The sequence below is a fragment of the Pseudomonas sp. PB106 genome (assembly GCF_009764645.1).
In the GTDB taxonomy this organism is placed as follows: Bacteria; Pseudomonadota; Gammaproteobacteria; order Pseudomonadales; family Pseudomonadaceae; genus Aquipseudomonas.
On record NZ_RWIM01000119.1, the window covers coordinates 1 to 92,278 of the forward strand.

Consider the following 92,278-nt stretch of genomic DNA (forward strand, 5'->3'; position numbering starts at 1 on the left):
TGCGATCTTTTGATCTTGATCTTAAAAAACAAAGTCAAAAGATCGCAGCCTTCGGCAGCTCCTACGGGGGAATTTTGTGCAATTTGTGCGACAGGTTTTAACACCGAAAATCAAGGTTTTGCCGGCCGAAAGCCGCGCCGGGCGAGGCGTCATGGCCCTTTCATACCACGAACTCTCTGTGGAAAACGCCGTCATACCCTTCAGTTTGAGCCTGCCGTCGAACGATTCGTCGGTCTGTCCCGCCACTTTCGAGATGGAGCATTTCCGTAGATGAGCACCCCAGCCAAGATTGCCCCAAAGCTGCCCGACAGCATTTTCCGCGCCTATGACATTCGCGGCACCGTGCCGGAATTCCTCAATGCCGAAACCGCTTACTGGATCGGCCGCGCCATCGGTTCGCAGAGCCTCGCTCAAGGTGAGCCGAATGTGTCCGTTGGTCGCGACGGCCGCTTGTCCGGCCCGGAACTGGTGGCAGAGCTGATCCGCGGTATCGCCGAGAGCGGCTGCCACGTCAGCGACGTCGGCCTGGTGCCGACACCGGCGCTGTACTACGCCGCCAACGTGTTGGCGGGCAAGTCCGGGGTCATGCTCACCGGCAGCCACAACCCGTCGAACTACAACGGCTTCAAGATCGTCATCGCCGGCGACACCCTCGCCAACGAACAGATTCAGGCCCTGCACGAGCGCCTCAAGACCAACAACTTGAGCAGCGGCAATGGCAGCGTCACCCAGGTCGAAATCCTCGACCGCTACAACACCGAAATCGTCCAGGACATCAAACTGGCCCGCCGCATGAAAGTCGTGGTTGACTGCGGCAACGGCGCGGCCGGCGTGATCGCCCCGCAATTGATCGAGGCGCTGAACTGCGAAGTCATCCCGTTGTTCTGCGAAGTCGACGGTAACTTCCCGAATCACCACCCGGATCCGGGCAAGCCTGAAAACCTCGTCGACCTGATCGCCAAGGTCAAGGAAACCAACGCCGACATCGGCCTGGCCTTCGACGGCGACGGCGACCGTGTCGGCGTGGTGACCAACACCGGCAGCATCGTTTACCCCGATCGCCTGCTGATGCTGTTCGCCCGCGACGTGCTGGAGCGCAACCCGGACGCGGAAATCATCTTCGACGTCAAATGCACCCGTCGTCTGGTGCCGCTGATCAAGGAATACGGTGGTCGGCCGCTAATGTGGAAGACCGGTCATTCGTTGATCAAAAAGAAAATGAAACAATCCGGTGCGCTATTGGCCGGCGAAATGAGCGGGCACATCTTCTTCAAGGAGCGCTGGTTCGGTTTCGACGACGGCATCTACAGCGCTGCACGGCTGCTGGAGATCCTCAGCAAGGAAAAATCCACCGCGGAAGAGCTGTTTGCGACTTTCCCGAACGATATTTCTACGCCGGAAATCAATATCCATGTGACCGAAGAGAGCAAATTCAGCATCATTGATGCACTGCACGACGCTCAGTGGGGTACAGGCGCTGACCTGACCACCATCGACGGCGTGCGAGTCGATTACGCCAAAGGCTGGGGCCTGGTGCGCGCGTCCAACACCACACCGGTGCTGGTGCTGCGCTTCGAGGCCGATGACGAGGCAGAACTTGCGCGTATCAAGGACGTGTTTCACGTCCAACTGAAACGTGTTGCACCTGATCTCCAACTACCGTTCTGATCCACCCGGAGCCCTGAATGACCCTCGAACGCGATGCCGCCGCCAACACTGCCAAGGTCCTGTCCGAAGCGCTGCCTTACATCCGACGCTATGTCGGCAAGACCCTGGTGATCAAATACGGCGGCAACGCGATGGAAAGCGAGGAGCTGAAAACCGGCTTCGCCCGCGACATCGTGCTGATGAAAGCCGTGGGCATCAACCCGGTGGTCGTGCACGGTGGCGGCCCGCAGATCGGTGATCTGCTCAAGCGCCTGTCGATCGAGAGCCACTTCGTCGATGGCATGCGCGTCACCGACGCCGCGACCATGGACGTGGTGGAAATGGTCCTCGGTGGTCAGGTCAACAAGAGCATCGTCAACCTGATCAACCGCCACGGCGGCAGCGCCATCGGCCTGACCGGTAAAGACGCCGAGCTGATTCGTGCGAAGAAGCTCACCGTCACCCGTCAGACCCCGGAGATGACCCAGCCGGAAATCATCGACATCGGCCACGTGGGCGAAGTCATCGGCATCAACACCGACCTGCTCAACTTGCTGGTCAAAGGTGATTTCATCCCGGTGATCGCGCCTATCGGCGTCGGTGCCAACGGCGAGTCGTACAACATCAACGCCGACCTCGTTGCAGGCAAAGTGGCTGAAGCGCTGAAAGCCGAGAAGCTGATGCTGCTCACCAACATCGCTGGCCTGATGGACAAGTCGGGCACTGTGTTGACCGGTCTGAGCACGCAGCAGGTCGACGATCTGATCGCCGACGGCACCATCTACGGCGGTATGCTGCCGAAGATCCGTTGCGCGCTGGAAGCGGTTCAGGGCGGTGTGGGGAGTTCGCTGATCATCGACGGTCGCGTGCCGAACGCAATCCTGCTGGAAATCTTCACCGACACCGGTGTGGGCACGCTGATCAGCAATCGCAAGCGTCCCTGATCGCTGAAACGTAAAAGATCGCAGCCTGCGGCAGCGCCTACAAAAACGAATTTCATCTGTATGAAATTTCCGTAGGCGCCGACGAAGACTGCGATCTTTTTTGCGCGCGAGAGAAACGTCTGACACTCATCAGCGAAGCGTCCGACATCGCGAAAGCAACAATCCCCATAGGATCTTCCCTGAATCCACAGGAGATCTTCCCCATGCAAAAAGACCACGTACCTTACGGCAGCGACGTTTCGGCAGGCACTTACGAGTGTGCCGATTGCGGACGCGAATACTCCAACCAGTCGAAAACCTCACTGCCACCCTGCCCCGACTACCAACCCAGCACTCATGTGCTCAATGGCTGGAATATCTCGAGCGGTCAGGGCGATGCACCGGCAGATCCGTACCCGGGCCAGTCTGCCAACTAGCCGAAAATAAAAAGACCCCGTTCAGCCTGACTGAACGGGGTCTTTTTTTGCACCGCAATCCCTGTAGGAGCGAGCTCTCACAGGTTTGTCACAAAGCCATCAAACGCCAAACTGGGCGCGATACGCTTCAACGGCTGGCAAATGCTGCTTGAGCTGCGGATCATCAGCGAGGAATTCGAGCACCTGATTCAGCGAAACGATGCTGATCACCGGGATGCCGAAGTCGCGCTCGACTTCCTGGATCGCCGACAACTCGCCGTTGCCACGCTCCTGACGATTCAGGGCGATCAGCACGCCGGCGGCCTTGGCGCCGTCCTGGGAAGCAATGATCTGCATCACTTCGCGGATCGCGGTGCCAGCGGTGATCACGTCGTCGATGATCAGCACGTCGCCGGTCAGCGGCGCGCCGACCAGGCTGCCACCTTCGCCGTGAGCCTTGGCTTCCTTGCGGTTGAAGCACCATGGCAGATCACGGTCGTGATGCTCGGCCAGCGCCACAGCGGTGGTGGCCGCCAACGGGATGCCTTTGTAGGCCGGGCCGAACAGAACGTCGAAAGGAATGCCGCTTTCGGCGATGGCTGCAGCGTAGAAACGCCCCAGTTGCGCCAGGGCCGAACCCGAGTTGAACAGGCCGGCGTTGAAGAAGTAGGGACTGGTGCGCCCGGACTTCAGGGTGAACTCACCGAAGCGCAAAACGCCGCGATCGATGGCAAAACGAATGAAATCGCGCTGATACGCTTGCATGAAAAAAACCCCAAATACCACGGATTTAGCTAATTAGCTTGACGCCGTGTATCATACACGCACGCGATTTTTGGGGCCATTTATGCGGATCATCAGTGTGAACGTCAATGGTATTCAGGCTGCAGTCGAGCGTGGTTTGCTCAGTTGGCTGCAAGCACAGAATGCCGACGTCATCTGCCTGCAGGACACCCGTGCCTCCGCCTTTGAACTGGATGACCCAGCCTTCCAACTGGATGGCTACTTCCTTTATGCCTGCGATGCTGAAGTCCCTGCCCAAGGTGGCGTGGCTTTGTATTCGCGGTTGCAACCGAAGGCTGTCATCAGCGGTCTCGGTTTCGAGACGGCCGACCGCTACGGGCGCTACCTGCAAGCAGATTTCGACAAAGTCAGTATTGCCACCTTGCTGCTTCCTTCGGGGATGAACGGCGATGAGGACTTGAACCAGAAGTTCAAGCTCATGGACGACTTCGGCAAGTACCTGGACAAACAGCGACGCAAACGTCGCGAGTACATTTATTGTGGCTCGCTGTACGTGGCGCAGCAGAAGCTCGACATCAAGAACTGGCGCGACAGCCAGCAATCCCCGGGCTTCCTGGCGCCAGAACGCGCCTGGATGGACGAGATTGTCGGCAACATGGGTTATGTCGATGCCCTGCGCGAAGTCAGCCGCGAAGGCGACCAGTACAGCTGGTGGCCGGACAACGAGCAGGCCGAGATGCTCAATCTGGGCTGGCGTTTCGACTATCAGATCCTGACGCCAGGACTGCGACGCTTCGTGCGCAGCGCACGCCTGCCACGTCAGCCGCGGTTCTCGCAGCACGCACCGCTGATCGTCGACTACGACTGGACGCTGACGATCTAAGCGTCGATTCGCCGTACAAAAAAATGCCCGTATCGCAAGATACGGGCATTTTTCATGCATCAGTCAAAACCTAGATAGCCACAAAGAACGGCAGCGCCAGATACAACTTGATCACGATGACATTGATGATGTCGATGAAGAACGCCCCCACCATTGGCACCACCAGAAACGCGATCTGCGAAGGTCCAAAGCGTTGTGTCACCGCCTGCATGTTGGCGATGGCGGTCGGTGTCGCGCCGAGGCCGAAACCGCAATGCCCCGCTGCCAGCACAGCCGCGTCGTAGTTGCTGCCCATCACCCGGAACGTCACGAAAATCGCGAACAGCGCCATGACCAGTGCCTGCACCGCCAGGATGATAAAGATCGGCAACGCCAGCGCAGCCAGATCCCACAATTTGAGCGACATCAGGGCGATTGCCAGAAACAGCGACAGACTGACGTTGCCCAGCACCGAGACTTCACGCTCAAACACCTGATACACGCCCAGCGCCGAAAGGCCGTTGCGCAACACCACACCCACAAACAGCACGCAGACAAACGTCGGCAATTCGAGCGCAGTCCCTTGCAGCCAGCCATTGAGCAGGCTGCCGGCCAGAAGGCTCACGGCAATCAAGGCCAGGGTTTCGATAAACGAAAAGGGTGTGATCGAGCGTTCTTTGTTCGGTTGTTCAAAACCCTTTGGCAGCCGCGGCGCTTCCTGTTGATTGCAACCCGGCACTTCGACGCGCTTGATCAGCAAGCGCGCCACGGGGCCTCCGATCAGACCACCCAACACCAGACCAAACGTCGCGGAGGCCATCGCCAGCTCGGAAGCCGAAGCCAGACCGTACTTCTCGCTGAACACTGTGCCCCATGCGGCTCCGGTACCGTGACCACCCGCCAGGGTAATGGACCCGGTCAGCAGCCCCATCAACGGGTCAAGCCCGAGCAGGGTTGCCAATCCGATACCCATCGCGTTCTGCACCACCAGCAGCCCGGTGACTGCCAGCAGGAATATCCCGACAATGCGCCCGCCTTTCTTCAGGCTGGCGAAGTCGGCACTTAGTCCAATGGTGGCGAAAAAGGCCAGCATCAGCGGCGTTTGCAGCGAAGTATCAAAGCGCACTTCAATATTGAATGATCGCAGAATCAACAATAGCAATGCGACCACCAAGCCCCCGGCCACGGGTTCAGGGATATTGTAACTGCGCATGAAACCAACACGTGTAACAAGTCCGCGCCCAAGTAAAAGTACCAGGGAAGCGGCCACGAGCGTTCCGTAAAAATCGAGCTGAATCATAGGGATTATTCTTGGCTAGATATTCATGGGCGAATTGTTTACCTGCATCCGCCCCATGAACTGGCTGATTGTCTCAACACTGATTACTGAGGAATTCAAGAGCCTTCGTTGGCTTGAATATATCGAAATATTTCAGTAGCAATATCACGCGGGTGCCAACTCTACCAACCGCCAAACCTGATTGCCAAGGACATGGGCAGTCACTGGCGTACGCAGTTGTGACTAAAAATGTAGTTGATGGATTTATACGAATTATTAACTACCAGTCATCGCTGCCAGATAATTCCTACATACAAAAACCGAATATTTAAGTTACGAAAATAAAAATGCCCTGACATGTCAGGGCATTTTTTAAGTATTGCTAAACACTATTTATTTAATCAGCCGCCAGGTAAATGGATAACGGTAAGGAAAACCCTCGTTAGCCTTCACACCGGCAATAATCGTCAGAATCAACGCGCCGATGGCCAACAGACCAAACAGAAAGAATCCGATAATCAGCACCATCAGCAGGAAGCAGATCGCCGATGCTATGGCGACGGTGATCTGAAAGTTCAGCGCCTCTTTACCCTGCGCATCGATGAACGGATCCATCTCGCGCTTCATCTGCCACAGGATCAGCGGCCCGATCAGCGTACCGAACGGAATCCAGATCCCCAGCAAGGCGGACAAGTGACAAAACATCGCCCATTGGCGAACCTCCTGGCTCGGTTTGGGCAGCAACTCTTGCTCACTCATCGCGTACTCCTTGCGGTTATGAACCTGCTCAGTCGGCCAGTGCAGCCTTTTGCAGTTCAAAGATCTCGTTCATGCCTTTCTTGGCCAGCTCCAGCATGGCGTTCAGGTCTTCAGGCTGGAACGGCGCGCCTTCAGCAGTACCCTGCACTTCGATGAAACCACCGGTGCTGGTCATCACCACGTTGAGGTCGGTCTCGGCAGCGGAATCTTCAAGATAGTCCAGATCCAGCACCGCCTCGCCCTGATACATGCCAACCGATACCGCGCCGATCATTTGCTTGAGCGGGTCGCCGCCTTTGAGGCCGCCGCGCTTCTTGATCACTTTCAACGCATCAACCAGCGCAACCATGGCGCCAGTGATGGACGCAGTGCGAGTACCGCCATCAGCCTGGATCACGTCGCAATCGACATACAGGGTCACATCGCCCAGCTTGGACATGTCCAGCGCAGCGCGCAGGGAACGACCGATCAGACGCTGGATTTCCAAGGTACGACCGCCCTGCTTGCCACGGCTGGCTTCACGCTGGTTACGCTCGCCGGTGGCGCGCGGCAGCATGCCGTACTCGGCGGTCAGCCAACCCTGGCCTTGGCCCTTGAGGAAACGCGGCACGCCGTTTTCGACGCTGACGGTACAGATGACTTTGGTATCACCGAATTCGACCAGCACCGATCCTTCGGCGTGTTTGGTGTAGTTGCGGGTAATGCGGATCGAGCGGAGCTGATCGGCAACGCGACCACTTGGACGTTTCATAGGAAATACCTGTACTGGGGACGGAAAACTGCCGAGCATTATAGAGCGCTGCACCGCGACTGGGCACTGCTTAAAAAATCCGCGCGACGACCGAAGCCCCTGAAACACGCATTACCGACGGGCTGCAGCCCTTTGTCACACCGTGTGTTTGGGCGCATTCGCCGCACTGCGCTACAATCCTGCGCCTTTGCTGCCAGTCGGCTTACATTCATTGATATCGCGCCTGCGGAACGACTGTTCCGCGCCGATCTGCATTGCGAGGTCACCGCCATGGTGCACAGCATGACCGCCTTCGCCCGCGTCGAGAAAGCCGGCGTCCAGGGCACCCTGAGCTGGGAACTGCGCTCGGTCAACAGCCGCTATCTGGAACCGCACCTGCGCCTGCCGGAGTCGTTTCGCGACCTCGAAGGCGCGGTGCGTGAAGCGCTGCGTCAGGGCCTTTCGCGGGGCAAACTGGAATGCACCCTGCGTTTCACCGAAGAAAGCACCGGCAAGGCGCTGCAAGTCGATCGCGAGCGCGCCGCGCAACTGGTCGCCGCCGCCGAAACCATCGCTGGCCTGATCAAAAACCCTGCGGCATTGAACCCGCTGGAAGTGCTGGCCTGGCCCGGCGTGCTGGTCGGCGATGCGACGGATCCGCAGGCACTCAACGCCGAGGCGCTGGCCCTGTTCAATCAAGGCCTGAAAGAGTTGAAGGCTGGTCGCGAGCGCGAAGGCGCGGAGCTGGCCCGGTTGATCAACGAGCGCCTGACCTCGATCGAAGAAGACGTCGTGACCCTGCGTGAACTGGTGCCGCAGATGCTCGCGACTCAGCGCCAAAAGGTCCTCGACCGCTTCGCCGACATGAAGGCCGAGCTCGACCCGCAGCGCCTCGAACAGGAAATGGTCATGCTCGCGCAAAAGAGCGATGTGGCCGAAGAACTGGATCGCCTGAGCACCCATATCATCGAAGTTCGCCGGGTACTGAAGTCCGGCGGTGCGGCCGGTCGTCGCCTCGACTTCCTGATGCAGGAGCTCAACCGCGAAGCCAACACACTGGGCTCCAAGGCCTTCGATCCGCGCAGCACCCAAGCCGCCGTCAACCTCAAGGTGTTGATCGAGCAGATGCGCGAACAAGTGCAGAATATTGAGTAAGGCAACCCTGACATGACCCACAGCACCGGCACCCTGTACATCATTTCCGCCCCTTCGGGCGCAGGCAAGAGCAGTCTGGTCAAGGCTTTGACCGACGCCAAACCGGAGATCCGCGTTTCGGTTTCGCACACCACCCGCGCCATGCGTCCGGGCGAAGTGGACGGCGTGAACTACAACTTCGTCTCCCGCGAAGCCTTCGTGAAAATGGGCGAGCATGGTGATTTCCTCGAGCGTGCCGAAGTGTTCGGCAATCTCTACGGCACCTCGCAAAGCCACCTGCAGCAAACCCTGGACGCCGGCCACGATCTGATTCTGGAAATCGACTGGCAAGGCGCCGAGCAAGTGCGCAAGCTTATGCCGCAGGCGCGGTCGATCTTCATCCTGCCGCCGTCGCTGCAAGCCCTGCATCAGCGCCTGACCAACCGTGGCCAGGACAGCGACGAAATCATCGACGGCCGCATGCGTGAAGCCGTCAGCGAAATGAGCCACTACGTCGACTACGACTACTTGATCATCAACGACGATTTCGCTCACGCACTGGACGATTTGAAGGCGATTTTCCGCGCCAATCAGCTGATTCAGAAGCGCCAGCAGCAGCTTCATGGCAAATTACTGGCCGAACTGCTCGGTTAATCAGCACTTCCCAAAATGCCTGCAAGCGCTTTACATTGGTGCTTGCAGCGCGTTGAAGGGCTTGGTTAAAAAATCAGCGCTTCCCTAATCGCTGGTGATTTTTTAAACTGTTGAGTCCGCTCGCCCAACCGGGCAGCGCGCATCTTGCATTCGCTCCGAGGAATACCATGGCCCGCGTAACCGTTGAAGACTGCCTAGAACACGTGGATAACCGCTTTGAGCTGGTCATGCTCTCTACCAAGCGTGCCCGTCAACTGGCCACCGGCGGCAAAGAGCCACTGGTCCAGTGGGAAAACGACAAGCCGACCGTCGTCGCCCTGCGTGAAATCGCTGAAGGCCTGATGAGCTACGAGTTCATCGCCGAGCAGGAAATCGTTCACGAAGACCCGGTCTTCGCTGCGTTCGAGGACGAGTCCAACGAGGCCGTCTAAGCCTATGCCTGGTCGACGTAGCACGGCGCGGGAACACAGCCTACGGCAGGAGTCATCATGCCGAGCATAGACGCCCTCGCCGATCGCTTATCGACCTACCTCGGCAATGACCAGGTCAACCTGGTCCGCCGAGCGTATTTCTACGCCGAACAAGCCCATGACGGTCAGCGCCGTCGCAGCGGCGAGGCGTACGTCACGCATCCTCTTGCCGTGGCCAATATTCTTGCCGACATGCACATGGACCATCAGAGCCTGATGGCCGCGATGCTGCATGACGTAATCGAAGACACCGGTATCGCCAAAGAAGCGCTGCAAGCGCAGTTCGGTGAAACCGTGGCCGAACTGGTCGACGGGGTCAGCAAACTGACCCAGATGAATTTCGAGACCAAGGCCGAAGCCCAAGCCGAAAACTTCCAGAAAATGGCCATGGCCATGGCGCGCGATATTCGCGTGATCCTGGTCAAACTCGCCGACCGCCTGCACAACATGCGCACGCTGGAAGTGCTGTCCGGCGAAAAACGCCGGCGGATCGCCAAGGAAACCCTCGAAATCTACGCGCCCATCGCCAACCGGCTGGGCATGCATGCGATCCGCATCGAATTCGAAGACCTCGGCTTCAAGGCCATGCACCCGATGCGTTCCGCACGGATCTACCAGGCGGTCAAACGCGCCCGGGGCAACCGCAAGGAAATCGTCAACAAGATCGAAGAATCCCTCGGCCATTGCCTCGCGATCGACGGCATCCAGGGTGAAGTCAGCGGTCGCCAGAAACACCTCTACGGCATCTACAAGAAAATGCGCGGCAAGCGTCGGGCCTTCAACGAGATCATGGACGTCTATGCGTTCCGGATCATCGTCGACAAGGTCGATACCTGCTACCGCGTGCTAGGTGCTGTACATAATTTGTACAAACCGTTGCCGGGCCGCTTCAAGGATTACATCGCGATCCCCAAGGCCAACGGCTATCAGTCGCTGCACACCACGCTGTTCGGCATGCACGGCGTACCGATCGAGATCCAGATCCGCACCCGCGAAATGGAAGAGATGGCCAACAACGGCATCGCTGCCCATTGGCTGTACAAATCCAGCGGTGACGAGCAGCCAAAAGGCACTCACGCCCGCGCCCGTCAGTGGGTCAAAGGCGTGCTGGAAATGCAGCAACGTGCCGGCAACTCGCTGGAGTTCATCGAGAGCGTGAAGATCGACCTGTTCCCGGACGAGGTCTACGTGTTCACGCCAAAAGGCCGGATCATGGAGCTGCCGAAAGGCTCCACGGCGGTCGACTTTGCCTACGCGGTGCACACCGACGTCGGTAACAGCTGCATCGCCTGCCGGATCAACCGACGCCTCGCACCGCTGTCCGAACCGCTGCAAAGCGGTTCCACGGTCGAGATCGTCAGCGCCCCCGGCGCACGACCAAACCCGGCGTGGCTCAACTTCGTCGTCACCGGCAAGGCGCGCACGCACATTCGTCATGCGCTGAAACTGCAACGCCGCTCCGAGTCCATCAGCCTCGGCGAACGCCTGCTGAACAAAGTCCTCAACGGTTTCGACAGCGCGCTGGAGAAGATCCCGGCCGAACGCGTCAAGGCGATGCTCACCGAGTACCGCCTCGAACTGATCGAAGACTTGCTCGAAGACATTGGCCTGGGCAACCGCATGGCCTACGTGGTCGCACGTCGCCTGCTGGGCGAAGGCGAACAACTGCCAAGTCCGGAAGGCCCGCTGGCGATTCGCGGCACCGAAGGTCTGGTGCTCAGCTACGCCAAGTGCTGCACGCCGATCCCGGGCGACCCGATTGTCGGGCACTTGTCGGCGGGCAAAGGCATGGTCGTGCACCTGGATAACTGCCGCAATATCAGCGAAATCAGGCACAACCCGGAAAAATGCATCCAGCTCTCGTGGGCCAAGGATGTCACCGGCGAATTCAACGTCGAACTGCGCGTCGAGCTGGAACACCAGCGTGGCCTGATCGCCCTGCTGGCCAGCAGCGTCAACGCAGCCGACGGCAATATCGAGAAAATCAGCATGGACGAACGCGATGGTCGCATCAGCGTTGTCCAGTTGGTGGTCAGCGTCCACGACCGTGTGCACCTGGCCCGCGTGATCAAGAAGCTGCGCGCCTTGACCGGGGTGATCCGCATCACCCGCATGCGTGCATAACTCAACCATTACAAGGAGTCATACATGACCAAGACTGTTATCACCAGCGACAAGGCCCCGGCCGCCATCGGCACTTATTCCCAGGCGATCAAGGCGGGCAACACCGTTTACATGTCGGGTCAGATTCCTCTGGACCCAAAAACCATGGAACTGGTTGAAGGCTTCGAAGCCCAGACCGTCCAGGTGTTCGAGAACCTCAAAGCCGTGGCCGAAGCTGCCGGCGGTTCGTTCAAGGACATCGTCAAACTGAACATCTTCCTCACCGACCTGAGCCACTTCGCCAAGGTCAACGAGATCATGGGCAAGTACTTCGACCAGCCGTACCCGGCCCGCGCCGCCATTGGCGTGGCTGCCCTGCCAAAGGGTTCGCAGGTTGAAATGGATGCCATTCTGGTCATCGAGTGATGCGCACGGCGCGGCCTTCAACGCCGCGCCGACTGCTCAGCAAGAAAAGGTTTTGAAAGGATTCCACCATGCGCAAAGCGCTAGCTCTCCCGCTGCTCGCCATTTTCCTCGGCGGCTGCGCCAGCAACCCTGCCGATCGTGATATCAGCGGCACCTGGATCAATCAGGTGGCGATTGATGCTGCAGCCAAGGGCGGCCCCCTGCGCGAAGCGCTTCAGGCGTATGGCCCGAACCTGGAGTGGGACGTCAACACCAAGGCCAGCCAGGCCCGCTACACCAACGGTTTTGAGAACGTCGAAGGACGGCTGCTGGGTGAACAATCCGGCGCCTGGAAAGTCGACTTCTATGGCAGCTCCGCCAGCGAGCTGAAACGTGATGGCGGGCAACTGCAACAGGCCGCCAGCGATAATGAGCCGGAGCAACTGTTCGATCGCGCACAGATTCCGGTGCCGGAAGGCGCGCCGATTGGCGCCAGCTTCGAACGCGCGCTGTATTCGGCATATCTAGGCGGTGACTGGAAAATCACCAGCGGCCAGGGTGAAGGCAGCACCGTGCAATTCCAGGCGGACGGTCAAGTCTCCGGTTTGCCGGGGGCTGATCGTTACGCATTGTGTCTGGCGGGCGATTGCGCGTCGATGAGCAACGGCAACGACAGCATGTGGCTGCAACAGAACGGTCAGGGCAACAACTGGATCTTTGTGCGCAAGGGCAAAGAGCTGGAAATTCTCCAGGCGGTGAATGCTGCTTTGGCAGATGAGCAACCGCAGTTCACCGCGGGTGAGCGCAAGTGGTTGCTCGAGAAGCAGTGACCCGCTTCTGAATTCGCAGACATCCCCTGTAGGAGTGAGCCTGCTCGCGATAGCGGTGTAACAGTCAGCACAAGTGTTGAATGTTATGGCCTCATCGCGAGCAGGCTCACTCCTACAGTTGTTTTTGGGGTGTCTCGAATTCAGGATTGACCTTCAAGAATCGCGGTATAGCCTTCGCGGTAGCTCGGGTACGTCGGCGTCCAGCCCAATGCCTTCACACGCGCATTGCTGCAACGCTTGCTGCCCGTGCGCCGAACGCTGGCGTCTTCCGCCCATTCGGTTACGCCCAGGTATTCACGCAACCATCCGACCACTTCCGCCAACGGTGCCGGCGCATCGTCGACACCGATGTAGAAATCCTCCAGCTTCACGCCCTGACGACCTTTCTCCAGCAGAAACGCCAGCAACCCGGCGGCGTCGTCAGCATGAATCCGGTTGCCATACAGCGGCGGATCAATTGCAACACGATAACCGCGACGCACTTGAGTCAGCAGCCATTCGCGGCCCGGGCCGTAGATGCCGGTCAGGCGCAGGATGCTCGCCGGGATGCCGCTGTTGAGCGCGACCTGTTCCGCTTCCAGCATCAGGCGCCCGGAATAGCCCGCCGCCACTGTCTCGGACGCTTCATCAACCCACTCGCCGTCCTGCTGCCCATACACGCTGCTGCTGGACACGAAGATCAGTCGCTCGGGCACTTGCCCGTAGTCATCCAGCCAGCTCAGCACGTTCTGCAAACCTTGAACGTAAGCGGCGCGGTAACCGGCCTCATCGTGATCGGTGGCCGCGGCGCAATACACCAGGTAATCCACCGCTCCCACCGGCCAGGTCGCCGGGCAGTCTTCATTGAACAGGTCGCCGGCAACGCCGATCACACCGGCAGGCAGCTTCGAAACATCCCGGCGCAAGCCGTGAACTTCCCAGCCAGCCGCCAGCAATTGCGTGGCCAGACGACTGCCGACATCACCACAACCGGCAATCAAAACAGAAGGCGCGGACATCAAAAAACTCCCATCGGAAAGGCACAGACTAGCGCCGGCAAGGGACGAGCGGCTAGCAATGTAGGAAAAAAAGATACTCTATTACTTTTGTTAACAAGAATTACTTGCAATAATGCACGCCACTTTTGTTCTCGGCCTTACGAGGCCTGGTAGAGCATCACCGTTTTTCTATCTCAGGTCCGGCCAGCATGACACGTAATCAAATCCCCGCTTCGCCAACCAAACGACCTCGCGTTTTTAGCGCGGTGGCGGCACTGTTGCTCAGCTTGATGCTGGCACCGACCGCTGCGTTCGCCGACGCTCAAGCGCCCGCCGCACCAGCCGCTACCGAACAGCACGCCCCAACCGCCGAGGCGCCAGCTGCTGCTCCGGCTGCCACCGATCCGGTGCAGGCTGTCGATGCTGCCGACGTGCCTGAAGTGCTCGAGGCCGACAACAGCTTGGGCATGGCACACGACCTGTCGCCGTGGGGCATGTACCAGAACGCCGACATCATCGTGAAAATCGTGATGATCGGTCTGGCCATCGCTTCCATCATCACCTGGACCATCTGGATCGCCAAAGGCTTCGAGCTGATGGGCGCCAAGCGTCGTCTGCGTGGTGAAATCGCCGCCCTGAAGAAAGCCACCACCCTGAAAGAAGCCAGCGCCACCGCCGGTAAGGAAGGCACTCTCGCCAACCTGCTGGTGCACGACGCGCTCGAAGAGATGCGCCTGTCGGTCAACAGCCGCGAGAAAGAAGGCATCAAGGAACGCGTCAGCTTCCGCCTCGAGCGTCTGGTAGCAGCCTGCGGTCGCAACATGAGCAGCGGCACCGGCGTGCTCGCCACCATCGGTTCCACCGCGCCGTTCGTCGGTCTGTTCGGTACCGTGTGGGGCATCATGAACTCCTTCATCGGCATCGCCAAAACCCAGACCACCAACCTCGCCGTTGTGGCACCGGGCATTGCAGAAGCACTGCTGGCCACCGCACTGGGCCTGGTTGCCGCGATCCCTGCCGTGGTGATCTATAACGTGTTCGCCCGCTCCATCGCCGGTTACAAGGCGCAGGTTTCCGATGCTTCGGCAGAAGTCCTGCTGCTGGTCAGCCGCGACCTCGACCACCAGCCTGAGCGCAGCTCTCAGCCGCACATGGTCAAAGTGGGGTAATCGGCCATGGCCCTGCATTTGAAAGAAGGCGCAGACGACGATCTGGCCGAGAACCACGAAATCAACGTCACGCCGTTCATCGACGTGATGCTGGTGCTGTTGATCATCTTCATGGTGGCTGCTCCGTTGGCCACCGTGGACATCAAAGTCGACCTGCCTGCCTCGACCGCCAAACCGGCGCCGCGGCCAGAGAAACCGGTGTTCCTCAGCGTCAAGGCTGACCAGCGCCTGTTCCTCGGCGAAGACGAAGTGAAACCCGAAGCACTGGGCGCCACTCTCGACGCCAGAACCAAAGGCAAGAAAGACACCACCATATTCTTCCAGGCTGACAAAGGCGTGGATTACGGTGACCTGATGAGCGTGATGGATAACCTGCGTTCCGCCGGTTACCTGAAGGTCGGTCTGGTCGGACTTGAGACGGCAGCCAAGAAATGATCACGACGCGCCATAAGCTGACGCGTTACAGCGGTAGCCTGGCCGTGGTGCTGGGCGTTCATGCGCTGGCCATCGCGCTGGCGCTGAACTGGACCGCCCGCCCGCCCATCGAATTGCCGCCACAGGCAATGATGGTCGAGCTGGCCCCGGTTCCAGCCCCGCCACCGCCTGCTCCGCCGAAAGTCGTCACACCGCCGCAGCCACCGGCTCCGGTCGAAGAGTTTCCGATTCCGAAACTGGCCGAAGCACCGAAAGCTGAAATCGCGGTGCAGAAGCCCAAGCCGAAGCCAAAGTCTAAACCGCCGAAGCCGGTCGAGAAGAAGCTGCCCGATCCGCCTAAGGAAAAACCTTCCGAGGAAAAACCGGCTGATACGCAACCAACTCAGGCACCGACGGAAAAATCCGCCCAGCCTGCACCGGGCCCGTCGCCTGCGCAGATGGCGGCCAAAGCCAGTTGGCAAGGCACCCTGCTCGCGCATTTGGCCAAGTACAAAAAGTATCCGCAAAGCGCACAGGCGCGGAATAAGGAAGGCGTGAACCGTCTGCGTTTTGTGATGGATGGTGAAGGTAATGTGTTGTCGTTCGAACTGGTGACCCGCTCCGGCAACGCTGATCTGGACCGGGCTACCCTGGAAATGATCCGCCGCGCGCAACCGCTGCCCAAGCCACCGGCCGACATGCTGAACAACGGCTCGATCGAAATTGTTGCGCCGTTTGTTTATTCCCTCGACCGCCGCCGCTAAGCAACACCGCAATACCTGTGGGAGCTGGCTTGCCAGCGATAGCGGTGTGTCAGAGAAGGATTTATTAGCTGATCCACCGCAATCGCTGGCAAGCCAGCTCCCACAAGGTTCTCCGCTAGCGGAGAGAACCAAGGCAAAAAGGCACCGAAAGGTGCCTTTTGCATATCCACTCGCGGCAAACCCACATTACCCGGTGTCGCATTCCTCACCCAGTCTGATAACGTGCGTCTATCGATTGCAGCCGGTATGCTTGGCCCGCATCTTCATGGACGCTTGCTATGACCCTCACAGAATTGCGCTACATCGTTACCCTCGCCCAAGAGCAGCATTTCGGCCACGCGGCCGAGAAATGCCACGTCAGCCAGCCGACCCTGTCGGTGGGCGTGAAGAAACTTGAAGACGAACTCGGTGTGCTGATTTTCGAGCGCAGCAAAAGCGCCGTGCGCGTGACCCCGGTCGGCGAAGGCATCGTCGCCCAGGCGCAGAAAGTCCTTGAGCAAGCCCAAGGCATCCGCGAACTGGCCCAGGCCGGCAAGAACCAGCTGACCGCACCGCTGAAAGTCGGCGCGATCTACACCGTCGGCCCGTACCTGTTCCCGCACCTGATTCCACAACTGCACCGGGTCGCCCCGCAGATGCCGTTGTACATCGAAGAAAACTTCACCCACGTGCTGCGCGACAAACTGCGCAACGGCGAGCTCGACGCGATCATCATCGCCCTGCCGTTCAACGAAGCCGACGTGCTGACCCTGCCGCTCTACGACGAACCGTTCTACGTCCTGATGCCGGCCCAGCACCCGTGGACGCAAAAAGAAACCATCGACGCTGGCCTGCTCAACGACAAGAGCCTGCTGCTGCTCGGTGAAGGGCACTGTTTCCGCGATCAGGTTCTCGAAGCCTGCCCGACCCTGACCAAGGGCAACGACGGCGCCAAACACACCACGGTCGAATCCAGCTCGCTGGAAACCATTCGCCACATGGTTGCGTCCGGTCTGGGGATTTCGATCCTGCCGCTGTCGGCAGTCGACAGCCATCACTACGCCCCTGGCGTGATCGAAGTGCGTCCACTGTCGCCGCCGGTGCCGTTCCGCACCGTGGCCATTGCCTGGCGCGCGAGCTTCCCACGGCCGAAAGCCATCGAGATCCTCGCCGACTCCATTCGCCTGTGCTCGGTGGCCAAGCCAGCGGCGCCGGTTACGGCCGGTTAAGCGAGCGTCATGACTGAGCTGTCGCAAGTGTCGGTGACGGCACTCAAGGGTGTCGGCGAAGCCATGGCCGAGAAACTGGCCAAGGTCGGTCTTGAGAACCTTCAGGACGTGCTGTTCCACCTGCCGCTGCGCTATCAGGATCGTACCCGCGTGGTGCCGATAGGCCATTTGCGACCGGGACAGGACGCCGTGGTCGAAGGCACCGTCAGCGGCGCCGACGTGGTCATGGGCCGCCGTCGCAGCCTCGTCGTGCGTTTGCAGGACGGCACCGGCGGACTCAGTCTGCGCTTCTACCATTTCAGCAACGCGCAGAAAGAAGGCCTCAAGCGCGGCACGCGGGTGCGCTGCTACGGCGAAGCCCGGCCCGGCGCCTCCGGACTGGAAATCTACCACCCGGAATACCGCGCCATTACCGGTGACGAACCGCCGCCAGTGGATGAAACCCTGACCCCGGTCTATCCGCTCACCGAAGGCCTGACGCAACAGCGCCTGCGCCAGTTGTGTATGCAGACGCTGACCCTGCTCAAGCCCGATACCCTGCCCGACTGGCTGCCGACTGAACTGGCGCGCGACTATCAACTGGCGCCACTGGCCGATGCGATTCGCTACCTGCATAACCCGCCCGCCGATGCCGATGTCGACGAACTCGCCCTCGGCCATCACTGGGCGCAGCATCGCCTCGCCTTCGAAGAACTGCTGACCCATCAGTTGTCGCAACAACGTCTGCGCGAAAGCATGCGTTCGTTGCGCGCGCCAGCGATGCCGAAAGCCAAGAAGCTGCCGCCGAAATACCTGGCCAACCTCGGCTTCAACCCGACCGGCGCCCAGCAACGCGTTGGCAACGAAATCGCCTACGACCTCAGCCAGCACGAGCCGATGCTGCGGCTGATTCAGGGCGACGTGGGCGCGGGTAAAACTGTGGTTGCTGCCCTCGCCGCGTTGCAAGCGCTGGAGGCCGGTTATCAAGTCGCGCTGATGGCGCCGACCGAGATCCTCGCCGAACAACATTTCATCACTTTCAAGCGCTGGCTCGAACCGCTGGGCATTGAAGTGGCGTGGCTGGCCGGCAAGCTCAAAGGCAAGAACCGCGTCGCCGCGCTGGAGCAGATCGCCAGCGGTACGCCGATGGTGGTCGGCACCCACGCGCTGTTCCAGGACGAAGTACAGTTCAAGAATCTGGCGCTGGTGATCATCGACGAACAGCACCGCTTCGGCGTGCAGCAGCGTCTGGCGCTGCGGCAGAAAGGCGTCGGCGGGCGCATGTGCCCGCATCAACTGATCATGACCGCCACGCCGATTCCACGCACACTGGCGATGAGCGCCTACGCCGACCTCGACACTTCGATCCTCGACGAACTGCCGCCGGGGCGAACCCCGGTCAATACCGTGCTGGTCACCGACACCCGCCGCGTCGAAGTCATCGAACGGGTGCGTGGTGCCTGCGCCGAAGGCCGTCAGGCCTATTGGGTGTGCACGCTGATTGAAGAGTCCGAAGAGCTGACCTGTCAGGCCGCCGAAACCACGTTTGAAGACCTCACCCTCGCCCTCGGCGAGCTGAAAGTCGGGCTGATCCACGGGCGCATGAAACCCGTCGAGAAGGCGGCCGTCATGGCCGAATTCAAGGCCGGCAACCTGCAACTGCTGGTCGCGACCACGGTGATCGAAGTCGGCGTCGACGTGCCCAACGCCAGCCTGATGATCATCGAAAACCCCGAGCGCCTCGGCCTCGCGCAACTGCACCAGTTGCGTGGTCGTGTCGGTCGGGGCAGCGCCGCCAGCCATTGCGTGCTGCTCTACCATCCGCCGCTGTCGCAGATCGGTCGCCAGCGCCTGGGCATCATGCGCGAGACCAACGACGGTTTCGTCATCGCCGAAAAAGACCTCGAACTGCGCGGCCCCGGGGAAATGCTCGGCACACGCCAGACCGGCCTGCTGCAATTCAAAGTCGCCGACCTGATGCGCGACGCCGACTTGTTACCCGCCGTGCGCGATGCTGCGCAAGCCCTGCTGGAACGCTGGCCAACCCACGTCAGCCCGCTGCTTGATCGCTGGTTGCGTCACGGGCAGCAATACGGCCAAGTGTGAGCACCGTCGCAGTTTCTGACAGATCGTTCTGACCAAGCTGGTTATACTCCTGCCATTGTTTCAAAAACGGATACAGATCATGACCGAAGCCGCCCTCGCCCCCGAATCTCCGCACGCGCCGTCTGTCATCCGGCTGCTGCTGGACAAGCTCGGGATCGCCTACGAAGAAGTGCTCGACCACCACGGCCTCAACGCATCGCGCAAGGTGCAAGCCGTGTTGCTCGATGACGCTGTCGGTGCGCTGATGGCGCTGTTTCCTCAGAGCCAGTTGCTCGATCTCAATCGCCTCGCCGAACTGACGGGCCGTCGCCTGACTGCCGTGTCGACCGAGCGCCTGCAAAAGATGCTCGGCAAACACAATCTGAGCCTGCTGCCAGGCCTTCCGGCGCTGACCAGTTCGCCGTGCCTGTATGAAGAAGGCCTGCTGCGCGAACCGAAGTTGCTGATCAACTCCGGTGAGCCAGGCCTGCTGCTGGAAATCGCCAGCGAAGACTTCAAGACCATGCTGACCAAAGCCAGCGCCGCCAACTTCGGCGAGGCCCTGAGCAGCATCCGCCCGAACCTCGACCGCCCGGACGATGACCGCGAGGAAATCACCCAGGCCGTGCAAGCGTTCACCGCGCGGCGTATCCAGCAGCGTCTGGAAGCGACCATCGAGATTCCACCGCTGGCCGAAACCGCGCAAAAAATCATCAAACTGCGCGTCGACCCCAACGCCACCATCGACGACATCACCGGCGTCGTTGAAACCGATCCAGCGCTGGCCGCGCAAGTGGTGAGCTGGGCGGCATCGCCGTACTACGCTTCGCCGGGCAAGATTCGTTCGGTGGAAGACGCAATCGTCCGCGTACTCGGCTTCGATCTGGTGATCAATCTGGCGCTCGGCCTGGCCCTCGGCAAGACCCTGAGCCTGCCGAAAGACCACCCGCAACACACCACGCCGTACTGGCAGCAGTCGATCTATACCGCCGCCGTCATCGAGGGCCTGACCCGCGCCATGCCACGCGCCCAGCGTCCGGAAGCCGGCCTGACCTACTTGGCCGGTCTGCTGCACAACTTTGGTTATCTGCTGCTGGCCCACGTGTTCCCGCCGCACTTCTCGCTGATCTGCCGCCACCTGGAGGTCAACCCGCACCTGTGCCACAGCTACATCGAGCAACACCTGCTCGGTATCAGCCGCGAACAGATCGGCTCGTGGCTGATGCGCTACTGGGACATGCCCGACGAACTGGCCACCGCCCTGCGCTTCCAGCACGACCCAAGCTACGACGGCGCCTACGCCGAATACCCGAACCTCGTCTGCCTGGCCGTACGCCTGCTGCGCAGCCGCGGCATCGGCTCCGGCCCCGACGAAGACATCCCCGACGCCCTGCTCGACCGCGTCGGCCTGAGCCGCGACAAAGCCAACGACGTCGTCAGCAAAGTCCTCGAAGCCGAAGTCCTGCTGCGTGAACTGGCCTCGCAGTTCAGCCAGGCTTAAAAACTTCGCGAGCAAGCTCGCTCCCACAAGGTTTCGGTGACCCCTGTGGGAGCGAGCTTGCTCGCGAAGAATCCAACTCGGTCTACCAGACCGCCGCTGATCGTTCCCACGCTCCGCGTGGGAATGCATCCCTGACGCTCCGCGTCACCAAAGGCTCAAGCCTTAGGTTTAGCCTTCCTCGGCACCAAATACTTCATCAACCCCTGAAACCACATCACCAGCGCCGGGTTGCCCTTGAGCTGGATCGACTTGTCCTGAATCCCCTGCATAAACGCCAACTGCTTGTTCTTCGCCTGTATCGTCGCAAAGCCATAACCGGCATCTTTAAACGCAATCGCAAACGCCGGCTCCGCCACCACGCCAGACTTGCTGGTGATGCGCTGATCCTTGACCACGAAATGCCGCGCCACTTTCCCATCCAGCGTCTGCAGCTGAAACACCAGATCCTTGTCACCCAACTGCTGCTGAAACGCAGGATTTGTCCGACTGGCCTTACCCATCAACAAACCCATCATCCACAGAAGAAAACGAAATTTCATGCGCACAGCCTCAAAAGGAAAATGAACGGCCGGGGCAGTGTAAGGGATTCGGACGATAACGCCAGTATCTGACGCTGTTGGAAGAGGATGCGGCCCAATCCCCGCACGATGACCGCCAAGTCACGATTCAGCGCTCGCCCATTGATCGCTCCCCGCTCCGCGTGGGAATGCATCCCGAGACGCTCCGCGTCTCACCACTCACCTTTCCTACACCTGTTGAAACACATCCCTGTAGGAGCTGGCGAAGCCTGCGATCTTTTGATCTTAAACCCTGCAACCCAATGGGAAATTTCCTGCGAAGCGCCGGGATACCCATGAACTAGGCAGATTGGCAGTTCGTCGATAACCTCTGTGTGTCGCCGCAAAATCGGTGACCGGATGTGCAAGTCCGAACTCGGGGAAATCAATTACTGCTCAGGATTTACACCGATGACCGATGAAACATTCAGCACCGAAGCAACCTCGCCCTACGAATCCCCCAACTCCAAGAAATTCCACGAAGCCGCCGAACGCGCCCTCGACCACCATTTCAAACCGCCCATCGAACCGCACCCCAAACGGGAAACCGGCCTCTTCAGCCTCTCCCCCGGCACCGACGCCGAAGCCCTCATGGCCAACGCTTCCGAAGACCTTCTGTCCATCAGCGTCATCGCCTGCGACCTCGCCGACGACCTCCACGGCTCACGCCGCTCGGTGGCACTGGCCCTGAGCAGAATGGCGGACGGGGTGAGATTGATGGTGGAAGGGATGCTCGACCAGATTGAAGTGCGGAGAACGGCGGCCAAGCCGTAGCGAGATTTTTGGATGAAAAAAAAGGGGACGTTAAGTCCCTTTTCCATCGACTCTCGGAAAGCCAATGATCATTTCAAAAGTCGTGAAACCAGCGGCATTCGAAATGCTTTTTTGCTCACCAAAGAGGGCGGCTCATATCAAGCCGCCCTCTATGCTTTCGCAATTACACCTTCTTCTCAGACGACTTCAAATTGCTGGCCTGTTCGGCGACCAAGTCCATCCAGCCACCGGGCTTGTCTTCATCATTAGCGGCTTTCGCCACCATACCGGCCAATGAACCGAAGTCCTTCTTACGAGCAGCTTCGGCTGCTTCAACCGCTTGATGGGCAACGAGGATTTTCTGTAGCGCAGGCGTATTTGCAGTGGCTTCGCTCAACGGTTTGAGCGGAGGCAAGGCTGCGACTTTTGCAACCATGTCACCTGGTTCTTTCGTGAATGCGCGTATCGAGTCGACGCTATTGAGCATTGGCAGTGCAATCCCTGTAAGCGGATCGAATGCGCTGATTTCTGGCAGCTCCGACATAGCTACACCCACTTTGCCGCTCAGCACTGGAAGCGCGAGCGACGGCAGGAACAGCCCCAACAGCATGCGAGGGTCTTTTTTCTTGATACTCAAACCCACACTCGCGACAGCAATACCGAGCCCAATCACCCTGCCCGCTGTAGCCAGCAGAGACAGTTGTTTGTTCGACTCGTTATCAAAATGCACCAGCCGGATGCGGAAGTAGTCAGTAAAGGGCTCGCGGGGTACGATTCCGGATGTGTTCATAAACCAAGCACGAGAGTCGTGAACTTGATCGTCAAAGAGCGCTACAAGATCTTCCTGACCCGCTCTAGGCTTGTTCGGTGAGCTGAACATTTTTTCATAGCGAGCCGTACCCTCTTTATAGAGGTATGCATACTCCTCTGCTTCATCCTCTTCGTTAATCAGGTACACCGTGCCGCCAAGCAACATATCAATTACGGCGACGTCAGTATGACCATCACCGACCAAGCCCCATTCTCTTCGATAATCATGACGGAATTCCGCTGCGGCACCTAGCAACTGTCGATGATCTAGCGGTGGTTCAAACACCTTTTCCCAGCGAGCGTTTTTATACTTTTCCTCGCCGACAATTTGAATATTCTGCTGATGCTCTGTTTCCTGTTCTGCTGTGTAGATTGGTGTCGGCTTGCCCAATATAGGCGCAGAAATTTCTGCGACGTGGCGTTTTTCCAGAGCTTCCCAGGCATCAATCTGAGCCTGTGGCATATCTGGAGCAGCATTTTTGAAGAATGACTGCTTCTCCACACCACCAGCATATCGATCAATTCGCCAACCGGTGATCAGCGCGTGCTCACGCTTCATCATCTCTTCCAACGGACCGCTTTGGCCTTGAGCCTGCCATGCGTTGAAGCGCTTGATTAGCGTATCGGAGATTAAAAAATCGCCTTCAAGTTCTTTGGGTAACTTTCTCCAATTATCATGAACGCCCTCCTGCAGTACTGTTTCTGGAACCGTCAATGGTGCGCCAGCCATGAACGCTTCAGCGTACATGTGCTGCAAAGAGATTTGCGATAAGACATGATCTGATCCAGCAGTTGCCTTGCCCTGATCATTTGGCGCATACCCACCCCCTACATCGGAATGGACCCCTGGGTAAATATACTCAACTGTGCCTGGTCGATAACTTGAAGCTTTGCTTTTATCACGACTACCATCTGCTGATTTCGGGCGGCGACGTATTGAATCTAGCGGAAAGCTAGCCCGCTGCTCGTGACCAGAAACCAAATGAACACAACGTTTTAGATAAGAACAGTCATCAGGCAGGGCTGTGCTTGCACATGAGGATGTTGCCTCATCGGGAAGACGCATCGTGCCGTCAGCCCAGTCCATATGTCCCGCTGCAAATGGAACGCTATCGGCAAGCCCAACCGCAGCTACAGTGTCGAAAACACCAAGGAAGTTTATCGATATTGGAAGTCCCGCAAAACGGTACTCAGCTCCACCACTTTCACTTTCGCAACGAACGAGTGTCTGTAACCAATTAACAAAAGTACGGGCCTCAGCAGCGCCTCGAGAAAATCCATAAACATACAGGCGCATAGCCAAAATATGCGGCTTTTCTCCAGAGTCCTCACGTTTTTTCAGCTTCTCCTCAAGTCCCTGAATTTCTTTCCGCAATATTGCTTCGCGTTTTTGTTCTCCGCTTTCGAACAGGCCCAAACCGAATGTGTTTTTATAACCATTCGTCGCCATGTCCTTCAGCATGCCTTTTGTTTTTTCAATAGGTAATCTTTCTTTATCCAGAGTAAACTGCAACGCATCAATCAGTCGGGTAAGTGCCCAGTTAATACGATTCTCACCGCCGCTCGCACCCACTAACCCGCTATTATCTGGCACGAATTCTTCTACATCTGGAAATACAGTACCAACACCTGGACAGTAATACTTGAAAAATCCATTCTCTACCAGATCATCGTCTGCCCCCAAGCTCGCATGAAAAAGGCGCGCGACATTACTTCGAGAATTGGGAGTGGATGAGCCGTCCGCTTGATCGTTATTATTGGTACCGTCGAAAGCGAATGTTATATGTAGCGTCTTACAGCAGGGCGCACCACTATTGGCCTCCCCCTTTTCCTGAGCAAGTTTACGTTGCTGATTACCGAAAGCGCGCTCGTCTTTTTTTTGCAGTTGTATATTCTTCGTCACTTGGCCTGGTTCATTTGGCATTCGACGGGAAAGAGGAAATGCCGGAGCGACTAAAGCACTATCCGGCGAAGGGGCATCCGGCCCCATTAGTGATTCAAACATGTTGCTGGCTCCTTAACTTTAAAGTACGCCTTGTCTGGATAATTTGGATGTGACGGCGCAAAACAAGTCGTGGACACTTTCACCTGATCACACGGTAAAAAATGAACCTGCAACGCACAAAGCTTCTCTGCATACTTCGGAATTTCAACCGTTTCAGTATGATGAGAGTAGCCAGCTCTATGCCGAGCTAGTGCCTCTTTTTTTATTTGTCCATACTGGTCCCGCTCGATCGGACCGTCGGGGTTCGGATCTTTTTCCCACTCAATGACTGCTCTTACTTTCGGATTCCACTGAACAGGCAGCACGCCACAGCAGACTTCAGCTCCTCCGCCAGAATTTGGCGGAATGCTGGGACCACCCGCTCCATTAATACTAAAGCGAGTTATTTGTGCGGAGGTATGGTTATAGCCAGTAACCGGTGCAGACACCACCTCAGGACCAGCATTGCAGGCGACAACCGCTAGCATGCTGCACGCGACAACTAATGATCGCCATATCATTTTGGCGCTAAACTTTTTAGTCTTAGAACATATCCCTTGAACAACATTCTTTCGCTTCGAACCAGCACTTAAACGCATTCTTTTAAATACAACATCTAAAATTAACATACCTTAATCGCCTCCATGTTCTTCGGGTATCTTGCAGAAAAAAACAAAATATATTGCCTTAAAGGTGAGGACATTTCATCGTCTCCTTGATGCCGAAATACCCTTGATCGGGATAGTTTGGGTGCTTAGGTGTAAAACAGGTTGTAGAAACACTCACCTGGTCACAAGGCAAAAAATGAACCTGTATCGCACAGAAATCGATACCATATTTCGGTATTTCAACTGTCGCCTCATGATGAGAGTAATGGGCAGCATGCCGCTGATAGTCCTCCCTATCAAACTGTCCATATTTATCGCGTTTTATAATTTCTCGCGGATTAGGATCTTTCTCCCACTCGATGGTGGCTCGAAGGCCTGGATACCATTGAGCAGGAAGCACGCCGCAACAGACTTGAGTTGCACCACCTTGAAAGGCTGAAATAGGGTGCCCCCCGGCTCCGTTCACACTGAATCGATTGATAGCAGCTGAAGTATGGTTGAAACCTGTTACAGGCGTTGACACCCTCTCCGGAGCTGTATGGCAACCGCACAAACTTAGCAAACTCACGCACAGTAAGAATCTAATACTTCGCAAAGCTCCAAGACAGCTCTCTAAGATATTCAAGAAGCCGGGCATTTGTCCGTCTCCTTGACTTCGAAATAGGCTTTATCAGGGTAACTCGGGTGCTCTGGAAGAAAACAAGTGGTAGAAACCCTCACTTGATCGCAAGTTAGAAAATGCACTTGCAATGCGCACAACTCTTCAGCGTACTTAGGAATGCTAACTTTCACAGTATGATGCGTATAACCAAGAGCGTGACGAATCCTGGACTCCTTTGTTATTTGACCGAACAGATCACGCTCCACGTTTCCGTAAGGTTCTGGATCTTTATCCCACTCGATTTCCGCACTTAGCATGGGGTTCCACTGGACAGGCAGTAAACCGCAGCAAACTTCAGCGCCCCCGCCGCTATTTGGTGGAATCCTGGGGCCGCCAGCGCCATTGATACTGAATCGTATAATTTCTGCAGATGTGTGGTTATAGCCAGTAACAGACGCACTCACCATTTCAGGCCCTGAGTGGCAACCACACAGACCTAAAAAAATTACGCACAGTGAAAATCTGAGACCACGTAGCAGCCCTGGAAAAGCATCAGAAATACTCAAGAAGTCGGACATGTACCCGTCTCCTTAATTTGAAAATACGCTTTGTCAGGATAGTTTGGCTGACTCGAGGAAAGGCAAGAGGTAGACACCCTTACTTCATCACAAGGAAGAAAGTGAACCTGCAGCGCGCAAACATTCTCGGAATATTCAGGAATCTCAATAATCGCCGAATGATGTGAAAAATTAACGGAGTGGTTCGCGTAGGCCACTTTATCAATTTGACCAAACTCATCCCGCTGAACGTCTCCATGCGGATCTGGGTCTTTGTCCCACTCGATTCTGGCTTGGAGTCCGGGCGTCCACTTCAAGGGAAGTATGCTGCAGCACACCTCATTTCCTCCGCCCTGATTCGGCGGGATTCGTGGCCCACCAGCACCATTGATGGTGAACCTCATAATCTCTGCGGATGTATGGTTGAAGCCTTTGACGGGAGCACTCACCATCTCCGGCCCACCACGACACCCACTCAACGCCAACACCCCCAGCAAAACCCACACACAGACCAGCCCGGAAGACATCGCCCCCCGCACCGACCCACGCGCAATCGCATTCATCAAATCAACGCCTTCGGCGGCTCATCGATCACAAACGATGAGTTCTCCACCAACCACTGTTCAATAAACGGCTCGCGCTCCTCCGGCTCCTTCAAGCCCTTCTGATTCGCCGCCAATTGGCTGCGATACAAGTGCCGAATCAAACTTTCGTTACGACTCAAGCCATAGTTCTGTGGCACTGCGCAGCGATCGACCCGGTAGGCATCTGCTTCTGTCCACGCGAGCAGGTTGGCCACTTGTGGGTGATCGAACATCACCGGGCCGGCGGCGGGTACTTGGGCGTGGCGGACGTAGTTGCCGGGCAGGCTTTGCGGTTGTTGATCGCGGTCGAGCCAGTGCCAGGAGATGACGGCAGCGTGGAAGGCGTTGCTTTGTACCGGGGTCAGGGTTTCGGTGACCGGCAGCAACATGCGCGGGTCGTAGTAGCGCAACACGCCTTCGGAACGGCCCTGGTTCCATTGGGCTTGAAGGAAGCCGCGCAGGTGATCGGCGAGCGCTTCGAATTGCCATGGGCTGAATACAACAACGACATGTTTATTGCAGTCGACGGCGTTGATGAAGGTTTTCAGCCAGTCGCGTTGGCCGATGTCGACGCGCAGCAGCAACGGGCCGAAGTCGGCGATGGCGACCTCGGGAGTGTTTTCAAACAGCTTGGCCAGTTTTGCCGCGTCAGGCTGTTCAGCGAGCTGTTGCAGGACCGGGTAGTCGAGGCTGGTGGCGTCGACCAGCACGTCGAGGTGCTGCTGTTTGAGTTGTTGGGCGTTGACCCACAACTCGTCGAGCCAACGCACATTGCTTGTGTTCATGAAGTCGTCCTTTATCGTGCGGCCAGGGCTTGAGCGTTACGTTTGGCCCGGGCCAGACATTCCTTGCACACCGGTGGGGGCGGCAGCGGTGCGTTCGGCAGCGCCTGCGGCGGTACTGCGCCGGCGATATCCTTGTCGGCAGCGCCCGGCAATATCGGCGGCTTGATGCCAATGCCAGTACCCGACCCAGCCGAGCCACCCGCATTGATCTTGATCACCGGCCCAACCACCGTCACACCACCGCCATCGAGCTTGATAAAGCTCCCACCCCCAAGAATGGTCAGCTCCGTCCCCGCCTCAATAACGATCTTGTCCCCAGCCTTGAGGTGTATCTCTTTGCCCACACTGGTCAGCTGCGCCGTGCCCAGCTTCACATGCTGGTTCTGCCCAATCGTCAGGTGATCATCCAGCTTCGCTTCAATCTTGCGGTCGGAAATCGTGGTGCGGTGTTCTTCGGCCTTGAGCTCGGTGTAAGTGTTCTTCACCACCGTGTCGTGACGTTCATTCCCGACCCGAATCTTCTGATCATGCTCAACGTTTTCATCCCAATCGCGCTGGGCGTGGATGTAGATCTGCTCGGCACCTTTCTTGTCTTCGATGCGCAGTTCGTTGTAGCCGCCACCGCCCGGCGAGCTGAGGGTTTTGAAGACGCTGCGGGTTTTGTTCGCTGGCAAGGCGTACGGCACCGGGTTTTCTTTGTGGTACAGGCAACCGGTCACCAGCGGTTGATCGGGGTCGCCTTCGAGGAAGGTGACGAGGACTTCCATGCCGATGCGCGGGATGCTAATGGCGCCGTAGCGGTCGCCGGCCCAGGAACTGGAGACGCGCAGCCAGCAGCTGGTTTTGTCGTCGGCGAGGCCTTCGCGGTCCCAGTGGAACTGGACTTTGATGCGGCCGTATGGGTCGCAGTGGATTTCTTCGCCTTTGGGGCCGGTGACCATGGCGGTCTGGCTGCCGAGCACGCGCGGTTTGGGGTGTTCGAGGGCCGGGCGGTAAAACACGTCCCACGGGGTGGCGAGGAAGGTGTTGCGGTAGCCCTGATGGAAATCGTCCTTGTTGTCGGTGGTGTCGCTGGTCACGCCTTCTTCGAGGACTTGTGGCTGCTTGCCTTCGTGGAAGATTTCGGTGAGCAGCCACAAGTCGTTCCACTCGCTGCGCGGGTGGTCGGACATGGCCATGAAGTGGCCGCTGACCAGTTTGGTCTGGTCGCCGCGACCTTCGGCCTGACGGTAGTCGGCGCGGTGGCGCTCGAGGGCGCGCTGGCTGAGGAATTTGCCGCGTGCGCGGTCGATGAAGCGGCCGGGGTAGTCGTAGTCTTCCAGATCGGGTTCGCTGCTTTCGCTGTCAGCAGCGCCGTCCGGTTTGTACGCCGCTTCCATTTGCAGACGCGGCTTTTCGAAGTCGTAGTCGCGGCGTGTGGTACGGCTGGTGCGGGTTTCCAGGCGCAGTCTGAAACCTTTGATCACCGGCTCTTCGGCGACCATGCCGCTGCCCTGCACGTAGGCCGTCGGTTGGCCGAGATCGGGGAACACGGTCTGATCATCGCCGAACACCAGCAAGTGTCCCTTTGGGTTGTGCTGGAAGTGGTAGTGAATGCCTTCCTCTTCGCACAGGCGCTGGACGAAGTGCAGATCGGTTTCGTCATACTGCACGCAGTAGTCGCGATCTGGACACGGTTGGCTGAGCTGGAAGCTATACGCGTTGCCTTTGATCCCGTGTTCGTCGAGGATCAGCGCGATGATTTTCGGCGCCGACATCTGCTGGTAGATGCGCTGGTTGGTGCGGTGATGCAGGTATTGCAGTTGCGGCACCATCGACACTTTATAGCGGGTCAGGCGCTTGCCGGCATCGCCCTGAGCGACGCGGTAGATCTGGCCGTGAATGCCACTGCCCTGCGGATCGAACGCCAGAAACGCCTGCTTGTGCAGGAGTTTTTCCAGGTCCAGATCAGGGTTTTCGCTGACCAATTCCAGGTCAAAACGAAACGGCTGGCTGATGCCTTCGGTGCCGGTGAACGACAGCACTTGCAGGTCGCCGACGTAGTCTTCCACCGTCAGGCTGAAGTGGGTTTCGTTAGCTGGGTTGAACATAAAGTGCTCCCTGTTCGAATGTCATCCGTTACGCCCCAAGTCGCAGACGTTGCAGCCAGGACGAAGTGGCGCCCAAGGCGTCACGCAATTGTTGGGCAGTGATGGTGCGTGCTGCCGGGTCGAAGCTCAGCGCGGTTTGCAGCGCTGGCCAACAGTGTTTCGGTAAGTTCGCCGGGGCGTGCAGCTCGCGCTCCAGGTGCTCGTCGCGGGCCTGGTTCGAGGGCAAGCGGCGGAACGGGTGTTTACCGCCCGCCAATTCGTAGATCACGCAGGCCACGCCGTACACGTCCGCGCTGGCCGACAACGGTTGGCCCTCAAGCAGTTCGGGGGCGGCGTAGCCCGGGGTCCAGGCGTTGAAGCGTTCGCGGCTCAGGTGCGGCAGGCCGGGCATCACGCCCTCCTCTGCCTGACCGAGGCCGAAGTCAAAGAGGCGCAAGCCGTCTTCGCTGAGCATGACGTTGCTCGGTTTCATGTCACCGTGCAGCACGCCGCGACCGTGGGCGTAGGCCAGCGTGTCGAGCAGCGGCAGGACGATGTCGCGCAATTCTAGCCACGGCAGGCCGAAGGGCCGCTCGCAGAGCAATTTGTCCAGGGTCAGGCCACGCATGTATTCCATGGTGATGAAGGCCCGCTGGCAGTCGGTGTCGACTTCAAAGGTATGCGCACGCACGACGTTGTCGTGGCGCAGGCGTCGGGTCAGGGCGAACTCGCTGTAGAGCAAGGCACTGGCGTCCGGCGATTCGGCAAATTCTTCGCTGAGGATTTTCAGCGCAATGTAAGGATCGGGATCACCGAACTGTTCGTGCAGCAGATCCCGCGCCCGGTAAACGGCGCCCATGCCCCCGGCCCCGAGCAGACGCTCGAGGTGGTAGCGACCGGCGAGTACATCCGGCAGAACACCGATGCTGGCCTTGGTCGGCGCCAGCAAAGGCTCTGCTTTGTTTTCCTTGGCGAAGGCGAAGTAAGTCAGGTTGTTGGCCTGCTCTTCGCTCATCAGCAAGTCATCGATGGGTGATTCGATCTTGGTCATTGGCGGATCACCACGGCAGTCAGGTTGTCGCGCGCGGCGCCACGCAGGGCGCCGTCGAACAAACGTTCCAGCGCCACGTGCGGCGCGCTGAGGCTGAGGGCGGTGCCGAGGGCATCGCTGCTCAGGCCCTGGTACAAACCATCGCTGCACAGCAAAAACGCATCGCCCGGATACACCTCCAGTTCCAGCACATCCAGGGTCAGTGTGTCGGCAGCACCGACGGCTCGGGTCAAGGCTTGAGCCGCCGGGTGCGCCGCCGCTTGTTCGACGCTCATTTGCTGCTCGTCGATCAGTTGCTGTTGCAGCGAATGGTCCTTGGACAGCTGATACAAGCGCTGCCCACGCCACATGTAACAACGGCTATCGCCGGCCCAGATGCAGGCCGCGCGATTGCCTTCCACCAGCAGCGCCACGACGGTGCTGCCCATGATGCTGTCATGACGCCCGGCGGTGACCGTCAACTCCTGCCCCAAACGCCGGTTCAACCAGTGCAGGCACTGGCGGATGGCTTTGAGGCGTTCGTCGAAGCCCTCGTGTTGCGGCAGTTCAGCCAGGCTGGCGACGATCAACTGGCTGGCGATGTCGCCACCCTGATGACCGCCCATGCCGTCCGCGACCACCCACAGCCCCTGCTGTGGCGAGTCGAGGAAGGCATCTTCGTTGCGCGCCCGCACCTTGCCCGGGTCGGTACGCGCCGCGCTGCGCCAGGCACTGGCCACCAGCATCAGAGCTGCACCGGCATACGGAAGGTGCGCAGCACGCCCATGTCGAACGGGTTCGGTGTGCGCTGGCTGCTCAGCAGGTAGTTGGCGCGCAGGCCACCCACGTCCGCTTTCAGCACCAGCACGTCGCGACCGGTCAGGTACTCGGTCTGCATCAGGTCGAACAGACGGAACAGCGACCATGGGCCAGAGTTCTTCTCGATACCGATCGGGCGCCCGGCCATCTTGTCCATGACCAGACTGGTGCGACCGTCTTCAGCATCGGTCGGCCATTTGAAGGTCATTGGCAGGATCGGGCCGTGACGGTATTCCATGGTCTTGTCGCCGAACTTGAACTCGGAACGGCTGACCGCCGGATCGAGGGTGTACGGCTCCAGTTTGAACTGCACGGTCGGCTCGGCCGGGTTGATCGAGAAGAAGCTCTGACGAATCGTCAGTGCTGCCGCCATCTGATCGAGGTAGACCTTGGACACCGGCAGGCTGTGACCGTCGACGCTGCGCATGCGGTAGTTGCCCGGATCGCCGCTGACGAACGGACGCATGTAGCTGTCGAAGAAGCGGTCGACGATGCCTTGAGCCTTGAAGAACTCGCGGAAGTCGCTGATCGCCACGTCGCTGGTGCTGCTGGCGCTGAACGGATACCGCTTGCTGATGGTTTTGCCATACACGCTGTACAGTTCGTTCTGATAACGACCGTTCAGGTATTGGTAGGCATCGTTGAGCACCAGACGCCACGAGTCTTCGGCCAGCACGTTGAACCACACGCTCAGTGGACGCGGCAGGCGACCCGAGGCGGCGCGCAGGTTGGTCAGCGCATCACGCTGGCCGCTCATGCGGGTTTTCGCCATTTCGAACGCGGCTTGTTCCGGCGTGCTGGAACGGGCCAGGCCGGACAGTTGCAGTTGCAGGTCGTTGAGTGCGTTGAACGCTGGCGTCAGGTCAGCGCCCGGGCCGTTGTTGTCATCGAGCAGACGATGCAGCGGTTCGAAGCGGCGTTGCAGCGACTTCTTCGCGGTGTCCGGCAGACTCTTCGCCACGCTCAGGGCCGAAGCCTTGTCCGCCACGGCCGACGCCAGTTTGCCGACTTTACCCAGTTTGCCTTTCTGCCCAGCCAACGCATCAGCCGCATCGCCGGCTTCATCCACTGGATCAGCGGCTGCCTCGAAGCGGGTGTTCTCGCGCACTTCGGTCAACAGCGCCAACACCGGCGAGTTGGCCGAGGTCAGGCCCGCCAGTTGCTCGGCACCTTCACCAGCGTCGCTGATCGGCGGCAGTGCAACCTGGCCAACGGCTTCGCTCCAGTAGTTGGCGTAGTCGCGGAAGTACAGCTGCTCCAGCTCGACCATCAGGCGACGCAAGTCCATGTCGCTGATGCCCGCGCCTTCGCCCAGCACCCAGTTGTCACGCAGGATATCGGTGACCAGCGTTGCGCCCTGTACCGAGAAATACTGCTGATAACCGGACTGCGTGTAGAAGCCCGGGATCACGTATTCGGTGCCGATAAACAGCGAACCTTGCGGGCCGAGGTGTTGGCTGAAGCGATATTCCGGCAGGTTGCGCGCCTGCTCGCGGAGCATGCGGTAAACCACGGTAGCCAGCGATTCGCTGCGCAATACCTGACGCGCCTGCGTGACCAGTTGATCGTTCAGCGGGTAGATAAATGGCTGCTTCAGCAAACGCTCGAGATGCGTGTTCAGACCGTTCTGCACCGCGGTGTTGCCGGTGTAGCGCTGTGACCAGTCAGCGGCAACCCAGTCCTTGAGCCACACGGCATCGCGGCGATCTTTCATGTTCAACATCAGGTACGCGCGCAGGCTGTTGAGCAGCTTTTCGCGGTCCTTCATGTTGGCGCGGATCTGCCCTTCGAGCATGGTCGCAACCCGTGGCAGCAATTGCTTTTCAAGCTCGCGCTCGTAGGCCTCTTTGACCACTGGATTGACGTCTTCGCCCTGATACAGGCCGCCACGTTCGTGATAGGAAACGTCGCCCTTTTTCGGAAACGCCTGCGTCGCGGCGTAGCTGGTGTCGAGGGTTTTCAGCACGCCCATCGCATCATCACGCGGCGTCAATGCACTGCGCTGCTGTGTCCAGTTCTGCGCCAGAGTGCGCAGGTTTTCCAGACGCTCGTAGTTCGCCGAGAAACCGCCCGCCCACAGCATGCCGAACAGCGCCAATGCCGCCAGTGCACCGACGTACAGCGCACGCTGGCCCCAATGAATGCGGCTGCGTTCACGCTTGTCCAGACCGGCCAGATCGGCCTCGGGGAAGATCACGCGGCTGAGCAGGTGATGGATGAAACGCGAACGACCGCTGCGCAGGGTCGGCAGCACACCGGCGTTCATGCCGAGGCTGGCGCCGATGCCGGCGGTGGTCGAATCCATTTCCTGGGTCAGGTGCGGTGCGCTGGTCAGGTAGAAACCGCGCAGTTGCGTGGCACGCTGATAACGGTTGCCGGTGAACGCCATGTCGACGAACAGGCACAGGCGCTCGCCGATCTGCCCGAGTTGATGCGGGAAGTCGAGGATGCGGCCACGGCGCTGCGTGTCGCGCTCGGAGTGCATGCGCATGATCACCTGGCTGTTGAGGCGACGCAGCAGTTCTTCGAACTCGTTGCGCAGCACAGCAACGTCGGTGCCGACCTGGTCCTTGCGGAAACTGGTGCCGAGCACTTGATCGCTTTCTTCGCGGGTCAGTTGATCGAAGAACTCGTCGAAGCCGAGCAGCTTGTCAGCCTTGCTCAGGACCAGATACACCGGCACATCAACGTGCAGTTTCTGATGCACATCCTGCAGACGACCACGCACTTGGCGCGCCAGGGTATCGATGTCCTGTTCGCTGCCGCCGAGCAGGGTTTCCACCGGAATGGTCACCAGCACGCCGTTCAGCGGACGGCCGCGACGGCGTTTGCGCAGCAGCTCCAGCAAGGTCGTCCAGGCACTGCCGTCGACTTCCACATCCGGTTGCGTGGTGTAACGCCCGGCGGTGTCGATCAGCACACCGTGGTCGGCGAAGTACCAATCGCAATGACGGGTGCCGAGGGTGTCGCGGGTCAGCTTGCGGTCGATCTTGTTGATCGGGAATTCCAGACCGGAAAAGTCCAGCAGGCTGGTCTTGCCCGAGGCCTGCGGACCGATCAGCAGATACCACGGCAAGTCGCTGCGCCAGCGTTCGCTGCGGCCGCGATACAGGCTCGAGGTTTTCAGGGTTTTCAGCGCGTCCTTGAAGCGCGCCTTCAACTCCTTTTGCTCGTCGTCGATCAACTCTTCACGGCGGATGCGATCCTGGCCGTCTTCGCTTTCTTCGTCGGCTTTCTTGCGGATACCGGCGCGCCAGCTGACGAAGACCATGGTCAGGCCCCAGATCAGGAACAGCACGGCGATGGTCAGCAGACGGGAAGTCGAACCTTCCCAGAACTTGTAATCATCGACTGCCAACAACGGGCCGACGAACCACACCAGCAGCGCCAGAAACAGCACCAGCAGCAGGGTCCAGACCCAGGTCTGGCGCAGGAAGGCGCCGACTTTCTTGAAAAACTTTTTCATCACACGTCCCTGTTTACGGCTGCGACTGCGGTTGGACCGCGGCTGGATCAAGCGGCTGATAAGGTTGCAGAACGGTGTCGCGCTGCTCGCCCAAGACCCAGGCAAAGCCCGAATACATCACCACCAGACAGACGACAGTGAACAACACCACCATCCACGCCGGCACGATGCGCACCAGGTTGCGGCGCTGATCGTCGAGGCCTTCCCAATGCGGCGACAACTCGCGCGGCACGTCGCCACGCAACTGACGAATCTGCCGGTACAACGCGTCGCGGATGCCTTCGAGCTCGAGCATGCCGCGCGCCTGCACGCGGTACTTGCCCTCGAAACCGAGGGACAGGCACAGGTACATCAATTCGAGCATCGGCAGGTGCTTGACTGGGTTCTTCGACAGTCGATCGAGCAACTGGAAGAACTTCTCGCCGCCGAAGGTTTCGTTGTGGAAGCTGCTGAGCAAACTCATCTGCGACCACTCGCTTTCGTTGCCCCACGGCGTGGTCACGACGGCTTCGTCGACCACGGTGCAGAGCACGTAACGCGCGGCCATCACCTGGCTGCTTTCGGCGCCGTTGTGCAGGGCGCGTACTTCAAACAACTTGAGCCCGGCGGTCAGGCGTTCGTTGAGCGCGTACAGATCTTCGCGGGTTTCGCTGTGCTTGAGGCGCACCACTTCCGAGAGCAACTCGGACGAGGCTGCCACCAGCGAATTGAGGCTGATGTTGAACGCCTCTGCCGGCCGCAGGCGCGCGGCGTAGATCATGCGTTCTTCCAATTGCTCGAAGCGCGGTGGCGCGGCGAAGTCGGTCAGCGGACTCGACGCCGGTCCGTGGCCTTGACGATCGAGCAGGACGGTTTTGTCGTCCTGGTTGTAATCCGTTTCCTTGATCATGTCGGTCAGTTCCTGATGGCCCAGAATTTCAGTTCAAGCTCGGCAAATTCGCCGGACACGTGGAACGCGAAACCGCCGGAGCGCTCGAGTTGTGCCAGGTCTTCGGAACTGAGTTCGAGGATGAAATAGGTTTTGTTCGAATGGAACGCGATCTGCCGCGGGGCCACCGGCAACGGTTTGACCTTGATCCCCGGCAAGTGCAGGTTGACCAGTTGGCGGATGCGCTCCACCGGGCCGACCTTGAGGTGCGCCGGCAAGCGCTGGCGCAGTTCTTCGGAGTCGCAGTTGGCACTGGCCGCCAGCACGAACGACGCCGAGCCAAGCAGTTTGTGGTCGTGCAACGGCGAAACGATGATGCCGTACTGACGCGCTTGCAGGATCAGTTCGATGGCGTGCTGTTCGAGCACCATCGACAACACCTGACGAATCGCTTCCATCAGTTTGCGGAAGCTGCCGCCCTGATCGGCGTGGGAGTAGCGGCTGTCCAGGCGCGGACGTTTGCTCTCGCCGGAGAAGGTCGCCAGATCGCCGAGCATGGTCAGCAGCGTGCGGTACAACTCTTCCGGGTGCACCTGCTCCAGACCGAGGTAGTGACGCAGCAGCAGTTCGGTACGGTTGATCAGTTGCAGCATCATGAAGTCGCCGACTTCAGCGCCGCCGACCTTGCCGTTGGAGCGAATTCGCTCGGCAATGGTGTCGCCACGGTGGCTGAGCATGCTGATGACTTCTTTCAGGCACGACAGCAGGTAGCTGGAGGCGTGAGCCTGAATGTAGGTCGGGACGAAATCCGGATCGAGGCTGATCACGCCGTCGGGCGTGGTGTCGAGCACGTCGCAGATCTTCAGCTTCACGTAGGCCTGATCGCTCTGCTGTTCGCCGAGCAACAGTTTGAAGTCCGGGCGCCCGCAGCTGACCTGGCTGGCGGAATCGTCGCCAGCGTTGGAGTCGGCGACTTCGGCGTCGTACGCGGTGTAACGCGCGAGCACGTCGGATTGTTCTGGACGGCGTGACTCGATGTGGTTACCGGTGACCAGCGGCAGCGCCAGATAAATCGGTGTGTTGCCGGTGTTCGGCGGCACGTCCAGCGCCAGTGGCTCGGTGTTGCCACCGAGTTCGAACAGGCTGCCATCCGGAAGAATCCCCGAGGCTTCACTGATTACCAGTTTTCCCATGTTGAGGAACTGCAGGTCGATCTCCAGATTGAGGAAGCCCCAGGTGTAGCCACCCAGCAATTGCGTGCGGGTTTTCATCTGGTGATCGTAATAGCGATCGTTGTGCTGGAAGTGCTGCGGACGCAGCAGCATGCCTTCCTGCCAAATGACTTTATGAGTATTCATGGTCAGTCATCCGCCTTGGCGAGCACTTGATTGGTGTTACGGATGCCGGCCTGGTCCAGGGTCAGATCGACTTCGGTGATTTCCAGTGGCGTGATCTGTACCGTGTGGCGCCATTGGGTTTCCGGCAAGTCGCGGTAGGCGGCGAGAACGCCGACATAGCTACTGCCCTCTTCCACCTTGAGCTTCAGCTCCACGGTTTCGCCCGGGCGCAATTCGAGTTCTTCACTGGCCACCAGATCCGGGTTGAGGGATTCCTTGGCGCGCTCGTAGAGGCTGAAGAAATCAGCGTTCTCGAAAGTCACCGGATGCTTGAGTTCGAACAGACGCACCACCACTGGCGATGGGCGGCCGTTGAGGTCCAGGTTCAACTGATCGCTGCCGGTGAGTTTCAGGTTGATCTTGGTCACTTTCGAGTACGGCGACAGCGACGAGCAACCGGCGAGCAACACCAGCACGGTGAGCGCAGTCAGCGTCTTGAAAAAAGCGGTCGAGCGGCGAGACATGCGCATCATCCTTGGTGGTCGGTGTGGAGGGTGGAGATCAGGCGAATCTGTTCTTCGTAGGCCTGGGCGAAGTCGCGGGCCAGCAGACGCTCGCTCCAGTCATCGTCCTGACGCAGTGCCTGGTGATAACGGCCGAACGCTCTCCAGCGCCCGCCCGACGTGGCGATCAACGGCTTGCTGTCGCGCTCGAAACGCAGCGTCAGTTGCTCCGGCGAAAAGTGTTCTAACGTGCCGCGCACGGCCGCGCGGCTGGCAGTCAGCAGTGCCACCTGATGCGCCTGCAGATCGCGGAACGCACGGGAGATGGCTTGCTCGGCGGGCAGGTGGCCGGGCTTGCTTGGCTGCAACAGAATCTGCAGCGCTTCGCTCGGATCGACGGCGAATTTCAGCGGATTCTTGTTGGTGCCTTGCACGGTGGTCTGGGCCAGACGCAGTTCGTTTTTCAGCTCGGAACGGGTGCGCAGGCTCTGTTGCAAACCGCCGATGCTCTGACGCAGCAAGCGCGCGGCGTTCAGCGCCAAGGCTTCGCGCTCGTCGTGGCTGAGGCCTTTGACATCCACGCCCAGCGCAGCGCCGAAGTGCTCCCAGAAACCTTCGCTCTGACGCTCGACGGCTTTCGGTGCCGGAGCGGGCTCAGGTTCGGCGGGGGCGGCGATCAGCTCCGGCACCATCAGGCTTTCCATGTCGATGCGCGCGTAGTCGGCACGCTGACGGGAGTCCTCAGGCTTGGTGTTAGGCGCGAGCAGTTCGTCGATTTCCGAGTACACACGCTCTTGCTGTTCGAGGGCATTGAGCGGGTCGAGGTCGAGGAACGCGTCGTCCGGGATGATGCTGCCGGCGGGGCGCGGACGCCCGGCTTCACCGTCGAAAGTCGCGGGATCGCGCACTAGCCGCGCGCGTATCTCGAAGTCACCGAGCACGTAGGTGCTGCCGTGCTCGATACGCACCGGTTCGCCTTTGTGCAGGCGTGCGCCGCTGTCACCGTCCTGCACACCGTTGCTGCTGGTGTCGGTCAGGAAGAAAGTGCCCTCGCGGTAGCTGACAATCGCGTGGTGATTGGACAAGTGACGCTTGCGGTCAGGGATGATCCAGTCGCAGTCCTCGCCCCGCCCGATCACGCCGCCGGCCTGTTTAAAGGTCTTCTGGCACAACTCGGAGGGCACGAACTGCTTGGTGTTCAGCATTTCGAAAACCAATTCCATGTTTGATGCTCCTTGCGGTCACTTGCCGCGATTGACCGCTTGCGGATCACCCAACGGGCGATAGTCGTTGTCGTTGAATTTGTAATTGCCGCTACAGCCGCCAAGGCCGCATAGAACGACGAGGGTCAGCAGGACAGCGTGCCAGTGACGAACAGACATCAGAGGGTCTCCAGGTGTAGACAAAGCACAAAGCGCCGACCCTTGCGGGCGGCGCTGAAATAGTTTTTTGAGGTGAAATCGATGAGCGTTTGCCTAGCCATCGAAATCCCCCAGATTGATGTTCAGACGGCCGAGGCGGTACAGCAGCGTGCGCCGAGGCAGGCCCAGTTCGCGGGCCGCGAGGGTCTGGTTGCCGTCATTTTTGCGCAGGCAATCGAGCAACAAAGTGCGCTCGACCTGCTCCAGACGTTCGCGCAGATTCAAATGGCTGTTGTCTTCCAGCACCGGTTCCATGCGCAGGGAGAAATGCTCGGCGAGCAACTCGCCGCCCTCGCACAACAGCACCGCGCGCTCGACCAACGCCTTGAGTTCGCGGACGTTGCCGGGGAAGGTGTAACCGCCCAGATGCTCCAGCGCTGCGTCCGACCAGCGCACCGGATCACGCTGCAAATACGTGCAGGTCTTCTCGGCGAAATGCTGGGCCAGTTCGAGGATGTCGCCTTCGCGCTGACGCAGCGCCGGCAGCTCGATCGGGAATTGCGCGAGGCGGTAGTACAAGTCCTCGCGGAATTTGCCTTCGCTGACCAGCGTCGACAGATCGCGGTGGGTGGCGGCGATGATGCGCACGTCGATCTTGTGCGTGTCGTTGGAACCCAGCGGACGGATCTCGCCTTCCTGCAACACGCGCAGAATCTTCGCTTGCAGCGACAGCGGCATGTCGCCGATCTCGTCGAGCAACAGCGTGCCGCCATTGGCCGCGTCGAACAGCCCGGCGCGGTCGCGGTCGGCGCCGGTGAAGGCACCTTTGCGATAGCCAAACAGCTCGCTTTCCAGCAGGTTTTCCGGGACCGCCGCGCAGTTCTGCACGATGAACGCCTGGGAACGGCGCGGGCCACAATCGTGAATGGCCCGGGCGACGACTTCCTTGCCAGTACCGGTTTCGCCACGCAGCAACACGGTGTACGGGCTGTGCAGCACTTTGCTGATCAGCGAATGGGTCTGGCGCATCGCCGCACTTTTGCCGATCAGGCCATAACCACTGATGCTCGGCACACTGCGCGCGACCGTGGCCGATTGCGCCAGCGGCTGACGCAAGCGTTGCAGCAGGTGCAATTGACCGAGCACGAACGAGCCGAGCTGGCCGAGGGAATCAGCAAAACCTTGCAGATCGGTACGACGACGGCTGGCGCACAGCAGCAGACCTTCGACAGCCTTGTTTCGATTGACCAGCGGCACGCACAGCAACGACTGCCACGGCGACGCCGCTGCCGGCAGGAAACTGGTTTCGTGCAGGCTGCCACTCAAGTCGTCGAGGCACACCACGCGGTTCTGGCACAGGGCGAATTGCAGCAGTTGTTCACCGTTGTAATCCGCCGGCAGGCTCGCCGCCTCGCGCGGCTGCAGCGCGCCGTCGAGGCACTCGGCGTTCATCCCCAGGCAGGTGTGGGTGGCGTCGAGCAGATACAGCTGCGTGAGTTCGCATCCGCTCAGCTCGGCCAAGCCGCGCACGAAGTCACCCAGCAACGCAGCACCGTCCGCCGCCCGCGACAGGCTGGCGAATTGCGCCAGCAACGCTTCGGCATAAACCAGTGGCTGCGGCACCTGAGTGAACATCACGCCCACCTCAGGCGAACTCGCACGTCACGCTGGCTTCACCGTCGAGCGTGGCATGCACACGCTTGAGGCTTTCACCGGTGGCCATGGCGTCGAGCAGACGATCCGCCACCAGCGGCAGCACGTGCTGGTCGAGCAGATGGTCGATCAGGCGCGCACCGCTTTCGCTTTGCGTGCAACGCTCGGACAGATGATCGACGAGGTTCTGGCACCAGCTGAAATCCAGCTGACGACGGTTGAGACGCTCGCCGAGACGACCGAGTTTGATCTCGATCAGCTCGCGCAGCACCGGGCCGCCGACCGGGTAGTACGGCACCACTTTCATCCGCGCCAGCAGCGCTGGTTTGAAGTGTTTGCTGAGTACCGGGCGAATGGTTTCTTCGAGGACTTCAGCGGTCGGGCGTGCGCCGTTTTCGCAGAGGTCGCTGATCTTGTCGCTACCGAGGTTCGAGGTCATCAGGATCAACGTGTTGCGGAAGTCGATCTCGCGACCTTCGCCGTCGTTGGCCACACCTTTGTCGAAGATTTGGTAGAACAGGTTGAGCACGTCCGGGTCAGCCTTCTCGACTTCATCGAGCAGCACCACCGAATACGGTTTCTGCCGCACGGCTTCGGTAAGCATGCCGCCCTCGCCGTAACCGACGTAGCCCGGTGGCGCGCCGATCAGACGGGAGACGGTGTGCTTCTCCTGAAATTCGGACATGTTGATAGTGGTGATGAAACGGTCGCCGCCGTACAGCAAGTCAGCCAAGGCCAATGCGGTTTCGGTTTTACCCACACCACTCGGGCCGACCAGCAGGAACACGCCGACCGGGGCATCAGGTTTGTTCAGGCCGGCAGCGGTGGCGCGCATCGAGCGATCCAGTGCATGCACGGCTTGTTCCTGACCACGAATGCGCGTGCGCAGGTCGGTGGCGAAACTGGCGACTTTGGCGTTGTGTTCGCGGGCCAGTTGCGCCAACGGCACACCGGTCCAGGCGCTGATCACTTCGGCGACCAGACGCGGGCACACCTCGAAACTGACCAGACGTTCTTTGACCTGGGCCGCAGTCAGGGCGCTGTGGGTTTCGTTGAGTTGGGCTTCCAGCGCTTCGACGCTCTGGCCTTCTTCCACTTCGGCAGCGATGGTTTCGATCACCGTACCTTCGGCGTCTTCTTCAACGCTGACGGTCCCCTCGACGGCGGCGGCTTCGCGAGCCTTGGCCAGTTGCTGACGCAGTTCCAGCAGGCGTTCGGCCAGTTGCTTCTGCTCAGTCCACAGGGTTTCCAGCGCGACCATTTCGTCTTCGGCTTCGTCAAGACGAGCTTCCAGAGCATCCAGCGCTTCGTGATCGATCAGCAGACCGGCCTCGGCATCGCGGCGCAGCGCCTGACGCTGACGGCCACCTTCAGCCAGTTCGCCACGCAGGCGCTCAAGGCTTTCCGGGGCGGCGGCGAGGCTGATGCGTACGCGGGCGCACGCGGTGTCGAGAACGTCGACGGCTTTGTCCGGCAGTTGCCGACCGGCCAGGTAACGTGCGGACAATTCCGCCGCCGAGACCACCGCGTCATCACGCAGGTAGATGCCGTGGCTCTTCTCGTAAACCTGCGCCAGACCACGAAGGATGGTCACCGCTTCGCTGACGGTCGGTTCGTGCAGTTGCACTGGTTGGAAACGACGGGCCAGCGCCGGGTCCTTCTCGAAGTATTTCTTGTACTCAGCCCAGGTGGTGGCGGCGATGGTGCGCAGCTCGCCACGGGCCAGTGCCGGTTTCAGCAAGTTGGCCGCATCGGAACCGCCAGCGTTGCCGCCCGCGCCGATCAGGGTGTGGGCTTCGTCGATGAACAGAATGATCGGTTTCGGCGAGGCTTTGACTTCGTCGATCACGCCTTTGAGGCGACGTTCAAATTCACCTTTTACACTGGCGCCGGCCTGCAACAGGCCCATGTCCAGCGAGAGCAGTTCAACGCCCTTGAGCACTTGCGGCACTTCACCGGCAGCGATGCGCGAAGCCAGGCCTTCGACGATGGCGGTCTTGCCGACACCGGCCTCACCGACGACGATCGGGTTGTTCTTGCGGCGACGGGCGAGGATGTCGACCATCTGCCGGATCGCGCCGTCACGGCACAGCACCGGATCGAGTTTGCCGTCGCGGGCCTGTTCGGTCAGGTTGTGGGTGAAGCGTTGCAACAGCGATTCGCCTTGGGCCGCTGGTTTGCCATTGGCAGCCGGTTGCTCCTGTTGCGACAGGGCAAATTCCTTCAGGCGATCGATGTTCAGTTTGGCGAGCAGCGGCTGATAACGGCTGCCGGCGTAGCGCATCGGATTGCGCAGCAGCGCAAGGATCAGTGCGGCGTCTTCGACCTGGGTCTGGCCCAGTTCGAGGTTGGCCACCAGCAGCGCGTCTTGCAGCCATTGCACCAGTTCCGGGGCGAATACCGGGTTGCGCGAGGCGCTGTGTTCAACCCGCGATTGCAGCGCGGCACTCAGTTCGCCGGCGTCCACATCTGCATCTTGCAGCGCACGCGACAGTAAGCCGTTCGGACGCTCCAGCAAGCCGAGCAGCAAGTCTTCGACAAGGATCTTGCTGCCGCCACGGGCCACGCAACGCTCGGCCGAACGTTCCAGATCACGACGGGTTTCGGCGTCCAGCGCCTGGATGAGTTGTTGCAGGTCTACGTTGATCATGGCTCACGTCCTTAATGAATTTTGCTGCCCAGGGTCACCACGCCGTCCGCTTTCTCGCGGCCCAGCCAACTGGTCCAACCGAGGCGACAGGCGTTCTGCTCACCGATGCGCAGTTCGCGGATTTCTTCCTGGCGCAAGACCAGGCGAATGTCGTAATCGAGCGGGTCACGCAAGGTGAACCGCACCAGCGCGCAGAGCGGCTGGTAACCGAAACCGATCGGCAGGAATTCATGGAATCGCTGCCAGTCGAGTTCGGTGATGTGAATGCGGAATTTGCCGCTGCGGTCGCGCACGTGCTCGCCGAGCACGAGGTCTTCACCGAGCAGGCTGTTGGCGCGGCCCAAACGATTGCGCTGTTCTTCGAGAATTTCCACGCGGCGTTCGATGCACTGCTCGATGACCAGGTCTTCGTGCTTGAAGTAGTAACGCAGCACGGCTTCGATCAACGCCGCCGAGTGCGCCCGCAAACTGAGCAAACCGAGGTACGGCAGCAGGCGTTTCCAGTTGAGTTCCTTGGCCTTGCGGATCTCGTCGCCGCCCAGACCGATCAGGGCAAACAGTTGCGAGGAAAACGGGTCAATCGCGCCGCTCTGGAAGCTCGCGCGGTAACGATATTTGCGCCAGATCGGCAGCATCAGCCGTTGCAGGCGATGGTGGAACAGGTCAAGGAAGTTGCGCGTCGGGTTGCCGTCTTCGCTGTCGCCCAAGGCTTGTTCGCCATAGAACGCCGGCAACGGCGAGCCGGAACCGACCAGGCCGATCAGGTTGAAACGCATGCGCGCGCGCATCTGGCCGTGCTCTTCGAAGAACTCGACGCGATCGACGTCGCTGCGCGGAAAACCGAGGCTCGGGTTGGCCTGGAACTCGACCTGATCGTACAGATCGTCTTCGCTCAGATGCGGGTGTGCCTCGCGCAGCCGGTCGATCACCAGCAGCACGGCCTGAAACAGCGAGTACTCGCGTATTACCTTGGTCAGCCCGCTTAAAGCAGGGGCTGCAGGCCCATACGTGGTGTCCATTGGTACACCTCTCCCTGTGTGCTTTTTACCCGCAGCTCATGGAATGAATTGAGACTGGCGTAAAGCGCGAAAAACTCGTTAAGAACCGAGGCGAAAACGAACAGGTCGCCTTCGCCGATATACCCTTCCGGGTCGATGGTCAGTTCGGTGCGCAAACCGCGCACCGGCAAACCACGGTGCAAGCGGTCGACGTGGTGATGCTTGATGTGCTTGAGGCCGCCGAGCAGGCGTTTGCTGACCTTCTCCGCGTGCTGGTCGTAGTAGCGCGGCAAGTCGTAGGTTTCGAGAATCACCTTCAACGCATTGACGTCGGCCAGCGACAGATAGTTAAGCGACATGTTGCTGATCAGCTTCCACAGGAAGTCCCGGTTCAGCGGCGGCGCGAAACTGGACGTCGCTGGGGTGATGTTGCGGAAACTGAGGAACTCCGGCGTCTCTTCGCAGGCCATGCAGATATCGCCGAGCTTGATCTTGCGCGGCAGGTTCTGGTTGGTGCACATCAGCTCGATCGACAGGGTTTCGTGGGCTTCGGTGTGGCGGATGCCGAAGCTCAGATACGTGTCGAGGCCGTCGTGCAGCAAGGACGAACGCTGGCGAATGCTGTAGTGCGGACGGCTGTTGGGCACGTCGAAACTCGGGTCGTGCTCGAAGGATTCGAACGGCACGTATTCCTGATAACCGAGGCCACCGGGCTTCCAGCCGGTCACGGTTTCCACCGAGAACACGCCGCAGTTTTCCAGATCGTATTCCGCCGGCAGCAACAGGTATTCATCCTGCTTGCCGTCAAGGCGGATCGGCAGCGCGTCGTGGGCGAACAGGTTGGCAATCGGCGTGCAGAACAGCTTCACGTTATCCAGGGTCGGGCGCATGCGCATGATGCCGCTCTTGCGAATATCGAAGCGCAATTCCAGGCCGCGCATCTGCTTGAGCGTGTCTTCCGGCAGCGCGTTGATGATGTCCAGACCGTTGACGTCGACGAACAGGAACTTGTCCTGGAAGGCGAAGTATTCCTGCAGGTAGCGATAGCCGCGGAAGGTGTTCAGCGGATACGGGATCAACGCTTCTTCTTCGGCAAAGCCCACCGGTTTGACCCGATCACCGGGAATCTTGAACGCCATCGGCTTGCCGCTGACGCCATCGATGGGTTTGCCGGCGCCGTCGAGCGGGATCAGCTCGATACCTTCAAGGTTGCGCAGCAGGCTCAGGTAAAGCATCTGGCTGATGTAGCGCTCGCCGGCAAAGTGCAGGCGCAGCTTGCTCAGTTCCAGCTCACCGAGGTGGCCGTCGGCGCTCATTTCCAGACGCAGGCTGAGCAGCGAGCCGTCGCCCTTCACCGAGTAGTTCAGCGCAGCCAGATCCAGCGGCAACACTTCAGTTGGGTAGCAGGTGCGGAAGCGGCAACGCACGTCTTCGATCGGTTTGCTTTCAATCGGCGTATCACGCTCGACGCGCAACGCCGGCCCGGATCGCTTGAGCGGATCGAACTGCAAAATGCTGAACGCCGGCAGCGGGCGCATGTAATTCGGCCACAGCAATTGCATCAACGAATGGCTGAGTTCCGGCAGCTCATCATCGAGCTTCTGGCGCAGCCGCCCGGTCAGAAACGCAAAGCCTTCGAGCAACCGCTCCACATCCGGATCCCGCCCGGCCTGGCCCAGATACGGTGCCAGCGCCGGACTACGCTCGGCGAAACGGCGACCGAGTTGGCGCAGTGCGGTGAGTTCGCTTTGGTAGTAGTGGTTAAAGGACACGGGTTACCTGCCTGGTAGTGGAGCTCATTTAAAACAAAATCCTGTCGATGGGAGGGATCTGTTCAGCCATCTCATTGCCGATCTTCCGCCGCGCCTCAATCGTCCCCGACAATGTCGTACGGGGTATTACTGATAAAGCTGTTAAGCCAATGCGGCTTCCATTCCGGAACCCTGATGCCGAAGTGCTGATCGCGTTTGTAAAAATCGATCCAGACGATGCCTACAATGGCGTCGGTCTCATCGGTAGTCATGTCCACTGCGTTTCGCGGGTACAAGGGCGATCGAAAAACAGCGTTGGAATCTCGCTTGTCGGTAATCCGCAAGTACGCCAAATCATCAAACGGGACCAGCCCCCCTCTGACAGGCACATTTTCGATCAGATAATTACCCGACTTGCTGACAACCGAGCTGCTGGCCGGACGCGTGAACAGATTGTTCAGAGCGACGCTAAAAAAACCGATTGCCAAGACCAGCAAACCGACGACCAAGGCTGTTCTTTTAACCCTCATCAGTTCTTCACCAACTCAATGGAAACCGGCGCGATCGCTTCATAGAAAATGTCGGAAAAGAGCTTGAAATCCCCTCCCTTGGAAAACTGCTTTCTGTACGCCACGAAATGTTTGTTCTGAATCAGGAAATATCGCCTGTCCGCCGCCTCGAAGAACTGCTTCTGCGCTGCGTCACTCATGCCGAAGACCGATGACCGCCCGATAGCCGCCATTTCCTGATCAGCTGCCATATTCTGCGCACTGGCCTCGAGCACTCCGGCGACACCGTCAAAATTCCAGTAGCCAAGCGGTTGGCTGACAAAGTCATCGCCATCGCTGAAGTCGTAGTTATCTTCGACGTAGTAACCCAGGCGATCGGCGACGAATACAACCTTCTTGTCAAAGACGTTTACCACTCCTTCGGCAATTACGCGCATGTTGAAATTGGCCAACGCACCCCGCAGCTCGTCCAGTTCGCCACCGCCTAACTGACTGAAATTGACTGAACGCGAATTGAAATAACCGAACCTCTCGGCGGCTCGGCCTTTACCGTTGAACGTCAATGGATAACAGCCAGGCGCGGAATTGCCGAACGCACGCAGTATTTTCGTGTGTATTTCGGGCATTGCCTTTGCGTTATTCCAGGCAGCCTTAAGCACTTGACGTGTCTCTTCAGGCTTTTTGAATGTCAGCACCCAGTCCATCTTGACGATATTTTCTTCGATGTACTGCTCAGGTACTGGTCGTGTGCGCTCTTTCTCTTCTGTCTCCATTCCACCGCTGGCATTGCTCCAGGGAGCACCGTTGAACCAGTGACGCATCAACGCCGCAGCAACGGGCCATTTCATTTTGTCCATCGCACCGGGAATATCGCTGACCTTGAAAAGCCGCACAGCAGTAGACTGCCCCGGTTTATTGCTCGCGGGGGTCAGGCTGGAAGCTACTACGGTGTCTGCCATGTCGACGTCCTATCCTTAAAAGTGCGCTGAATCAGAAAACGATGTTCAGCCGATCAACACTTCGGTTTGTTGCTCAATGAGCAACTCCACAGGCTCAGCCTGAGCGGAATGGATTTTCTGGGTCTTTCCATCAGGGCCGGTAATCCCGCTGATGATCTTTCCCGATGCAGTTTTCAATGTGTACGCCACGCCAGTCATCGGCTTGCCGGTGTCCTGGCAATTGATCACGAAATGCTCATTAAACGGCCACTGAATCTCCACCGGCAACGGCGGTACAAATGGCGCCGGCGAATGCGAATTGCCGATAATCACCGTCCCGGATCCAGCCGTAACCTTGTTGCCATGCGTACCCACCGAATCAACCGTCGCGGCAGGTTTGCCGTTGATCAACACAGTGGTCGCCAAACCTCCCGACATCGCACCACCACACGCCGAGGCATCGCCTTGGCGGGCGGCCGCGAGGCCGTCGAAGAACACGTCGCCAGAACCGGCGGCGATCGGGTTGGTACCGTGGCCAGGAAGTGGGCAAGCGGTGGGGTCGGATACTCGTGCTGCGGGTTTGCCAGACATCGGGGATCTCCTTAGGTGACCTTGACTTGACCGCTGCCATCCAGGCGCGCGGAAAAACTGACCTGACGCTTGAACCCTTCAACTTCCAGCAGGCCTTCGATACTGAAGGCGAGGCGAAGCTGATCGTGGTCACGCGGCAGGGAAATGACACGCACGTTGCTCAGGCGCGGTTCGTAGGCTTCGATGAAGCTTTCGATGGCCAGGCGGGCCTGACTCAGGGAGTCGTGCAGGCTTAGGCGCATGTCATTGAGATCGGGCAACCCGTAGTCGGCCAGCGTTTGCACGCTGCCGGCCCGGGTGCTGAGCATTTTGGCCAGATGGGCAGCCACAGACGCCATGGCTGAAGCCTCGAGGCTCCTGCCTTTGCGCTGTTCCGCGTCGCCGTTGAGGCGTTCGAAAAGACTGCCGTATCCGTCCATGAGTCGCTCTTACTCTTTGTCCAGCTTGCCAACCAGCGACAGGGTGAAATCGGCACCCATGTACTTGAAGTGCGGACGCACGTTCAAGCTCACGCGGTACCAGCCCGGCTCGCCTTCAACGTCGCTGACGATCACTTGCGCAGCGCGCAGCGGACGACGGCCACGGACTTCGGCGCTCGGGTTTTCCTGGTCGGCAACGTACTGACGGATCCACTTGTTCAGTTCCAGCTCGAGATCGGTACGTTCTTTCCACGAACCGAGTTGCTCGCGCTGCAGCACTTTCAAGTAGTGAGCCAGGCGGTTGACGATCATCATGTACGGCAGTTGAGTGCCGAGCTTGTAGTTCAGCTCTGCAGCCTTGCCTTCTGCGCTGATGCCGAAGAACTTCGGCTTCTGCACCGAGCTTGCGGAGAAGAACGCCGCGTTGTCGGAGCCTTTACGCATGGTCAGGGAGATGAAGCCTTCCTCGGCCAGTTCGTATTCACGACGGTCGGAAACCAATACTTCGGTAGGAATCTTGGTTTCGATTTCGCCCATGCTTTCGAAATGGTGCAGAGGCAGATCTTCAACCGCGCCACCGCTCTGTGGGCCGATGATGTTCGGGCACCAGCGGAATTTGGCGAAGCTGTCGGTCAGCTTGGTGCCGAACGCGTAAGCGGTGTTGCCCCACAGGTAGTGCTCGTGGCTGTTGGCAACGGTTTCCTTGTACACGAACGATTTGACCGGGTTTTCTTCCGGATCGTACGGGTTACGCAGCAGGAAACGCGGCACGGTCAGGCCAACGTAGCGGGAGTCTTCCGAGGTACGGAAGCTCTGCCATTTGGCGAATTGCGGGCCTTCGAAGTGGTCTTTCAGGTCTTTCAGATCCGGCAGGCCGGTGAAGCTTTCCAGACCGAAGAATTTCGGACCGGCAGCAGCGATGAACGGCGCGTGGGACATGCACGAAACGCTGGCCACGTACTGCATCAGCTTGACGTCTGGCGAGCTTGGCGACATGTAGTAGTTGGCGATGATCGCGCCCACAGGCTGACCACCGAACTGGCCGTATTCAGCGGTGTAGATGTGCTTGTACAGGCCCGACTGCATGACTTCCGGCGAATCTTCGAAATCGTCCAGCAGGTCTTCTTTCGAGACGTTGAGGATTTCGATCTTGATGTTTTCGCGGAAGTTGGTGCGGTCGACCAGCAACTGCAGACCACGCCACGACGATTCCAGGGCCTGGAAATCCGGGTGGTGCAGGATCTCGTCCATCTGACGGCTGAGCTTGGCATCGATCTCGGCGATCATGCGGTCAACCATGGCTTTCTTGACCGGCTCACCGTTGTTCTGCGGCTTGAGCAGTTCTTCGATGAACGCCGACACACCGCGCTTGGCGATGTCGTAGGCTTCGTCGTCCGGAGTCAGACGGGTTTCGGCGATGATGCTGTCGAGAATGCTGTACTCGCCGCTTGCGGCGCCCTTCTCTTGTGCTGCGCTAGTGCTCATTGTGTTGGCTTCCTTGGCTGCTGGGTTCAGGCGTCCGGGGCTGCGGCGTTGAGGCCCAGCTCACCGAGTACGCGACCGCGGGATTCGTCGTCGGCGAGCACGCCTTCGATGGCTTTACGGAACGCAGGTGCGTTACCCAGCGGGCCTTTGAGGGCCACCAGCGCATCGCGCAGTTCCATCAGTTTTTTCAGCTCAGGCACTTGCTCGACCAGGCTGGCCGGGTTGAAGTCCTTCATCGAATTGACGCGCAGTTGCACAGCCAGCTCGTCGGCCTCGCCATCTTCCTGCAGACGGTTCGGCACGCTCAGCGTCAGACCCAGTTCTTGCTTGGCCAACACTTCGTCGAAGGTCATCTTGTCGATGCTGATCGGCTTGCGATCTTCGATTTTGCGATCGTCCTTGCGGTGGGTGTAGTCACCGATTGCCAGCAGCTTCAGCGGCAGTTCAATCTCTTCCTGAGCACCGCCGGTGGCGGGTTTGAAGGTGACGTTGATGCGTTCCTTGGGGGCTACCGAGCCTTCTTTGGCCATGGCTTTTCTCCTTGCGGTTGTGGCCCTGGGGCCTATTCGAGTACCACTTCGAGATCGAGGTGGCACAGCCTGCGATAAATCTCTTCCTTGCGTTCACGTACGGCATGGTTCTGCGGCAACAACTCGCAGCAGCTATGCAGTAAATGCAGCACTTCCAATGCAAGATCGGGCTCCCAGGCGTGCAGGCCTGAGTCCTGTAATGTCTGATCGAGGGTTTCCAGCTGGTTCTTGGCCAGTTCGTATTTCTTGGCCATGAAGCACAGGCGTGCGAGGGCGAACTGCCAGAAGAAGCGTTCGCGACCGCCGTGGGCCGACTGCAAGCCTTGCTTGAGCGTCTGCACGGCAGGCTTTAGGCCATCCTTGCGCAGCAGCGGCAGGACTTCTTCGAGGGCCTTTTCCCACGCCGGCTGGGTTTCGACGTTTTCGCTTTCGACCTTGCGCGGCGCGCTGGCGCTTTGCAGATGCGGCATGACGTTGGCGGCGATCCACGCCCGGGTGGACGGATCGGCAAACGGCGCGCCGTCATGGAAGCGCAACTCGACGATGCCGGGCAGCCGTTGAACCAAAAGCGCGAAGTGGATTTCCACTTCGCGCATTGCCAACTCGGCGTTGAGGTTCTGGAGACATTCCCAGACCATCCTCTGGCCATCGAACCAGAACGGCGCCTTCGCCAGGCTCGCCTCCAGTTCCACCAGCAGGTCGGCGTATTTGCCCTGATCGAAACGGTCCTGATAAAGCTTGAGTTTTTCCAGCGGCAAGCCGCGCAGCACGGTGATCTGCTCGGCGTTGCGCTCGGGTACGGCGTCGATGGTCATCCACAGCAGCGTGCGGTTGAGGCGCAGGGCACGCAGGTCGGTGGCTTTCTGTTTGAGCCACCAGGCACACAGTGGACGAGCGCTTTCCTGTTGGGCGCGCAGGGCTTTGTGTGCTTCTCGTTCGTTGTCGATCGGCGCGCCAGGAGTGAGCAACTGGCTCGCGGCCTGTTTGACTTGCGCCACCGCCGCACCGACCACGCCGGGAGCCGGCTGATTGTCAGCCGCGCGCTGGATCATGGTTTTCAGGCGACGGGAGATCGGCAGCAACAGCGGCGAGTCATCGCCCAAATGTTCAGCACACGCCGCTTCGAGACCGGACAGGTGCTCGGACAGCTGCCGGAACATCGGCAACTGCTCTTTGATCGCAATATTTTCGGTAATGACCTGCTCGAGGCGCGGCACCAGCCAGCCAATGGCAGCGGCACGGGTGCGGGGTTTGAGCGGGTGAACGTCGGCCCAATTGTGTTCCGACAGGTGGTGCAGCAAACCCAGGCCGGCAAGGAGGCCGGGGAAGGATTCACGCTGGTACAGCGACCACGTCAGCCAGGCGCCGACACGCAGATCCTTGGATTGGGTACGCAGAAGATTTTCGCTGTTTTCGCGAATTTTCAGCCAGTCGATCTGCCCGCTTTCGTGCATCGACGAGGCTTTGGCCAGCTCGCTTTCCAGCGCCTCGAATTCGCTCGAGAAACGAACGTCTTCGCCCGCGAAATTCTCTTTGGAAACAGAGACTTTAGCGAGTTCGAGGTAATGGGCGGAAAGTTTGCTTGAGTAGGACATCCATGGCCTTTATTAAGGATTACAGTCAGGCGCCTATTGGAGTTGCGGCGGCGCGGGACAGTATCAAAGAGCGGTGCAACGGACTCATCCAATTGAGTTGTGCTCTTTCAAGTGGGCGCATCGTAATCACTATGATGGCCACTAGCAAGCATCTGATTAAACAACAAGACGAAGTGTTCATTGGGGTCTGTAGGAGATTGCCCTATATGTCGCAAGGGATTCCCTGAGTGTCATTTATAATCGCCGCATTTTCCTCTTCCCCGCCAAAACCCTGAGCTAGAGCGCTCGGACCCACTGAGTGGGCATCCTGCCTTACGCTCGTCTCAATACACGGCGGCAAGCATGACAACTCTTGAAAAAAATAGAAGTAGGACTCTTCCTAAAATGCATTGGTCTCTATGAATAATTTAGCGAGGACAATGACCAGCCTAAAAAGTGCCATCAATTTGATGGCAAATTACTTTGTGAAACTTCCAGCAGGCCGGAAACACTGCACATTCGTGCTAATTCAATAGTTATCGAACTCTCCCTCCTACAGTCATTTCCTTCAATTCATACAACACCTTACAACCCGGAAGTCTCTGACAAATGTCAGAGACGGTTCTTACATCAATTTATTTCCCCCGCAGCTAGCGTGCCTTGGCAAATTTTTTACGCGTGGCGATCAGGGACGATCGAACACCGCGCATCGACTCACTTTGCTTAAGGACAAGCGTATGTTCAGCACGGGCAGTTGCGCGCCTTTTACCCTGCAGATTCCCGGAGTTCGCCACGACTTCAAGGTGCTCGCATTTGATGGTGATGAAGCCATCAGCTGCCTGTACGCCATCCGGGTCGAGCTGGTCAGTGAACAAGCGAATATCGATCTGGAAGGCCTGCTCAGTCAGCCGGCATTTCTGCAATTCGGGTTCAACAACGAAGGTATTCATGGGCGCATTGAAGATGTGCGGGTGGGTGAAACCGGAAAACGCCTGACCCGCTATGAGCTGAAGCTAGTGCCTGCCTTGCATTATTTGCAGTTCAGTCATGACCAGAGGATTTTCCAGCAGCGTACCGTGCCGCAGATCATCGCGCAGGTGCTCCAAAAACACGGCATTCAAGGAGATGCGTTCACCTTTCATGTCACCCCGAATCCGCCACGCGACTATTGCACTCAGTACGCGGAAAGCGACTTTGAATTTATCCAGAGGCTGTGCGCAGAAGACGGGATCGCCTGGCATCACCAGCATTCGACGGGCGGCCATTTGCTGGTGTTCACCGATGACCAGGTGTTTCTCCCCAAGTTGGCAGCGCTGGCATATCTGCAGAAATCCGGCATGGTGGCCGAACATCAGGTTATCAGCCGATTCTGGGTGCGCAACAGTACGCGCACTAGCACCGTCACCCGTCGTGACTACGACCTGAAACGCCCGAGCCTGTTGCTTGAAAGCAGCTTCACCGCCGGATTCACTCCAACGCTGGAGGACTACCGTTATCCGCTGCTGATCGAGAATGAAAGGCGCGGCAAGCAAATTGCCCGGCAGGCATTGGAGCGCCACCGTAGCGATTACGAACTGGGCGACGGCGAAAGCGACCAGACGAATCTGCGTTGTGGCCACCTGTTTGAGCTGACCGGACACCCGCGTAAAAAGTGCAACGACCTGTGGCTTCTGCTCAGCGTTGCCCATGAAGGCCGACAGCCACAAGTGCTTGAGGAGTTTGGCCCCAGCGACGTCAAAACCGCCGATGGTTTTATCCAAGGCTACCGAAATCGCTTTAGCGTGATTCCCGCTGAGGTGGTTTTCCGGCCTCCGCTGCCTGCACCACGCCGCCCGCTGGTGATCCAGACCGCACGGGTTACCGGCCCCGAAGACGAAGAGATTTACTGCGATGAGTTAGGTCGCGTGAAGATCGAACTTCCTTGGGATCGCACAGAACTCAACAGTGAGCGCAGCAGTTGCTGGGTACGCGTTGCGAGCAGTTGGGCCGGAGATCATTTTGGAGCTGTGACCATTCCGCGGGTCGGCATGGAAGTCGTGGTGTCCTTTTTGGAGGGTGACCCGGACAAACCACTGATCACCGGTTGTGTGGCCAACAGAGTTACCACGCCGCCCTACTCTTTACCCGACCACAAAACCAGAACCGTCTTGCGCAGCGAAAGCTCGCCGCGCAATGGCGGCTACAACGAACTGTCGATTGAAGATCGCGCCGGACAGGAACTGATCTACCTGCGCGCGCAACGCGACATGGCGCAGAAAATCGGCAACAGCCTTCAACTGGAAGTGGGCAACGAACGCCGCGAAACCATCAATGGCAGCAGTTACACCCAGGTTGGAAGGTCTCTCGACATCGAATCCGGCCAGCAAGTGCATCTGAAGGCCGGCGCCAGTGTTGTGCTGGATGCCGGCGCCAGCATCACGCTGAAAGCCGGCGGCCATCACCTCTTGATCGACGCGGGCGGTATTTTCAGCAGCACGGAAATTGAGACGGGCCGCAAGCCACACGACAGTGAAGCGCCCAATCTGCTGCTGCCTGGACTGAATGGCGCATTACCCGTTGCGCCAGCGGTACACGCACTTACAGAGGACGAACTCGAAGAAGAGGAGGAAGAAGTCGAGTTGGACGATGAAACGCAGGAGGGAATTACTTTGCGTATCGGCGTGTTTTTCGATGGCACCGGGAATAACAAGGACAACAGCGAAATGGTTGTGGGTTGTTTCGCGCGGGATGTACAGCTCTCGGATTTGGCAGAGGAAATTAAGAAATTCTGCTCAAGCCATGGTTACGACGAAATGGGCGGGGCGCCGGACAGCAGTTATGGAAATGACTTCAGCAACGTAGCAAGACTTTTCGAGCTTTATCGAGACGATACTGAGCGATCATTGGCAAGCAACGAGCGCACAGGATTCATCCCGGTATACGTAGAAGGTATTGGCACGAGCAGTGGAGCGCAAGACTCGCTTTACTCACAAGCAACTGGCGAGGGCGCACAAGGTGTTATGGCGAAAGTGGCGCGAAGCCCTTCGTTGATTGTGGAACGTATAGAGTATTTTCAACAAAACAAAGCGGATCTAAAGATTGATCGAATCGAATTCGACATTTTCGGCTTCAGCCGAGGCGCTGCTGCGGCTCGGCATTTTGCCAACGAAATCCTGAAAGGCGATGAAAATATTCTGGCGAAAGCCTGGGTCGATACATCGGCGTTAAGCCAGTAATTCAGCTGGAATGCTGTAAGCATCAACTTTATCGGCATCTTTGATACCGCAGCCGCCGTGGCAAAAATATCGTCCTTCGATTTCAGTGTTCATGATGTGATCAATCCGGGCGTTAGCCTGTACATGGCACCAGATCTGGCCAGAAAAACGGTCCATCTCGTGGCACGGGATGAACGACGCCATAACTTTTCACTCAACCAGGCTGGGACTGCCGACATCATTCTACCAGGCGTCCATTCAGATCTGGGGGGTGGATACTTGCCGCTAATCACCGAGCGAGTCCTGCTGAGCAAACCACGCTGCAGCGATGAAGATGTTCGCACGTCCCATCTCGAGTCCAGTGCTTACCGTGTCACGGAATATGAGCTTAAACGCCTGAGGGATCAGTTGAATCTCCATGGCCTTGCGCTGGAAATTCGCACATGGGAGAAGGTTTTCACCCGCAATACCAAAGGTGATAGAGCGACCTGGAAGCAGGTGTATGCCGTTATCACTTGTGAAAGGGAGGTGCGTAATGAGCTGTCGCTGATTTATCTGCGCGCCATGAGAGAACTGGGGGTGAAGCATGGCGTACCTTTTCTCTCGGTCGAGGAAAATTCCGCATTCTCCTTACCTGAGGAACTGCAATCCATTGCACGAAAGATATTGGATTATTCGTTGGGCGAGACCCGTCGCATCGGGCTGTCTCTGGACGAACAAACTCTGCTATTCACACGTTACATTCATCTGTCTGCCAACTGGAACGCCTCTGAAAAACTCAATGGTAGCGAACTCGACGTCGTGTTCATCAATCGACCCGCCAACGATTTCACGCGAGTGATACATCCTGATGCTTGAAAAAAACAACAATTACAAATTGATCTGCTTGCTGATCTTTGCGTTCGTACTGAATGGCTGCACGACACGCCCGACACAATCCCTGCCTTATGACGCCTGGGGCGTGCGAATTTACGCGCCCGACTACATGGAAATACAGATCGAGGCGGTGGTGGCTGTGGATATGGACGACAGGGTGTTCGCCAATATTGGCAGCGGTGTCGCGGGACAGCGTTATCCCAACTTCTTCATAGCAGGCGTGTCTGAAAAGCTCGAGGGCCAACCCGCTGGATGGCCAAAAAATCCAGCGGGGAGGGGTCGCCGTACACTAGGCGCCAAATTGCCGAAGGCAATCTACGTCCGTTGGCAGTCGTTGGTGGAGCCGCAGACTTACCACGTGGTCATTCCAATTCCCGACTCAACGCGAGCGCTCATGCTTGAAAAAGAAGAGACGCGTTGCTGGCCTGGCAGCACGGTCAAAACCCAATATCGAAAATGGCTGACAGTGGGGTTGGCTCCGGGTGGCATCGCCAAGGTTTGGGCCCGTTCATCCTGCCTTTCCGCTATCGAGGTTCTGCGCGTACAAGGTGTCATCCACCCGAAAGGTCCCATGGACGGCCAGGCAGGTTTCAAATACCGGAAGCTCCACGAAGAATCCAGAGCCTACATCGAAAGGTTTGGCATCCCCTACGGCTCCTGGTAAGCAAAAACGTTCCACCATTGCCCAGCGCCGCCAGCCACAATATCCCCCTCTGCAACTCATCATTTATACGGACATTGGCACATGGAAGAAAACAGAAGGCCCATCAAAACCCGTTCAGCGGGGTGGGCACGGCGCATCACAGCCGAATTGGTAAAGCGCGACATCTCGCCGAACCAGATTTCCGTAGTCAGCATGCTGTTCGCACTGTTCGGAGCGGTAACCCTGTATATCGACAACGGCGTGGCGGGCTCGATCTGTTGCGTCATCGGCATTCAGTTACGCCTGCTGTGCAACCTGTTCGACGGTATGGTGGCCATCGAAGGTGGCAAGCAGTCCGCCATCGGCAGCCTGTACAACGAGTTTCCTGATCGTGTTGCGGACAGTCTGCTGATTGTTGGGCTGGGTTACGCCATTGGACAATCAGATCTTGGCTGGTTTGCTGCATTGGCCGCCGCGCTGACGGCGTATGTCCGGGTATTCGGCGGCTCTCTCGGTCTGACACAGAGTTTCATGGGGCCGATGGCCAAGCAGCACCGGATGGCAGTGATGACGGTCGCGCTGGTGTTGAATGCGTTAGAAGCCAGCTATTACGCAACCCACTACGCTTTGCTTATCGCACTGGTGATTATTGCCATTGGCTGTGTTGTTACCTGCGGGACGCGAACACTCGCCATTGCCAAACAATTGAAGGGGAACGCTCATGTGGATCAGTAATGCGCTGATTTCGGTACTGCGCTTCTTGATCGGTGTGACCGCTCGCTGGGAAAGCCCGCCAGACCTGTCGCGCCAGCGGGTCTACTTCGCCAACCACACTAGCCACATGGACACGCTGGCGATCATCGCCGCGTTGCCGCCGGAAGCGCGCCGGAACGTCAAACCAGTCGCCGCTGCCGATTACTGGGGCAAGAACCGCTTCCTTTCGTACATCTCGCAAAAAGGCCTGAATGCGGTATTGATCGAGCGTAATCCCGCGCCCGGCACCAACGTGCTGGAGCCGATCTTCGATGTGGTGCACGCCGGTCACTCGATCATCATTTTCCCCGAGGGCACGCGTTCCACTCAGGCGCTGCCGGGGGAGTTCAAGTCCGGGATTTTCCGCTTGGCCGAAACCTTTCCCGATGTCGACCTGGTACCGATCTACCTGGAAAACCTGCACCGCTCGATGCCCAAAGGCAAACATGTGCCGCTGCCGATCATTTGTACGATCCGGATCGGCGACCCACTGCAAAGGATTGCCGGCGAAGAGAAACAGGCGTTTTTGGAACGGGCGCGTGAAGCCATCGTGAGGTTGTCGAAATGAGTCTGGAAACCAAATTCCTCTGGTTCTTTGCGGCCATCGCCGCACTGCTGGCGGTAGCTTCGCTTACTGGCCGAGTACTAGCCAAACGGGCCAAAAGTGAAAGCTCGATCTCGACCATCGAAAACCTCAATCAGCGTGTCAACGCGTGGTGGGGGATGGTCATTATCTTCTTCGTGTCCTGGCTGCTCGGACCGAATGCCACGGTGGTGCTGTTCGGCTTCATTTCGTTGTTTGCGCTGCGCGAGTTCATCACCCTGACGCCCACCGCGCGCGGTGACCACAACGCGTTGTTCTCGGCGTTTTTCATACTGATCCCGCTGCAATACCTGCTGATCGGCACCCATTGGTATTCGATGTTCACGCTGCTGGTGCCGGTGTATGCCTTCCTCTTGCTGCCGGCCATTGCCGTGTTGAGCCAGGACACCGAGGGCTTTCTGGAGCGCACGGCAAAAATCCAGTGGGGCGTGATGATCTGCATCTACTGCATCAGCCACGCGCCTGCGCTGTTGTTGCTCGATCTGCGCGGCTTTCAAGGTCAGAACGCCCTGTTGCTGTTTTATCTGGTGTTCGTGGTGCAGATGAGTGATGTGCTGCAGTACGTTTTCGGCAAGCTCTTCGGCAAACACAAGGTCGCGCCGCTGGTGAGCCCGTCGAAGACCGTTGAGGGGCTGATTGGGGGCGGACTGTCGGCCACGCTGATCGGTGGCTGCATGTTCTGGATGACACCGTTCAGCTTCTGGCAATCGTTGCTGATGTCACTGGTGATTGTAGTGATGGGCTTTCTCGGCGGGCTGGTCATGTCCGCGATCAAACGCAGCCTGAGTGCCAAAGACTGGGGCACGATGATCAAGGGCCACGGTGGCATGCTCGACCGCATGGATTCGATCTGCTTCGCCGCACCGATCTTCTTCCACCTGACCCGCTACTTCTTCTCGGCTTAAACCGGGCTGATCCGTCAGCCACAAAAAATGGGCACCCGACCGCAATCGGTGTGCCCATTTTTTATGACGGTGTTCCCCCGCTATTCAGGGGATCCGCCGCACTTATGGATTGACGCTGTCTTTCAACGATTTGCCTGGCTTGAACGCAACAGTGTTGCTGGCCTTGATTTTCACCGGCTCGCCGGTTTGCGGGTTTTTGCCGGTGCGGGCGCCGCGATGGCGTTGCAGGAAGGTGCCGAAGCCTACCAGCGTGACGCTGTCCTTGCGGTGCAGAGCGCCGGTGATTTCTTCGAGAACGGCGTTGAGTACGCGGTTGGCCTGTTCTTTGGTCAGATCTGCTTTTTCAGCGATTGCAGCGGCGAGTTCTGGTTTACGCATTAGTGAAGCCCCTTTGACGGTTTTTTGTTGTTATGTCCGTGCTGTTCTCGTTGGAACAGCGCCCAAGGCGCCGCAGGCTCTACTCTGCGGCAGACGGGAGTGAGAATGGCACGCGGACAAGGCCTGCGCCAGTCTCACTACGACCTTTGTGGGGGCAAACGCGGGGTGATTCCGACAGAACGACCGGTATTTACGCCAGCAGGGCCGGAAGCTGTTTGTTCAGCGCGAGTTTTTCCATGACGGCAGCACCGGTCAGCGCATAGCCGAGCAACTGACCGTCGGCGCTGTGGCACAGGGCTTTGATATCGGCGCCCTGCCCTTCAACGCTCCAAACGCCTTCGCTACCGCGTGGCGGCGGCGAAACCACCAACGGGCAAACCGGGGTTTTCACAGTGATCGGCATCGGGCCGTAGCTGACGGCAGTAGGGTTTCCGGCGAGGGTTTGTGCCAGCGCTCGCGCACAGCTCATGAGGGGCATCACGTACAGCAAATTCAGCCCATCGACTTCGGCGCAGTCACCCAACGCATAGATATTGGCGTGGGAAGTCTTCAGATGGCGATCCACCACGACGCCGCGATTGACCTGCACGCCCGCAGCGGCCGCCAGATCAATACGTGGACGCAGGCCAATCGCCGACACCACCACGTCGCACGGGATGACCTGACCGTTGGACAGGTGCGCTTCCAGACCGTCAGCGACTTTTTGCAGGCGAGTCAGCACCGGACCGAGATGGAATTTCGCCCCGAGGCTCTCCAGCCCGGCCTGCACGGCTGCGGCAGCCGCCGGGTGCAGCAGGGTCGGCATGACTTGTTCGCACGGTGCCACTAGTTGCACTTCGTAGCCACCGAGGATCAAGTCGTTGGCGAATTCGCAGCCGATCAGGCCAGCGCCCAGCAATAGCACGCGGCGTTTGCCGGCCGCTGCCGCACGGAAACGCGCGTAGTCTTCGAGATCGTTGATCGGGAACACCAGATCGGCGCCATCGCCTTCGATCGGCACGCGCACGGTTTCCGCGCCCCAGGCGAGAATCAGGTCGCGATAGCTCACAGCTTCTTCACCAATCCACAGACGCTTGTGACCGGCATCGATGCCGCTGATGCGCGTGTGGGTGCGCACTTCGGCCTTCAACTGCTCGGCCATGGCGCCGGGTTCGGCCATGCTCAGGCCATCCGCGTCCTTGTTCTTGCCGAAACCGGTAGACAGCATCGGCTTGGAGTAAGAGCGCCCGTCATCGGCGGTGATCAACAACAGCGGGGTTTCGCTATCAAGTTTGCGAAACTCGCGGGCCAGGTTATAGCCCGCCAGGCCAGTGCCAACGATGACGACAGGTGCGCTCATGCTTACTCCCAGAATTTGCTTAGTTGATTTCGATCATTTCGAAGTCCATCTTGCCGACGCCGCAGTCCGGGCATAGCCAGTCTTCCGGCACGTCCTGCCACAGGGTGCCCGGCGCAATGCCGTCATCCGGCCAGCCGTCGGCTTCGTTGTAGATCAGGCCACAGACCACACATTGCCACTTTTTCATTCAGGTACTTCCTCAGGGTTCAGGCTCATTGCTGGCGCGGATAGTCGATGGTTGTTGCGCTGCCATCCGGCTCAGGGCGTTTTGTACTGATGGAGCCGGGCAGATGCAAGCCTGTTCGGCGCAATGGCGTTCCGGATCAATCAATATCGGCGCCCGCCATGTTAAGCTCGCCGCCTCATTTGCGGCCAATAATGACTCATTGTGCAACAGACAAATTCCTCCCCGGCCCCGTTCTGGCTGCCCCAAAGCCAACTGACGCCCCTCCCTGATTCGTTGACGCTGGACTGGCTGTTCGACGAAGGCTCCCTGACCCGCCGACTCACCCGTTTATCCAATGATGGCTTCAGCGTGACGCCGCTGTTTGAAGGCTGGGACACCTTGCGCGCCGACGAATGCGCCGCGCTGGATCTGGCTGAAGGCAGCGAGGGCTGGGTGCGCGAAGTGTATTTGCACGGCCACGGTGAAGCTTGGGTCTTCGCCCGCAGCGTGGCCTCGCGCGCCGCCCTGCAGGGTGATGGTTTGCACATGGACGAACTGGGCAGTCGCTCGCTGGGCGAACTGCTGTTTTGTGATAAGGCGTTCCAGCGCCGCGCTATCGAGGTTTGCCATTACCCTGAAGCATGGCTGCCGCAAGCCGTCAAAGCGTCCGGTTTGTGGGGGCGTCGCTCCCGCTTCGACCGAGGTGCGTTGAGCGTACTGGTCGCGGAAATATTCCTGCCGAGCCTGTGGAGCGCCGCCGGCGCCCATCCGGAGAACTGCTGATGTATCAGAGCCTGCTCAAGTCCCTGAACCGTTTGAACCCGCGCGCGTGGGACTTCATTCAGTTGACCCGGATGGACAAGCCCATCGGTATTTATCTGCTGCTGTGGCCGACGCTGTGGGCGTTGTGGATTGCCGGCAAAGGCTCGCCGTCGTTGGCGAATGTGGTGATTTTCGTCCTCGGCGTGATCCTGACCCGTGCCGGTGGTTGCGTGATCAACGACTGGGCGGATCGCAAGGTCGACGGCCACGTCAAACGCACCGCGCAACGGCCACTGGCCGCTGGCAGAATCAGTTCGAAAGAGGCGCTGGTGTTCTTCGCGCTGTTGATGGGCGTGAGTTTCCTGCTGGTGCTGTGCACCAATGCGCCGACCATTTGGTTGTCGCTGGGCGGTCTGGCGCTGGCATTCACCTATCCGTTCATGAAGCGCTACACCTATTACCCGCAAGTGGTGCTGGGTGCGGCGTTCTCGTGGGGCATGCCGATGGCGTTCACTGCCGAGACCGGTGAGCTGCCGGCGGCGGCGTGGCTGCTGTGGATTGCCAACCTGTTGTGGACGGTGGGTTACGACACCTATTACGCGATGACCGACCGCGATGACGATCTGAAGATTGGCGTGAAGTCGACGGCGATTCTGTTCGGCGAAGCGGATCGGGTGATCATCCTGAGTTTGCAGGCGCTGTCGCTGGGCTGTCTGTTGCTGGCGGGGTCGAAGTTCGAGTTGGGGACGTGGTTCCATCTCGGCTTGCTGGTCGCAGCTGGGTGCTATGCCTGGGAGTTCTGGTACACGCGAGATCGCGACCGGATGCGCTGCTTCAAGGCGTTTTTGCACAACCACTGGGCCGGGTTGGCGATTTTCGTCGGGATCGTGCTGGATTACGCATTGCGCTAAGCGCAAATCAATGTAGGAGTGAGCCTGCTCGCGATAGCGGTGTATCAGCTAGCGAAAATGCCGACTGATACACCGCTATCGCGAGCAGGCTCACTCCTACAAGGGACCGCGTTTACTTGGCTTTGGCGACTTTCCAGGCGCCGTCCATTTTGCCTTCACCGGTCATGTCACCGGCCTTCTTGTCCATCACGAAGGTGTACAGCGGCATGCCTTGGTAGGCCCACTGCATCTTGCCATCGTCGCGTTTGATGACAGTCCAGTCACCCATCGACTTGTCCCCCGCCGTCGCCATCAACGGCGGCCAGTTGGTAGCGCATTTGTCGTTGCACATCGACTTGCCACCCGCATCCTTGGCGAAGGTGTACAGGGTCATGCCGTGGTGGTCCGTGAACATCCCGTCTTTTTCCATCGCAGGATCAGCAGCCAGTGCAAATCCAGGCAGAGTCAGGGCGGCAGCCATCAGCAGTGCTTTAAAGGAAACAGTCATTTGAGTCATGGAAACCTTCTTTTGTGGTTGTCAGGATTCGGACTTAGAGCTTAGTTCAGGATTTGCACAATCGCTGCCGGACGAAAATACTGTCACACGACTGCAATAATTCCGTTATCTAATGCGGCGCAAGACAGTTAAATGACAAGAGGATTAAGGCATGGTTGGCAGGAGCATTCTGATCGTCGACGACGAAGCGCCCATTCGCGAAATGATCGCCGTTGCGTTGGAAATGGCCGGCTATGACTGCCTCGAGGCAGAGAACTCGCAGCAGGCACACGCCATCATCGTTGACCGCAAGCCGGACCTGATCCTGCTCGACTGGATGCTGCCCGGCACTTCGGGTATCGAGCTGGCCCGTCGTCTGAAGCGCGATGAGCTGACCGGGGACATCCCGATCATCATGCTCACCGCCAAGGGCGAAGAGGACAACAAGATCCAGGGTCTTGAAGTCGGTGCCGACGACTACATCACCAAACCGTTTTCCCCACGCGAACTGGTCGCCCGCCTCAAAGCCGTGCTGCGCCGCGCCGGCCCGACCGACGGCGAAGCGCCGATCGAAGTCGGTGGCCTGCTGCTCGACCCGATCAGCCACCGCGTGACCATCGACGGCAAACCCGCCGAGATGGGCCCGACCGAATACCGTCTGCTGCAATTTTTCATGACCCACCAGGAACGCGCTTACACCCGTGGCCAGTTGCTGGATCAGGTCTGGGGCGGCAACGTCTACGTTGAAGAGCGCACCGTCGACGTGCACATCCGCCGCCTGCGCAAGGCCCTCGGCGACGCCTACGAAAATCTGGTACAAACCGTGCGCGGCACCGGCTACCGGTTCTCCACCAAGGCCTGACCCGACCGCCAGACTCGCAGACAAGGACCGTATTTCCCGTGAATCAAAACTGGCATGGCACCCTGATTCGCCACATGCTGTTGCTGGTCACCGCTTGCCTGGTGATCGGCCTGATCAGCGGCTATTACGGCTGGAGCCTTGCGGCGGGTCTGGGGATTTATCTGGCCTGGACGCTCAAGCAATTGCTGCGCCTGCACGAATGGCTGCGCCAGCACCAACCCGACGAAGCGCCGCCCGATGGCTATGGCTTGTGGGGCGAAGTGTTCGACAGCATCTACCACCTGCAACGCCGCGACCAACGCGTGCGCGGACGCCTGCAAGCGGTGATCGACCGGGTGCAGGAGTCCACCGCGGCGCTGAAAGACGCAGTGATCATGCTCGACAGCGACGGCAACCTGGAATGGTGGAACCGCGCCGCTGAAACCCTGCTCGGCCTCAAGACCCCACAGGACAGTGGCCAACCGGTGACCAACCTGGTGCGCCATCCGCGCTTCAAGGAGTATTTCGAGCAGGACAGCTACGCCGAGCCGCTGGAAATCCCCTCGCCAACCAACGATCGCGTACGCATTCAGCTGTACCTGACCCGTTACGGCAACAACGAACACTTGATGCTGGTGCGCGACGTCACGCGCATCCATCAATTGGAACAGATGCGCAAAGACTTCATCGCCAACGTCTCCCACGAACTGCGCACACCGCTGACGGTGATCTGCGGCTATCTGGAAACCCTGCTAGACAACGTCGAAGAGGTTAATCCGCGCTGGAGCCGTGCCCTGCAGCAGATGCAACAACAGGGCGGGCGCATGCAGACGCTGCTCAACGATTTGTTGTTGCTGGCCAAACTGGAAGCCACCGATTACCCGTCGGACAACCAGCCGGTGCAGGTCGACACGCTGCTGCAATCGATCAAAAGCGATGCGCAGCAATTGTCCGGCACGAAGAACCAGCGCATCAGCCTCGAAGCCGACGCGAGCATTCTGCTCAAGGGCAGCGAAGCGGAATTGCGCAGCGCGTTCTCCAATCTGGTGTTCAACGCGGTGAAGTACACCCCGGCCGAGGGCAACATCCGCATTCGCTGGTGGGGCGACGATCAGGGCGCGCACCTGAGCGTGCAGGATTCCGGGATCGGCATCGACAGCAAACACCTGCCGCGCCTGACCGAACGCTTCTACCGCGTCGACTCCAGTCGCAACTCGAACACCGGTGGCACCGGCCTTGGCCTGGCCATCGTCAAGCACGTATTGCTGCGCCATCGCGCACGCATGGAGATCAGCAGCGTGCCCGGCCATGGCAGCACCTTCACCTGCCATTTCGCCCCGGCACAAGTGGCCAGTGCACGGACGATCAGCGCCGCTGAGTAATCTCGCACTAGGCAATCGCCAGGTCAGCCGCTACATTGGCTGACTTGTGCCTGCCTTTCAGGCGCGACCTTTACCTCTCTTGAATCACACGGAACCCGCAAAACTCCATCATGGACCCTTCCCCTGGCTTGTCCCTCGCAACAATATTCGCCGATTTCGGCATGATTCTTTTTGCTCTGATCCTGGTTTTGCTCAACGGCTTTTTCGTTGCGGCGGAATTCGCCATGGTCAAACTGCGCTCGACCCGCGTCGAGGCCATCGCTGAACAGAACGGCTGGCGCGGGCATATCCTGCGCACCGTGCACAGTCAGCTCGATGCGTACCTCTCGGCGTGTCAGCTCGGTATCACCCTCGCCTCCCTCGGCCTCGGCTGGGTCGGTGAACCGGCGTTCGCGCACATTCTCGAGCCGCTGCTGAGCGCGGTCGGCGTGCAGTCGCCGGAAATCGTCAAGGGTGTGTCGTTCTTCACCGCGTTCTTCATCATTTCCTACCTGCACATTGTGGTCGGCGAGCTGGCCCCGAAATCCTGGGCGATCCGCAAACCCGAGCTGCTGTCGCTGTGGACGGCGGTGCCGCTGTACCTGTTCTACTGGGCGATGTACCCGGCGATCTACCTGCTCAACGCCAGCGCCAACGCGATTCTGCGGATCGCCGGCCAGGGCGAACCCGGCCCGCACCACGAACACCATTACAGCCGCGAAGAACTGAAACTGATCCTGCACTCCAGCCGTGGCCAGGATCCGAGCGATCAGGGCATGCGCGTTCTGGCGTCGGCGGTGGAAATGGGCGAGCTGGAAGTGGTCGACTGGGCCAACTCCCGCGAAGACCTGATCACGCTGGAATTCAACGCGCCGCTGAAAGAAATCCTGGCGATGTTCCGTCGCCACAAGTTCAGCCGTTATCCGGTGTACGACAGCGAGCGCCAGGAATTCGTCGGCCTGCTGCACATCAAGGATCTGCTGCTGGAACTGGCGGCGCTGGATCACATTCCCGAGTCGTTCAACCTGGCTGAACTGACCCGTCCGCTGGAGCGCGTGTCGCGCCATATGCCGCTGTCGCAGTTGCTGGAGCAGTTCCGTAAGGGCGGCTCGCACTTCGCTGTGGTCGAGGAGGCTGACGGCAACATCATCGGCTACCTGACCATGGAAGACGTACTGGAAGTGCTGGTCGGCGATATTCAGGACGAACACCGCAAGGCTGAGCGCGGGATCCTCGCCTATCAGCCGGGCAAGCTCCTGGTGCGTGGCGACACGCCGCTGTTCAAGGTTGAACGCCTGCTGGGCATCGACCTCGACCACATCGAAGCGGAAACCCTCGCCGGGCTGATCTACGAAACCCTGAAACGGGTGCCGGAAGAGGAAGAAGTGCTGGAAGTCGAAGGTCTGCGCATCATCATCAAGAAGATGAAAGGGCCGAAGATTGTGCTGGCGAAGGTGTTGATGCTGGATTAATGGCTAGGCGGGAAACTGCATTGCCTGCTTAAAAGATCGCAGCCTTCGGCAGCTCCTACAGGGATCGCATTCCAAATGTAGGAGCTGCCGCAGGCTGCGATCTTTTGCTTTTAAGGTTCACTGTTTGCCCAACGCAAAGTTGGGCAACGCCCCCAGCGGCTGTACGAACTGATACGGGATCGACACCAGCCCCTCCCCCGTATTGCGCTGCACCACAAAGTGCAGGTGCGGGCCGCTGCTGTTGCCGGTGTTACCCGATAGCGCCAACGGACTGCCCACCGCCACCCGTTGACCTTCGCGTACGCTCACCGAGCCTTGCTTGAGGTGCAGGTACACGCCCATCGTGCCGTCGTCATGCAGCACCCGCACAAAATTGCCGGACGCATCCGAACCGCGCCCACTCTGTGAATTCTCGGTTTTCACCACCACCCCCGCTCGCGCAGCAATGATCGGCGTGCCCACCGGCATGGCGATGTCCATGGCATAGCGATTCTTCGGCCCATAGTGGCTGTATTGGCCGTTGGCGCCCTGACTCAGACGGAACGGCCCGCCACGCCACGGCAGCGGATAGCGATAGCCCTGCGCGATGCCAGCGGGGTCGCCGAGGGAATAGTGAAATTGTGGCGTGTACACCAATGGCTGCTTGCCGGACACCGCCGTCAGCAACGCCAACCGTGTATTGCTGCGCGCGGGCAGCACCCGGTGAATGGTTTGCGCCGGCGCGCCGCGCACATTGCTCAGGCCGGTGAATGCCAGAGCGATTTTGACCGGCGCATACAGATCGTTGCGCACGAACACCACGTCGGTGCCCTTCTGCTTTTTGATATCGAGGTACACCTGGCGCTCCAGGCGTTCGACCATGCGGTCCTGAAAGACGAACACCTGCGCGCCTTTGCTCGGCCGGTCACTGTACGACACCACGCCGTTGGCATCGGTGGATTTGTAAATAGTCATGGCCACAGCCGAGGTGCAGGCCATGAACAGACCACAGAAAAACAGCAGGCGCGCGAGCATGGGCAAGAGTCTGTCGAAAGGGAGGCCTGGAAAAGAGCCTAGCAGGTGAAGCAGACCAGGCTAGTCGACAGATGTTTCAATTTGCCCAGCGCACAAAGCAAAAGATCGCAGCCTTCGGCAGCTCCTACAGAGAAATGCATTCCAATGTAGGAGCTGCCGCAGGCTGCGATCTTTTCACAGACGCCGATCAAGCGCCCGGAACGAAGTGCTTCTGCGCCGTGCCGCGAGCGATCAGGCGGGAGATGTAGTCGAGTTTCTGCGCGTCCTGATCGACAAAGCGGAAGGTCAGTTGCAGCCAGTCGCTGTCGGCTTTCTGCTCATGCGCAACGATGGCATGCAGGTAACCGTTGAGACGGGCAATTTCGGCGTTGTCGCCCTGCTCCAGGTCGAGCACGGCGCTGTCGAGGATCTGCGGCAGGGTCTCGGTGCGTTTGATCACCAGCAGCGCTTCCTTGATGCTCAGCGCTTTGATTACGCATTGCTGGTTGCCGCTCGGCAGACGCAATTGACCCTGACCACGACCACCGGCCGGCGCTTTCGACGCGGCTGGGGCTTGAACCGGTGGGCTGTTGAGCAAACCACGGGACGGCGCAGCGGCTGGCGCAGGTGCGGCAGCGGCGGGTTTGGCAAACGGGTTCACCGCAGCAGCAGGGGCGCCACCAACGACGGCGGGCTTGCCACCCGTCAACGCGCTCAGGGAATCGTTGCCGAACGCCGAGTTCATTTTGGTCGGCGCGCTGTTCATCAGGGTGTCGAGCTTGCCGACCTTGTTCAGCGCCTGCTTGACCTTGGTCAGCAGTTGCTCGTTGGTGAACGGCTTGCTGACGTAGCCGGAAACGCCGGCCTGAATCGCCTGTACGACGTTTTCTTTATCGCCACGGCTGGTGACCATGACGAATGGCATGGTCTTGAGGTTGTCTTGCTCGCGGCACCAGGTCAGCAGTTCAAGACCGGACATTTCCGGCATTTCCCAATCGCACAGGACCAGGTCGAACGCCTCTCTGGCCAGCATGGCCTGGGCCTTTTTGCCGTTGATGGCGTCCTCGGTGCGGATCCCCGGGAAGTAATTACGCAGGCACTTTTTCACCAGGTCACGAATGAACGAAGCATCGTCCACGACCAACACACTGATCTTGCTCATCCAACACCCCTATTAAAATCCCGGCAAGCATAACGCTGGCTGATGGCACATTGCCAAAACTCTTCAGTCACGCCGGGACTTTTCGTTCGCGGGTGCTGCTTTTTAATTCGATCTGCCTTGTGAAAAGCAGAAACAAAAACGCCCGGCCAAAGGGCCGGGCGCTTTTCTCAGGCAATCTTACTTATCGTCAGCATCGCCCGGAACATTAGCGGTTTCGCCGCTTGTGCCTTCAACTTCTTCTTTCATGCGCTTGAGGCCCATGTGGCGCACGTCGGTGCCGCGCACCAGATAGATGACCAATTCGGAGATGTTGCGCGCGTGGTCACCAATCCGCTCCAGCGAACGCAGCACCCAGATGATGCTCAAGACCCGCGAGATAGAGCGCGGGTCTTCCATCATGTAGGTCGCCAGCTCACGCAGCGCGGTCTTGTATTCGCGGTCGATGATCTTGTCGTACTGCGCCACCGACAACGCCAGGTCGGCGTCGAAACGGGCAAACGCGTCCAGCGCATCGCGAACCATGTTGCGCACCTGATCGCCAATGTGACGAACCTCGACGTAACCGCGCGGCGCTTCGCCTTCTTCGCACAGCTGAATGGCGCGGCGGGCGATCTTGGTCGCTTCGTCGCCAATACGCTCCAGGTCGATCACCGACTTGGAGATGCTGATGATCAAACGCAGGTCGGACGCCGCCGGCTGACGACGGGCGAGAATGCGCAGGCATTCTTCGTCGATGTTGCGTTCCATCTGGTTGATCTGGTCATCGATCTCGCGCACCTGCTGAGCCAGACCGGAATCGGCCTCGATCAGCGCGGTCACGGCGTCGTTGACCTGCTTCTCCACCAGCCCGCCCATGGCCAGGAGGTGGCTGCGCACTTCCTCAAGCTCGGCGTTGAACTGCGCGGAAATGTGATGAGTAAGGCCTTCTTTAGAAATCATTGTTCGCTCCGCGAAAGTTGCAAGCTTCAAGCTGCAAGCTTCAAGCAGTTATGTATAAGTCCTGATATCGCACGCTTCTTTCTTGCCGCTCGCAGCTTGAAGCTCGCGGCTGTACGGTTAACCGTATCGACCGGTGATGTAGTCTTCGGTCTGCTTCTTCGCCGGATTGGTGAACAGGGTATCGGTGTCGCCGAATTCCACCAGTTTGCCCATGTACATGAACGCCGTGTAGTCGGACACCCGCGCGGCCTGCTGCATGTTGTGCGTAACGATGACGATGGTGAACTTGGATTTCAGCTCGTAGATCAGCTCTTCGACTTTCAACGTCGAGATCGGGTCGAGGGCCGAGCACGGTTCGTCGAGCAGCAGCACTTCCGGCTCAACCGCGATGGTGCGAGCGATCACCAGACGCTGTTGCTGACCACCGGAAAGACCCAGTGCCGACTCGTGCAGACGGTCTTTGACCTCGTCCCACAGCGCCGCGCCTTTCAACGCCCACTCGACCGCTTCGTCGAGGATGCGCTTTTTGTTGATGCCCTGGATGCGCAGGCCATAGACCACGTTTTCGTAGATGGTCTTCGGGAACGGGTTGGGCTTCTGGAACACCATGCCGACGCGACGACGCAGTTCGGCAACGTCTTCGCCCTTGCGATAGATGTTGTTGCCGTACAGGTTGATCGCGCCTTCTACGCGGCAGCCGTCAACCAGGTCGTTCATGCGGTTGAAGGTGCGCAGCAGCGTCGATTTACCGCAGCCGGACGGGCCGATGAACGCGGTTACGCGCTGCTTCGGGATGTTCATGCTGACGTCGAACAGCGCTTGTTTCTCGCCGTAGTACAGGCTCAGGCCCGGTACTTCGATGGCCACGGTTTCCTGCTCGAGATTCAGGCTCTGCTTGTCGCGGCCCAGGGCGGACATGTTGATGCCGTGGGTATGTGTTTCGTGCTGCATGGGAGGCTCCCTGTGCTAACAAAATTCGGTTTGTTGAACCGCTGGCCAAACCAGCGGGTAACGCAAATTCAGTTTTCGTCGCGGTCCCTGTGGGAGCTGGCTTGCCAGCGATGGCATCACTGCGGTGTAACTGAAACACCGCGTCGTCTGCATCGCTGGCAAGCCAGCTCCCACAGGGTTTGTGTTAACTGTCCAAAGCTTTGTATTTTTCGCGCAGGTGATTACGGATATACACCGCCGACAGGTTCAACGTGGCGATCACCAGCACCAGCAACAGCGCTGTGGCGTACACCAGCGGGCGGGCCGCTTCGACGTTCGGGCTCTGGAAGCCGACGTCATAAATGTGGAAGCCCAAGTGCATGATCTTCTGGTCCAGGTGCAGGTACGGGTAGTTGCCGTCCACCGGCAGCGACGGCGCCAGTTTCACCACACCCACCAGCATCAGCGGCGCCACTTCACCAGCAGCACGGGCCACGGCGAGGATCATGCCGGTCATCATTGCCGGGCTGGCCATCGGGATCACGATTTTCCACAAGGTTTCAGCCTTGGTCGCGCCGAGGGCCAACGAGCCCTCACGCACGGTGCGCGGAATACGTGCCAGACCTTCTTCAGTCGCAACGATCACCACCGGCACCGCCAGCAGCGCCAGGGTCAGCGACGCCCAGAGCAGACCCGGGGTACCGAAGGTCGGAGCCGGCAGCGCTTCCGGGAAGAACAAGCGGTCAACGGAACCACCCAGTACGTAAACAAAGAAGCCCAGACCGAACACGCCGTAAACGATCGCCGGTACGCCGGCGAGGTTGTTCACCGCGATACGGATGATCCGCGTCAGGGTGTTCTGCTTGGCGTATTCACGCAGGTACACCGCTGCCAGCACGCCGAACGGGGTGACGATCATCGCCATGATCAACGTCATCATCACGGTGCCGAAGATCGCCGGGAAGATTCCGCCTTCAGTGTTCGCTTCACGCGGGTCGTCCGAAAGGAATTCCCAGATCTTGCTGAAGTAGAAACCGACTTTGGTGAAGGTGCTCATCGCGTTCGGCTGGTAGGCGTGAACCACTTTGCCCAGACCGATTTCGATTTCTTTGCCGTTGGCGTCGCGAGCGGTCAACGCGTCGCGGTTGAACTGCGCATGCAGATCGGCCAGACGTGCTTCGATGTCCTGATAACGCGCGTTCAGCTCGGCGCGCTCGGATTCCATGTCCGCTTGCGCGGTGGCGTCGAGCTTGCCTTCCAGTTCCAGCTTGCGACTGTGCAGACGGATGCGCTCCAGGCCTGCGTTGATCGCACCGATGTCAGTCTTTTCCAGCGACTTCAGTTGTGACGCCAGACCGTTTACCCGGTTGATCCGCGCTTGCAGCTCAGGCCAGGCAGCTTCGCCCTCGGCGATAACCTTGCCGTCCTGTTTGACGTTGACCAGGTAGCCGTAGAAGTTGCCCCACTCGCGACGCTCAATCGCCATCAACTCGGGTGGCGTGGTCTGGTTGGTCAGCCACTCGCCGACGATCCAGGTGAAGTCATTGCCGTTCAAATCGCGGTTGCCGACCTTGATCAGCTCGCGGGTCATGAATTCCGGGCCGACGTCAGGCACCGGCAAACCGGCGCTCTTCAGACGGGCACGGGGCACCTCTTCCTTCTGTACCACTTCACCGATGACCAGGTGATTGGCCTGACCCGGTACGTCGTAATTGGCGTGGACCAGGTCCGCCGGCCAGAAGTGACCCAGACCGCGCACGGCAATCACGGCCAGCAGGCCAATGGTCATGATGACCGCGATGGACACCGCGCCACCGCTGATCCAGACGCCCGGGGCGCCGCTCTTGAACCATCCTTTCAGGGAGTTCTGTTTCACAGACTTCTACCTTTGCTTAAAGCGACGAGTATTTCTTGCGCAGACGCTGACGAATCAGTTCTGCCAGGGTGTTCATGACGAAGGTGAACAACAGCAGCACCAGCGCCGAGAGGAACAGCACGCGGTAGTGGCTGCCGCCGACTTCCGACTCGGGCATTTCCACCGCGACGTTGGCGGCCAGGGTGCGCAGGCCTTCGAACAGGTTCATTTCCATGACCGGGGTGTTACCGGTGGCCATCAGCACGATCATGGTTTCGCCGACCGCACGGCCCATGCCGATCATCAGCGCCGAGAAGATGCCCGGGCTGGCAGTCAGGATGACCACGCGAGTCATGGTCTGCCACGGTGTGGCACCGAGCGCCAGCGAGCCGAGGGTCAGGCCACGCGGCACGCTGAACACGGCGTCTTCAGCGATCGAGTAGATGTTCGGGATCACCGCGAAGCCCATGGCCAGACCGACCACCAATGCGTTGCGCTGGTCATAGGTGATGCCCAGGTCGTGGGAGATCCACATGCGCATGTCGCCGCCGAAGAACCAGTTCTCCATGAACGGGCTCATGTACAGCGACAGCCAGCCCACGAACAGAATCACCGGAATCAGCAGCGCACTTTCCCAACCGTCCGGGACTTTCAGGCGGATCGATTCAGGCAAGCGGCTGAAGGTGAAACCGGCGACCAGAATGCCGATCGGCAACAGCATCAGCAGGCTGAAAATGCCCGGCAAATGCCCTTCTACATACGGCGCGAGGAACAGGCCGGCGAAGAAACCGAGGATCACCGTCGGCATCGCTTCCATCAGCTCGATCACCGGTTTGACCTTGCGGCGCATGCCCGGGGCCATGAAGTACGCGGTGTAGATTGCAGCGGCAACGGCCAGTGGCGCGGCCAGCAGCATCGCGTAGAACGCGGCTTTCAGGGTGCCGAAGGTCAGCGGCGAGAGGCTCAGTTTCGGTTCGAAATCGGTGTTGGCTGCAGTCGATTGCCAGACGTATTTAGGCTCGTCGTAGTTCTCGTACCAGACCTTGCTCCACAGCGCGCTCCAGGAAACTTCCGGGTGCGGGTTGTCGAGCAGCAGCGGTTGCAGCTTGCCGCCGGCTTCGACGATCACGCGGTTGGCGCGCGGCGATAGACCGAATACGCCTTGGCCATCGACCACTTGATCAACCAGCAGTGTGCGGTGCGCGGTGCTGTGGAACACGCCAAGCTTGCCGCTGGCATCCAGAGCGAGGAAGCCTTTGCGACGTTCTTCAGCGGTGATTTCAACAATTGGCGTGGTGCCCATCTGGAAGGTGCGGATCTGCTTCAGACGCTGCTCGCCATCGGTGTCGCGGGCCATGAACCACTGGGCCAGACCACCTTTGGAGTCACCGACGATCAGCGAGATACCACCGACCAGTTGCGTAGTGGCAGTGACTTCGGCGTCAGCGTTTTCCAGCAGTTTGTAGCGACCGTTGAGGCTCTTGTCGCGCAGGCTGAACACGTCGGCCTGGGCACGACCGTTGACCACGTACAGCCACTGCTGACGCGGGTCGACGAAGATGTTTTTTACCGACTCGGTCATCTGCGGCAGATCGATACGCTTCTGCTCGTTGGTGACTTCGCCGGTCATCATGTTTTCTTCGCTGGTCAGCGACAGCACATTGAGTTGCGAACCGGTCGAACCCACCAGCATCAGCGTCGTGTCGGTGGCATTCAGGCTGACGTGTTCCAGCGCACCGCCGGCTTCGTTGAGCGCGATCGGCGCCTCGCCGTACGGATACTCGATGGCCGGGCTGATGGTTTTCTTGCCATCGGGGTAGCTGACTTTATAGGTGTGACGGAACACCAGCGCCTGACCGTTGGAAAGGCCCACGGCCACCAGTGGTTGGCCCGGCTGGTCTTCACCAATCGAGGTCACGGTTGTACCGGCAGGCACCGGCAGATCGACGCGCTTCAGTTCAGCGCCACTGTCGATATCGAAGAACAATGCCTGGCCCTTGTCGGAAACGCGCATGGCCACCTGATTCTGCTCTTCGAGCGAAATCATCAGCGGCTTGCCGGCGTCCTGCATCCAGGCTGGGGTGATCGAATCTTTCGCGGTCAGGTCGGCACCCTGGAACAGCGGCGCAACCACGTAGGCGAGGAAGAAGAAGATCAGGGTGATGGCTGCCAGCACCGCGAGACCGCCAACGAGGACGTACCAGCGGGTGAAGCGATCCTTGAGCGCGCGAATGCGGCGCTTGCGTTGCAGCTCAGGCGTATTGAAATCAATGCGCTTGGGAGGATTAGTAGTCATGTGGGAATTGGCCAGATCATTCATGCGCTCACCCTAGCGATCCTGTATGACAGAAAGATGACAATGCAGTGACGCAGCAAATCCACCGCCAGCGGGACTGGCAGAGGATCAAAAATTTGAGGTGTGGAAAAGGCCGGCCTGCAAGCAGATCCGGCCTTTTACCTGAGTCCGGCGGGGTTCACCCCGGACTCAATTTGTTACTTCTTTGCGACTTCAGCGCCGCCTTCTTGCAGACCCAGGTCAGCCAGTGCTTTTGCAGCAACCTTGGCTGGCAGTGGGATGTAGCCGTCTTTCACCACAACTTCCTGGCCCTGTTTCGACAGCACCAGCTTCACGAACTCAGCTTCCAGCGGCGCCAGAGGCTTGTTCGGAGCTTTGTTGACGTAAACGTAGAGGAAGCGCGACAGCGGATACTTGCCGTTCAGGGCGTTTTCTTCGGTGTCTTCGATGAAGTCAGTGCCGCCCTTCTTGGCCAGAGCCACTGTTTTCACGCTAGCGGTCTTGTAACCGATGCCCGAGTAACCGATGCCGTTCAGCGAGGAGCTGATCGACTGCACAACCGACGCCGAACCTGGTTGTTCGTTGACGTTTGGCTTGTAGTCGCCTTTGCACAGGGCTTCTTCTTTGAAGTAGCCGTAGGTGCCGGATACCGAGTTACGACCAAACAGCTGAACCGGCTTGTTGGCCAGGTCACCGGTCACGCCCAGGTCGCCCCAGGTTTTAACGTCGGCTTTGGCGCCGCACAGACGGGTCGACGAGAAGATCGCATCAACCTGTTCCATGGTCAGGTGCTGGATCGGGTTGTCCTTGTGCACGAACACAGCCAGGGCATCCACAGCAACCGGGATTGCGGTTGGCTTGTAGCCGTACTTCTGCTCGAAAGCAGCCAGTTCGGTGTCCTTCATCTTGCGGCTCATCGGGCCCAGGTTGGAGGTGCCTTCAGTCAGCGCAGGTGGCGCAGTGGCGGAGCCAGCGGCCTGAATCTGGATGTTGACGTTCGGGTATTCTTTTTTGTAGTTCTCAGCCCACAGGGTCATGAGGTTGGCCAGGGTATCGGAGCCGACGCTGGACAGGTTGCCCGACACACCAGTGGTCTTGGTGTAGCTCGGGATAGCAGGGTCAACAGCGGCAACCGCGTTGGCAGTCGCAACGCCAGCAGCGACAAAAGTCATTGCCGCCATCAAACGCTTCAGTTTCATGCCTTACTCCTAGCAGATAGGGGGTGTTAAGTCGGGGCCAAGTATCAGCAGGCCGTGTGAACACTCTATGGCTGAAATATGACAATTGGATGAAAGGCCAGCATGTCGCGACAGATCGTTCCCACGCTCTGCGTGGGAACGCCGCCATGGACGCTCTGCGTCCGAATTTGAGAGGTGACGCGGAGCGTCACAGGATGCATTCCCATGCGGAGCGTGGGAACGATCAGGCGAAAGAGAAAATCAGCGCCCCTTCTTCCAAAGCCACGCCCCCACCAGAATCCCCATCGTGCACAGCACCGCCACGTAGTAGGCAGGCCCCATCGCACTTTCTTTCAGCAGCAAACTGACCACCATCGGCGTCAAACCACCAAAGATCGCGTAAGCCACGTTGTACGAGAACGACAACCCGCTGAAGCGCACCACCGGTGGAAACGCTTTGACCATCACGTATGGCACCGCGCCGATGGTGCCGACCAGAAAACCGGTCAGCGCATACAGCGGGAACAGCCAGTTCGGGTGATCGGCGAGGCTGTGATAGAACGTCCACGAGCTGGCCAGCAAGCCCAGGCAACCGAACACAAACACGCGACCGGCGCCAAAGCGATCCGCCAGTGCGCCGGAAATGATGCAGCCGATGCTCAGGAACACGATCGCCAGACTGTTCGATTGCAGCGACTCGGTCGGCGTGAAGTGATAGACCGTTTGCAGCACGGTCGGGGTCATCAGGATAACCACGACGATGCCAGCGGAAAGCAGCCAGGTCAGCAGCATCGAGATAGCGATGGCGCCGCGATGATCACGCAGCACCGCACGCAGTGGCACTTCTTCGGCCAGCGCCTTGCGCAGTTGCAGCTCGGCGAACACCGGGGTTTCGTGCAGCCAGCGGCGCAGGTACACCGAGAACAGGCCGAACACGCCGCCGAGCAGGAACGGGATCCGCCAAGCGTAATCGGAGACTTCGGCAGGCGTATAAATGCTGTTGATCGCGGTGGCGACCAGCGAGCCGAGCAGAATGCCAGCGGTCAGACCACTTGTTAGGGTACCGCAGGCGTAACCCATGTGCTTTTGCGGAACGTGTTCGGAAACGAAGACCCAAGCCCCCGGTACTTCACCGCCAATCGCTGCGCCCTGGATCACGCGCATCAGTAGCAGCAGGATCGGCGCCCACATGCCGATCTGCGCGTACGTTGGCAGCAGGCCCATGATCAGGGTCGGCACGGCCATCATGAAAATGCTCAGGGTGAACATCTTCTTGCGGCCCAGCAGGTCGCCGAAGTGCGCCATGACGATGCCGCCCAACGGCCGCGCGAGGTAGCCGGCGGCGAAGATGCCGAAGGTCTGCATCAGGCGCAGCCACTCGGGCATGTCGGCCGGGAAGAACAACTTGCCGACCACGGTAGCGAAGAAGACGAAGATGATGAAATCGTAGAATTCCAGCGCGCCGCCAAGGGCGGACAGCGACAGAGTCTTGTAGTCATTGCGGGTCAACGGTCGTGCGGGTTGCTCGGGCTGCGCGAGGCTCGAAGGCGCTGTGGTCATGGCAAGGGCTTCTCTTATAGTCGGATCTGCCGCCACAACAACGCTGGCGGTGGCTTGGGCAGGTTCGGCACCATAGCAAATTGTTCGAAAAAGCACATAGAGGCGCGTATTTGACGGTCGAAATGAGAACCGGATGGTCGTCGCGGAGTCTACCGACCGATATACTCGCAACCTGCTCCGGTTTGTAGGGGGTTGCTGTGCGAAAACGTCGTTGGCCCGGCCTTTGCTCGGGATTAGCCGGTTTCGCAGAGTTTCTCCTTTAGGCGCCTTATGGAAAACGTGACGAACGTAGTATGTTCGGTGCTGAATCGTTTTTCCTGAAGACGGCTACCACCAGCAATACCAACAAGAGTCACGGGTCAGAGGCACCCCCGGCATGATAGAGCTCGAACAAGAAGATCCGATCCCGCAAGGCGACCTGGCCCTGCAAATCACTGCACTTCCGCGTGAAACCAACGGCTTTGGCGATATTTTCGGCGGCTGGCTGGTGGCGCAGATGGATTTGGCCGGCACTGCAATGGCCAGCCGTGTCGCTGGCGGCCGCGTCGCTACCGTGGCCATCGACCGCATGGCGTTTCTCGTGCCTGTGGCTGTCGGCGCGCAATTGTCCTTTTATACCCAGACCCTGGAAATCGGCCGCAGCTCGATTCAGATGATGGTCGAAGTGTGGAGCGACGATCCGCTGTCCAGCGAGTGGCGTAAAGTGACCGAAGCGGTTTTTGTCTTCGTCGCCATCGACGGCAGCGGCCGCACTCGCTCGGTTCCGCCACGCGCGCGTTAAACCTCGCGGCCGTTTTGCGGTCGATAATCGTCCCAAGTGTCTGATCGAGAGCTGTCCCATGAACACGCCCAACGTTGAAGCGGTGAAACTGGATGAACTGAACTGCTGGCGCATTCGCCACGGTCAGGCCGAAGTGCTGGTGGCCCAGCAAGGCGCGCACATCCTCAGTTATCAGATCGATGGCCAGCCGCCGATCATCTGGCTCAACGACAAGGCCGATTTCAAGACAGGCAAGAGCATCCGCGCCGGTGTGCCGGTGTGCTGGCCGTGGTTCGGCAAGTTCGAACGCAACCCGCAGAGCGTGCAGGCCATGTACACCGGTGCACAACCGGCACCCGCGCACGGTCTGGTGCGGGCGATGGATTGGGAGCTGGGCGGCATCGAATCAGAAGCTGACGGCATCAAGGTCGAATTCAAGCTGCCCTACCCCGAAGAAGGCCTGCCGGACTGGCCGCATCAGGTCGATCTGACCCTGACCCTGCATTTGTCCGAGCAACTGAGCTTCAGCCTGACCAGCCATAACCGTAGCTCTGACACCGTCAGCCTGAGTCAGGCGCTGCACACTTATTACGCTGTCAGTGATGTGCGCAATGTGCAGGTCGATGGCGTGGACGGCTTGAATTACATCGAGACGCTGGATGATTGGAAAACCCACAGTCAGCAAGGTGATCTGCAGTTTGCCGGTGAGACCGACCGCATCTACCTCGACGCGCCGCCTCAATTGAGCATTGTCGATCCGGCCTGGGAACGGCGCATTGTGCTGACTGCCACCGGTTCGCGTACGGCAGTGATCTGGAACCCGTGGATTGATCGCGCAGCAGCGTTGGCGGATATGGATAACGATGGCTGGCAACGCATGCTGTGCATCGAGACGGCGAACGTGATGGATGACGTGGTCAATCTTGCACCGGGTGCTATCCACACCATGGGCGTCAGTGTCGCCAGTAAACCGCTTTAAGCACACCGCAAAACCAATTGTAGGAGTGAGCCTGCTCGCGATAGCGGTTTGTCAGATCCATTAAATTGGCTGACACGACGCTATCGCGAGCAGGCTCACTCCTACAGTAGTTGTGTGGTGGCCGTTAGAGATCAGATTCCTGCACCACCCGCACTTTGTCCGCTTCCAGCGCATACGCTGCGTCAGCCAGGTCATTGCTGACCTTCTCGACTTTCAGCGTGCCGGTTACCCACAGCGGCGTGTAGATGTCATCCAGCTTCAAACCCTTCGGATAACGCACCAGCACCAGTTGATTCGGTGGCGGTGGCGGCACGTGGATGCAGGCGCCCGGATACGGCACGAGGAAGAACAGCGTACTGCGGCCCTTGGCGTCAGACTCCAGCGGCACCGGATAACCACCGATGCGGATGTGTTTATCGTTCATCGAAGCTACGGTTTTGGTCGAATACATCACCGCCGGCAGACCTTTGGCCTGCTTCATCCCGCCCTTCTCGGTGAAGGTGCCGGTGGCTTCCGGGGAGTTGTGGTCGATTTCAGGCATGGCCTCGAGGGCCTTTTGATCCGACTTGGGCATCAGTTCGAGCCAGTCGGTTTCCGGCAGTTCGCCGGCGTGGGCCAAACCGCTGCCCAGGAAAAGGAGAGTCAACAGAAGACGGCGCATGAAGGTGCTCGGTATAGAAAGGAAGGAACAGTGAATCGCCGAGCATTCTAGCCCTCCCGGCCACTTTGGCAGAGAGGGCTTTGTCGCTTTGGATCAGTTCTTTTTGATCAGGCCGTAGATCACCAGCAACACGATTGCGCCAACCAGTGCGCCGATGAAACCTGCGCCCTCGCCCGCGTGATAGATGCCCAGAGCCTGGCCGCCGTAAGTGGCCGCCAGCGAACCGCCGATACCGAGCAGGATGGTCATGATCCAGCCCATGCTGTCGTCGCCCGGTTTCAGGAACCGAGCCAGCAGGCCGACGATCAAGCCGATAAAGATGGTTCCGATAATTCCCATGGCAATTCCCTCTCAAAGATAGATATGCGAAGCCTAGTCAGACTTTGGCATCCTGCCATGAGAGAACGGCGGCCCCTGAATGGTTCCGCCGCTGCCACATGAAACTGCCGTTACTCGGCGATCAGTGCTTCGACCTTGACGATCTGCGCCTGCAGCGTGGCCATGTCGGCGCAGCGCAGGTTGGCGTGACCGACCTTGCGCCCGGCCTTGAAGGCTTTGCCGTAGTGATGCAGATGGCAATCTTCGATGGCGATGACCTTCTCAACCGGCGGTACAACGCCGATGAAGTTGAGCATCGCGCTCTCGCCGACCTTGGCCGTCGACCCCAGCGGCAGGCCGGCAACGGCGCGCAAATGGTTTTCGAACTGGCTGCACTCGGCGCCTTCGGTGGTCCAGTGCCCGGAGTTGTGCACACGCGGGGCGATTTCGTTGGCTTTCAAGCCACCGTCGACTTCAAAGAACTCGAACGCCATGACGCCAACGTAGTCGAGTTGCTTGAGCACACGGCTCGAGTAATCTTCGGCCAGCGCCTGCAACGGGTGATCGGTACTGGCCACCGACAGCTTGAGAATGCCGCTGTCGTGGGTGTTGTGCACCAGCGGATAGAACCTGGTTTCACCATCGCGAGCACGCACGGCGATCAGCGAGACTTCACCGGTGAACGGCACAAAGCCTTCCAGCAGGCAGGAGACGCTGCCCAGTTCGGCGAAGGTGCCAACCACATCTTCCGGCTTGCGCAGGACTTTCTGGCCTTTGCCGTCATAACCCAGGGTGCGGGTTTTCAGCACGGCTGGCAGACCGATCGAAGCCACGGCAGCATCCAGATCGGCTTGCGATTGAATGTCGGCGAAGGCCGGAGTCGGGATGCCCAGATCCTTGAACATGCTCTTTTCGAACCAGCGGTCGCGAGCGATGCGCAGGGCTTCGGCGCTCGGGTAGACCGGGACGAATTGCGAGAGGAATGCCACGGTTTCAGCTGGGACGCTTTCGAATTCGAAGGTCACCAGATCGACTTCATCGGCGAGTTGGCGCAGATGATCCTGATCGCCGTAATCGGCCCGCAGGTGTTCGCCGAGCGCGGCCGCACAGGCGTCCGGCGCAGGGTCGAGGAAAGCGAAGTTCATGCCCAGCGGAGTGCCCGCCAGGGCCAACATGCGACCCAACTGGCCGCCACCGATTACACCGATCTTCATCTCAACAACCTCAGGCAATACGTGGGTCTGGATTGTCCAGGACGCTGTCTGTCTGCTCGGCACGGAAGGTTTTCAGTACCGCGTGGAACTGCGGATGCTTGGCGCCGAGGATGCTCGCCGAGAGCAGGGCTGCGTTGATCGCGCCGGCCTTGCCGATGGCCAGGGTGGCGACCGGAATGCCTGCAGGCATCTGCACGATCGACAGCAGCGAGTCGACGCCCGAGAGCATGGCCGACTGCACCGGCACGCCCAGCACCGGCAGGTGGGTCTTGGCCGCGCACATGCCTGGCAAGTGGGCTGCGCCACCGGCACCGGCGATAATCACCTCGATGCCGCGGCTTTCAGCCTCTTCGGCGTACTGGAACAGCAGATCCGGGGTGCGGTGGGCAGAAACCACCTTGACCTCGTACGGGATGCCGAGCTTTTCCAGCATATCGGCGGTGTGGCTAAGGGTGGACCAATCGGACTTGGAGCCCATGATCACGCCAACCAGTGCACTCATCGTCGCGCCTCTTCTCTCTGGAGCGCCCGCAGGCGCGTCATAAAACAACAAGCCACGCAGGTTGCGTGGCTTGATTGTACGAAAAATGGCCGGTCGTGCCGGCCGAAGGCCGCGCAGTATACCGCAAAGAAAGCAATAAACAGCCCCCCGCACGACCATCTGTCATCTGCCGCAAATGCCCGGTTTTATTGACTTGAAGGTCAGCGCAGAAACACCCCCCGATCCCTGTGGGAGCTGGCTTGCCAGCGATGGCGTCGCATCAGTAAAAAGAGAGGGTGACTGACCCTCCGCAATCGCTGGCAAGCCAGCTCCCACAGGGTTTTTCATCGACCTCAGGTTCCGGTTGTACCTTGTGCGGCGCCACCTTCGAGCTTGCGCCACAACAGGCGAACGTTGGCCTTGCGCACCAGCGCGCAACGATACAAACGAATTTCCAGCGGCACGTGCCATTGCGGGCCGCCACAGACCACCAGTTCGCCGCGCGCAAGTTCGGCGCGCACACTCAGCTGCGGCACCCAGGCGATGCCCAGTCCTTCCAGCGCCATGCTCTTCAGGCTGTCGGCCATCGCGGTTTCGTAGATCGTGGTGAAACGCAGTTGACGCTGGCGCAGCAATCCATTCACCGAGCGCCCGAGAAACGCGCCAGCGCTATACGCCAGCAACGGCACACTCGCCTCGCCTTCCAGATCGAACAGCGGCTTGCCCTCGGCATCCGCCGCGCACACTGGCAACATTTCCGTCTGGCCCAAATGCAGCGAGGGGAAAATCTCCGGGTCCATCTGCATTGCCGCGTCCGGGTCGTAGAACGCCAGCATCAGGTCGCAGCCGCCTTCACGCAACGCATGCACCGCATCGCCGACGTTGGTTGCGACCAACCGGGTGGCGATGTTCAAGCCTTCATTACGCAACTGCGCGATCCAGCGCGGAAAGAAACCCAGTGCCAGCGAGTGAGCGGCAGCCACTTGCATCACTTCGCCCTGCCCGCCTTCCAGATGATGCAAATGGCGCAGCACTTCACCGAGCTGTTCGACCACGGTGCGCGCGGTGACCAGAAACAATTGCCCCGCCGCCGTCAGTTCGATCGGCGTGCGCGAGCGGTTGACCAGGGTCAGCCCCAGCGCCGCTTCAAGACTGCGGATCCGCCGACTGAAGGCAGGCTGAGTCACGAAGCGTCGTTCGGCTGCCTGCGAGAAGCTGCGGGTGGCGGCCAGAGCACTGAAGTCCTCGAGCCATTTGCTTTCCAGATTCATCACGTCCTCCCGGACACGCACCAAAACAGGTCACACGTCTGCCGCACACGCGGCGTCACATGGGCATTATGCCGAATGTGCATAGGGCAGTGCTTAACAGCATTGGCCCAAAATTTCCCACAAGCCTAGCATTCGCAGCGTTCCGGCATAGACCGGGTCCATATCGAGATGATTTCTATCATGTCCTCCGCTGCATCTTTCCGCACAGAAAACGACCTGCTTGGCGCCCTCGAAGTACCGGCTCAAGCGTATTACGGCATCCAGACCCTGCGAGCGGTGAACAACTTCCGTCTCTCCGGCGTTCCGATTTCGCATTACCCGAAACTGGTTGTCGGCCTGGCAATGGTCAAACAGGCCGCTGCTGACGCCAACCGCGAGTTGGGTCACCTGAGCGAAGCCAAGCACGCTGCCATCAGCGAAGCCTGTGCCCGATTGATCCGCGGTGATTACCACGAAGAATTCGTGGTCGACATGATTCAAGGTGGCGCCGGTACTTCCACCAACATGAACGCCAACGAAGTGATCGCCAACATTGCGCTCGAAGCAATGGGTCACGAGAAAGGCGAATACCAGTTCCTGCACCCGAACGACGACGTCAACATGGCGCAGTCGACCAACGACGCTTACCCAACGGCAATCCGCCTGGGTCTGCTGCTCGGCCACGACACCCTGCTGGCCAGCCTCGACAGCCTGATTCAGGCGTTCGCGGCCAAGGGCAAAGAATTCGATCACGTCCTGAAAATGGGCCGTACCCAACTGCAAGACGCTGTGCCGATGACCCTCGGTCAGGAATTCCGTGCCTTCGCCACCACCATGGGCGAAGACTTGGCCCGTCTGAAGACGCTGGCCCCGGAACTGCTGACTGAAGTGAACCTGGGCGGTACCGCGATTGGTACCGGCATCAACGCCGACCCGCGTTATCAAGCGCTGGCTGTTCAGCGTCTGGCCCTGATCAGCGGTCAACCGCTGGTTCCAGCGGCCGACCTGATCGAAGCGACTTCCGACATGGGCGCCTTCGTGCTGTTCTCCGGCATGCTCAAGCGCACCGCGGTCAAGCTGTCGAAGATCTGCAACGACCTGCGCCTGCTGTCCAGCGGCCCACGCACCGGCATCAACGAAATCAACCTGCCAGCGCGTCAGCCAGGCAGCTCGATCATGCCCGGCAAGGTCAACCCGGTCATTCCGGAAGCCGTGAACCAGGTGGCGTTCCAGGTCATCGGTAACGACTTGGCGCTGACCATGGCAGCCGAAGGCGGCCAACTGCAGCTGAACGTGATGGAGCCGCTGATCGCCTTCAAGATTTTCGACTCGATCCGCCTGCTGCAACGCGCCATGGACATGCTGCGCGAGCACTGCATCGTCGGCATCACCGCCAACGAAGCGCGCTGCCGTGAACTGGTCGAGCACTCGATCGGTCTGGTCACTGCACTGAACCCGTACATCGGCTACAAAAACGCCACCCGTATCGCCGGCCTCGCCCTTGAAAGCGGCCGCGGCGTACTGGAACTGGTGCGCGAAGAAGGTCTGCTCGACGAAGCCATGCTCGCCGACATCCTGCGCCCGGAAAACATGATTGCTCCGCGTCTGGTTCCGCTCAAAGCCTGAGCCGACACGTTACTTGTAGCACCGCTCACCAGGTCGAGGGACTAGACACCTCTCACCTTTTGAGGGCTTGGGGATTTAGTCCCCAGGCCCTTTTTTTTAACTTCTTTGCGGGCAGGACGTTAAATGGTTTGTGAATTTGATACCGCCAAGATCGCAGCCTTCGGCAGCTCCTACATTGATCAGGTCAACCTGGGGTTATTTGCGCAGGGCGGCGATGGCGTCTACCGATTCGCGGATCAGCGCCGGGCCCTTATAGATGAAGCCGGAGTAGATCTGCACCAGGCTCGCACCGGCAGTGATCTTCTCGGCAGCATGCTTTCCTTCGGTGATGCCACCCGCCGCAATGATCGGCAACCGCCCGGCCAACTCACCCGCCAGCACCTTCACGGTATTGGTGCTCTTCTCACGCACCGGCGCGCCGGACAAACCACCCGCCTCGTCGCCATGCTCCATGCCTTCAACGCCGACACGGCTCAGGGTGGTGTTGGTGGCGATCACCGCGTCCATCCCGGTTTCGATCAGCGCCTGTGCCACCTGCGCGGTTTCTTCATCGGTCATGTCCGGGGCAATCTTGATCGCCAGCGGCACATGCTTGCCGTGACGCAAGGCCAGTTCGGCGCGGCGCGTGGCCAGATCCGCCAGCAATTGCTTGAGCGAATCACCGAACTGCAAGCTGCGCAGGCCCGGGGTGTTCGGCGAGCTGACGTTGACCGTCACGTAACTGGCGTGGGCGTAAACCTTGTCCAGGCAGATGAGGTAGTCGTCAACCGCGCGCTCGACCGGCGTGTCGAAGTTCTTGCCGATATTGATACCGAGCACGCCTTTGTATTTCGCCGCAGCGACCCGCGCCAGCAGGTTATCGACACCGAGGTTGTTGAAACCCATGCGGTTGATGATTGCTTCGGCTTCCGGCAGGCGGAAGATCCGCGGCTTCGGGTTGCCCGGCTGCGGACGCGGGGTCACGGTGCCGATTTCGACAAACCCGAAACCCAGCTGCGCGAAGCCGTCGATGGCGGCGCCATTCTTGTCCAGACCGGCCGCCAGACCCACCGGGTTCGGAAACTCGAGGCCCATGACCGTCACCGGTTTCTTCGCCGGCGCCTTGCACAGCAAGCCGTTGAGGCCCAAACGCCCACCCGCGCCGATCAGATCCAGCGACAGATCGTGGGAGGTTTCCGGGGAAAGTTTGAACAACAGCTGACGGGCCAGGGTGTACATGGGCGGCGATGACTCGGGCGGCGAAAAGAGGCGGCGATTATAGCCGGGCATCGACCTGCCGCGCGAGGCGCACGCGCAAATCGCCGCGACTGGCATATGCCTTGCACCTTCATGGTTATCAGCTTGCAGGCCAATGGCGGCGTGCAGGCAAAGGACAATGGCGTCGTCCCGGGTTTTGCCTGTGCAAAGTCTGCGGCGGCGCTTTTTTTTCGAGGTAACGCTGGATGAATGAACCTTCGGTAGGGCCGCTGGCCTGGGTCAATGGCAGCGATGCCCCGGAAAAGACCGCGATCAACCTTGGCTTCATGGCGCTGAGCGATTGCGCCTCGGTGGTTGTCGCTGCCACTCAGGGCTTTGCTCAACCTTACGGGCTAACGCTGAATCTCAAGCGCCAGGCTTCGTGGGCGAATCTGCGCGATAACCTGGTCAGCGGCGAACTCGACGCAGCGCACAGCCTGTACGGACTGATTTACGCCGTGCACCTGGGCATTGGCGGCGTCGCCCCGACCGACATGGCGGTGCTGATGGGCCTGAATCAAAATGGCCAGAGCCTCAACCTTTCCCATGGCCTGCAACAGCTCGGCGTGACCAGTCCTGAAGCGCTGGACCGCCACGTGCACCAAAGCCGCGCAAAACTGACCTTCGCGCAAACCTTTCCCACCGGTACTCACGCGATGTGGCTGTATTACTGGCTGGCGAGTCAGGGCATTCATCCGCTGCAGGACGTCGACAGCGTGGTGGTGCCGCCGCCACAAATGGTCGCGCACTTGCAGGCCGGGCGCATCGATGGCTTCTGCGTCGGCGAACCGTGGGCGGCCAGCGCGGTGCAGCAGGATCTCGGTTTCACCCTCGCCACCAGTCAGACCATCTGGCCTGATCATCCGGAGAAAGTCCTCGGCTGCACCCGCGCATTTGTCGAGCAATACCCGAACACCGCGCGGGCACTGGTGATGGCGATCCTCGAAGCCAGCCGTTTCATCGAAGAAAGCCCGGAGAACCGCCGCGGCACCGCGCAATTGCTGAGTGCGCCGGAGTACCTCGACGCGCCGCTAGCCTGCATCGAGCCGCGTTTTCTCGGCGACTATGCCGATGGCCTCGGCAATCGTTGGCAAGATCCGCACGCGCTGCGTTTTCACGGCAAAGGCGAAGTGAACGTGCCATACCTGTCCGATGGCATGTGGTTCATGACCCAGTTCCGCCGCTGGGGCTTGTTGCGTGAGGATCCGGACTACCTCGCGGTGGCCGGTCAGGTTCAGCAGCTTGATCTCTATCGCGAGGCCGCCACGACGCTCGGCGTTGCCGCGTGGGGCAGCGACATGCGCAGCAGCCAGTTGCTCGACGGCAAGATCTGGGACGGCAGCGATCCCGCCGGTTATGCGCGCAGTTTCAAGCTGCACGCGATGAGCGACGACGTCGCCCTTCTCGCCCGCCGCTGACAGGAGACCGCGAACATGTTGCGCATTCTGCTGATCAACGACACGGCGAAAAAAGTCGGACGCCTGAAAGCCGCGCTGACCGAGGCCGGTTTCGAGGTGATCGACGAATCCGGGCTGACCATCGACCTGCCCGCGCGCGTCGAAACGGTGCGCCCGGACGTGATCCTGATCGATACCGAGTCACCGAGCCGTGATGTCATGGAGCAAGTGGTGCTGGTCAGCCGCGACCAGCCTCGGCCGATTGTGATGTTTACCGATGAACATGATCCGGGCGTGATGCGTCAGGCGATCAAGTCCGGGGTCAGTGCCTATATCGTCGAGGGCATTCACGCCCAGCGTCTGCAGCCGATTCTCGATGTGGCGATGGCCCGTTTCGAAAGTGATCAGGCCTTGCGTGCGCAGTTGCAGGCGCGAGACCAGCAACTGGCCGAGCGCAAGCGCATCGAGCTGGCCAAGGGGTTGTTGATGAAGATGAAGGACTGCAATGAGGAAGAGGCTTACACCTTGATGCGGCGCCAGGCGATGAGCCGGCAGCAGAAATTGATTCAGGTGGCCGAGCAGATTATTGCGATGAGTGAGTTGCTCGGCTGAGATTTTGCTGAGCGTGCACCTGCCTCATCGCTGGCAAGCCAGCTCCCACAGAATTTGTGAACACCACAGAACCTGTGGGAGCTGGCTTGCCAGCGATTGGCCGCACCTCGGTCTCAACCTGTTGGCACAAATCTCGCTATGTAAAACGCACAGGTAACCAACGGCGGTTGCCCCACCCACGACAAAGACGTCGCTCACCCGTTCGCCCAACCGGCGCATCAGGTAGCGGCGTTTTTGCGTTTTGGCCCCACAGACCGGGGCCGGTGGTGCGGCCGTGGCGGCGCCCCACCTGCTGTTGCATGACTCCTTTCGAGACTCTTTTCAGCTGAGGTGCGCGATGAATTCAAGCTTTTGGAAATCCGGCCACACCCCGACACTGTTCGCGGCCTTCCTCTATTTCGACCTGAGTTTCATGGTCTGGTACCTGCTCGGCCCTTTAGCGGTGCAGATCGCCGCCGACCTGCACTTGACCACGCAACAACGCGGCCTCGTCGTCGCCACGCCGATCCTCGCCGGTGCCGTACTGCGCTTCATCATGGGTATGCTCGCCGATCGACTGTCGCCGAAAACCGCCGGGCTGATCGGCCAGGTCATCGTGATTTGCGCGCTGTTCGGTGCCTGGAAACTCGGCATCCACAGTTATGAACAGGCGCTGATCCTCGGTCTGTTCCTCGGCATGGCCGGCGCGTCGTTTGCCGTTGCACTGCCACTGGCCTCGCAATGGTATCCACCACAGCATCAGGGCAAAGCCATGGGCATCGCCGGCGCGGGCAACTCCGGTACGGTATTCGCCGCGCTGCTCGCGCCGGTACTCGCCGCCGCGTTCGGCTGGAGCAACGTTTTTGGCTTCGCACTGATTCCATTGATCCTGACGTTGGTGCTGTTCGCCTGGCTGGCAAAAAACGCACCTGAGCGCCCGAAAGCCAAGGCCATGACCGACTACTTCAAAGCCTTGGGCGACCGTGACAGCTGGTGGTTCATGTTTTTCTACAGCGTGACCTTCGGCGGCTTCATCGGTCTGGCCAGCGCCCTGCCCGGCTACTTCAATGATCAATACGGTTTGAGCCCGGTGACAGCGGGTTACTACACCGCCGCCTGCGTGTTCGGCGGCAGTCTGATGCGGCCGTTGGGCGGCGCATTGGCTGATCGCTTCGGCGGCATCCGCACCCTGCTGGCGATGTACACCGTTGCGGCCATCTGCATCGCTGCCGTCGGCTTCAACCTGCCAAGCTCTTACGCGGCACTCGCCCTTTTCGTCTGCACCATGCTCGGTTTAGGGGCAGGCAACGGTGCGGTTTTCCAACTGGTACCGCAGCGTTTTCGCCTGGAGATTGGCGTGATGACCGGGCTGATCGGCATGGCCGGCGGCATCGGCGGTTTTGCCTTGGCCGCTGGCATGGGCGCGATCAAGCAAAGCACCGGCAGCTATCAACTGGCCCTGTGGTTGTTCGCCAGCCTCGGCGTGTTGGCGTGGTTTGGCCTGCACGGCGTCAAGCGTCGCTGGAGAACCACTTGGGGTTCGGCGGCGGTGACGGCGGCGCGGGTCTGAATCTTCGATGGCCCTGCAACTGAGCTTTGCCGAAGCCAGCGCCACCGGTCCGCGCGCGGAAAATCAGGACGCTCTGCGTGCGGTCACTCCGGTTCCGGCGCTGGCGGCGAGCAAGGGTTATCTGTTCGCCATCGCCGACGGCGTCAGCCAGTGCGCCGATGGCGGCCTCGCCGCGCGCTCGACCTTGCAGGCCCTGGCGCTCGACTACTACGCCACGCCGGAAACCTGGAGCGTGGCCCAGGCGCTGGACCGCTTGCTGCTCGCGCAAAATCGCTGGTTGCAGGCCCATGGCGGCGGTCAGCCGCTGCTCACCACGGTCAGCGCATTGGTCATGCGCGGTCGGCGCTTCACCCTGGCCCATGTCGGCGATTGCCGGGTGTATCGCTGGCACGCCGACAGTTTGCAGCGGATTAGCGAAGATCATGTCTGGGAGCAGCCGGGCATGCAGCATGTGCTCAAGCGTGCGCTCGGCCTGGATCAGCATCTGGTGCTGGATTTTCTCGACGGCGAACTGCGCGAAGGCGAAAGCTTTGTGCTGCTCAGCGACGGCGTCTGGTCGACGCTGGGCGACACCGCGATTGCCGCTATTCTGCGCGACCAGCCGGATCTCGACAGCGCCGCACAGACGCTGGTGAACGCCGCGCATCTGGCTGGCAGTCAGGACAATGCCAGCGCTTTGCTGGTGCGGGTTGATGCTGTCGGTGAGGCGAGCATCGGCGATGCACTGATTCATTTACAGCAATGGCCACTGCCGCCACCGCTGAAACCCGGTCAGGCAATCGAAGGCTGGCAAGTGCAAGGCATCGTTGCTCAGAGCCAGCAATCGCTGCTCTATCGGGTGCTGGATGGCCAAGGTCAGACGTGGCTGTTGAAAACCCTGCCCTTGCGTCTCGCGCAGGATCCGCAAACCGGACAAGCGTTGCTGTCGGAAGAATGGTTCCTCAAGCGTGTGGCCGGACGACATTTTCCTGAAGTCCACCCGTGCAGCCAGCGTCAGCATTTGTACTACGTGATGCGGGAATATTCCGGAAAGACTCTGGCGCAGCTCGGGCCATTACCCTTGGCGCAATGGCAGGACATCGCCGAGCGCTTGCTACGCGCGGTCGGCCTGTTGCATCGGCGGCAGATTCTGCATCGCGACATCAAACCGGAAAACCTGCATTGGGGTGACGATGGCGAACTGCGCCTGCTGGATTTTGGCCTGGCGTATTGTCCGGGGCTGTCCGAAGACGCGCCGTCGACGTTGCCGGGAACCCCGAGCTACATCGCCCCGGAAGCGTTTCGCGGTGATCCGCCGAGTGCGCAGCAGGATTTGTATGCGGTCGGCGTGACCCTGTATTTCCTGCTGACCGGGCATTTTCCTTATGGCGAGATCGAAGCGTTTCAGCGCCCGCGATTTGGTGTGGCGGTGAGTGCCAATCGTTATCGGCCCGATCTGCCGGAATGGCTGGCGCAGAGTCTGGAGCGCGGGGTGGCCGCTGATCCGCAGCAACGGTTTGAAACGGCTGAAGAATGGCTGCTGGTGCTGGAACAGGGTGAGCGGCGCAGTTTGAGTGTGCGGCCTCGGCCGTTGCTTGAGCGTGAGCCGTTGACGGTCTGGCGGACGGTCGCGTTGGTGGCTTTGTTGGGGAATCTGGTGCTGCTGGTTTTGTTGCTTCATCAGCGCTGAAAAGATCGCAGCCTTCGGCAGCTCCTACAGTTGATTGCGTACACCTGTAGGAGCTGCCGAAGGCTGCGATCTTTTGATCCCGCGCTCCAA

At 59.4% G+C, this 92,278-nt stretch carries 84 protein-coding genes and 1 pseudogene; 35 read left to right on the forward strand and 50 right to left on the reverse strand.

Features of this window, described 5'->3' with window-relative positions; translation table 11 throughout:
- Positions 1-291: 291 nt before the first annotated feature.
- From EJA71_RS15835 to EJA71_RS15845, 3 genes and pseudogenes are all read left to right on the forward strand, one after another.
- A pseudogene (locus tag EJA71_RS15835) lies at positions 292-1,668 on the forward strand (phosphomannomutase/phosphoglucomutase); the annotation flags it as partial.
- 17 nt (positions 1,669-1,685) lie between these two features.
- Positions 1,686-2,591 (forward strand): acetylglutamate kinase, encoded by a 906-nt coding sequence (argB, locus tag EJA71_RS15840; RefSeq protein WP_064389560.1) that lies wholly within the window; start codon positions 1,686-1,688, stop codon positions 2,589-2,591.
- A gap of 203 nt (positions 2,592-2,794) precedes the next feature.
- Positions 2,795-3,007 (forward strand): hypothetical protein, encoded by a 213-nt coding sequence (locus tag EJA71_RS15845; RefSeq protein ID WP_158958325.1) that lies wholly within the window; start codon positions 2,795-2,797, stop codon positions 3,005-3,007.
- A 99-nt stretch (positions 3,008-3,106) separates the two neighbouring features.
- Here EJA71_RS15845 and pyrE read toward each other — a convergent pair whose 3' ends face one another.
- On the reverse strand, positions 3,107-3,751 hold the full coding sequence (gene pyrE / locus EJA71_RS15850) for an orotate phosphoribosyltransferase (protein ID WP_008078597.1): 645 nt from the start codon (positions 3,749-3,751) through the stop codon (positions 3,107-3,109).
- 82 nt (positions 3,752-3,833) lie between these two features.
- Here pyrE and EJA71_RS15855 point away from each other — a divergent pair, with 82 nt between their 5' ends.
- Positions 3,834-4,613 (forward strand): exodeoxyribonuclease III, encoded by a 780-nt coding sequence (locus tag EJA71_RS15855; RefSeq protein ID WP_007920349.1) that lies wholly within the window; start codon positions 3,834-3,836, stop codon positions 4,611-4,613.
- A gap of 70 nt (positions 4,614-4,683) precedes the next feature.
- Here the strand turns inward: EJA71_RS15855 and gltS are convergent, their stop codons facing one another.
- The 3 genes from gltS to rph form a co-directional block, all read right to left on the reverse strand.
- Positions 4,684-5,892, reverse strand: coding sequence for a sodium/glutamate symporter (gltS, locus tag EJA71_RS15860; protein ID WP_158958327.1), 1,209 nt, complete (start codon positions 5,890-5,892; stop codon positions 4,684-4,686).
- A gap of 372 nt (positions 5,893-6,264) precedes the next feature.
- On the reverse strand, positions 6,265-6,630 hold the full coding sequence (locus EJA71_RS15865; RefSeq protein ID WP_122594510.1) for a DUF4870 domain-containing protein: 366 nt from the start codon (positions 6,628-6,630) through the stop codon (positions 6,265-6,267).
- A 28-nt stretch (positions 6,631-6,658) separates the two neighbouring features.
- Positions 6,659-7,381 carry a ribonuclease PH gene (gene rph / locus EJA71_RS15870; protein WP_122594509.1) on the reverse strand — a complete coding sequence of 241 codons (723 nt, stop codon included), beginning with the start codon at positions 7,379-7,381 and terminating at the stop codon, positions 6,659-6,661.
- A gap of 270 nt (positions 7,382-7,651) precedes the next feature.
- On the opposite strand from rph, the gene EJA71_RS15875 reads away from it, so the two are divergent.
- From EJA71_RS15875 to EJA71_RS15900, 6 genes are all read left to right on the forward strand, one after another.
- Positions 7,652-8,515, forward strand: a complete 864-nt coding sequence (locus EJA71_RS15875; RefSeq protein ID WP_158958329.1) for a YicC/YloC family endoribonuclease — start codon at positions 7,652-7,654, stop codon at positions 8,513-8,515.
- Positions 8,516-8,527: 12 nt separating this feature from the next.
- Positions 8,528-9,148 (forward strand): guanylate kinase, encoded by a 621-nt coding sequence (gene gmk / locus EJA71_RS15880; RefSeq protein ID WP_122594507.1) that lies wholly within the window; start codon positions 8,528-8,530, stop codon positions 9,146-9,148.
- Between the two features lie 167 nt (positions 9,149-9,315).
- Positions 9,316-9,579 carry a DNA-directed RNA polymerase subunit omega gene (gene rpoZ / locus EJA71_RS15885; protein ID WP_122594506.1) on the forward strand — a complete coding sequence of 88 codons (264 nt, stop codon included), beginning with the start codon at positions 9,316-9,318 and terminating at the stop codon, positions 9,577-9,579.
- A gap of 57 nt (positions 9,580-9,636) precedes the next feature.
- Positions 9,637-11,742 (forward strand): bifunctional GTP diphosphokinase/guanosine-3',5'-bis pyrophosphate 3'-pyrophosphohydrolase, encoded by a 2,106-nt coding sequence (gene spoT / locus EJA71_RS15890; protein WP_064589822.1) that lies wholly within the window; start codon positions 9,637-9,639, stop codon positions 11,740-11,742.
- A gap of 24 nt (positions 11,743-11,766) precedes the next feature.
- Positions 11,767-12,147: a RidA family protein gene (locus EJA71_RS15895; RefSeq protein ID WP_003229509.1), complete on the forward strand. Its 381-nt coding sequence runs from the start codon at positions 11,767-11,769 to the stop codon at positions 12,145-12,147.
- A 68-nt stretch (positions 12,148-12,215) separates the two neighbouring features.
- A complete protein-coding gene (locus EJA71_RS15900; RefSeq protein ID WP_158958331.1) occupies positions 12,216-12,956 on the forward strand; it encodes a hypothetical protein in 741 nt (246 codons plus the stop codon).
- A gap of 140 nt (positions 12,957-13,096) precedes the next feature.
- Here EJA71_RS15900 and EJA71_RS15905 read toward each other — a convergent pair whose 3' ends face one another.
- On the reverse strand, positions 13,097-13,954 hold the full coding sequence (locus tag EJA71_RS15905; RefSeq protein ID WP_158958333.1) for an SDR family oxidoreductase: 858 nt from the start codon (positions 13,952-13,954) through the stop codon (positions 13,097-13,099).
- 188 nt (positions 13,955-14,142) lie between these two features.
- On the opposite strand from EJA71_RS15905, the gene exbB reads away from it, so the two are divergent.
- From exbB to EJA71_RS15935, 6 genes are all read left to right on the forward strand, one after another.
- On the forward strand, positions 14,143-15,102 hold the full coding sequence (gene exbB / locus EJA71_RS15910) for a tonB-system energizer ExbB (protein ID WP_158958335.1): 960 nt from the start codon (positions 14,143-14,145) through the stop codon (positions 15,100-15,102).
- Positions 15,103-15,108: 6 nt separating this feature from the next.
- The gene (exbD, locus tag EJA71_RS15915) at positions 15,109-15,537 is read left to right on the forward strand and encodes a TonB system transport protein ExbD (protein WP_158958337.1); all 429 of its coding nucleotides are present in this window, start codon (positions 15,109-15,111) and stop codon (positions 15,535-15,537) included.
- Positions 15,534-16,280, forward strand: coding sequence for an energy transducer TonB (locus EJA71_RS15920; protein ID WP_158958339.1), 747 nt, complete (start codon positions 15,534-15,536; stop codon positions 16,278-16,280). Before exbD ends, EJA71_RS15920 begins: the two co-directional genes overlap by 4 nt.
- 278 nt (positions 16,281-16,558) lie before the next feature.
- Positions 16,559-17,488 (forward strand): hydrogen peroxide-inducible genes activator, encoded by a 930-nt coding sequence (locus EJA71_RS15925; RefSeq protein ID WP_158958341.1) that lies wholly within the window; start codon positions 16,559-16,561, stop codon positions 17,486-17,488.
- A 9-nt stretch (positions 17,489-17,497) separates the two neighbouring features.
- Entirely contained in the window at positions 17,498-19,573 is a 2,076-nt protein-coding gene (gene recG / locus EJA71_RS15930) for an ATP-dependent DNA helicase RecG (protein ID WP_158958343.1), read from the forward strand.
- 79 nt (positions 19,574-19,652) lie between these two features.
- Complete coding sequence (locus EJA71_RS15935) at positions 19,653-21,053, forward strand: aminoacyl-tRNA deacylase and HDOD domain-containing protein (protein WP_158958345.1); 1,401 nt, start codon at positions 19,653-19,655, stop codon at positions 21,051-21,053.
- 155 nt (positions 21,054-21,208) lie between these two features.
- Here the strand turns inward: EJA71_RS15935 and EJA71_RS15940 are convergent, their stop codons facing one another.
- Entirely contained in the window at positions 21,209-21,592 is a 384-nt protein-coding gene (locus EJA71_RS15940) for a helicase (protein ID WP_158958347.1), read from the reverse strand.
- Positions 21,593-22,021: 429 nt separating this feature from the next.
- Between EJA71_RS15940 and EJA71_RS15945 the strand changes: the two genes are divergently transcribed.
- A complete protein-coding gene (locus EJA71_RS15945) occupies positions 22,022-22,384 on the forward strand; it encodes a DUF6124 family protein (RefSeq protein ID WP_158958348.1) in 363 nt (120 codons plus the stop codon).
- 163 nt (positions 22,385-22,547) lie between these two features.
- Here the strand turns inward: EJA71_RS15945 and EJA71_RS15950 are convergent, their stop codons facing one another.
- The 26 genes from EJA71_RS15950 to tssA all read right to left on the reverse strand — a co-directional run bounded on the left by EJA71_RS15950 (position 22,548) and on the right by tssA (position 52,864).
- Positions 22,548-25,178: a DUF2235 domain-containing protein gene (locus EJA71_RS15950; protein ID WP_256671758.1), complete on the reverse strand. Its 2,631-nt coding sequence runs from the start codon at positions 25,176-25,178 to the stop codon at positions 22,548-22,550.
- The gene (locus EJA71_RS15955) at positions 25,163-25,678 is read right to left on the reverse strand and encodes a DUF3304 domain-containing protein (protein ID WP_158958438.1); all 516 of its coding nucleotides are present in this window, start codon (positions 25,676-25,678) and stop codon (positions 25,163-25,165) included. Before EJA71_RS15955 ends, EJA71_RS15950 begins: the two co-directional genes overlap by 16 nt.
- A gap of 166 nt (positions 25,679-25,844) precedes the next feature.
- Complete coding sequence (locus EJA71_RS15960; protein WP_158958350.1) at positions 25,845-26,402, reverse strand: DUF3304 domain-containing protein; 558 nt, start codon at positions 26,400-26,402, stop codon at positions 25,845-25,847.
- A complete protein-coding gene (locus EJA71_RS15965; RefSeq protein ID WP_158958352.1) occupies positions 26,387-26,944 on the reverse strand; it encodes a DUF3304 domain-containing protein in 558 nt (185 codons plus the stop codon). Before EJA71_RS15965 ends, EJA71_RS15960 begins: the two co-directional genes overlap by 16 nt.
- Positions 26,929-27,486, reverse strand: coding sequence for a DUF3304 domain-containing protein (locus EJA71_RS15970; RefSeq protein ID WP_158958354.1), 558 nt, complete (start codon positions 27,484-27,486; stop codon positions 26,929-26,931). The genes EJA71_RS15965 and EJA71_RS15970 overlap by 16 nt, the downstream gene beginning before the upstream one ends.
- The gene (locus EJA71_RS15975) at positions 27,486-28,292 is read right to left on the reverse strand and encodes a DUF4123 domain-containing protein (protein WP_158958356.1); all 807 of its coding nucleotides are present in this window, start codon (positions 28,290-28,292) and stop codon (positions 27,486-27,488) included. Before EJA71_RS15975 ends, EJA71_RS15970 begins: the two co-directional genes overlap by 1 nt.
- A gap of 11 nt (positions 28,293-28,303) precedes the next feature.
- The gene (locus EJA71_RS15980; protein ID WP_158958358.1) at positions 28,304-30,382 is read right to left on the reverse strand and encodes a type VI secretion system tip protein VgrG; all 2,079 of its coding nucleotides are present in this window, start codon (positions 30,380-30,382) and stop codon (positions 28,304-28,306) included.
- 28 nt (positions 30,383-30,410) lie between these two features.
- Entirely contained in the window at positions 30,411-31,412 is a 1,002-nt protein-coding gene (locus EJA71_RS15985) for a serine/threonine-protein kinase (RefSeq protein WP_158958360.1), read from the reverse strand.
- A complete protein-coding gene (locus EJA71_RS15990; RefSeq protein ID WP_158958362.1) occupies positions 31,409-32,137 on the reverse strand; it encodes a PP2C family serine/threonine-protein phosphatase in 729 nt (242 codons plus the stop codon). Before EJA71_RS15990 ends, EJA71_RS15985 begins: the two co-directional genes overlap by 4 nt.
- The gene (gene tssM, locus EJA71_RS15995; RefSeq protein WP_158958364.1) at positions 32,137-35,676 is read right to left on the reverse strand and encodes a type VI secretion system membrane subunit TssM; all 3,540 of its coding nucleotides are present in this window, start codon (positions 35,674-35,676) and stop codon (positions 32,137-32,139) included. The genes EJA71_RS15990 and tssM overlap by 1 nt, the downstream gene beginning before the upstream one ends.
- Positions 35,677-35,689: 13 nt before the next feature.
- Positions 35,690-36,565, reverse strand: a complete 876-nt coding sequence (gene icmH / locus EJA71_RS16000; protein ID WP_064389584.1) for a type IVB secretion system protein IcmH/DotU — start codon at positions 36,563-36,565, stop codon at positions 35,690-35,692.
- 5 nt (positions 36,566-36,570) lie between these two features.
- On the reverse strand, positions 36,571-37,902 hold the full coding sequence (gene tssK / locus EJA71_RS16005; protein ID WP_158958366.1) for a type VI secretion system baseplate subunit TssK: 1,332 nt from the start codon (positions 37,900-37,902) through the stop codon (positions 36,571-36,573).
- Between the two features lie 2 nt (positions 37,903-37,904).
- Positions 37,905-38,405: a type VI secretion system lipoprotein TssJ gene (gene tssJ, locus EJA71_RS16010; RefSeq protein WP_158958368.1), complete on the reverse strand. Its 501-nt coding sequence runs from the start codon at positions 38,403-38,405 to the stop codon at positions 37,905-37,907.
- 5 nt (positions 38,406-38,410) lie between these two features.
- Positions 38,411-39,607, reverse strand: coding sequence for a type VI secretion system-associated FHA domain protein TagH (gene tagH / locus EJA71_RS16015; protein WP_158958370.1), 1,197 nt, complete (start codon positions 39,605-39,607; stop codon positions 38,411-38,413).
- A gap of 18 nt (positions 39,608-39,625) precedes the next feature.
- Positions 39,626-39,766 (reverse strand): hypothetical protein, encoded by a 141-nt coding sequence (locus tag EJA71_RS16020; protein WP_003229566.1) that lies wholly within the window; start codon positions 39,764-39,766, stop codon positions 39,626-39,628.
- Positions 39,767-39,859: 93 nt separating this feature from the next.
- Positions 39,860-41,380, reverse strand: coding sequence for a sigma-54-dependent Fis family transcriptional regulator (locus EJA71_RS16025; RefSeq protein ID WP_158958372.1), 1,521 nt, complete (start codon positions 41,378-41,380; stop codon positions 39,860-39,862).
- A gap of 10 nt (positions 41,381-41,390) precedes the next feature.
- A complete protein-coding gene (gene tssH / locus EJA71_RS16030) occupies positions 41,391-44,048 on the reverse strand; it encodes a type VI secretion system ATPase TssH (protein WP_158958374.1) in 2,658 nt (885 codons plus the stop codon).
- Between the two features lie 11 nt (positions 44,049-44,059).
- Positions 44,060-45,067: a type VI secretion system baseplate subunit TssG gene (tssG, locus tag EJA71_RS16035; protein ID WP_122594483.1), complete on the reverse strand. Its 1,008-nt coding sequence runs from the start codon at positions 45,065-45,067 to the stop codon at positions 44,060-44,062.
- Positions 45,031-46,818 carry a type VI secretion system baseplate subunit TssF gene (gene tssF / locus EJA71_RS16040; protein WP_158958376.1) on the reverse strand — a complete coding sequence of 596 codons (1,788 nt, stop codon included), beginning with the start codon at positions 46,816-46,818 and terminating at the stop codon, positions 45,031-45,033. Before tssF ends, tssG begins: the two co-directional genes overlap by 37 nt.
- 95 nt (positions 46,819-46,913) lie before the next feature.
- Positions 46,914-47,306, reverse strand: a complete 393-nt coding sequence (locus tag EJA71_RS16045) for a hypothetical protein (RefSeq protein ID WP_256671760.1) — start codon at positions 47,304-47,306, stop codon at positions 46,914-46,916.
- 20 nt (positions 47,307-47,326) lie between these two features.
- Entirely contained in the window at positions 47,327-48,265 is a 939-nt protein-coding gene (locus EJA71_RS16050; RefSeq protein WP_158958380.1) for a DUF6402 family protein, read from the reverse strand.
- A 45-nt stretch (positions 48,266-48,310) separates the two neighbouring features.
- Complete coding sequence (locus tag EJA71_RS16055; RefSeq protein ID WP_158958382.1) at positions 48,311-48,835, reverse strand: PAAR domain-containing protein; 525 nt, start codon at positions 48,833-48,835, stop codon at positions 48,311-48,313.
- 11 nt (positions 48,836-48,846) lie between these two features.
- Positions 48,847-49,254, reverse strand: coding sequence for a type VI secretion system baseplate subunit TssE (gene tssE / locus EJA71_RS16060; RefSeq protein WP_158958384.1), 408 nt, complete (start codon positions 49,252-49,254; stop codon positions 48,847-48,849).
- Positions 49,255-49,263: 9 nt separating this feature from the next.
- On the reverse strand, positions 49,264-50,739 hold the full coding sequence (tssC, locus tag EJA71_RS16065) for a type VI secretion system contractile sheath large subunit (protein WP_095187878.1): 1,476 nt from the start codon (positions 50,737-50,739) through the stop codon (positions 49,264-49,266).
- Between the two features lie 26 nt (positions 50,740-50,765).
- On the reverse strand, positions 50,766-51,269 hold the full coding sequence (gene tssB, locus EJA71_RS16070; protein WP_003229587.1) for a type VI secretion system contractile sheath small subunit: 504 nt from the start codon (positions 51,267-51,269) through the stop codon (positions 50,766-50,768).
- 32 nt (positions 51,270-51,301) lie between these two features.
- Positions 51,302-52,864 (reverse strand): type VI secretion system protein TssA, encoded by a 1,563-nt coding sequence (gene tssA, locus EJA71_RS16075; RefSeq protein WP_158958386.1) that lies wholly within the window; start codon positions 52,862-52,864, stop codon positions 51,302-51,304.
- Positions 52,865-53,580: 716 nt separating this feature from the next.
- On the opposite strand from tssA, the gene tssI reads away from it, so the two are divergent.
- The 6 genes from tssI to EJA71_RS16100 all read left to right on the forward strand — a co-directional run bounded on the left by tssI (position 53,581) and on the right by EJA71_RS16100 (position 59,818).
- Entirely contained in the window at positions 53,581-56,058 is a 2,478-nt protein-coding gene (tssI, locus tag EJA71_RS16080) for a type VI secretion system tip protein TssI/VgrG (protein ID WP_306110080.1), read from the forward strand.
- Positions 56,059-56,115: 57 nt separating this feature from the next.
- Positions 56,116-56,895 carry a hypothetical protein gene (locus tag EJA71_RS27700; RefSeq protein ID WP_371925691.1) on the forward strand — a complete coding sequence of 260 codons (780 nt, stop codon included), beginning with the start codon at positions 56,116-56,118 and terminating at the stop codon, positions 56,893-56,895.
- On the forward strand, positions 56,888-57,577 hold the full coding sequence (locus EJA71_RS16085; RefSeq protein ID WP_158958388.1) for a DUF2931 family protein: 690 nt from the start codon (positions 56,888-56,890) through the stop codon (positions 57,575-57,577). Before EJA71_RS27700 ends, EJA71_RS16085 begins: the two co-directional genes overlap by 8 nt.
- An 81-nt stretch (positions 57,578-57,658) precedes the next feature.
- On the forward strand, positions 57,659-58,291 hold the full coding sequence (locus tag EJA71_RS16090) for a CDP-alcohol phosphatidyltransferase family protein (protein WP_158958390.1): 633 nt from the start codon (positions 57,659-57,661) through the stop codon (positions 58,289-58,291).
- A complete protein-coding gene (locus tag EJA71_RS16095) occupies positions 58,278-58,877 on the forward strand; it encodes a 1-acyl-sn-glycerol-3-phosphate acyltransferase (RefSeq protein ID WP_158958392.1) in 600 nt (199 codons plus the stop codon). The genes EJA71_RS16090 and EJA71_RS16095 overlap by 14 nt, the downstream gene beginning before the upstream one ends.
- Positions 58,874-59,818 carry a phosphatidate cytidylyltransferase gene (locus tag EJA71_RS16100; protein WP_158958394.1) on the forward strand — a complete coding sequence of 315 codons (945 nt, stop codon included), beginning with the start codon at positions 58,874-58,876 and terminating at the stop codon, positions 59,816-59,818. Before EJA71_RS16095 ends, EJA71_RS16100 begins: the two co-directional genes overlap by 4 nt.
- A gap of 102 nt (positions 59,819-59,920) precedes the next feature.
- On the opposite strand, the gene EJA71_RS16105 is transcribed toward EJA71_RS16100, so the two are convergent.
- From EJA71_RS16105 to EJA71_RS16115, 3 genes are all read right to left on the reverse strand, one after another.
- Positions 59,921-60,196: an HU family DNA-binding protein gene (locus EJA71_RS16105; RefSeq protein WP_003213368.1), complete on the reverse strand. Its 276-nt coding sequence runs from the start codon at positions 60,194-60,196 to the stop codon at positions 59,921-59,923.
- A 190-nt stretch (positions 60,197-60,386) separates the two neighbouring features.
- Complete coding sequence (locus tag EJA71_RS16110) at positions 60,387-61,535, reverse strand: NAD(P)/FAD-dependent oxidoreductase (protein WP_158958396.1); 1,149 nt, start codon at positions 61,533-61,535, stop codon at positions 60,387-60,389.
- Between the two features lie 19 nt (positions 61,536-61,554).
- Positions 61,555-61,722, reverse strand: a complete 168-nt coding sequence (locus EJA71_RS16115; RefSeq protein ID WP_007954349.1) for a rubredoxin — start codon at positions 61,720-61,722, stop codon at positions 61,555-61,557.
- 201 nt (positions 61,723-61,923) lie between these two features.
- Between EJA71_RS16115 and EJA71_RS16120 the strand changes: the two genes are divergently transcribed.
- Both EJA71_RS16120 and ubiA read left to right on the forward strand, forming a co-directional pair.
- Entirely contained in the window at positions 61,924-62,484 is a 561-nt protein-coding gene (locus tag EJA71_RS16120; RefSeq protein ID WP_158958398.1) for a chorismate lyase, read from the forward strand.
- Positions 62,484-63,374 (forward strand): 4-hydroxybenzoate octaprenyltransferase, encoded by an 891-nt coding sequence (gene ubiA / locus EJA71_RS16125; protein WP_158958400.1) that lies wholly within the window; start codon positions 62,484-62,486, stop codon positions 63,372-63,374. The genes EJA71_RS16120 and ubiA overlap by 1 nt, the downstream gene beginning before the upstream one ends.
- A 112-nt stretch (positions 63,375-63,486) precedes the next feature.
- On the opposite strand, the gene EJA71_RS16130 is transcribed toward ubiA, so the two are convergent.
- Positions 63,487-63,870 (reverse strand): hypothetical protein, encoded by a 384-nt coding sequence (locus EJA71_RS16130; RefSeq protein ID WP_158958402.1) that lies wholly within the window; start codon positions 63,868-63,870, stop codon positions 63,487-63,489.
- 151 nt (positions 63,871-64,021) lie between these two features.
- On the opposite strand from EJA71_RS16130, the gene phoB reads away from it, so the two are divergent.
- The 3 genes from phoB to EJA71_RS16145 all read left to right on the forward strand — a co-directional run bounded on the left by phoB (position 64,022) and on the right by EJA71_RS16145 (position 67,523).
- The gene (gene phoB / locus EJA71_RS16135; RefSeq protein ID WP_007896474.1) at positions 64,022-64,711 is read left to right on the forward strand and encodes a phosphate regulon transcriptional regulator PhoB; all 690 of its coding nucleotides are present in this window, start codon (positions 64,022-64,024) and stop codon (positions 64,709-64,711) included.
- 74 nt (positions 64,712-64,785) lie between these two features.
- A complete protein-coding gene (gene phoR, locus EJA71_RS16140) occupies positions 64,786-66,072 on the forward strand; it encodes a phosphate regulon sensor histidine kinase PhoR (RefSeq protein WP_256671761.1) in 1,287 nt (428 codons plus the stop codon).
- Between the two features lie 110 nt (positions 66,073-66,182).
- Positions 66,183-67,523: a hemolysin family protein gene (locus tag EJA71_RS16145; protein ID WP_158958406.1), complete on the forward strand. Its 1,341-nt coding sequence runs from the start codon at positions 66,183-66,185 to the stop codon at positions 67,521-67,523.
- 117 nt (positions 67,524-67,640) lie between these two features.
- On the opposite strand, the gene EJA71_RS16150 is transcribed toward EJA71_RS16145, so the two are convergent.
- The 8 genes from EJA71_RS16150 to EJA71_RS16185 all read right to left on the reverse strand — a co-directional run bounded on the left by EJA71_RS16150 (position 67,641) and on the right by EJA71_RS16185 (position 78,436).
- Positions 67,641-68,537, reverse strand: a complete 897-nt coding sequence (locus EJA71_RS16150) for a M23 family metallopeptidase (RefSeq protein WP_158958408.1) — start codon at positions 68,535-68,537, stop codon at positions 67,641-67,643.
- A 187-nt stretch (positions 68,538-68,724) separates the two neighbouring features.
- Positions 68,725-69,678 (reverse strand): response regulator, encoded by a 954-nt coding sequence (locus tag EJA71_RS16155; protein WP_158958410.1) that lies wholly within the window; start codon positions 69,676-69,678, stop codon positions 68,725-68,727.
- A 177-nt stretch (positions 69,679-69,855) separates the two neighbouring features.
- Complete coding sequence (gene phoU / locus EJA71_RS16160; RefSeq protein ID WP_007954334.1) at positions 69,856-70,617, reverse strand: phosphate signaling complex protein PhoU; 762 nt, start codon at positions 70,615-70,617, stop codon at positions 69,856-69,858.
- A gap of 117 nt (positions 70,618-70,734) precedes the next feature.
- On the reverse strand, positions 70,735-71,568 hold the full coding sequence (gene pstB / locus EJA71_RS16165; RefSeq protein WP_042561817.1) for a phosphate ABC transporter ATP-binding protein PstB: 834 nt from the start codon (positions 71,566-71,568) through the stop codon (positions 70,735-70,737).
- A gap of 184 nt (positions 71,569-71,752) precedes the next feature.
- Positions 71,753-73,423, reverse strand: coding sequence for a phosphate ABC transporter permease PstA (pstA, locus tag EJA71_RS16170; protein ID WP_158958412.1), 1,671 nt, complete (start codon positions 73,421-73,423; stop codon positions 71,753-71,755).
- A 16-nt stretch (positions 73,424-73,439) separates the two neighbouring features.
- Complete coding sequence (locus tag EJA71_RS16175; RefSeq protein ID WP_178113709.1) at positions 73,440-75,473, reverse strand: ABC transporter permease subunit; 2,034 nt, start codon at positions 75,471-75,473, stop codon at positions 73,440-73,442.
- A 422-nt stretch (positions 75,474-75,895) separates the two neighbouring features.
- The gene (locus EJA71_RS16180) at positions 75,896-76,897 is read right to left on the reverse strand and encodes a phosphate ABC transporter substrate-binding protein PstS (RefSeq protein WP_123454734.1); all 1,002 of its coding nucleotides are present in this window, start codon (positions 76,895-76,897) and stop codon (positions 75,896-75,898) included.
- A 240-nt stretch (positions 76,898-77,137) separates the two neighbouring features.
- Positions 77,138-78,436 carry an MFS transporter gene (locus EJA71_RS16185; RefSeq protein ID WP_158958416.1) on the reverse strand — a complete coding sequence of 433 codons (1,299 nt, stop codon included), beginning with the start codon at positions 78,434-78,436 and terminating at the stop codon, positions 77,138-77,140.
- 376 nt (positions 78,437-78,812) lie between these two features.
- On the opposite strand from EJA71_RS16185, the gene EJA71_RS16190 reads away from it, so the two are divergent.
- Entirely contained in the window at positions 78,813-79,217 is a 405-nt protein-coding gene (locus tag EJA71_RS16190; RefSeq protein WP_003229628.1) for an acyl-CoA thioesterase, read from the forward strand.
- A gap of 58 nt (positions 79,218-79,275) precedes the next feature.
- Complete coding sequence (locus tag EJA71_RS16195) at positions 79,276-80,175, forward strand: D-hexose-6-phosphate mutarotase (protein WP_158958418.1); 900 nt, start codon at positions 79,276-79,278, stop codon at positions 80,173-80,175.
- Positions 80,176-80,299: 124 nt separating this feature from the next.
- On the opposite strand, the gene EJA71_RS16200 is transcribed toward EJA71_RS16195, so the two are convergent.
- The 5 genes from EJA71_RS16200 to EJA71_RS16220 all read right to left on the reverse strand — a co-directional run bounded on the left by EJA71_RS16200 (position 80,300) and on the right by EJA71_RS16220 (position 84,120).
- On the reverse strand, positions 80,300-80,836 hold the full coding sequence (locus EJA71_RS16200) for a DUF3299 domain-containing protein (protein WP_007920225.1): 537 nt from the start codon (positions 80,834-80,836) through the stop codon (positions 80,300-80,302).
- Positions 80,837-80,929: 93 nt separating this feature from the next.
- Positions 80,930-81,175: a GlsB/YeaQ/YmgE family stress response membrane protein gene (locus EJA71_RS16205; protein WP_007920223.1), complete on the reverse strand. Its 246-nt coding sequence runs from the start codon at positions 81,173-81,175 to the stop codon at positions 80,930-80,932.
- 110 nt (positions 81,176-81,285) lie between these two features.
- A complete protein-coding gene (locus tag EJA71_RS16210) occupies positions 81,286-82,368 on the reverse strand; it encodes a 5-(carboxyamino)imidazole ribonucleotide synthase (protein ID WP_158958421.1) in 1,083 nt (360 codons plus the stop codon).
- Positions 82,369-82,378: 10 nt separating this feature from the next.
- A complete protein-coding gene (gene purE / locus EJA71_RS16215; protein ID WP_007920220.1) occupies positions 82,379-82,870 on the reverse strand; it encodes a 5-(carboxyamino)imidazole ribonucleotide mutase in 492 nt (163 codons plus the stop codon).
- A 332-nt stretch (positions 82,871-83,202) separates the two neighbouring features.
- Positions 83,203-84,120, reverse strand: coding sequence for a LysR substrate-binding domain-containing protein (locus tag EJA71_RS16220; RefSeq protein ID WP_158958423.1), 918 nt, complete (start codon positions 84,118-84,120; stop codon positions 83,203-83,205).
- Positions 84,121-84,300: 180 nt separating this feature from the next.
- Here EJA71_RS16220 and EJA71_RS16225 point away from each other — a divergent pair, with 180 nt between their 5' ends.
- Complete coding sequence (locus EJA71_RS16225; protein ID WP_158958425.1) at positions 84,301-85,725, forward strand: aspartate ammonia-lyase; 1,425 nt, start codon at positions 84,301-84,303, stop codon at positions 85,723-85,725.
- A 195-nt stretch (positions 85,726-85,920) separates the two neighbouring features.
- Here the strand turns inward: EJA71_RS16225 and EJA71_RS16230 are convergent, their stop codons facing one another.
- The gene (locus EJA71_RS16230) at positions 85,921-86,943 is read right to left on the reverse strand and encodes a quinone-dependent dihydroorotate dehydrogenase (protein ID WP_158958427.1); all 1,023 of its coding nucleotides are present in this window, start codon (positions 86,941-86,943) and stop codon (positions 85,921-85,923) included.
- A gap of 224 nt (positions 86,944-87,167) precedes the next feature.
- Here EJA71_RS16230 and EJA71_RS16235 point away from each other — a divergent pair, with 224 nt between their 5' ends.
- From EJA71_RS16235 to EJA71_RS16250, 4 genes are all read left to right on the forward strand, one after another.
- On the forward strand, positions 87,168-88,379 hold the full coding sequence (locus tag EJA71_RS16235) for a CmpA/NrtA family ABC transporter substrate-binding protein (RefSeq protein ID WP_158958429.1): 1,212 nt from the start codon (positions 87,168-87,170) through the stop codon (positions 88,377-88,379).
- A gap of 15 nt (positions 88,380-88,394) precedes the next feature.
- Entirely contained in the window at positions 88,395-88,970 is a 576-nt protein-coding gene (locus EJA71_RS16240) for an ANTAR domain-containing response regulator (protein ID WP_007916390.1), read from the forward strand.
- Between the two features lie 337 nt (positions 88,971-89,307).
- Positions 89,308-90,519, forward strand: a complete 1,212-nt coding sequence (locus EJA71_RS16245; protein WP_158958432.1) for a NarK/NasA family nitrate transporter — start codon at positions 89,308-89,310, stop codon at positions 90,517-90,519.
- Between the two features lie 7 nt (positions 90,520-90,526).
- Entirely contained in the window at positions 90,527-92,188 is a 1,662-nt protein-coding gene (locus EJA71_RS16250; protein WP_158958434.1) for a bifunctional protein-serine/threonine kinase/phosphatase, read from the forward strand.
- The last annotated feature ends 90 nt before the right edge of the window (positions 92,189-92,278 follow it).

Bases quoted from the DNA above. Each gene is read 5' to 3' on its own strand.
- EJA71_RS15985 (WP_158958360.1), bottom strand. From the start codon at position 31,412: ATGACCAAGATCGAATCACCCATCGATGACTTGCTGATGAGCGAAGAG.
- EJA71_RS15855 (WP_007920349.1), top strand. From the start codon at position 3,834: ATGCGGATCATCAGTGTGAACGTCAATGGTATTCAGGCTGCAGTCGAG.
- tssK (WP_158958366.1), bottom strand. From the start codon at position 37,902: ATGAATACTCATAAAGTCATTTGGCAGGAAGGCATGCTGCTGCGTCCG.
- EJA71_RS16235 (WP_158958429.1), top strand. From the start codon at position 87,168: ATGAATGAACCTTCGGTAGGGCCGCTGGCCTGGGTCAATGGCAGCGAT.
- phoR (WP_256671761.1), top strand. From the start codon at position 64,786: ATGCTGTTGCTGGTCACCGCTTGCCTGGTGATCGGCCTGATCAGCGGC.
- tssE (WP_158958384.1), bottom strand. From the start codon at position 49,254: ATGGACGGATACGGCAGTCTTTTCGAACGCCTCAACGGCGACGCGGAA.
- EJA71_RS16225 (WP_158958425.1), top strand. From the start codon at position 84,301: ATGTCCTCCGCTGCATCTTTCCGCACAGAAAACGACCTGCTTGGCGCC.
- rpoZ (WP_122594506.1), top strand. From the start codon at position 9,316: ATGGCCCGCGTAACCGTTGAAGACTGCCTAGAACACGTGGATAACCGC.
- EJA71_RS15970 (WP_158958354.1), bottom strand. From the start codon at position 27,486: ATGAATGCGATTGCGCGTGGGTCGGTGCGGGGGGCGATGTCTTCCGGG.
- argB (WP_064389560.1), top strand. From the start codon at position 1,686: ATGACCCTCGAACGCGATGCCGCCGCCAACACTGCCAAGGTCCTGTCC.
- EJA71_RS15865 (WP_122594510.1), bottom strand. From the start codon at position 6,630: ATGAGTGAGCAAGAGTTGCTGCCCAAACCGAGCCAGGAGGTTCGCCAA.
- EJA71_RS15975 (WP_158958356.1), bottom strand. From the start codon at position 28,292: ATGAACACAAGCAATGTGCGTTGGCTCGACGAGTTGTGGGTCAACGCC.
- EJA71_RS16210 (WP_158958421.1), bottom strand. From the start codon at position 82,368: ATGAAGATCGGTGTAATCGGTGGCGGCCAGTTGGGTCGCATGTTGGCC.
- EJA71_RS16100 (WP_158958394.1), top strand. From the start codon at position 58,874: ATGAGTCTGGAAACCAAATTCCTCTGGTTCTTTGCGGCCATCGCCGCA.
- tssH (WP_158958374.1), bottom strand. From the start codon at position 44,048: ATGATCAACGTAGACCTGCAACAACTCATCCAGGCGCTGGACGCCGAA.
- gltS (WP_158958327.1), bottom strand. From the start codon at position 5,892: ATGATTCAGCTCGATTTTTACGGAACGCTCGTGGCCGCTTCCCTGGTA.
- EJA71_RS15960 (WP_158958350.1), bottom strand. From the start codon at position 26,402: ATGCCCGGCTTCTTGAATATCTTAGAGAGCTGTCTTGGAGCTTTGCGA.
- EJA71_RS16200 (WP_007920225.1), bottom strand. From the start codon at position 80,836: ATGCGCCGTCTTCTGTTGACTCTCCTTTTCCTGGGCAGCGGTTTGGCC.
- spoT (WP_064589822.1), top strand. From the start codon at position 9,637: ATGCCGAGCATAGACGCCCTCGCCGATCGCTTATCGACCTACCTCGGC.
- EJA71_RS15980 (WP_158958358.1), bottom strand. From the start codon at position 30,382: ATGTTCAACCCAGCTAACGAAACCCACTTCAGCCTGACGGTGGAAGAC.
- EJA71_RS16105 (WP_003213368.1), bottom strand. From the start codon at position 60,196: ATGCGTAAACCAGAACTCGCCGCTGCAATCGCTGAAAAAGCAGATCTG.
- EJA71_RS16050 (WP_158958380.1), bottom strand. From the start codon at position 48,265: ATGGCAGACACCGTAGTAGCTTCCAGCCTGACCCCCGCGAGCAATAAA.
- EJA71_RS15935 (WP_158958345.1), top strand. From the start codon at position 19,653: ATGACCGAAGCCGCCCTCGCCCCCGAATCTCCGCACGCGCCGTCTGTC.
- EJA71_RS16180 (WP_123454734.1), bottom strand. From the start codon at position 76,897: ATGAAACTGAAGCGTTTGATGGCGGCAATGACTTTTGTCGCTGCTGGC.
- tssG (WP_122594483.1), bottom strand. From the start codon at position 45,067: ATGGACACCACGTATGGGCCTGCAGCCCCTGCTTTAAGCGGGCTGACC.
- tssM (WP_158958364.1), bottom strand. From the start codon at position 35,676: ATGAAAAAGTTTTTCAAGAAAGTCGGCGCCTTCCTGCGCCAGACCTGG.
- tssC (WP_095187878.1), bottom strand. From the start codon at position 50,739: ATGAGCACTAGCGCAGCACAAGAGAAGGGCGCCGCAAGCGGCGAGTAC.
- EJA71_RS15940 (WP_158958347.1), bottom strand. From the start codon at position 21,592: ATGAAATTTCGTTTTCTTCTGTGGATGATGGGTTTGTTGATGGGTAAG.
- EJA71_RS15965 (WP_158958352.1), bottom strand. From the start codon at position 26,944: ATGTCCGACTTCTTGAGTATTTCTGATGCTTTTCCAGGGCTGCTACGT.
- EJA71_RS16145 (WP_158958406.1), top strand. From the start codon at position 66,183: ATGGACCCTTCCCCTGGCTTGTCCCTCGCAACAATATTCGCCGATTTC.
- EJA71_RS15925 (WP_158958341.1), top strand. From the start codon at position 16,559: ATGACCCTCACAGAATTGCGCTACATCGTTACCCTCGCCCAAGAGCAG.
- EJA71_RS16245 (WP_158958432.1), top strand. From the start codon at position 89,308: ATGAATTCAAGCTTTTGGAAATCCGGCCACACCCCGACACTGTTCGCG.
- EJA71_RS16025 (WP_158958372.1), bottom strand. From the start codon at position 41,380: ATGTTCACTCAGGTGCCGCAGCCACTGGTTTATGCCGAAGCGTTGCTG.
- tssA (WP_158958386.1), bottom strand. From the start codon at position 52,864: ATGTCCTACTCAAGCAAACTTTCCGCCCATTACCTCGAACTCGCTAAA.
- tagH (WP_158958370.1), bottom strand. From the start codon at position 39,607: ATGGAATTGGTTTTCGAAATGCTGAACACCAAGCAGTTCGTGCCCTCC.
- EJA71_RS16185 (WP_158958416.1), bottom strand. From the start codon at position 78,436: ATGACCACAGCGCCTTCGAGCCTCGCGCAGCCCGAGCAACCCGCACGA.
- EJA71_RS16240 (WP_007916390.1), top strand. From the start codon at position 88,395: ATGTTGCGCATTCTGCTGATCAACGACACGGCGAAAAAAGTCGGACGC.
- EJA71_RS16155 (WP_158958410.1), bottom strand. From the start codon at position 69,678: ATGAGCAAGATCAGTGTGTTGGTCGTGGACGATGCTTCGTTCATTCGT.
- EJA71_RS16130 (WP_158958402.1), bottom strand. From the start codon at position 63,870: ATGACTCAAATGACTGTTTCCTTTAAAGCACTGCTGATGGCTGCCGCC.
- EJA71_RS15990 (WP_158958362.1), bottom strand. From the start codon at position 32,137: ATGCTGGTGGCCAGTGCCTGGCGCAGCGCGGCGCGTACCGACCCGGGC.
- EJA71_RS16230 (WP_158958427.1), bottom strand. From the start codon at position 86,943: ATGTACACCCTGGCCCGTCAGCTGTTGTTCAAACTTTCCCCGGAAACC.
- EJA71_RS15945 (WP_158958348.1), top strand. From the start codon at position 22,022: ATGACCGATGAAACATTCAGCACCGAAGCAACCTCGCCCTACGAATCC.
- EJA71_RS15900 (WP_158958331.1), top strand. From the start codon at position 12,216: ATGCGCAAAGCGCTAGCTCTCCCGCTGCTCGCCATTTTCCTCGGCGGC.
- icmH (WP_064389584.1), bottom strand. From the start codon at position 36,565: ATGATCAAGGAAACGGATTACAACCAGGACGACAAAACCGTCCTGCTC.
- EJA71_RS15845 (WP_158958325.1), top strand. From the start codon at position 2,795: ATGCAAAAAGACCACGTACCTTACGGCAGCGACGTTTCGGCAGGCACT.
- EJA71_RS16090 (WP_158958390.1), top strand. From the start codon at position 57,659: ATGGAAGAAAACAGAAGGCCCATCAAAACCCGTTCAGCGGGGTGGGCA.
- tssB (WP_003229587.1), bottom strand. From the start codon at position 51,269: ATGGCCAAAGAAGGCTCGGTAGCCCCCAAGGAACGCATCAACGTCACC.
- tssI (WP_306110080.1), top strand. From the start codon at position 53,581: ATGTTCAGCACGGGCAGTTGCGCGCCTTTTACCCTGCAGATTCCCGGA.
- EJA71_RS16175 (WP_178113709.1), bottom strand. From the start codon at position 75,473: ATGCAGGACGCCGGCAAGCCGCTGATGATTTCGCTCGAAGAGCAGAAT.
- EJA71_RS16110 (WP_158958396.1), bottom strand. From the start codon at position 61,535: ATGAGCGCACCTGTCGTCATCGTTGGCACTGGCCTGGCGGGCTATAAC.
- EJA71_RS15905 (WP_158958333.1), bottom strand. From the start codon at position 13,954: ATGTCCGCGCCTTCTGTTTTGATTGCCGGTTGTGGTGATGTCGGCAGT.
- EJA71_RS16190 (WP_003229628.1), top strand. From the start codon at position 78,813: ATGATAGAGCTCGAACAAGAAGATCCGATCCCGCAAGGCGACCTGGCC.
- phoB (WP_007896474.1), top strand. From the start codon at position 64,022: ATGGTTGGCAGGAGCATTCTGATCGTCGACGACGAAGCGCCCATTCGC.
- exbB (WP_158958335.1), top strand. From the start codon at position 14,143: ATGACACGTAATCAAATCCCCGCTTCGCCAACCAAACGACCTCGCGTT.
- exbD (WP_158958337.1), top strand. From the start codon at position 15,109: ATGGCCCTGCATTTGAAAGAAGGCGCAGACGACGATCTGGCCGAGAAC.
- EJA71_RS15875 (WP_158958329.1), top strand. From the start codon at position 7,652: ATGGTGCACAGCATGACCGCCTTCGCCCGCGTCGAGAAAGCCGGCGTC.
- purE (WP_007920220.1), bottom strand. From the start codon at position 82,870: ATGAGTGCACTGGTTGGCGTGATCATGGGCTCCAAGTCCGATTGGTCC.
- EJA71_RS16020 (WP_003229566.1), bottom strand. From the start codon at position 39,766: ATGTCTGTTCGTCACTGGCACGCTGTCCTGCTGACCCTCGTCGTTCTA.
- pstB (WP_042561817.1), bottom strand. From the start codon at position 71,568: ATGCAGCACGAAACACATACCCACGGCATCAACATGTCCGCCCTGGGC.
- EJA71_RS16195 (WP_158958418.1), top strand. From the start codon at position 79,276: ATGAACACGCCCAACGTTGAAGCGGTGAAACTGGATGAACTGAACTGC.
- EJA71_RS16085 (WP_158958388.1), top strand. From the start codon at position 56,888: ATGCTTGAAAAAAACAACAATTACAAATTGATCTGCTTGCTGATCTTT.
- EJA71_RS16150 (WP_158958408.1), bottom strand. From the start codon at position 68,537: ATGCTCGCGCGCCTGCTGTTTTTCTGTGGTCTGTTCATGGCCTGCACC.
- EJA71_RS16055 (WP_158958382.1), bottom strand. From the start codon at position 48,835: ATGTCTGGCAAACCCGCAGCACGAGTATCCGACCCCACCGCTTGCCCA.
- tssJ (WP_158958368.1), bottom strand. From the start codon at position 38,405: ATGTCTCGCCGCTCGACCGCTTTTTTCAAGACGCTGACTGCGCTCACC.
- EJA71_RS16205 (WP_007920223.1), bottom strand. From the start codon at position 81,175: ATGGGAATTATCGGAACCATCTTTATCGGCTTGATCGTCGGCCTGCTG.
- EJA71_RS16095 (WP_158958392.1), top strand. From the start codon at position 58,278: ATGTGGATCAGTAATGCGCTGATTTCGGTACTGCGCTTCTTGATCGGT.
- EJA71_RS15920 (WP_158958339.1), top strand. From the start codon at position 15,534: ATGATCACGACGCGCCATAAGCTGACGCGTTACAGCGGTAGCCTGGCC.
- pyrE (WP_008078597.1), bottom strand. From the start codon at position 3,751: ATGCAAGCGTATCAGCGCGATTTCATTCGTTTTGCCATCGATCGCGGC.
- EJA71_RS15955 (WP_158958438.1), bottom strand. From the start codon at position 25,678: ATGATATGGCGATCATTAGTTGTCGCGTGCAGCATGCTAGCGGTTGTC.
- EJA71_RS15895 (WP_003229509.1), top strand. From the start codon at position 11,767: ATGACCAAGACTGTTATCACCAGCGACAAGGCCCCGGCCGCCATCGGC.
- rph (WP_122594509.1), bottom strand. From the start codon at position 7,381: ATGAAACGTCCAAGTGGTCGCGTTGCCGATCAGCTCCGCTCGATCCGC.
- ubiA (WP_158958400.1), top strand. From the start codon at position 62,484: ATGTATCAGAGCCTGCTCAAGTCCCTGAACCGTTTGAACCCGCGCGCG.
- EJA71_RS16220 (WP_158958423.1), bottom strand. From the start codon at position 84,120: ATGAATCTGGAAAGCAAATGGCTCGAGGACTTCAGTGCTCTGGCCGCC.
- EJA71_RS16250 (WP_158958434.1), top strand. From the start codon at position 90,527: ATGGCCCTGCAACTGAGCTTTGCCGAAGCCAGCGCCACCGGTCCGCGC.
- gmk (WP_122594507.1), top strand. From the start codon at position 8,528: ATGACCCACAGCACCGGCACCCTGTACATCATTTCCGCCCCTTCGGGC.
- phoU (WP_007954334.1), bottom strand. From the start codon at position 70,617: ATGATTTCTAAAGAAGGCCTTACTCATCACATTTCCGCGCAGTTCAAC.
- EJA71_RS16115 (WP_007954349.1), bottom strand. From the start codon at position 61,722: ATGAAAAAGTGGCAATGTGTGGTCTGTGGCCTGATCTACAACGAAGCC.
- EJA71_RS15950 (WP_256671758.1), bottom strand. From the start codon at position 25,178: ATGTTTGAATCACTAATGGGGCCGGATGCCCCTTCGCCGGATAGTGCT.
- recG (WP_158958343.1), top strand. From the start codon at position 17,498: ATGACTGAGCTGTCGCAAGTGTCGGTGACGGCACTCAAGGGTGTCGGC.